The sequence below is a fragment of the Draconibacterium mangrovi genome, assembly GCF_010586825.1.
GTDB lineage: Bacteria > Bacteroidota > Bacteroidia > Bacteroidales > Prolixibacteraceae > Draconibacterium > Draconibacterium mangrovi.
In genome coordinates, this window is record NZ_JAAAGB010000007.1 from 1 (window position 1) to 115343 (window position 115343).

Genomic DNA, 115343 nt, shown 5'->3' on the forward strand with positions numbered 1-115343 from the left:
TAGGCATATTAGCCTAGGCGGCCTATCGGGTTCACCTCTGCTTTCATTAAAATGAACAATACAATTTAGTAATGATAAAAGATATTGCTAATCTAAAGGGCGGCCTTCATTTTTGCCTTAATGCAAAAACGAAGCAAAAAGATCAAGGCTGCTTTTGATCTTCACCCTACATTTTCATAAAACCTAAGTTCTGGCGGGTGATCTCCTCGCTCCCTCGGAGCTTCCCGCTCTCACTAAGGTTTCATTTCCACTCCGGGTAAATACCAAAAGAGGCCGGTCAACTTAAGTATTGTTAGCAGATACGAAAGCAATATCGAAGCTTCGGCCTCGGCCGGTGAACCGGAAAACAAGTGGTGACGGCGTTAAAAAAATACTGATTTTTGAGGAGGTACGACGAGTTTCAGGAATTTTAGCTGGCATCGCGTAGTTTTTCCGAGTGAAGTGGGCGCAGCCTTGAGTTTTTTGTTTACTTATTGTCTTAAGACAAAAAAGTAAAATCCGCCTGATAAGGCTATAGGAACTAAATTCTTGTGTATAATCTTTATCATCTCAACCATGTCACAATTAGAATCGAACAGATTTCAATATTGGAGATTTGGAAAGCCAAATCTTAGACTTCCAAAACAAGTTGATCAAGTTCATTTTGTATGAAAGTAAACTCTTCATCCGAAATGTTTAACTCTGCAGCTTTCAGATTTTCCAAAACCTGTTTTTCATTTCGGGCACCGGCAAGTACACATGTGATTCCGGGTTGGTTCATGGTCCAGTTTAAAACCAGCTGTGCCAGTGTTGCTTGTTTGGCTTCGGCAATCGGTTTTATTTTATCCAGAAATGTGTTGATTCGCGACAAATTTGGCTCCTTAAAAAATGGGGTAGTTGGCCTATGATCACCTTCTGCAAATTTATACCCGGCGGTAATTTTCCCTGTTAAAACACCTCTTTGCAGCGGGCTGTAAGCAATAATGGCTTTATCATTGGCAATACAATACGGAACCAGTTTATCTTCTATACCGCGGTTAACCATACTGTACGGAACCTGGTTCGATGAAATTTTGAAATACTTTTCAGCTTTTACCATTTCGTTCATGGAGTAATTACTTACACCACCGCCACGGATTTTCCCCTGATCTTTTAATATTTCCAGTGCTTCCATGGTTTCTTCAACCGGAGTGGAACTATCGGGCCAGTGTTGTTGGTAAAGATCTATATAGTCGGTGCCAAGCCGACGTAAACTATCTTCACATTCTTTTATCACACTTTCTTTGCTACCCAAACGATAAAGGCTAACCTGATTCCCCTTGTTATCAAAAGTCTTTTCGTAATGTACATGACCTGATTTTCGGTCCCACACCAAACCAAACTTGCTTAACAGTTCAACCTTGCTGCGTTTGCCTTTTATGGCTTTTCCAACAAACTCTTCGCTTTGGCCGAAACCGTAAACCGGCGCAGTGTCGATGGTTGTCATGCCGTTTGTAATAGCTGTTTCAATGGCTTTAACCGACTCATTTTCTTCGGCTCCGCCCCAAAACCATCCGCCAATGGCCCAGGCGCCAAAAGTAATTGATGTAATTTTTACGTCTGATGCGGGTAACTGTACTTTATTCATAATGTTAAACTTTTCGGATGAAAATGTCTCGGGAAGTTAGGGATAAAAATTAACTTATCGAGCTCCAGTCGAAGCTTGTATCCTTTGATGATAACAGGTTTTTAAGAAGCAGTTGGTTTTGTTCCTTTTGCAAAAACGGATCGTCGTCGAGAATATCGTTGGCAATGTTCCGGGCTTTTTGAAGGATCTCGCCGTCTTTTCCGAGGTTGGCAATTTTTAGGTCGAAACCCATACCACTTTGCTGTGTGCCTTCCAAATCACCGGGACCACGCAATTTCATATCCACTTCGGCAATTTCAAAACCATCGTTGGTGCGCACCATTGTGTCCAGTCGTTTGCGGCTTTCGGTGCTAATTTTATACGACGACATCAGGATACAATACGATTGTTCGGCGCCACGCCCCACACGGCCACGCAGCTGGTGCAACTGCGACAAGCCAAAACGTTCGGCACTTTCAATTACCATAACCGCTGCATTTGGCACGTCAACACCCACCTCAATTACGGTTGTGGCAACCATAATCTGCGTTTCGCCACGTTTAAAAGCCTGCATGGCATTTTCTTTAATGTTGGGTTTCATTTTCCCGTGTACCATGCTGATTTTGTAATCGGGAAAAGTCTCAGAAATATGACGATAACCTTCTTCCAGGTTTTTAAGGTCCATTTTTTCCGATTCCGAAATCAATGGGTAAACAATATAAACCTGCGTTCCTTTATCAATTTGTTGTTTCAAAAAACGGTTCAGTTGCGCTCTTCTGTTCTCGAAAAAGTGCATGGTTTGTATCGGTTTTCGTCCCGGTGGCAATTCATCAATCACTGATACTTCCAGGTCGCCATAAACGGTCATGGCCAATGTTCGCGGTATCGGTGTGGCTGTCATTACCAAAATATGCGGAGGAATCAGATCATTCTTTTTCCAGAGTTTTGCCCGTTGTGCCACACCAAAACGATGCTGCTCGTCGACAATAACAAGTCCCAGCCGTTTAAAACTTACCGTATCTTCAATCAATGCGTGGGTACCAATTATAATTTGCATTTCGCCCGATTGCAGTGCGGCATGCAATTCACGGCGCTGTTTGGCTTTTGTCGATCCGGTAAGCAAGCCAACGTTTATACCCATGCCGTCCAGCATTCGTGAAATGGATTGATAGTGTTGTTGGGCCAGAATTTCGGTTGGCGCCATTAAACAACTCTGGAATTCGTTGTCCATAGCCAGTAACATCGTCATTAATGCCACCAGCGTTTTTCCACTTCCCACATCGCCCTGCAGCAAACGGTTCATCTGGGATGTTCCGTTAACATCGCGCCGGATTTCCTTGATCACCTTTTTTTGTGCATTGGTAAGATCAAAAGGCAGGTATTTTTCGTAAAACGTATTGAAATTAAAGCCAACCTTTTCAAAATGAAATCCTTTGAATTTTTGATTCCGATTATGTTTTAATGCCAGTATTTTCAGCTGTATAAAAAACAGCTCCTCAAACTTTAATCGAAAGGTGGCGTTTTTAAGTTCAATTGGTTTTTCCGGTTTGTGAATGGCCGAAAGCGCCTGCTCAAGCGGCATAAGTTTCAATTCGCGGGTTAGGTATTCGGGCAGCGTTTCTTTGATTTTTCCCTTTGCCAGCCCAAGCAAGGTGAGTTGAAATTTGTTAATGGTTTTCGAGGTGAGAAACTGCTTTTTCATTTTCTCGGTGGTGTTGTAATGCCCCTGAAAAAGCCCGATTGGTTTAAGTTGTATTTCCTGCTCGGTTTCCATTTCGGGGTGCACCACACTAATTCGGCCACTAAACAACGCCGGCTTGCCAAAAACTATATAAGTTTTGTTAATCAGGAGTTGCTCTTTTTGCCATTTTATTCCCCTAAACCACACCAGTTCCATGGTGCCGGTGTTATCCGAAAAACGGGCAACAAGCCGCTGTTTGCTACCGGTGCCAACGGTTTCCATCGAGCGCAAAACGCCTTTCACCTGAATGTATGCCATCTCGGTGTTAATGTCGGAAATATTGTAAAATTTGGTGCGGTCGATGTATTTGTACGGATAATAATATATCAAATCGCTAAAGGTTTTTATTTTCAGCTCTTTGAATAAAATTTCCGCACGTTTTGGCCCCACGCCGGGTAAAAATTTTATTTCCTGATCGAGAAATTCTGGCATGCAGCAAATATACATATTCACACAAATTGCGGCAACAGCGAATAATACCGAAATATTCAAAAGAAATTAACTGTTGGGTACAGTTTTTGTAATAAAGCGAAAAGTTTTACCATTTGTATTTCAGAGTGAGCCTTAAGCGAAATGGTGAAATTATCCCGATATTTTGGGAGTTAACGCCGATTGAAAGGAGGAATTATCTGAAATAAAGCTTAATTTAATTTCGCATCGGTATTACTTATGATAATAAATCTTAAAAAATGCTATTTACAGTCTGAGAACAGCTGGAAAATCATATTTTTAACAACGATTCGTTCGTTACATGTAATGCGACAAAAAAAATACTACAAATACATAAAACAAAGCTATGCCGGAAAAAATTATTCATCTCGAGAACATTGTAAAAACATATAAGGTTGGAACGCAGGAAGTTCGTGCCCTTCGTTCTGTTTCTATTGATATTTATAAAGGCGAATATGTTGCCATTATGGGGGCCTCGGGTTCGGGGAAATCAACCTTAATGAACATTATTGGCTGTTTGGACACTCCAACCAGTGGAAAATATGTGTTGAACGGAAATGATGTGAGCAGCCTGTCGGATGATAGTTTGGCAGAAATAAGAAACTCGGAGATCGGTTTTGTTTTCCAGGTATTTAACCTTTTACCACGTAATTCAGCTCTTGAAAACGTAATGTTGCCACTGGTTTATGCCGGAAAGCGCAAGGCAGAACGCAAACAAATGGCCGAAGCCACCCTTGTTGATGTAGGTTTGGAAGACCGTATGGAACACAAGCCCAACGAATTGTCGGGAGGACAACGCCAGCGAGTGGCCATTGCCCGTGCGCTGGTAAATAAGCCTGCTTTACTTTTGGCCGATGAGCCAACCGGTAACCTCGATTCAAAAATTTCGGAAGAAATTATGAAGCTTTTTGCTGAAATTCACCGAAAAGGGAACACCCTGGTTATGGTAACCCATGAAGAAGATATTGCCGAGCACGCACATCGTATTATTCGGTTAAAAGACGGAGAAGTGGAGTCGGATATAATTAATGAGAATCCGATTTATTAACCTAATTTCGATTCTAAAATAGCTCACAGCTTTAGCTATTTTTAGTCAGAAACTTTCACCAATTTTAGAAGTACTATTGGGATAATACAAGAAAATTGGGGGAAGTTTATGGAAAAAAGAGCAAAGCCTATAAGGAAAGTCCTTCTCACGCCATCTTTACAATTAAAATTCTTTGAAATAACCCGTTATTCCTTCATAATTTTAATTCTAAATCTGTCGCAATTAAGACTTTCTGTGAAAATATTTTAGAATCGAAATTAGGTTATTAACTTTGTAAAATCGTTTACGATATTATATCCCGAATGGTAAACATCTCGGGATTTTTTATGTTCTTCAATTACAAAAGAATTAACATGTCAGGAGATTTTAAAATATATACAAAAACCGGCGACGACGGTACAACCGGACTTGTTGGTGGCAGCCGTGTTAAAAAATACGATCTGCGTTTGGAGAGTTACGGAACGGTTGATGAATTAAATGCCTGTATCGGTGTTATCCGATCATTCGATATTGATCCGGCAGTGAAAGATTTACTGCTAAAAATTCAACATAAACTTTTCAACATTGGTTCGCGCCTGGCTTCGGATGAAAAAGGGCAAGAGTACACCGCGCAACTCATTGTTAAAAATGAAGATATTGAGGTGTTGGAGAAAGCAATTGATTCGTACCACGAAACGCTGCCCGAACTGCGGAATTTTATCCTTCCGGGAGGGGAACTGTCAGCAGCTCAGTGCCATATGGCACGAACTATATGCCGAAGGGCAGAGCGCCGAATCGTTGAATTCTCAGAACAAACACCTGTTCAGCCCGAACTGATAAAGTATATTAACCGGCTTTCGGATTATCTGTTTGTATTGGCCCGAAAACTCGCTCATGATAAAGGAATTGACGAAACAACCTGGCAGTATTGATATTTTTTTTTCAGGAAAGTTTTTTCGTATTTATTTTTTGTTATATTCGCGCCAAAGTAAAAAATCGAGTTTAACCACATAAAAACTGTAGACACATGTATTGGACTCTGGAATTAGCATCGAAGTTAGAAGATGCACCTTGGCCGGCAACAAAAGACGAGTTAATTGATTATGCAATACGTTCGGGTGCTCCGCTTGAAGTAATTGAAAACTTGCAGGAGATTGAGGATGAAGGTGAGATGTACGAAAGTATTGAGGATATTTGGCCGGATTATCCAAGTAAGGATGATTTCTTTTTTAACGAAGATGAATACTAGCAATAAAATGATAGTATATAAAGCATCCGTCTGATGGCGGATGCTTTTTTTATTTCTTTTTAGAGGCTTAATGTTTTCCAGCCTTCTTTTAAGTAGTCGGATAACGGAACGCCCATTCCTTTAACATCAACACCCATTTCGGCTAATTTTTCGTCAACTTCGTACATCTTGGCGCAGTATAAACACGCTTCGATTTTTACGCCTGCTTCCTGCATCTTTTTAATGTAATCCTGAATCATTTCATTTTCGGCAGCCAGTTTTGCCGATGGTCCCCAAATAATCAGAACCACATCGTCGAACCAACCTTGCTTTTTGGCATTATAGGTGTACATAAAAGCCATTTTTTCGGCCACGTCCGGATCGCCGCTGGTCCACAGCACCGCCAGTTTGTTTTTATTTTCCTCCATTGGTTTGTTGTTTGTTGCTATTGCAACACTGCAAAGCAGGATTAAAAATACGAGTACTAAATTACGTTTCATAGTCTAAGATTTTAAATGTGTTTTGCCAATTCTTTTATTGGAATTAAATCAAGTTCTGAGTAATCTGATAATTGATTTTTAGCAATAAACTCTTTATTCAACAAATAGAGTTTGCTGTTAAATTTATCTTGCGGAAAGGTGTTATCTTCCGAGAATTCTTCCAGGTCAAATTCAGTAAAGTTTAGTTCGCAAGCCGATAATTCCCATCCACTATTTTCATTCATATATAACAAGGGCAGACCGTGTGTTCTGCAGATAATCGGGCGGTCGTCATAAATTTCGCATTGGTGGTTATTTAGAAAAATACAACTTGATTCATCTTTTTCGGGATTAAATTGGGGTTTATCTTCGCGTTCTTTTAGCGCTTTAACAATGCTGTAAAATTCTACCGGAAAAATGCTGTAATCCATACAACACAGATCGCAGCCCGCTTTACATTTCATATGTTTTTTGTGTTGCGTTTCCAGTTTTTCCGATAATTCGTCAATATTCTTTCGTAACGTTTTGTATACTGTAAAATCCATATTTTTCTATTGTTTTTGAAATAGCAAAGGTAAGCAATCAAATGAAAGTGAAAGAAATGGAAAATTTATCCGGCATTAAAACAGAAGTGTCTTTTTTTGGAAAGCAAATCCCTCAATTAGTCGTATATTTGTAATCTTTTGCAGAATAGAACAGAATAGTAATTCGTGAAATGAAACGAGCATGCAATAAAATTTAAACCACAAGGAATAAAAAAGTGCATGCGTGTTATGTCTGTTGCCAACTAAAAAATAGAACAATTATAAACAGATGAAAAAATCAATTTTAAACCTAATTCTAATTTTTTGTGCTTTTGCAGTATTTGCACAAAATGAAAATCTCGACTTTTTAGATCCGGCGCTTCCGATGGAGGAGCGTGTTGAATTACTGGTGTCGCAAATGACATTGCAGGAAAAAGTTGATCAGTTGGAGTACACTTCAAAAGCGGTTGACCGCTTGCATGTGCCGGAGTACAACTGGTGGAACGAGTGTTTACACGGAGTGGCAAGGGCCGGTTACGCAACGGTTTTTCCGCAGTCGATAAGTATTGCTGCCTCGTGGGACGCCGATTTGTTAAACCGGGTGGCAGTGGCTATTTCAGACGAAGCACGTGCAAAACATCATGAGTTTGTTCGTCGCGACAAAAGAGGCATTTACCAGGGCCTTACTTTTTGGTCACCTAATATCAACATCTTCCGCGATCCTCGTTGGGGACGTGGACACGAAACTTATGGTGAAGATCCGTACCTCACCGGAATTTTAGGAACCCGGTTTGTAAAAGGGCTTCAGGGCGATGATCCGAAATACCTTAAAGTAGTGGCTACCGCAAAACATTATGCAGTACACTCTGGGCCGGAACCTTTGCGTCACGAATTTAATGCGCTGGTAAGTGAACGCGATTTACGGGAAACTTATTTGCCGGCATTTCGCATGCTGGTGAAAGACGGAGGAGCGTATTCGGTAATGGGCGCGTACAACCAGTTCCGTGGAGTTCCGTGTTGTGCCAGCGATGAACTAATTGGTATTCTGCGTAATGACTGGGGATTCGACGGTTACATCGTTTCTGACTGTTGGGCTATTTCCGATTTTTTTACCTTTCAGGATTTCTCAAAAGATGCCGCCGAAGCAGCGGCTGTGGCTGTTAAAGCCGGTACCGATTTAAACTGTGGAAATTCATACCGTCATCTTATCGAGGCAGTTAAGCGCGGTTTGATCACGGAAGATGAAATTGATATTGCCGTAAAGCGCTTGTTTACGGCCCGTTTTAAGTTGGGAATGTTTGATCCGAATGAAGATGTGCCTTACGCACAAATTCCATTTTCGGTAAATACATCAAAGGAAAATAATGAGTTGGCTCTGGAAGCCGCGCGCAAAAGTATTGTTTTGCTGAAAAACCAGGATAAAACATTACCGCTTTCAAAAGACATTAAAACACTTGCTGTTATTGGCCCAAATGCTGATAACTGGGAGTCGTTGGTGGGGAACTACAATGGTATTGCCAAAAATCCGGTAACCGTGTTAAAAGGATTACAAAATAAATTGCCGAACACCAAAATACTTTATGCCGAAGGAAGTCATTTGGCCAAAGGAGTTAGTAACCTGCATGCTATTCCTTCAGTGTTTTTACAAACTGAAGATGGACAGGAAGGAGTTAAAGGAGAGTATTTTAATAATGCGAAATTAGAAGGACAACCTGTCTTTTCCAGAATAGATGAAAATATAGATTTTTACTGGGAAGCTGACGCGCCAACACCTGAAATGAATGATGATGATTTTAGTGTGCGCTGGACTGGTTACATTGTACCACCTGTGAGTGGTGAATACCGAATTGGAAGTTGGGGAATGCCCAAGCTCGATATTTGGCTTGAAGGAGAAAAGTTACTAAGTCATAAATCCGAGCATCATGCTTTTCATCACGAAAAGGCTGTAAAAATGGAGGCAGGCAAAAAGTATAAATTTGTATACGAATATGTCAATGATCATGGCGATGGCGATGCAAAATTGTTGTGGGCCATGCCAAACCAAAACCTGAAAGAGGAAGCCGTAAAAGTAGCTGAAAAAGCCGATGCTGTTGTTTTGGTACTTGGCCTTTCGCAACGTCTTGAAGGCGAAGAAATGGAATTGGAAGTAGATGGTTTTGAAGGTGGCGATCGTACACATTTAAAACTTCCGGCAACACAACGCGAATTGATGAAAGCCATTGAAGCAACCGGTAAACCTGTAATTCTTGTTTTACTAAACGGAAGTGCACTGGCGGTTAACTGGGCCGACGAAAACCTGGAAGCAATCATTACTGCAGGTTATCCGGGGCAGGATGGCGGAAACGCGGTTGCCGATGTGTTGATGGGCGATTATAATCCGGCCGGACGTCTGCCGGTTACCTACTATAAATCGGTTGATCAGTTGCCGCCGTTTGAAGAATACGATATGGAGAACCGCACTTACAAGTACTTCAATGGTGAACCATTATATCCTTTTGGCTACGGATTGAGTTATACTTCTTTTACCTATTCAGATGTAAAACTGGCAAAGCAGGCCAAAATTGGTGATACCATTGAAATTAGTGCCAAAGTAACCAATATCGGAGATGCAGCAGGCGAAGAGGTTGTTCAGCTCTACCTAAAAGACATGGTCGCATCGACACCACGACCGAAATATCAGTTGGAGGGTTTTCAGCGAATTGCGTTAAAACCGGGTGAAACAAAAACGGTGAAGTTTGTACTTGAACCTCGTCAGTTTTCCATTATTGGCGCCGATGATAAGCGGGTAATCGAACCCGGATATTTTACACTTTTTGTTGGGGGAAGTCAGCCCGAAGGAAAAGGTAAAAATGGAATTTCAAAAACAATTGAATTGAAAGGAAAGAACACTTTTATTGAATAGGGTAAAAATTATCCAACATCGAAAAAGGTCTGCTAACATCTGATTAGCAGACCTTTTTTTTGCTCGTCTATTAAAAAACGATTTTTAATAGAGAAATATGATCTGCATTAAAAGTGTTGATATTGCTGGCTATTTGCATGAATAATGAACATATATTTGATTGTTAGAATGAGGTATTATAGGAAATAATGAAATTATGTTATAAATTACAATAAAACCAATCGCTGTTTAATTGTTAAAACCTTTATTAATCATGAAAAAGTATTTAGTTTTAATTGTAATGGCACTGGCCATTGTAATTGTTTCGTGTGAAAAAGCAGATGAGTTTGCTATTACAAACCCCGACCAGGTGGAGTTTATAACTCATTCTGAAGTGGTGATCCCCGGGCAATATATTGTATTGCTCGAAACCTCTAATTTAAAATCTGCTTATAAAAGTAAAGCAGAAGCAGATCGTGCAGTAGCAACAAAAGCGCTAAAAATAAGCAACACTGCTCACATCAATTTGGGTGAGCCCAAAATGGTGTACAGCCAGGCTATTGAAGGAGTAGTCGTAAATATTTCTGAAAAGGAAGCCAATGCCTTGAAATCTGCTGATGGTGTTGCCGGTGTTTACGCCGATAAAATGGTAACATTGGCTAAACCGGGAACCGATCCCGGAGATGCTCCTGCCCAGGTTGTTCCTTATGGAATTACAAGGGTTGGTGGTGGAACAACATACACCGGGTCTAATAAAGCCTGGATAATTGATACCGGTATCGATATGGATCACCCTGACCTGAATGTTGATCAAACGCAGGGTGCTACATTTATCACCAGAACTACAACGCCGGAAGATGATAATGGACACGGATCTCATTGTGCAGGTATAGTTGCAGCAATCGACAACGAAATTGGAGTTGTTGGTGTAGCAGCAGGCGCAACCGTTGTTCCGGTTAAAGTTCTGGATAGAAAAGGTTCCGGAGCCTATTCGGTAATTATTGCCGGAGTTGATTATGTTGCTGCAAATGCCGATCCCGGTGATGCAGCAAATATGAGTTTAGGAGGTGGTGTTTATGAACCCATCGACCTGGCTGTTGCCAATCTTGGCGCACAAGGTATATACGTGGCACTTGCCGCAGGAAATGAATCAGATGATGCCGAAAACCATTCGCCGGCAAGAACTGAAGGAGTTAATATCTATACCGTTTCGGCAATGGATAGCAATGACTACTGGGCTTATTTCTCAAATTATGGCGAACATGTTGATTACTGCGCTCCCGGAGTAAGCATTCTTTCTTGTTACAAAAGTGGTGGTTTTGCAACCATGAGCGGAACATCAATGGCTGCTCCACATGTTTGTGGATTGTTGCTGGCAACCGACGGACATCTGTCAACAGATGGATATGTATCCGGTGATCCTGATGGCGATGCAGATCCAATTGCGCATATGTAGTTAAAATAATCAAATATAAACCCCGATTGGTAAAATAATAGGCGCAGTTATTAGCTGCGCCTTTTTTAATTACCCTTCGCATAGTAAGCTATCTTCCAATGCGGTACGAAAATTTTACCAGGAAGACATTATGAGGTTTCTCATCAAAGAGATCAGATAAGTCGTTACCAAAATCAAAGTTCCCCCTGTTATCATAACAGCCACGGTTTTGCGACCATACCAGGTAAATCATCGAGCCGGGACGATACTCCCAGCGAACTACCAGGTTTGATAAGAACTCTTTTACATTAAAATCGGGATTGTCAAAACTATAATCGGTTTGGCCATTTAAGGTTTCATCAATGTGGTATACACTGTTCTCGGTGTCGTAAGTAATCTGTTCACCCGAGTACAGCGCAAACCGGTCGTTTATTTCATCAGCTTTACTATCTGTTATGTACTTAAACGCATCGTAATCGCCGGTTGCAATAAAAGGCTGTCCCCAAAATTGCACGGTCAAATCAGGCGTTACATTATAGTTTATCCGAATCGACGTACTGAACGTTTTTTGCTGAATGGTTCCCATTATGTAACGTTTGTCGTTCATGTGGTCTTGCTGCGTAATATATTGAAGCTGATTGTCGCTTACGCCGAATTCCGGACTAATTTCAATTTGCATGGCCTTAACGGGGCGGTATCCAAATTCTACCTCAAAGCTTTTTCTCGAGTAGTAACCTTTTTCGTTACTCCAGTTCATTCCTCCATCGGCTCCGTATGTGAATTTCTTCTGTGGATTGGAAAATAAACCGGCATAAAAACTGCGATTTCCGGGAGTTTTCATCGCCGGGCCGCCACGTAGTGCCGAATGCGAAAGCTGCTCGCCGTTAAAATTTATACTTGAAAAGGCCCGCCAAAAGTTATTAAACTGGGCGTGCCCATTAATATTACCGCCGGCTCCCAATAAATTGCCGCCAAAATCATAACCAGTCCACTGGTTAAAGTTAAGGCCCATACTTCTGAAAATAGAGAAGGGCTCGTACCAGCGATATCCTACCCAAAAGGCTTGCATAATCTCGTCAACCTCGGGTGTGTAACCAATATCATTAATTTCCAGTCCCGGCGATTTCCAGCTAAATATTCCGACAAACTTCAACTTCCCACCGGTTTTACCGATATTGAATTTTCCACCGGTGCCCGAAAGTGAAGTTCTTGATGAATCGAGTGTTACATAATCGGCATCAGGGCGTTGATAAGTTCGCGAATAGGAAGTTTGCGTGTTAAGAATCGCTTCTTCGCTACCTTCAACACGGCTAAAATATACTCCACCGTCTACAAACCAATCTTTGTTGTGCCATTTGTGTACAAAATCAACACCGCCGGTGTAGGCGCTTTTATGCAGAAAATCGAGATGCTCATCATTTATATTTCTGTTAACGGCGGTAAGCATTCCGCCTATATAAGTATTGCCCTCGTCAAAATCCTTTTGAACTCTGCCTACAAAATAATTGGTTAAGGGCTCAACCACCTCGGTTTTGTTGCCCGAAATGCCTTTTATTTCAGCTTCTTCTTCAGCAGTTACACTTTCAATTACCCCGATCGACCAACCGCTTTTTGTTTTTCCGGTTATTTTGGCTGCACCCAGTATACGTGTAAAATCAGGTGTGTCGGCATATTCATCATTTGCCAGATCGGGAGAATGATTGGGGCGTCGTCCGATTCGGCGCGAGTAAAACAGGTTATTGGCAGATTGATCGCCATCGCCAAAAGCAAGTTTGTACGACAGGATATTGTTACCCTCGATAAAAAAAGGTCGCTTCTCTCTGAAGAAGGTTTCGTAAGTACTTAGGTTTACCTGCGACGGGTCGGCTTCAACCTGCCCAAAATCGGGGTTGATCGTTAAATCCATCGTCAGGTAGTTGGTGAGGCCAATTTTGGCATCTAAACCGGCATCAAAACCATTGGATTTTCCCGATTTCAGAAATGGATTTTCAGGCTCCTTTTCAAAACGTTCAGTACGGGCAACCATATACGGAGTTACATTCAGCGAGTTTTGTGGTTTTATATTTTCAATTCCCCGTAAAATACCAAACTGCGAGGTAAAACCAGCCGTTTCGCGTTTCATGGGTTGCCATGACGAAAGTTCGTCTTCCCTGAAAATATAGCGAAATACATTCAGTCCCCAAATCTGTTCGTCGTTTTCATCAAACCGCAATTGGGTGAGGGGAATCCTCATTTCTGCATTCCATCCGTTTTTAGTCATCGAAGTTTTTGCATACCAAATCGGGTCCCATGTATCGTCTTCGTTATCGCCATCATTGGTACTTACCATATCCGAACGTACTCCTGCTGCCGATACTACAAATGCAAATGAGGTTCGTTTGTCAAAATACGAGTCGATATAAACGCCGGCAAGATCGCCATCTGTCTCATCTCGTCGGGTCATGCGCATGGAAATACTGTCCGGATCATCGAACGATCGTATAGCCACATAAAGGTTGTTGGCATCGTATAAAATGGCATATTCTGTTTGCCGGGTCGGCTCTTCTCCTTCGTTGGGTTCGTGTTGAATAAAGTCGTTTTCCCAATTGGCATTTTGCCATTCCGGTTCGTCAAAAACGCCGTTGACAGAAATGTCCATCATATGGGCAGTACTGGCTTTATAAGTTCTTTTTTCCTGTGCGGATGCTGCATAAAAAAACAACAATAAGCATAGGATGGCAGCAATTTTCATAGAAACAATTTTTCAATAAGACTGCAGTAATTAAAAAGTGTTACAACTAAAATTGATTTTTTAAGTGGTGTAAGCTATTTTGGGCTTGTTTTCATGTTGATTTTGCTGGCTCCAATATAGAAAAACCAGGCAGCAACAGCCATTAGAACATGGCTTGCCGAAATGTGATTAAACCACTGGTGTATGGAAATGTTGTTCATAAAAAATAAAGCCGCAACAGCCGCAAAAGCAACTCCGATAAGCATGAATTTACTGGCTTTATTACGTGTTTTTACGTATAAAAATCCTTCCAGCGAAAGCACAACAAACATTAATCCGTAACCCGAATGAAATTCAACATAAAAGAAGTTGAGCGTAACAATGGTTAAGGTAAGAAAGGTTAGAAACTCAACGATATTAAGTATACTCAGAATCTTAACGATCTGTTTTGATAATTGAATCCGGGTGTGTTCAATTGCTGCCCGTTCAACAAACATTATTGAAAACATACTGGTTATCCAGCCCGGTAACTTCCAGTAGAAGTTAAAATGATACAAAAAAGCATGACCGATCAGACCACCCAAAGCTGTAGCTATTCCCATAATCAGAAAATAAAGTTTGAAATAGGTAAATACTTTTTCAGACCGGTTGTTATTGTGGATTTTGTAGGCGAATATGAAACACAATACCGAAACAAGCAAGTCGGTGAGGGTTACAACCGGCTCGTCAATCTTTACTCCAAAAAGGTATATCGTGTTTATTTCTTCCATCCGTTTTAGCGAGGTAAATAACTCGTTCATTACGTTTAAACCATAATGGACTGCTATTATTTTTGTTCAAAACCGTACTGAGTTTTTATTTATTGAGTAGCTTTATCAAAAATCCAAATAACCAACGAGAAATCCAAATTATGAAACAGTCTTGTATTTTTATTTTGCTACTCCTTTCAACTTATTGTTTTTCAAGCGCTAATGAAACGGAAAAAGAAAATCGGTTTAATGCTGAAAAAGACTTGCTGGTAATGCAGTTCGACTGCAAAACGGATGTAGACGATATTCACTCGGCTGCTGCTTTTAAAACCTTGCTTTCCAGCCCTGAGTTTAAAAAAGTCAACTACTTTGCAGTTGCCGGAACATATGGGATTCAGGAGGGATTGTATGTGCCTCCAAACGAGCTTTTTCAGCAGGCATTTAAAGATAAGTGGGCCGATGCACATGCGAACCGGACAAAAGCGATTGAGCAAATGAAAGAGGTATCACTTCAATATCTGCAAAAAGGAGGAAATGTTTGGATTGCAGAGGCCGGACAATCTGATTTTTCGGCAGCGCTTATTAAAGCCATTCAAAAACATAGGCCTGAAATTAAGACTACCGAACGAATTCATATTGTACAACACAGTAATTGGAATGAAGAGGTTACATCACCGGAAAGCCTGGCTTATGCAAAAGCGAACAGTAATTACCATAAAATTCCTGATGGAAATGCAGTAGGTAACGGAACTCCGGGTTTTAGAACGCCGGGCTACAGCGATTGGAAAATTAAAGTAAAAGATGCTGAGCTTTTAAAGTTGTGGCAACTGGCCGTTGAAATTGGTTTGAAGTATAACGGTAAAGACGGACGATACAACAATGAAGCAGTTGCTGCTGAAGGGCTTGATTTTTCTGACTTGTCGGAAGTTTGCTGGATTTTGGGATTGCAGGATATAAAAGATACCGATGAGTTTTTCAATACTTTTGGACGGTAGAATTTAAAGTCGAATGACGTTAAACGGGCACATAAAAAGGAGTGTGATTCTGTGTTTTTTGCTTGCTGTTGTATGCTCCACAGTATTGGCACAAAAACATACCGTTTATCTAATCCCCGGTCAGGGAGCAGATGCTCGCCTGTTCAAAAACCTGGATATCGACACGGCATTTCAAGTAAAAAATATCGAATACTTCACGCCTGAAAAAGATTGGGATATGGAGCGGTTTGCAAGGGAACTGGCCAAACAAATTGATACCACCCAAACTTTTTCAATAATAGGAGTGTCGCTGGGAGGTATGCTGGCAACTGAAATGGCCGATTTTCTGAATCCCGAAAAAGTAATCGTTATTTCGAGTGCAAAAAGCAGGAAGGAATTTCCGGGACGCTATCGTTTTCAAAAGATAGTGCCAGTATATTGGGTGGTTCCGGGAATTGCAATAAAAACAGGTGCCCGTATTCTGCAACCTCTTGTTGAACCCGACAGGAACAAAGACAAAACAACTTTTAAAAGTATGTTGCAAAATAAGGATCCCCTGTTTTTGAAACGAACCACAACTATGATCCTTACATGGAAACGCGAAAGCTACAGCAATAAAATAGTGCATATTCACGGCGATATTGATAAAACGCTACCTCCGCGCTTTGTTCAGTACGATTATCTGGTGGAAGATGGTTCGCATATGATGGTGCTTACACGAGGCAAACTCATCAGCGAACTTATATATGGTATTATGAATGAGTAAATTGTGTATGCTACTCGGATTATTCTTTGGTTTTTCTTAACTTACCAATACAAATAGAAATCTTCGATTATGCACATCAATTTTAAACACTTTTTATTTCTTATTGCTATCGTTTTTTTGCACCATTCGGCAAAAGCACAGCTTGAAATTACCTACTTTAATGAACACCCTGACTGGCAACCTCAAAAAGTACCGTTTTTTACCAACCGGCCTATTGCATATAACAAAGATGGTAGTTTCAATTTTAAGAATAGTTTTACCGACAAAACCAACACGCTTTATTTCTGCCACTATAATTTCGATACCGATTCCATTGGTGTAAATTTCAGAGTGATAAATATGTCTGATAAGTATCCGCAGGGAAAAGTTGATCATAATTTCTTCTACCAGCTTTACGAATATCAACGTCTGGAGCGGGGCATCAAAAACTTTTATTTTATTGTTGGAGGATACGGAAAGTCGTTCAATAAGCAGGTTCATAGTTATATGCGTCGGCTAAAGGCTAATTATGGCGATTCATTGTTTCATAAAGCGTCAATTACGGTTTTTGCGTGGGGTACAGAGGATAAAGCTTACCGCTATTACCGCGCTGTGAGAAAATCGAAAAACGGAGCCAGCGATTTTGCCATTTTTCAACACATGCTGGATGAGTTTATTAGTGATGATGAATACTTTAAAACTCATCCGAAAGATTTAACGATCTCGATTCTTTTCTCGTCGATTGGTAACGAACTATTCAGACAATATGTACTGAACAGGAAAAAGCAAAATATTCCGTATGTTAACACTTATACGCGCATTTCGTTTGTGGGAAGTGTGGCGCCACGCGATGCATTTGAGAAAGGAAATGCATTTTTCGAACTCAACCAATTGGCTGATACCGTTGATGTTTATGTCAATTCAAAAGATATTCTGCTAAAATTGTCGAGTGTGGCACATTTAAAAAACAGGATGGGGAATAAGGGGCCGAAATCGCCTGAAAAATTACCCGATTACATAAATGTAATGGATATAAAGGATATCATCACTATCCACGATATGTCGGGACTTGGGCACGATTACCTGCTGACCAATCCGGTGCTGCAGGATGAAATCCTTCAAAACATCAACAAAAATATTGAGGCAAAGGAAGACGATTAAGCAGATTTTCCTGTCAGTCAGACAGCTTTTAATTAAATCTGGTTAACGATTCTTAGCCAGGCCTGCTCATAAAAGGTGTTTCCCGATAATTTATTTAGTTTTGGCCTTCGAAATTATAACACTATGGCTAAAAAGAAATTATTATGGGTAGCCGTGATGGCGATTTTTCTGGCATCGTGCGGAGCACCAAAAGTATTGATCACCCCAAAAACTGAAGCAACAAATTTTGAAGCAACAGGAAATTATTCGCAGGCACTGACTGCCTGGACGAGTTATTTCGAAACAACAGCAATTGAGGAGGTAGCTGGGGCAGATTTCGCTCAGGCGGCAAAAACGGCATTTAAAGCCGGCAACGCTGAGCAGGCTATCAGTTGGTTCGATCAGGCGCGTTATAAAAATTATGCTGATGTAGGAATGTACCAAACACTGGCCGCTATATACAAACAACAGGATAATTTATCGAAAGAATTATCGGCACTGGAGTACATCACCGAAAATTTCGGGAGCGATAATAGCGAAGTTAATACACGTTTACTGGCTATTTATACCGAAATTGATGCAAATGAAAAAGCTTTGGCAGTGTGGGAAACATTGGATGGTGCTTCGAAAAATAAAGAGGAGAACCTTGATAATTACTTTGAGGTGAATAAAGCATTGGAAAACGAAGCTGTTTGCGATAGTTTGGCTGAAGTATTGCTGGATAAAAATCCCGACCATATGGATGCTTTGGAATGGAATGCAAAAAAATATTACTGGGCCGGGCAAAACCGCTACGAGCGCGAAATGGCGAAATACAACGCGAACAAAACCCGCAAAAACTATAACACGCTTTTAAAAGAACTGGATTTGGTAACTGCCGATTTTAAAAAGGCTCTACCTTATTTGAATAAGCTGTGGAAGCTGAATCCCGGAAAAGAATACGCCGGTTACCTGGCAAATATATACGCCCGGTTTGGCGACGAAGACAAGACGGAATACTATAAAAACTATATGAAGTAAAAAAAATGGCTGCTAATCAATTAGCAGCCATTTCTTTTTTATAGCATTCTCTTTTTATTTCTCCATCAAATTAGCCTTCAGGAAATTCACCATTTTGGTGTACAAATGCATACTTGTGTTACCTCCACGTATTCCATGGTTGCGGTTGGTGTACATTGCCATTTCGAATTGTACGCCCGCCTGTACCATTTTTTCAGTCATTTCATAAGTATTTTGGGCATGCACATTATCGTCGGCCGTTCCGTGAACAATCAATAAATTCCCATTTATATCTCCTGCATGAGAAAGTGGTGAGTTATCGTCGTAACCTTCCGGGTTTTCTTCAGGCGTGCGCATAAAACGTTCGGTGTAAACCGTGTCGTAAAAACGCCAGCTGGTTACCGGTGCAACCGCGATACCGGCCTTAAACAGATCGCCACCTTTTTCAAGCGTTAACAGGGTCATAAAACCACCGTAGCTCCACCCGAAAATAGAAATGTTTTCAGCATCAACATAAGGCAGGGTAGTGAGGTATTTTGCGGCTTCCACCTGGTCGTCCGATTCGTATTTCCCCAATTGCATGTAGGTCACTTTCCTGAAATCTTCGCCACGGGCACCAGTTCCGCGTCCATCAACGCAAACCACCAGAAAACCTTCCTGTGCCAGGTATTCATTCCAGCTAATGCCACCCCATGAGTCTCTAACGCTTTGAGAATTCGGGCCGCTGTACTGTGTCATAAAAACCGGGTATCTTTTCGAAGCATCAAAATCGTTGGGTTTTAGCATCCAGCCATTCAGTTCAATTCCCTCAGATGTGGTAAACGTGAAAAACTCCTTTTGCGGAATTTGCAAACTCTTAACAGTATTTTTTAATACAGTATTGTCTTGCAGAAAGCGGATTTGTTCGCCCTTTTTATTGTCGTGCAAAGTAATGTAATTCGGCACTTTTGCACTGCTGTAATAGTTAATGTAGTATTTAAAGTTGGTGCTGAAAACCGCGCTGTTTGTTCCTTCAAGCGTCGATAGTTTTCCTTTCTCCTCTTTATCCTGGCTAACGTAATAAACCTCGCGGCGCAAAGGCGATTCGGCAGCAGCCTGGTAGTAATACAGTTCTTTTTCGGCATCGTAACCATAAAAGTCGGTTACGTCAAATTCGCCTTCGGTAAGCTGGGCAATTTCAAAACCTTGTTTGTCGTATAGGTACAAGTGCGACCAGCCATCGCGTTCGCTTTGTACCACAAAACTTCCATCTGGAAGGTAAGTGAATGCATCAAGGAAATTTTCAGCAATGTAGCGGTCGTTTTTCTCTGACAGAAAATTGCGTGAGTCGCCCGTATACGGATTGGCGTATAAAATATCCATTTGGTTTTGATGGCGATTTAAACGCATTACAACCAGTTCATTATCATCAGGAGTCCATTTTAAACGCGGAACATAAATGTCAGTCTTTTCGCCAATATCAACTTTAATGGCAATTTTTGTTTTCACTTCGTACAAATAAACCTCCACCTTAGAGTTGGCTTCACCGGCTTTTGGGTATTTAAAAGTATATTCTCCCGGATATAATTTATTGTCGCTTATCGTCGGTGCGGCTCCGGCATACATGGGCATTGAAAATTCAGGCACTTCCGTTTCGTCAAAACGAATGTAAGCCAGAAATTTGCTGTCGGGCGACCACCAAAAAGCCTTGTTGAAGCCAAATTCTTCTTCGTAAACCCAGTCGGGAGCACCGTTTATAATCTCGTTAAATTTTCCATCAGTAGTTGCCTGGTGAGTGCTTCCAAACCTTAGGTTTTTGATGAAAATATTATTGTCGCGTACATAGGCCACGTAATTACCATCGGGCGAAAAAGTTGCCAGTTGCTGGGCACCTTTGTCCGAAAGTTGCGTAAGTTCTTCGGTCACTGAATTCCATACATAGAACTCAGCTGTATACGAGTGTCGGTAAATCGATTTGCGCTCGGTTGTCAACAATATTTTTGTTTCGTCATCACTTAGTTCGTAGGCCGAAAAGGAAGAAATAGGAGCATCCTTAACCTTGGTAATATCAAAAAGTACCTCAACCTCTTCACCGGTTTGGTAGCTATACTTTACAATCTGGGTTTGGCCTTCCATCGTAGTGTAATGGATTCCGTCGTTCATCGAACGCAAGCCGTAAACCGAGTGTGCCCGAAAAGTACCTTTTTGTAAAATATCTTCTAACGTAATTTTTTGCGCCTGTTGCGCCTGTACCGTAAAAACGGTTAAAAATGTGACCAATAAAATAAACAGTTTTTTCATTTTTTTGTGTTTTGTATGGTGAACAAAAATAGAAAAATGTTCATCGAATGATGAATGACATTTAAAGAATATCAGAATTTAAACGATAGGAAATTCTATTACGGTGGCGCATCGCAAAAAAAACATGCAGGATGTTACAATAATTGAGACCTGGAGTATAAAAAAAGGATGCGATCCTCGTAGCTGTCAGTTACGGATGCATCCTTCTTCGCTTTAATCCAAATCTATTTCTATTCTAAAAGCTCGTAGTCGTGCATTTCTTTCATAAAAGCAACAAAGTCATCTTTCTTTTCCGAATCCATCCACTGCATGGCGCTGCGTGGGTGTTCGTTCAAGGCTCCGGTAATCAAATACGGGATGTGGTAACCCCAGTCGATTTTTTCCTGCCAAGGTTTTACCTGCGTTTGAATGGCTTCCAGCAACGGAAGTAATCGGTATTTTGGGTTTTTTAGAAATGCGATAAGAATTTCAATGGGGCAGTTTCCGGCACCGCGTCCCATTCCCAGCAAGGTAGCATCAAGCATGGTAACGCCGTTAATCAACGATGTTACGGTGTTCGACATGGCCAGTTGCATGTTGTTATGCGCATGAATTCCCAATTCTTTTCCGGGCAGGGCAGCAGCATATTTTTTCACCAGCTTTTCAATGCTTTCGCAATACAAACTACCAAAACTATCAACCACATAAATAATGGGTACACGTGATTTTGCAAGAGTGGCCAGAGCTTCATCCAAATCCGATTCGTTTACTTTCGATACGGCCATCAGGTTGATGGTAACCTCATAACCTTTGTCCATACAGTGTTCGGCCAGCCAAATGGCTTTATCAACCTGGTGACAGTAGCAGGCAACACGCATCATATCAATCAGGCTTTCGTTTGCCGGTGGAATATCTTCCGGTGCAATACGGCCAATATCGGCCATTGCCGAAAGTTTCAGCTTGGTATCGTTGTCGCCAACAACACGACGCAAATCTTTGTCGTCGCAAAATTTCCATGGACCAACTTCGTCTCTCGAAAAAGCCGATTCGCTGCTTTTGTAGCCAATTTCCATGTAATCAACACCGGCTTCAACACAACCTTTGTACACGCCACGCACAAAATCGTCGCTAAACTGCCATTTGTTCATCAGTCCGCCGTCGCGAACTGTACAATCCATTACTTTTATGTCTGCTTTATACATTACTTGCTGTTTTTAATTTTTAATAAATTCATTTCGTGATTAATGTTGCTCTCCACCAAAAGCGTGTATATCTGCTCAAAAACGTCGGCATTTAATCCTTTCGATTCTGCCCAATCTCTGCGTTGCCGAATTACTGCATCTTTTCTTTCCTGTGCAATAATGGCGTCTTTATCGTTTTTAAAGCGAACAACGGCTTCCACATATTTATGCCGCTCGGCAAAAAGTAAAATGATGTGCTCATCAATTTTGTCAATCTCATTTCTTAGTTCTTCAAGAGAATGACAATCTTCCGGATCTTTAAACCCCATATTAAAAAAAAATTATAATCTATTGGTTTTTATTGCTGTCTGCCACAAAGAAATCAATAAAAAGGCTATAATTTCATTAATGTATAATTAAAAATGTTCATTTAGTATTAATTTAAACAAGATCTTAATAGAAATATTGCAAATTGAAAGTTGCTTTCAGCATTGATTAATATTCGATGACAGGTTACAACTTTTAGTGAATGTGGCATTTAACAGCCTAGTGTTGAAAAAACGTTACAATTGCCTAACATGCAGGTGTCCGATTCTTTCTAGAATCAATGGTTTGATTATCTTTGCCGCGCGAAAGTAATTTAGCTTTGCAGTAGAAGATTTTAAAACCGAAAACTTCTGATTGTATTTGAATTACAACATTTAGAATAACAGATAGATTTCAATAGCAATATTGAAGCAAAAAATAGTAACAGTAAAATGATAAAAATTACACTTCCTGACAACAGTGTACGTGAGTTTGCGGAGCCTGTTAGTGGTTTAGAGGTTGCCAAATCGATCTCGAACCGTCTGGCAAAGGATGTGCTGTCGATTTCGGTTGATGGCGAAGTTTGGGATTTATCGCGGAAAATTGACCACGATGCCAACATTAAACTGTATACGTGGGACGACAGAGAAGGACAAGAAACATTCTGGCACTCATCAGCTCACTTAATGGCTGAGGCTATTGAAGCTTATTATCCGGGTACCAAATTTGGTATCGGCCCAACTGTTGACACAGGATTTTATTATGATATCGATCTTCCTGAAGGAAAAGTACTTTCGGAGAAAGACCTGCAAAAAATCGAGCAAAAAATGCTTGAGCTGGCACGTCAGAAAAACGACATTGTTCGTTCTGATATTTCGAAAGAGGATGCATTGGCCATGTTCACTGAAAAGAACGATGAACTGAAGCAGGAGCTGATCAGCGAACTGGAAGACGGAACGATCACCTTGTACAACCAGGGAAATTTTACTGACTTATGCCGCGGGCCACACTTGCCAAACACCGGCTATATTAAAGCCATTAAATTAACTGCAATTGCAGGTGCTTACTGGCGTGGCGACGAAAAAAATAAAATGCTTACCCGTGTTTACGGTGTTACTTTCCCAAAAGCCAAAATGCTTGAGGAGTACCTGTACATGGTTGAGGAAGCAAAAAAACGTGACCACCGTAAAATCGGTAAGGAAATGCAATTGTTTACCTTTTCTGAATCGGTAGGACAAGGTTTGCCGTTGTGGTTGCCAAAAGGTGCGCAGTTGCGCGAGCAGCTTGAGAACTTCCTGAAAAAAGTACAAAAGAAATACGGTTACGAGCAGGTAATTACACCACATATTGGCGATGTGAAGTTGTATAAAACTTCCGGTCACTATCAAAAATACGGAAAGGACTCATTTCAGCCGATCACCACTCCTGCAGAAGGAGAGGAGTACCTGTTGAAACCGATGAACTGTCCGCACCACTGCGAGATTTACAAAGCCTGGCCGCGTTCGTACAAAGACCTGCCGGTTCGAATGGCAGAATTCGGAACAGTTTACCGCTACGAAATGAGTGGTGAGTTGCACGGGTTGACACGTGTTCGTGGTTTTACTCAGGACGACGCTCACCTTTTCTGTCGTCCCGACCAGGTAAAAGAAGAATTCAAGAAGGTAATTGATATTATCTTTATCATTTTCAAAGCTTTGAGTTTTGAAAATTATACTGCACAGATTTCGTTGCGCGACCCGAATAAACCGGAAAAGTATATCGGATCGCCTGAAAACTGGGACAAAGCAGAGCAGGCCATTATAGAAGCTTGTGAAGAAAAAGGTTTGAATACGGTAACAGAGCTTGGAGAAGCTGCATTCTATGGACCAAAACTTGATTTTATGATTAAGGATGCATTGGGGCGTAGCTGGCAGCTGGGAACTGTTCAGGTGGATTACAACCTTCCCGAACGTTTCGAGTTGGAATATATCGGAGCTGATGATAACCGTCATCGTCCGGTAATGATCCACCGCGCACCATTTGGCTCGATGGAACGATTTGTGGCTGTGTTAATTGAGCACACTGCTGGTAAGTTTCCGTTATGGCTTACGCCAGAGCAAGTGGTAGTATTACCTATTAGCGAAAAGTATAACGATTATGCTAAAAAAGTTTCAAATTTTCTAAATATTTCCGATATTCGCACCGTCGTTGACGATCGTAACGAAAAGATTGGTAGGAAGATACGAGACAACGAATTAAAACGAATTCCTTATCTGTTGATTGTGGGAGAAAAAGAGGCAGAATCTGACTCCGTTGCTGTACGCCGACAAGGCGAAGGCGACAAAGGAACAATGACAACAAAGGAGTTCGCTGAATTTATTGAAAAAGAAGTAAGAGATCAATTATCAGGATTATATAACTAACTTAAGGAGGAACGCATTATAGCTATTAAAAGAAGAGGTCCGAGAAGAAAATTCCAGCCACGTGTAGAGCAGGAACCGCAACACCGGATAAATCACAAGATCAGGGTGCCACAAGTACGTTTAGTGGGTGATAACATCGAAGAGCAAGGTGTTTACCCCTTACGTGATGCACTAAAATTAGCAGACGAGATGGAGTTGGATTTGGTAGAAATTTCACCAAAAGCCGATCCTCCGGTTTGTAAAATTATTGATTACTCGAAGTTTCTTTATCAGCAGAAAAAGAAACAAAAGGAGATGAAAGCAAAAACCACAAAAGTTGTGGTAAAAGAAATACGTTTTGGTCCGCAAACTGATGAGCACGACTTCCAGTTTAAACTAAAACATGCTGAAAAATTCCTTCAGGAAGGGGCAAAAGTAAAAGCGTTTGTATTCTTTAAAGGACGTTCGATTCTATTTAAAGATCAGGGCGAGATTCTATTGCTGAGATTGGCAACAGAATTGGAAGAATGGGGAACCGTTGAGCAATTGCCAAAATTGGAAGGAAAGCGAATGACAATGTTTATTTCACCTAAAAAGAAATAAGTTCGGTTTACGAAACTTGTTTTCTGGTGTTAAACCATATATAATAAAGTTCTTTGATAACATTTTAATTAGTAGGAATTATGCCAAAAATGAAAACGAACTCCGGTGCTAAAAAACGTTTTAGATTAACCGGAAGTGGTAAAATTAAAAGGAAGCACGCCTACAAAAGTCACATTTTGACTAAAAAAAGTACAAAACGTAAGCGTAATTTGACTTATTGGACAACTATCGATAAGACAAACGAAAGCAACGTTAAACTTTTATTGTGCATGAAGTAATCCGTCGGTTGACGGACTTATCTTTATTAAACCTTTTAATTGAGAGAGGTAAAAAAAGTTAAAAACCAGATAATTGTGCTTTTAAGTATTTCCGTTGGTTGACGGAGAGCGCCGATTATCAAAAAAGTAAAAAGTATGCCAAGAAGTGTAAATCATGTAGCATCACGCGCCCGAAGAAAAAAATTACTGAAAAAAACTAGAGGTTATTTCGGTTCGCGTAGTAACGTTTGGACGGTTGCAAAAAATACCTGGGAAAAAGGTCAACAGTTTGCATACCGCGATAGAAAAGCGAAAAAAAGAACATTCCGTGCATTGTGGATTCAGCGTATTAACGCTGCAGCGCGATTGGAAGGAATGTCGTATTCACAATTCATGGGATTGTTGAAAAAGAACGACATTGAAATTAACAGGAAAGTTTTAGCCGATTTGGCTATGAACCAACCTGAGGCGTTCAAAGCAATCGTAGAAAAAGTAAAATAAAGACTTTATTATTTAGGTGAAATACATTAAAGTCCTGACGAAACCGTCAGGACTTTTTTTTGTGCCCTGATTTTTGGTTAAAGAATTTAATGATCCTCTTTATTGGGCCAGTTCAAATAACAGCTTCACATTCGGGTCAACGTAAATATCTTTAATCCCGGAAATTGTTTTTGCTTCAAATTGTTGCCGCTCTTTTGTTGTGTCAATCATTACGGTTAGCAGATCCACAGAACCATCTTCATACACAATATTTATTTCCAGCGGGAAACTGAAAAGTTGCTTTCCCTTTTGTTGAACCCAAATTAGTTGCCTGTCAATTTCTTTTCCGGAGGTTTCAGCTCCCCATGAAACTTTAATAACAGGATGGCCGGCACTACGGAGCCATTGGTTAAAAAAGCGATCCAGATTTTTACTTGAAACAGACTCCATCATCGATTGAAAATCTTTAGTAAGCGCAGTTTTATTTCTGAAATCATTATAATATTTCTGTAATCCTTTATTGAAGGTGTCGTTGCCCAATTTATTTCGCAGCATGTGTAAAAACCAAGCGGCTTTTTCGTACGAATTGGCATTTAGTAAGCGAATATATTCCTGCACTGTTGTATCGATTACCGGAACATATTTTTGTTTTGAGAAAGCAATAACGCGCTCACGATCATATTTCAGTCCATCTTTAAATTGTTCGTCGCCATAAAAGTGCTGCACATAAAGGTGGGTGAGATAGGTGGCAAATCCTTCGCTAAGCCACACGTGGTGCCAGTTTTGTTCGGTAACCGAATTTCCAAACCACTGGTGAGCCACTTCGTGTGCAAACAACTGTTCCGGAATACGGTCGTTTATGGCTGAATTTTCGTGGTAAAAAATACAACTGGCATTTTCCATTCCGCCGTAACGTGTTTTTGATTGTACGTGCGCCAGTTTTTCATACGGGTAGGGGCCAATCAGTTCCGAAAAGTACTCCAGAGCTTTTGTTCCGTACTGGTAATTCTCAAATCCTTTAGTTTTGTTTTCTTCAAATACCCACGAACTGACCGGAATTCCCTGAAATTCCTGCTCGTTTCCAACAGCAAAATCGGCCGCTCCAATTACCATCAGTTTGGTCGCCAACGGCACATCTTCCTTCCAATGGGTGAATTCCACTGAATTTTCCAATTGTTTTTTCTCCACAAGCTTTCCGTTTGAGATCACCTCGTAATGTGCCGGAGCATAAACCAGGAATTCTAAAGTAGCTTTATCAGAAGGATGATCGACACACGGAAGCCAGTTTTGGGCGCGATCAGGCCAGTTATCGCCAAAAAATGTACGATCTCCGTAGCGATTCTCGGATATTATCAAACCATCGGTAGGAACACCGGAATAGTTAATGGTGAAATCGATTACGTCGCCCGCCTGTGCTTGTTTCGGCAAAAGAATTACAAGCTTATTGTGTGCTTGCTTAAAGTCAAGTTCATTGCCCTCCTTTTTTACGGAATGGACAAGCATACCACTCTCTCCGGAGTTATCCACCAAATCGAGTGTGATATCGTTACTGGTTTGCAAAAATTTAATTGAAATGGTAGCTATACCTTCAATTTGGTTTGTGGTATCGTTTAAATGGATTTCAAACTTGTAGTGTTGTACATCAATTTTTTCAAAACGCAACTGATGTTTTTGGGCGGATGATAAAACTACAATGCCTAGAAATAGCAACAGGCAGCAAAACTTTTTACGATTCATTCTACGATGATTGAGCTTCATATTTACTTAATATGACTTTTTAATAATGCATAGGTAGCAAACGATGCCAGCCAGTGGGCTCCGGCATATTCGCCCGAATCCATTTTTTCGTAACTGTAATTAAAATGGGCATCGGCAAAATCAATCAGTTGCTGGTTATTTAAGGCATAGCCCATTTCGTATAAGCACCAGGCTCGACTGAAATTTAGTCCATCGAGGTGGGCGAGTTTACCGTCGCTTCGGTCGGTGACAACAGCAATTTCGAGGTACTTTTTAGGATGTTTTTCAAATTTTGGAAGGAACGTTTTTAGCCAGGTTTTAAACTCTTTTTCTGGTAATATCTTTAACATTATCGATGCTTCCTGCAGACAAGGCGAAAGAAAATCGAAACCGCCCGGTTCCCAGGTCAGCGGGCAATCACAATCGGTACTGTAATACTCTTTTGCTTTTCCTTTTATTTGAATGGCCAGTGCGGTATCGTATTTTTTTGCCCAATCGTAAGCAAACGACATTCCGAAGGCAATGTTGCTGTGTTCGCCAATTCGTATGGGGTAAATCAGTTTATCGAGAAATTCGCCAAATTTATCCGACAGCAGATCAGCCAACGGCGACAGGTTCGCCTGCAATTCCAGTGCTACCGGATCATCCCATTCACGCAAAGCTTCGTCTAGTTTTAACAACCAGGCCCAGCCATAAGTCCGTTCGTAGGTAGCGTTGTGCTCATCGTCGAAATAGGCAACTTCCTGCAATATGTTCTCTTCAATAATGTTTTTCTTTAGCTTTTTAATGATCTCATCGCGGTACTTAAATTCCGGGAATTCAGTTAGAATTTTCACCAAAGTCCAGTGGCCATGCACTGATGAATGCCAGTCGAAACAGCCATAAAATGCCGGGTGCATCACTCGCGGAGGTTGCAGGTAACTGTCGTCGCCCAAAACATGACCGGTTTTATTCGGGTATTCCTGGTCGATACACTCGTACGCAAAATGATAAAGGTATTCGGCTTTCTTTTCATCGAAGCTGAGTTTTGACGATTGCGCCGAAAGCAGATTGGCCATAAATAAAAATATTAGGGAAAACTGTAATTTCATTTAATCAAATTTAGATAGTATGAAATTAAAAACAATTCTCGATAAGCATTAACAATTGCGGTATTTATCGTTTAAACCGATGTTATTATTAATCATCGGAATAATCTTTTGTAATCTCGATTGTCTGGTTTTCTCCTGTTTTGCATGTGCGATATAATCAGCAAATTCGCGTTGTTTGCCCGGCGTAAATTCCTGAAATGAAAGCTTTAAATGATTATCCTGATTAAGTGCATCTTCTAATTCGGGTGGGATAACTAACTTCTTATTTCGGTTGATTTTAACTCTTTTATTTTGCTTTTCGTTGGAAATTGCTTCCTGTACGTAGGCAATTAGCATTTCTGCATCAATGTCATCGGCAGTTACAAAACGCCACTGCCGCAATGCTTTGGTTTTATCGTTTTGTGCATTAATAAGCACTTTTGCTTCGTCTTTTAACAGCGCACCCTGAAAGAACCAGATAGCCATGTGTTCTTTAAAAACTCCGAGACCGACAACATTTTTACCGTTAATCGTATAACACGGAGCTCCCCATTTTATGGTTCCCGACAGTTCTGTAGCTATTAGCAAATCATGCAGAACCATTAAAATATCCTGACGCGATCGTGCATTCAGAATATATTCGTCAACTGTTTTTGCTTGTGGCATTATCCATTATTTTTTCCGGGTGAAAATGGCAACAATTGCCGAGGTAACCAATCCCATCAGCGGGGTAGCAATAATACTTTGTATCATATAACTTTGCAGGTTGAAATAGCCTTCCGCCTCTTCCTGTGTTTGCAAGCCGTTTTCAACCGCATAACGAATCATATTTTCAAAATAATGAGGAGTGATCACTTCAACGGTAAGGTATTGGGTGAGGGGAGTGAGAATTGTAACTCCCAAAGTGATGATCAATCCACTAATGAACCCCTGTATCCAGTTCATTTTGCCATTGAAATCATTCTTGCGTTTATCCAATAATGCAACTACATAGACAGCAATAGCCACAAGCGCGAAGAAGTTGGTGACAATGGCGTGTTTTTCAATGTTCTCATCATGAAGTCCTGCTAGTCTTTCCCCATACATCCATACCAGCAAAACGACCGCAAACAAAATGGCCCATTTAATTTCAATTGCAAATTTTTTCATCGATAAATAAGTTTTGGTTTCAGTTTAACAATGAATAAGATGGACTTATTGTTCATTAACTACTGTGGTTTTGAACGCTTTTTCTCTTTCAATACTGATTTAATCATTTTGCCAAACTCTTTGTCGCGCTGTCGTTTTTCGTAAACCGTGCTACTGAAATGTTCTTGCTCGCGTTTTAGTTTTAAATAGTTTTCGTAGGCATCTTGACTTAACTCACCGCTTTCAACAGCTGCCAACACTGCACAACCTGTTTCGTTAGTGTGGCTGCAATCGCTGAATTTACAATCGGAAGTCAAGTCAGAAATCGCATCAAATGTCATTTCCAGAGCATCGGCCGAGTCAGTTACTCCCAGCTCGCGCATTCCCGGTGTGTCGATCACAATACTTTCGTTCTCCAGCACAAACAACTCGCGATGACTGGTTGTATGCCGGCCTTTGCTGGTGCTTTCGCTTATCGATCGGGTTTCGAGTACTTCTTTGTTGAGCAGATTATTTATGATGGTTGATTTCCCAACACCTGAAGAGCCAAGAAAACAATAGGTTTTAAAAGCTTCCAGTTTATTTTTCAGAAGATCCAAACCCTCTTTTGTTGCGTTGCTCAGGGCAATTATTTTACTATTCTTAATCCGCTTTTTTACCTCTTCAATTAACTGTTCACATTCACTTTCTTCTACCAAATCAGTTTTTGAGAGTACCAAAACCGGTTGGATATTCCCGGCATAACAAACAGCCAGGTATCTTTCCAAACGGTTCGGGTTAAAATCGTGCCCAACGGCTTGTACAATAAATGCTACATCAACATTTGCAGCAATAAGCTGTACATCGCCGTATTTGCCAACCGCCTGGCGTTCGAGTTTCGAAAAACGGGGAAGTACTTCAAGAATGATGGCATTCTCATCGTCCATTGGCATAAAACGCACCCAATCGCCAACAGTGGGGAAGTCGGCAGCAGATTGTGCTGTAAACCGAATATTTCCCGTTATTTCTGCTTTTAAAACCGAATTGCCGCTCTGAATAATGTAACGTTCTTTGTGTACTGTTATAACCCGCGCCAATTCAGCGGTTGAGATATTATTCTCTTTTGAATAATTTTCAATTGAAACAGGAAGTTGTTGTTTCATAATAAAAAGTCTTAAGAGATAAATTTACACTTTTCGTTGTTTCCATTTGCCTTTTCGGAACAAATACAGCGCTGTGATTGCCAGAAACGTTTCGGCGATTACAATCGACATACTAGCTCCAAACAAGCCCATATTCAAAACAATTGCCAGAAAATAAGCCAATGGTATTTCGAAGAGCCAGAAGCTCATAAAATTGATCTTTGAAGGTGTGATTGTATCGCCGCTTCCGTTAAAACCTTGCATCAGCACCATTCCGAGTGCGTAAAACAGGAAACCAAAACTGATCACACGCAGTGCCAATGTACCATTGTCAACAACTGCAGTTTCGCCGATAAACAGTTTTATCCAGAACTCAGGGAAAACAGCCAGTATTATTCCCATAACTCCCATGAAGATCATATTTACATAGCCGGTTATCCACACCGATCGTTCGGCACGCTCAGGTTGGTTTGCACCAAGGTTCTGCCCAACCAGCGTTGATGCAGCGTTGCTGAGCCCCCAGGCAGGTAATAAGGCAAAAATGATTATCCGGATGGCAATGGTATAGCCGGCCAGCGCTTCAGGACCCGAAACTGCAATAATACGCACAAGCAAAATCCAGCTTGAAGTTGCAATAAGATTCTGCAAAATTCCACCACCGGATATTTTCACCAGTTTCAGCATTACATTAAAACGAACTTTTAAACTGTGCCAGTACAGTCGGATACGGTGATGTCCGCCAAACAAAAGGTAAAACTGGTACAAAACAGCTAATCCTCGCCCTGTAGTGGTCGCAATAGCCGCTCCTGCAAGTCCAAGTTCAGGAAAAGGACCAATCCCGAAAATAAGTAATGGGTCGAGAATGATATTGATAATATTGGCCAGCCACATTACCCGCATGGAAATGGCTGCATCGCCGGAACTGCGAAACACTGCGTTAATAATAAACAACAGCATAATTACAACATTCCCGCCAAACATAATAGCGGGGAAAAGGTAACCTTCGGCAGCCATGGAGTCGGTGGCTCCCATTAGTTTTAAAAATTCACTGGCAAATATAACGCCGGGAATAGCAATACAAACGGAGAATATAAAACCCACAATCATGGCCTGAAAAGCCACCACACCTGCTTGTTTGTTGTTTTTCTCGCCAATTCTTCGAGAGACAAGGGCTGTAGTAGCCACACTAAGTCCCATTCCAACAGCGTATACAATGGTCATTACCGATTCGGTGAGTCCTACCGTTGCCACTGCATCGGCGCCAAGTTTCGAAACAAAAAAGATGTCGACTACGGCAAATACCGATTCCATGATCATTTCCAGCACCATAGGAACTGCCAGAATAAAAATGGCTTTGCCCAGACTGCTTTTAGTGAAATCGCGCTCTGTACCGCCAATTGCTTCTTTTACATCGATCCAGAGCTCTTTTAAATCAATGTCTTTTAGTTTTTGTAAAGACAAAACACTTACTCTTTTGCGTAACATGATAAAAATATGGAAATAAATGAATAAACTAATTGAATAATCTCATGTGGCCAACCTTAGAACGGTCGGCAATCGGTGACGGTAATATTTATTGAGATATTCATTTTTAGTTCTCTTTTATTTGAGTCTGACAAAGTTATGGAAATTAATTCTTATAAAACAAATTAATTTTTAATAAACTTTTATTCGCTATTTAATTGAACACTTCCAATTTAGTACTGTTAATATGCTCAAAAGTTACTACAAATGAATCCTAAGCTTTATTCTCTTCTCCTGTTTTTTGTGCTTTTTTCATGCACGTATAAAGATCAGTTTCCAGAAAAAAAATCAGTGCGTATTTCTGTCGATAATACATCTGTAACACAGAAAGATACATGGGATTACGGGCCTTTTGAAGGGCTTTTTACTTTTGTAACACAGTTTGATACGCAAGATTCAGCCTTTGATTTACAGGCGTTTAAAGCAAAATACGATCAGTTTGATGCCAATAAAAACGAAACCATTTATGATAGCCCGGCATTACCCGCCTGGGTTGAAATAAATGGATTGTTGCTTGAACTAACAAGTGAGGCAAAATATGCTAAGGAGCTGGAAAAAATTTCAGTAGATGAAAAAATGACGGATGATATACAACCGTTTGTGTTTACCAGAAGCGTTGATCATATTTACGTTAACCTGTTTAAACCGGCAGAAATAAATTATCAGCACTCGCTAGGTGGTGATGTTACTATACGGCAGGAAACAACATATCCTGAATCAGGAAGTGTACGTTTACATTTCGGGATGACGGATCGGCAATACATTGAGTTGTACATTCGCATTCCGGAGTGGGCCGAAGGAACGAGTGTAATCGTAAAAAATGTAAAATATTTCACGCAGCCGGGCAGTTACTGTGTAATTGCAAAAAAATGGAAACAAGGCGATGTGGTTGAGATTGAACTGCCAATTGAAAACTATCCCAGCCGATAAATCAGCAGTTTGGTAAGGCATCAAAAATGGCAAGCCCTCCTTCCGATGTTTCGCGGTATTTACTTTGCAAATCTATCCCGGTTTTATACATGGTTTCCACCACTTCATCAAAACTGATGCGGTGACGGCCATCTGTTAGTAGTGCGTAATTATTGTGCGATACCGCGCGTTCGGCAGCAAATGCATTTCGTTCAATACATGGAATCTGCACCAATCCGGCTACCGGATCACAAGTTAATCCCAAATGATGCTCGAGGCCCATTTCTGCTGAATATTCGATCTGATAAATGGTGCCGCCCATCATTTGTGTTGCAGCTCCTGAAGCCATTGCACAGGCCGTTCCCACTTCTCCCTGGCAACCTACTTCTGCTCCTGAAATCGATGCATTTGTTTTTACCAGGTTGCCTATGAGCCCTGCAGTAGCTAATGCCCTGATAATCGATTTTTTATCGGTATTATGTATTTTTTGGAAATACTTTAGAATTGCAGGCATAACGCCGCTTGCACCACAGGTTGGAGCTGCCACAATCTTTCCTCCCGAAGCATTTTCTTCCATTACTGCCAGTGCGTAAGAAAACAATTGCGAACGTCGTTTAAATGGTGTAGCAAAATTGCGTCCCTTGGTGTTAAAACTTTGTGCTTTTCGCGGAAGTTTTAATCCTCCGGGCAAAACGCCATCTGTTTTTAATCCACGTTTAATACTGTCGAACATTACGTGCCACACTTCTTCGAGGTAATCCCAAATATCGGGTTCTTCAAACTCGGCCACATATTCCCAAAAGCTTTTTCCGTTGCGGTTGCACCAGTTCAGTATTTCTGCCATGGTGGTGTGTTCGTACACATCAACGGTTTCTGTTTCCGTATAATCATCGATAATTGCACCTCCGCCAATGCTGTAACAAGTCCATTCTTTCGACAGGTTATTTGCTTTGTCGAAAGCTTTGAAACACATCGCATTCGGATGTCTTTTTAGAAAGGTTTTCGGCTCCCAGTTAATTTGTAACCGACGGCTGCCAAAACTTTGTTCGATGGCAAAATCGGTGAGGTGTCCTTTTCCGGTGGCGGCCAAACTACCGAACAAGGTTACCTCAAAATGATCAGCATCTTTGTTTTCTGCCAAGAACCTTTCGGCAGCTTTTTTCGGCCCCATTGTATGACTGCTTGAAGGGCCGTGGCCTATTTTATAGATTTCTTTTATCGATTCCATTAGCTAAATTATCTTGTGCAAATGAAAGCTACAAATTCGATATCCACAATGACTTTTGCGAGTTTTCGTGAATGAATCATACCTGATTTTTTAAACCTGTTTCGGGGCTTTTACTTATAATTTAACTTCCAATAGTTTATAATTGAAATGTATATTTATTATTTTTATAAGCCTAATTTAATAATCTATAAAAGAATGAAAAACCTAAGCCTTTTTATACTGATTCTATTATTTATATCTTGTTCAAGTAAACAGGAAAAAGAAATAGAAATGCCTTTTTCAAAATCCGATTTTGAGAGCGTGATAGACGGGAAAACAACCCAACTTTTTATTTTAAAAAATAAAAGCGGAATGACGGTTGCGCTGACCAACTACGGAGCCAAAATTGTTTCGATTTATGTACAGGACAGAACCGGGATGTTCGCTGATGTGCTTTTAGGATTTAAATCGATTGAAGAGTACCAGGAATATGGTGCAAGTCATGGGGCTGTAGTTGGGCCTTTTGCAAATAGAATTGCCAATGCCAGTTTTACAATCGACGGCGAAACGTATAATTTTCCGGTAAACAATGGAGAAGCTTGTTTACATTCCGGGCCGGATAGTTGGTACCGAAAAGTTTGGGATTACAAGGAAAATGAAAACTCAGTTGTTTTTAGCCTGGAAAGTGCTGATGGAGAATTTGGCTTTCCGGGAAATAAAGAAGTGCAGGTTACCTATACTTTAACCGATGAAAACGAGTTGAAGATTGACTATGAAGTTACAACAGATAAAGCATGTCATTTTAATTTAACAAACCACAGTTATTTTAATTTGCGGGGTGAAGGAAACGGTGATATTCTTGACCATATTCTTGTACTTAATGCTGACAAATCAACTCCGGTAGCTAGTTCGGCAATGATTCCAACTGGTGAAATTGCTGACATCAAAGGAACAGCCCTGGACTTTACTACTCCGCATAAAATTGGTGAAAGAATTGACAATGACCATCCTATGTTGAAGTATGGAAGTGGTTACGATTTTAACTATATTATTAATAAAGCCGAAGGTGAACTTGCTTTTGCTGCAAGTGCTTACGAGCCTGAAAGTGGCCGATATATGGAAGTGAGAACAACTGAACCCGGTGTGCAGTTGTATACAGGCAACCATTTAAAAGGCACTGAAACAGGAAAAGCTGGAAAAGCTTATACAAAAAGAACCGGTTTTTGTTTGGAAACCCAACATTTTCCTGACAGTCCAAATCAACCTAATTTCCCAACCACATTGTTAAAACCAGGTGAGACTTTAAAGTCTGCTACTATCTACAAGTTCTCAGTTAAATAAGGAATAATGTGCATAAAAAAAGAGGAGTTACAGTTTGCATCTCCTCTTTTTTATAGGATTATGTTTTACTTCTTGTCTTTAACCCGCATAAAACGGAACATATTCATAATCCATTTCGGGAGCGGGTGGTAGCCTCGTTTTCTTAGATCGATGTACCAGCCAATTTTTTTGACGATTGGTATTTTATGGGTTTCAACAAACTCGATCAATGTTCCTTCCGGTGCCTGTATATAAGCAAAATTTCCGGCCGCTTCGCCCATATCGAATGATTCCATCGCTTTTGCACTGTCAACGGTAAACGGATAACCAATAGCTTTTGCTTTTTCGCGGAATTGGTCCATACCGTTTATATCAAAACAAAGGTGGATAAAACCCGGATCACCCCAAATTCTTCCTTCGTAAATGTCTTTCGGCTCGTAATCAAACGCCTGCACCAACTCAATAACCGATTGCCCGAAAAAGGGACTAAAAGCGCCTTGTTTTATATCGGAATGACGAAGTAAAACGCGACGGAATTTTTTGTCGCCCCCCGGAATGCCTTTGTAATCTTCAAAAACGCCGGTTTCATCGTATACAATCTCGTCGTATTGCAGAATTTCCTGGTAAACTTTCAGGCTGGTGTCCATGTCTTTCACACCGATAATAGTTCCGAGTACACCGCCACTCAACGATTTTTCTTTTTTACGGAAAACACCTTCCTGGTTTTTTATCTCCCACATGTTTCCGTAAATGTCTTTCATAAAGAAGTGGTCGTTTCCGGCCGGATCTTTTGAAATAGTAGTAAGCAGGTTCAGTTTCGAAGCACTAAATTTATCGTAAACGGCCTGTACATTTTCGGTTTTTATTTTCCCGATGTTAATGCCTAAATCACCCAGTTGAATCTCGAAATTGATGGGTTCAGGTTTTTTTCCGGTATGTTGCCATATCTCAAAACCGCCGCCGCCTTGCATATTAAGCGCCAAAACAGCTCTTCTGTCGCGTGTTTTTCCTGCTGTGTGTGCCAGCATCAACTCTGCTGTGGCTTCATCTTCAAACATTCGAATATCCATCGAGAAATGTTCGCGATACCATTTCCACGCTTCCTGAAGATCTTCAACACCAACTCCTAACTGCTGGATTCCGTTTATTTGTGCTTTCATTCGTTTACAATTGTTGATTTTTACAGTAACTCATGTAACTCGCATATTCATTCTCCTGCCTGTTAATAAAGCTCTCGTTATGCTCGTTTCATTTCTGCTAAATACTTATAGTTTAAAGTGGTTTTACGCGCGAAGCCATGTAATAATACAAACGCGGCAAAAACCGCCTGATGTGTACCATGATAACTTCTGAACCACCTACCAATATTTCTTTTTTCTCTTTTTTCAGTTTTTTGCAAATCACTTTTGCGCATTTTTCTGCCGACATGCCTTTGTCCTGACCGGCATCCATTTGTGCGTGTGTTTTTCCGTCTTTATTGATCGCATTCACCGAAATATTTGTTTTTATACGTCCGGGAATGATAACCGATACAGCAATGTTGTTCTTCACGTTCTCGGCCCGTAAACTTTCGAAAAAACCGTGTAAAGCTTGTTTCGATGCCGAATACGACGACCGATACGGAAATCCAAATTTACCAACAATACTGGATGTAACTGCAATTTGCCCGCCACCATTTTTAATCATTTGCGGTAAAACCTTTTTGGTTAAGGCTATTGTTCCAAAATAATTTACTTCGAAAATTTTGCGGTCGACACTGACCGGGGTTTCGGCTACAAACGAACGTTGGCTGATACCACCAAACTGGTAGAGCGCATCAATTTTGATATTGTTTTCTTTGATGAACTGAGCAGCTTCTTCAATCGATTCTTTGTTACCTAAATCGAAAGGAAGAATAACGGTTTGGCAACCGTTTTTTATGCAGAGTTTTTCGGTGTCTTTTAAAGCCTCTTCTTTTCTGCCAGAAAGAATTAGCGTTACGTTGTTCGACGATAACTCAATTGCCACCGCTTTGCCAATACCCGACGATGCTCCTGTAATCCAAATTGTCTTTCCCCAAAAATCCATTTACTACATACTTTCAGCGTGCCACGAAGATAACAGAATATTCAGCCAGACAAAATGAATAAGGTCTATTTTTACTGCGTCAAAATTAAAAATCGTTAAGATTGTTAAATTCCTTTCGGCTCCGACCATTTTTCTTTTTCAGGGAAAATAAAACTAAACAAAACAGCCATTGAAAATGCCAGCAGATAACTGGCCAGACGTTCTGATATTCCGGTGGCATCAACCAACCAGGTTTTCCATATTACGGCCGATAGTGTTCCGGTAATTAAACTGGCAAAAACGCCGGCTCTCGACAGTTTTTTCCAGAAAATAAGTAATACAATAGCTGGTCCAAACGAAGCTCCAATACCACTCCACGCATAAGAAACCAGTCCGTAAACCGTGTCCTCCATTGCGATGGCCAAAATAAAACCAACCAGTCCCACGGCAAGCGTAAGTATTTTATTCAGAAACAGCATTCGCTTTTCTTCAATCTGCTTTTTGGTAATGTGCAGATAGAAATCCTCGGTCATCGACGATGATACGACCATTAGTTGCGAAGAAGCTGTTGACATCATTGCTGAAACGGCTCCCGACAACAGAATTCCGGCAAGTATTGGATTCAGAAGAGTCATCACCATTATCGGCATAATTTTTTCCGAGTCGGCGGCTACCGAAGCTGCTGCATCTCCTAAAATGCCATTTTGTACCAACTGGTAACCAATAATCCCGATCATAAAAGCGCCAACATAAGCTAAAAGTGTCCAGATAATTGCCAGCACCCGGCTTTGCTGGGTTTCTTTCTGGCTACGCATGGCCATCATTCGAGTTAGCAATTGTGGCTGGCCTGTATAACCAAATGCCCAGCTTAATCCGTTTAAAACAAGCAAACCACCGGTGGCTTGTTTTACCGTATCAATGTTTCGAGGTACAAGATAATTGGCCTGCGAAATGGCTTCGGCCACGTGAATATTATTTGCTGCTGCAATACCGAGTGCGATAATGGGCAGTACAACACAGGTAACCACCATTAGAACTGCCTGAAAAGCATCGGTGGCAACAACGGTTATAAACCCACCCAACATGGTATATAAGGTTACCAGAGCTGATCCAATAACCATTCCCCAGAAAGGATCGATTTTAAAAGTATCGTTGAATATTTTGCCGGCACCACTGAATTGCGCCGCTATGTACAATACAAAAAAGAAGATGATAATTAGTGAAGAGAGAATTCCGAAACTACGTTGCGTACCTTTAAATTTGGCTGAGAACAAACTTGGAACCGTTAAAGCACCTGTTTTATCCGTTAGTTTTTGCAGCGGTTCAGCCAGAAATATCCATAAAAAAAGAATCCCGCTGACACATCCTAAGGCCACCCATAACGATGCCATTCCTTCGGCATAAGCATGCCCCGTTAAACCCAAAAGTAACCAGGCTGATTCGCCCGTTGCACGTTCTGATAAAGCCAGCGAAAAACCGGAGATTTTTTTACCACCAAGAACAAAGTCGTTATTCGTTTTTGAACGACGTGCCGAATACGCTACAATACCAATTAAAATAACCAGGTAGGCAACAAAAACTATTATCATTTTTTGTAGAATTGTTATGAAGCCACCAAAGATAAAAAGAAAATGCACTGTAGCAATTGTACGCAAAACTTAATGCGTCAAAACCTTTTTGATTGTGTTTTTGAAAAAGAAGAGGGAGAGAAGTGTTGAAAATACTCTAATTGTTAACTTTTTGATTTAAGCTCTGAAATCCTTCACCGAGTATTTCCTTGGTATCCATAACCGTAATAAATGCATCCGGATCGATTTTACTGATATATTCCTGAAGGATTGCAACCTCGCGGCGGCTAACAACGGTGTATATGATTCTTTTTTGCTCGCCGGTAAACATGCCTTCGCCATTCAGATACGTTCCTCCACGCTCTAAATCAACCAATAACTTTTCTTTTATTTCTGCATGTTTCATCGAAACAATGAGAAGTGCTTTATTGTAATTCGCACCTTCAAGTGCTGTGTCAATTAGTTTTCCACAAATGTAAATTACAATTAGCGAGTAAAGTGGGATGGCAAAATCGCGGAATGCGAGCAAACCAAAGAATACGATAACCGAGTCAACATAAATCATCAATCGGCCAATCTGTAGGTGGGTGTATTTAGCAATGATCATGGCAATAATATCCGATCCGCCGGAAGTAGCGCGCGACTTAAAAATTAAGCCAAGTCCAAACCCCATTAATACGCCGCCAAAAAGGCACGATAAAAGTATATCATCAACCAGCGGAATATTCGCATCCGGGCGCATCATCGTGAGAAAGTCTGTAAAAACAGCGGTTAACACCGATCCTGTAATCGTTTTTATTCCAAAGCGGGGACCAAGAATTTTAATTCCGGCAATAATCAAAGGAATGTCGATCAACAGCGCAAAGGTACCCACCGGAATTCCGTCGGGCCAGAACGAGAAAACACCCTCGGTTAAATAGTGTACAACAATGGCAATTCCGTAAACGCCACCCGGAACGATTTTATGTGGTGTAACAAAAAATACAAAAGCGGCGGCTAAAATAAATGAGCCCGAAACTAAAAGCAGATTGTCCTGGATCCACTTTTTACTGAAAATTTTGTCTTTTGTAAGAAATGCCATTGTCCTGTAATTTTTCGCAAAAGAACACAATTTTAATGGATTAAAAAACAGATAATTGTCAATAAATATTGATCATAAAAATCGTCAGTAAAACAGGGCTGTTTTACTAAAATATGTAAAATGTAACTGGATTTAAATTGCGAATTCTAATCGAGTCTAAAACGATATGAAATGGTTCCCTGTTGGAATGCAGCTGCATTTTGATCGACATTAAATTTGGCTTTTAAAGCTGCCTGTTTGGCTTCGTCCCAAAATGCTTTATTGGCAATGGTTGTTCCGCGTGCACCGGGCTCGGCAGAAGTAACTCTTCCGTTTTTATCAACAATAACTTTTACCACAACGATTCCGGCATCGTTACCCGGATATTCCGGTTTGGGCAATGAAATTGCCGAACGTCCGCCTAGGTCGAATGAAATACCTGCTCCTGTTCCCTGGTTTCCGGCGCCACTGCCACCGGCACCATAATTTGTGGCATTCGGATCGCCGGTAGGTACGCCCTGGTTCCCACCGGGGAATGTTACTCCCTGGCTTTTTCCGTCGCTGTTACCGGTGCCACCACTTCCGGAACCACTGTTGGCAAAAGCGCCCTGCGTGCGCGAGTTTATCTCAGCAATTTTTCGTTGTTCTTCCAGCTTTCGTTGGCGCTCCGCCTCTTCACGTGCTTTGCGTTCGGCTTCCTCGCGGGTAATTCTTTCTGCCTCTTCACGTTGCTGGCGTTCTATTTCTTCTTGTTTTTTACGCTCAATGTCTTGCAAACGCTTTTGTTCCTCTTCTTCCGCTTTTTTGCGATCTATTTCTTCCTGTTGTTTACGTCGTTTTTCATCCAGCTCTTGCTGACGTTTGCGCTCTTCTTCTTTTTTCTTTTTCTCTGCTGCCTCAATTGCAACAGTTTCTTCGTAATCCTGAGTCATCGCAACTTCCTTGGCCGGTTCCGGCTCCGAAGTTTTTACCGGAGGGGGAGGTGTTTGTTGCACAGGTGGTGGCGTAGTCTTTTTTTGTGCAGTTTGCGGAGGAGTGGTTTGTTGTTGTCGGTGCGCCGGACTTGGTTCGCGGTCGCCCAATCCATTTTCTGAATTTCCGAAATTAACCAGAATTCCTTCTTCTCCGGGTAGAGGAAGTGGCGTAAAAAAGCCAAGTACGAGCAATAATATCAGCACAATTGTATGAAAAACAATCGTTCCGACAAGCCCCTTTTTCTTTTCGCTATATTCCTCTCTTTCTATCATTCTTTCGTCTATTCAGGCGATGTTGCCAGTATCATTTTATACTTATTTCGGCGGGCAATGTTCATTATTTTTACCACTTCGTTAACCGGAACAGATTGATCGGCATGCAACGAGATAAAAATATCATCGTTACCCGAACCAAACTTATTGGTTAGGAACGGCTCAATTTCTCCAAATTTTACGCTTTGAAGCTTGTTGTCGTCGTTGATATAGTATTTCAAATCGGATGTAATCGATATGGTTGTGATCGGCTTGGCAGCTGTTTGATTGTTACTTTGCGGAAGCAACAATTTCAAAGCATTTGGCGCAATCAGGGTAGAGGTAACCATAAAGAAAATAAGCAACAGAAATACGATGTCGGTCATCGACGACATGCTAAATGCAGCATTTACTTTATTTCTCTTTTTTAGTGCCATTTACTACAGGTTATGCCGGTTCGTTTAACAGATCCATAAATTCAGAAGTGGTAGCTTCCATTTTAAATACCACTTTCTCCACATTCGATACAAGAATATTGTAAGCAAAATAGGCGATAATACCTACGATCAATCCGGCAACTGTAGTTACCATTGCTTGGTAAATGCCGGTTGAAAGAAGCGTAACATCAATATTGTTTCCTGCGTTTGACATATCGTAAAATGCCTGAATCATTCCCATTACCGTACCAAGAAATCCGATCATTGGGGCTCCTCCGGCTACGGATGCCAAAACAGGGAGTCCTTTTTCCAGTTTCGAGATCTCGAGGTTCCCCACATTTTCAATAGCGGCATTTACGTCGGTAAGTGGCCGGCCAATTCGGCTGATTCCTTTTTCCAACATGCGCGATGCCGGATTTGGGTTGCTGCGGCACAATGCTACGGCAGAATCGATTTTTCCCGATGTGATATAAACTTTTACTTTTTCAAGCAAGCTTGAATCAAATCTTCCGGCTTTTTTAATTGCAAAATAGCGGTCGAAAAAGATGTAAACGGCTACTACCGACAAAAATAAAATCGGAATCATAATCCATCCACCTTTCATAGCCAGATCTATAAATTTCGTTGAAATGCCTTCCGGCTCGGTTGCCATAGCTTCCAACTCTTGTGGAAGATCAGCCTGAATCATCAATAAGTTAAACATGTTTATCCAATTATTTTTTACAATTCTATAAAAAAAAAACGAGGTATAACCTTAAATATTATACCTCGCTAAAATAAGTAATATTTTAACCGTTTTGTTTGCTCTGTACTTCGTATCTTATATAGTTATGAACAACTGTTTTTTGATAGTTTACAGGCCAAACATAACAAAGTATACCGCAGCACCTGCCAGGTAACCAATCAAAGCCAGCCAGCTAATTTTTTTCAGGTACCAGATAAAATCGATCTTTTCCAATCCCATTGCAGCAACACCTGCAGCCGAACCAATAATTAGCATACTGCCACCGGTACCGGCTGTGTAGGCCAGGAATTCCCAGAAAGCACCATCCTGAACAAAGGCGGCCTGGTAACCAACAGCTCCGGCATCGGCAATCGGATACATTCCCATAGCACCTGCTACCAGAGGAACATTATCAACAACCGAAGAAAGCACTCCAATTGCAAGGTCGATCAGGTAAATGTTCCCCAATTTTTCGTCGAGATAAGTTGAGAGTATATTTAAATGTCCTGCTGATTGTAAGGCTGCAACTGCCGAAAGTATTCCAAGGAAAAACAATACAGTTGGTACATCAATACGCTGAATTACAGCCGTAACTTTTAGTTTGTCTTTAATTTCTTTTGGCTTGTCTTTGTGTACAATTTCGCCAACAACCCACAAAAGACCTAATGAAAGTAACATTCCCATATATGGTGGCAGGTGGGTAATTGTTTTAAATACCGGAACGAACAATAATCCGGATACACCCAAAACAAGGAACAGTATTCGTTCTTTTTCGGTGCTATATTCTACTTCGTCTTCATCAATTGTCGGACGTTGCACTTGCCCTTTCATGGTAACAGAAAGTATGGCTAATGGTACTACCATACAAACCAAACTTGGCAAAATCACATTCATAATAATTGTGCCTGCGGTAACCTGTCCGCCAATCCACAACATAATAGTGGTAACATCTCCGATAGGCGACCATGCACCACCTGCGTTGGCAGCTAAAACTACCATACTGGCAAAAAACCAGCGGGTTTGTTTGTCGTCGATCAGTTTTCGAAGCAATGCAACCATAACGATTGTTGTAGTAAGGTTATCGAGCAATGCCGACATAAAGAATGTAAGCAAACTCAATATCCAAAGTAATTTTACTTTGTTGGTGGTTTTTATCTTATCGGTAATAATTTTAAATCCTTCGTGTTGATCAACAACTTCAACAATCGTCATTGCCCCAAGCAGGAAAAATAAAATTTCACTGATTTCGCCCAAGTGATGTATAATCTCCGATTCTACTATGAATTCATGTGCAGCATGTAAGCCGTGCGAATCGGGGTGAGCAGCCAGGAACGCCTCCCAGGCCGGACTAAGACCGAGGTGTAAAATACCTTCAGCACCAAGTACATATACTACCCAGCATAATGTGCCAATAATTAAAGCCGATGCAGCTTTATCTACTTTTAGGGGATGCTCAAGCGCTATTGCAACATAGCCAAGAACAAATACAACAACCATTAATATAAACATAGTAAATAATTTTAGGTATAAGTTTTTGCTTCAAAGAACTGCAAAATTATCTTAAGTAAAATATCTGCAAAGGAAATCGGTCAGTTTTTTTAATGATTTATAAATATTCATAAAGATTCTTTATAAGCATATAAAAGGGCGAACATTAGTTCTCTTTCTTTTTAAAAAGTTTGCTGAACTTTTGAAGCAGCTCGTCGATCGAATTGTACTCCTCTTTGAACGACAAACCAATTCCTTGCGTATAGGGAGCTGTGTCGTAAATGAGGTTGTTGTTCGACCGGTTGTAAACCTTGAACAGAATTTTTCCGCTGCGCACCAGTTTTACACTCATTTCAAAGTCGCCAACAATTTGGCTACTATTGTTATTGCTTCCGTATTGGTTCGTATTATTTCCGATATTTCCGTTCAGGGTAACCCGATCGTTAAAAATTTGCGTGCTCAGAGCCAGCTCAATTTCATCGTTGGTAACCTGGTTTCCGGGGCGGTAATTAATACCAATATCCCAGTCTTCATCAATTTGCGAAAGCCAGTTACTCAGCTGGTTCGAGAATACTTCGCTGGCCGTGGTACCGATCATATTTGGGTTTTGGGCTTCAAAAGTACCACGCAGATATTCCGGAGTGTAGAATTTTCCAAGAACGATCAACGACAGAATCTGTTTGTTCATTTCCTCCTCGGTTTTAAAGAATTGTTGAAGTTCTTCTCGTAATCGTTCTTCAATGTTCGGGAAATTAATGTCGAAACCAATAGTTGGATTAATCAGTTCGTCCTGAAGATTAATCACACATTCTACTTGAACCCGGTTGGTTTGCGAGGTATTTTGGTAGTTCGGTAACAGATCGTACAACGAGGCTTTTAACTTGTAAATAGCTTGCAGATCGACAACAGCGTTATACGGATCGCCCGACCAAAGTATTGAACCGCCCGGTTCAATCGAAAAACGTTTGTTCATTACATTTTGCAGGGTAAACAAGTAATCGCCATCGGTTGGATTATAGTTTCCTGAAAGGCTCATATTGCCTTCATCGTCCATTTCAAAAAGCAAAATGCCTTCGCCTTTGGCGTGAATTACGTCGCCAATCTGCGAATTGTAAATTAGCTCAACTTCTGCATCGGGGGTGGTTTCAACGGTTATGCTTAAATTTAAACCTCCGTCATCGCGGTTTGTACTATTGGTGAAAAATGCCGATTCTTCCTTTTTTTCATCAGGTTTAACAAATTCCAAAAAGTCGTATTGTTTGACTTCACTCTGGCTTTCCATCGATATTTTGATGTCGGTACCGGGCAAAGTAGTTCCAAAGCAGGTTAGATTTACGCGTGTTGCCTGGCCTTCGATTTCAATACCCCCATTGGCCATTACCACACCGTAAAACTGTTCATTGTCTTTTTGAGTGGTATTTAATGCTTTTATTTTATTCGACTGAAAATTCAGGTTGTAGGTCATGTTCTGAAAGTTCTGCTGCGTAATTTCTCCGTCAAAAATGGCAGAGTTATTCTGGTCGTCGAAAACAGTGATATTATCAAAAATAATACTCCGATCTTTAAAATAAACTGAATCGGAAAAATGATAAGGAACCTGTGTCGCATCAATGGTTAAACCGGAGTTGGAGCCAAAAAGTGCGCCATTCAAAAGGATACCTTTTACATTTCCTCCAAGATTTACTTTCCCTGATGCTACGCCCTGAAATTTAGAAAAGTTCTCGCGCATAAAAGCCGACAAAATCAACAGCGAAGCGCTGTCGACTTCTATATCAAAATCTAAATCTCCTTGCGATGGAATGTAAGACCCGGCTGCGTGGAGGTTTGTTTTGTTATTCCTAATCACTTTTAACTCGGAGTCGATGGCCGAGCTGGCCTGGTTCCACTGGCTCGACAGCGAGATATTTCCCATGTATTCGTTTTTATACGAAAGACTGTCGATTCTTAAATCCGATAAAATAACAGGTTCGTCAAACAAACGCGAAAAACCAAAGTATCCGTTTACTTTTCCATCCAGATCAATCGTTTTTCCGAAATATTTATCAAGGTAAGTCAGGTCAATATTTTCCATTTCAAGCCGAACAAGGTCTGCTTTTCTGCTGGTTATACTGCCATCGATAGCGAATAGCTGATCGGCATGTTGAATTTTAAATCCTTCTACTTTTACTGACGAGGAATCGATGCTGGCATAAAACGGATTTACCGACCACAGTGTGTCGGCCACATAAATTTGCGATGGTTGACCGTAAATATCGATATGGCGCATTTGCGTGGAGTCGGAATAGGAAAATTTTGTTTGTGTTCGAATGGCACCACTGTAGGTCAGTTCATCGAAATTACTCCAGGATATTATATTTTCGAGTACATTATTCGTAATTTTACTGTCAACCGTAAAATTGTACAACAAAAGTCCATTTCGCTGGTACAATTCTCCAATTCTGAATTTGGAGTTTAAATGGCCATTCAATATGTTGTTTCCTATATATACATCGCGCGCCCAATTGTGATTGTATTTTATTCCCGGAATACTTCCGTTTAAACTAAGAACATTCCTTGGAGCGTTTATTTTTCCGTACAATAAAAACGGCCCTTCAAATTCCAGTCCAGGTAAAAATATTTTTACCAGCGGGTTAATTTCCTTCGCGTTAATGTTGTAGTCGAAGTTATTTGCGTTGGCTGTTGATGAATCGACCGAAATTTTTGCCGCCGGAACATAGTGATTTACCAACTGAAAGAAATTGTTTTTTAAGTTTTTAAAGTGGTAAGTGCCCAATATTTCAGCATCGAGAAAATCAGACTCGATACGAAGTTTGTTTTTCCCATCTTCCTGATTGGCACGAAACTCGATTCCTTCCAGGTTTAGCTCTCCATTTCGGTTACTGTAATACCCTTCTTTAACAGAGATTATCCCGTTAATATTGTCAATTCTATCGCCGGTAAAATTGGCTTCCATTTGAAAAGCCATATTTGTTGCCGGAAAGTTTTGCGTAAAATTCAGGTTGCCCGTGTAGGCATGTCGCAGATTCATATTAAAATCGAAACGCGGAATTTTGTTATTTAAATCAAGCTCTCCAATAAACGTAAAATCGAGGTTCGGGTCCTGGATTTCAAGCAACCCATCGAACATTTTTTCGCGTAAAACGCCATCAATCGACAGGTGTTGATAGTTGTAGTTGTTGTATTGAATACTGTCGATAGTACCTTTAAAAATGCCCGAAACAGCCTCGGTAGTTTTATTGAATTGTCCGTCGGCTGATCCTTGTAAAGTAATTGCTCCCAGTTGTTCCTGTTTAAAAAGTTCTCCCAATTGGAAGTTAACCGTTGAAAGATTTCCCCGATAATAAATTTGTCCTTCTTTTTCGGGCATAACTAAAATATCGGTGGTTAATGTGCCCATTTCACTTTCCAGCGTACCAAAGGTTACAAAATCGGACAGGAAGCCACTAAAATTACCTTTAAACCTTAGTTGGCCTGCCTCATAGAAACTCTCAGGAAAACGAATGTAACTATTTGGAACACTATTGGGGAGGCGAATACTGCTGATATCCTCAAAAGTTGTATTTGAATTTTTTAAATCGAGAAACAGATACATATTGGCCGGATCAAGCAGGTCGTTCACATAAAAGTCGAGTAGCGCATTGGTTTCGTTGGCTGTTTGCAGGTACAGATTTTTTCCTTTCAGGTCGTTCAGGCTACCGTATATAATTCCTGAAAGTTTAATTTTATCACGCATTCCTTTAAGCGAAGGAATCATAGCTCCAATTTCCTGCATCCCAATTTCAGAATCGGCAATTTGAATATCCATATCAAAACTGCGGTTCATCGAGTCGCTAACACTGTAAAATTGAAAACGCATGTTGGTGTTGGTAAGCGAAGAATGGTTACTTACCATGTTGAAATTTTCAACGGTGAGTACTTTTCCTACGTTTGTAATGTTGGCAGCAGCCTGCTTTAAATGTAAATTTGGGCCGGCGTCAACACTTAAATCTTCAATCCGGAATGCAATAGAATCGCGAAACGAATAAAAATTCGAGACCTTCAGATTTAAATTTCGGGTATCTAAAATTGGGTGGCTTTCGTTTTCATTTATTACATACCTTATTTGCATATCCTTAAAATTAAAGGCACGGCATGCAAAGGTCCATGCATTTAGGGTGTCCTTTTCAGGGTTGGCCCCAAATTCTTCTATCAGAAAACCAAAATTGAAAACGTCGGCAGTGTCTTTCGATACGTAAATCCGGTTATTTACAAAATCAAGATCTTTTAAAACAACTTGTTTGTGTTTAAACTTTAAGGTATCAACTCGTGCTTTAATTTGCTCGCTGTAAATCAGCGTATCACCATGCTGGTCTTCAATTAAAACATCTTTTAGTGTTAAGCGTTTAAAAAAGCCGATATCAACTTTGCCAATCGTAATGTTGGTATGTAAATCTTTCGAAAGATTTTTGGCTATTTTTCGAGTGATCTGCGTTTGTACCCAACTGTTTTGAATAAGCACAATACTGCCACCAAGCAGCAATATAAATGCTGCCAGGAATACAATGATTATTTTCCAGCCTTTTTTAATAGTTTTGCAAATTTAGAACGAACATAATCCATTTCAATCAATAACAATGAAAAGGATAGCGCGTTTTGTTAACTATTCATTTTTAATAAGTGCAAAGATATAAACCCAACAGCGTTTATCTTGTTTTAATAACGTAAAAAAGGGAAGTTTTTTATGGCTGAGAAAGGAATTATAATAATGGGTATTGAATCTTCGTGCGATGATACCTCGGCTGCTATCATCCGCGATGGAGAAATACTGTCGAATGTGGTGGCTTCACAGAAAGTGCATGAAGAGTATGGCGGGGTTGTACCCGAGCTGGCTTCGCGTGCACATCAGCAAAATATCATCCCGGTGGTTGACCTGGCAATGAAACGTGCAGGAATTGGTCGTGAAGAAATTTCGGCCGTGGCTTTTACGCGTGGACCGGGCTTGTTGGGATCGTTGCTGGTAGGTACTTCGTTTGCAAAAGGTTTTTCGCTGGCATCGAAAATTCCGCTGATAGAGGTGAACCATTTGCAGGGGCACGTGCTGGCTCTGTTTATCAAAGAAAATGGAGTAGAATTTAATCCGCCAAAATTTCCGTTTTTGTGTTTGTTGGTTTCCGGTGGTAATTCGCAAATTATTCTTGTTCGCGATTATCTGGATATGGAAGTGATTGGGCAAACCATTGATGATGCGGCCGGCGAAGCTTTTGATAAATGTGCAAAAGTTATGGGCTTGCCTTATCCCGGAGGTCCGCATGTCGATCGTTTGGCGAAAGAAGGTGATCCGCACCGCTTTGAATTTTCGCGTCCGCGCATTCCGGGGCTGGATTACAGTTTTAGTGGTTTAAAAACCAACTTTCTGTACTTTTTGCGCGACAACCTGAAACAGAATGAAAACTTTGTGGAAGAAAACCTGGCCGATCTTTGTGCGTCGTTGCAGCATACCATTATTGAGATTCTGCTTAGCAAATTGAAACGTGCTGCCCGTGAAACAGGAGTTAACGAAATTACTGTTGCCGGTGGTGTATCAGCTAATTCAGGGCTTCGCAATGCATTGCAGGACAATGCCAAAAAGCACCGCTGGAACCTGATTATTCCAAAGTTTGAATACACCATGGATAATGCTGCCATGATTGCCATTACCGGCTATTACAAATACCTGAACAAAGAATTTGCCGGGCAAGATGCTGTTCCGTTTGCTCGAACCCAATTGTAACGCTATCACAAAAGAAAATATCCGATTTTGAAATTTGAAAAAGAACTTGTTCATGGCCGGCTGATAAAACGTTATAAACGATTTTTGGCTGATATTGAATTGGATACCGGTGAAATTGTTGTGGCGCATTGCACCAATTCCGGGTCGATGAAAAGTTGCCTCGAAAATGGGGCAGAGGTTTACTTAACTCCGGTTGACGATCCGAAACGAAAAACAAAGTTTACCTGGGAAATGATTAAAATAAATGGCGACTGGGTAGGTATTAATACCGGCAACCCGAATAAGTTGGCATACGAAGCCCTTTTAAACGGAGAAATCCCGGGATTTGATGAATTTACAATTGTTAAACGAGAAGTAAAATTTGGCGATTCGCGTTTTGATGTTTATGCGGAGAATGATCAAGAGAAATGTTTTGTGGAGGTGAAAAACGTTTCGATGAAACTGAATGAATACGCTCTGTTTCCGGATGCCGTTACCACACGAGGGCAAAAGCATTTGAAAACATTAATCGATGTTAAGAATCAGGGAATGCGCGCTGTTATGCTTTATATTATTCAGCGCAGCGATGTGCAGCTATTTGCCCCTGCCAAAGAAATCGATCCGACGTATGCCCGCTTGTTAAAACAGGCTCACACGGCCGGTGTTGAGATTTTTCCGATGCAGGCAAAAGTATCGCCTTCGGAAATTACATTGAGCAAGAAACTACCTTTTGAGCTATAAAAAAGCCGGAATATTTAATTATCCCGGCTGTGAATAGTCATAATTCAATACTATTTTTTCTCTTTTTCTTCAATCGGAACCAAGTCGCCGTTATAGGAAATAAACTGACGATTGGTGCTGTTTACTTTTAAACTTGCCGATCCGGTTGCGCCAACCGAAAAAATAAATTCCACGTTGTCGTTTTTATTTTTTGCGTTAAACTTAACGGTATATCCACCCTTCTTTGCATCCTCAACACTATAGTCGGCAACAGGTGCTTCAAAAATCATTGGGGAGTCTGTCGATCCGTAATCAACAGAATAAGCGCGACCAAAGTAAGGAAGATATGAATCTACCTTGTCGTCTTTTAATACAACATTGTATGGAGTCGTTAATGTACGCGTTCTGCCGCCTGACGGAAGCATTTGTGTCGCATTAAATTGCCAGGCATTAGCTTCAATAAGTTTTTTTGTTTGTTCGGTAAGCATCGCCTCGCGCTGCGCTTTTTTCTCTTTTCTTGTGAGTTTTTTATCTTGCGCATTTAGTGCTACGATTGAAAAAATCAGAAAACTTAACAAAATTATCCTTTTCATACTATCATATTTTCCTTACAAAATACAAAAAGTATACCACAAAGTCAACCGATTATACGAAAGAAAAAAGGGATACAATTCATATCCCTTTTCGTGCAGTTTAACTAAATAAAATCATTTTATATGATTTCTGAAAAATTTCGCTTTAATGCTTATTCGATGCGAATTGAACACTGTATTTTTAGAAACAGTTGGCATCGAAAACAAAAGTTCTTTTCTTTGCAACGATTCTTTTTAACAGGTACAATTATTTCGGTTTATTCATTTTATACAAAAGTATGGCTTTTGTAAAAAATTAAAAAGAGTAAAACCGAATAATAAAAAATATAATTACTGATAAAAGTCATGCAAAACATAACTATTAGCGAGGAACTGGCCGAAAAAGTACCTGATGTGGTTTTGTCGTGCATTGAATGCGATGTGCAATTTCAGAATCTAAACAGCGAACTTTGGGACGAGATTCAATCGAAAATCGAAGAGCTAGACAAAAGTCTGCGTGTGGAAGAAATAAGCAAAATGCCAGCTGTTGCTGCATCGCGAAGAGCTTACAAAAAATGCGGGAAGGATCCTGCTCGCTACCGTTTGTCGGCTGAAGCGCTGCTTCGACGGGTTTTAAAGCGTGGCGAAATTTACCAGGTAAATAATGTGGTCGATCAGCTGAATTTGGTTTCCATTTCGAGCGGATTTTCAATTGGTGGTTATGATGCCGACAGGATTAGCGGAGCTGTTACCTTTGGTATAGGCAAAAAAGACGAACCGTATGAAGGAATTGGGCGGGGGGAACTGAATATTCAATTTATGCCGGTGTTCAGAGATGCAAAAGGTGCTTTTGGAACGCCCACAAGCGATTCGGTGAGGACTTGTGTTACAGAACAAACTAGGCGGTTCTTAATGATAATTATAGCCTACGAACCCACAGAAGATATTGAAATTGCCACAAACCAGGCTCAGGAACTATTAAAAAATTATGCCGGAGCCACTAACTTTGAATTAAAAACCATTCAAGTAATATAATGAAAGGATTTTGTAGATTTTTGCTCAAACTGATGGGCTGGACCGTTGTTGGAGAGCCGGCACCGGTAAATAAATGTATTATTATCGGAGTGCCACATACCAGCGCATGGGATTTTGTTATTTCGTGGTTGTTTTATACTTCGAAAGGTGCAGTTGCCAACATTCTTATAAAAAAGGAATTTTTCTTTTGGCCCATCGGATATTTTATTCGAAAAATGGGAGGTTTGCCCATCGATCGCTCAAAAGGAGCTAACGTAATTCGTCAAACCATTCAGCTAATCAATAAAAGAGAACGTATTCATTTGGCATTAACGCCTGAAGGTACGCGAAGTTTGAATAAACGCTGGAAAGCCGGCTTTTATATTATTTCTAAAGAAACCGGAATTCCCGTGTATTTGGGCTATTTTGATTGGGGACGAAAAGAAATTTCGGTTGGCGAGCCTTTTGAACTTTCAGACAGTGCTCAGGACGACATCAAACGCATGAAGGATTTTTACCGCGAAAAAGGAATTAAAGGAAAATTCCCGGAACTTTTTACAACAGACTATTAGCCAAATAAAGAAATAGTAGCTTTTCTATTCAATAAAAAGCTACTATTTTTTTCTGTTAATCAAAAGCAGAAATGCTGAGTTTTACCTGAACACTTTCAAAATCACTTTCTCTAAAACCTGCAAATACGCCTACATTGCCTGCAAAAAACAGGTTGTTCAAACTGTAACCAACTTCCCAGTAATTATTGTATTCGGGCGTGGTAAGGTAATTTAAATGAAGGCTTTCGCTCCAGGTTCTTTTATTGAAAATTGAAAGGTATCTTAGAAGCAGGTATTCCGACCTGTACTCCGTCATTACGTTTAAGTAACTTTTGTTAGTGCTTAAAGCATAGTCGTTTATCAGTTGAAAACGGTGCGTAAAAGGCCGCATCATTACCGGGATTTCAGCGGTGCTAAAATGTTTGTATTGCGAAAAATGCATTTGCTCATTCGAAAAATAGTGGCCGGCATTTATCTGCCAGTCAATACCTGAACTTGGCGAAATATTGGCCTGTTGATGAACAGTAAAATCAACCCGGCGAAATTCAGAATCGGAATCAATAAGATCAGGCACCCCCTGTTTGTAGGTCAGGTTGAATTCATAAAAATCATTTACAAACAGAAAGGGTGATTCTTCGAGCCACGGTTTGCGTTGCGATTTGCGGAAATTTAAACCAAGGCCGTAACTAAAACTTTTTTGTTCGGCAAGAGCGGGATTATCAGCCGTTAAGTTTCCGGGGATGTTTGGCTCAAAATCTTTATAATCCGAAAGCGGAAACGAAATGTTGTTTTCCAGCGGGTAAAAATGATCCATGTTGACAATGGCATAATACCTGAAATTCTTTTTAAAACGCTGAGAAAAACTCAGGTGCACAAATTCGCTCTCGTAAAACCGCGTATAGTTTTCGCCAAAAAACCAAGAACTTAAAGAGTTTACCACCGGGCTAATTCCCAGGACACCACTTTTAAAATCGCTGCTTTGTTTTCCTGCGTACAGGCTTATCTGGTTTCCTTTTGCCAGAAAATTTACAAACTGCGCGTTCAGACTGCCAAATAAGGCTTCGCGGTTAAACGCATACCCCAGTTGAGGTGTAAGATAAATTCGTTTTGTGGAATCCACCAAAAAGCGAATTCGAAATTCCTGGCGGTATTTATACCCGTCAACGGCGTTAAAATCAAAATTCACGGGCGAAAGCAGTCCATCGTAACTCACATGAATAGTCGAATCTTTCGATATATCATATGCTCCGGCCAATAGCCGGCTAAAAAAACGTTTGGTACTTTCATTATCCGAGACTGAATCGGTTGAAGCCGCTTTTTCCATCAGTTTTAACGAGTCGGCCATTTGGTAGCTTTCAATTTCGGCCTGCGTTAGGGGGATGCTCCTAACGGTATCCCAGGCGATAGCTGTTTGCAGCGAGTCTTTATTTTCCGAAATTTGGTAACTGCCGTAATCCGGCGCAACAATAGTTGAATCTTTGTATTGTTCTTTTAAAATTTTACGGTTCAGGCGGGCTACTTTTTTTACATCTGCATTGCTTAGTTCTTCTTTGGCATTCAGACTATTTAGTTCGCTAACCAGTTGTTCTTCTTTTTCCCCGGGTTCCCGCACATCTTGATCTGCAGTTGTTTGTGCAGCTATTTCAGTGCTTTCGTATTGAATGTTAGAATAGTTGTTTACGATGGAGTCGTACTTCACCGATGCACCATAATAAAAATTGCCCCGCAGTCCCAGCATGCCAAAATCGCCTGTAATATTGTGCGAAACCGGCAGCCAGTTTTCGTTGTCCAGATTTTCGAATTGTTGTTTTATGCGGTAGTTAAAAAACTCAAAGCTGGAACTAAAATCGAGGTTGTAAATGCACCAAAGCCGGTCTACAATATAAATAAAACCTTCAACCAGTTCATCGCTTTTTCGTTTGGGGGTAACGCGTATTTTAAACACATCATAATCGCCAGACGTGATAAATCCTTCGTAAACAAAATTATAATGTTTTAGCGCCAGTACCGAAAGCGGAGAAACCACTTCGTTGGGACGCTCATCGTAAAAACTGGCTGTCATCAGGCCCATTACCGGCGGCTCGTCAAAACCTGTAATCGAACTTTTTTTACTTATCACCTGCTGGTTATACTGGTTGGGATAATCGTAGGTAATCCGGTTTTGCGACTCCATAACATAGGTTACATTCTCCTTAAAGTAATCCTTGAATTTCCGGCCGTCTTCCACTTCCTGCTTTTTAATCAGGTTCGGAATATTGCTAAAGGCAAAATTTGCTTTGATGTAAAGATCTGCACCATAATGTTTTATATTCTGGCGGTAATAAGGTGCTTTGGCAATGGCTTTCCGCATAATAAAATAGGCAGGGTCTTCATCTCCGGGAAACACTTTTATCTCGGCGAGCTCAAAATTCTGAGTTTGCAAGGTAATTGGGAGAAACAAACTATCTGTTTGCAGACTAATTGTTTTCTCCAGCTTTTCGTAGCCCATTGATCGCACAGTAAGGTGAAAAGTGCCGGTTGGTAAATTAAAACTAAAATCTCCGTTGGTGTTTGATGTGGTGCCTTGCCGCGATTCGGAAATATAAATAGTTGCATAGGGCACAGGTTGTTTTTGTTCATCCAGAATTCGTCCGGAGAGCACCTGACTGTTGGCAAAAAAGTGGGTGAAAATTACTAATAAGGTTAAACAAAGCGACAGTTTTCTGCCGGTTAATAGATTGAATTTTTGGGTATACATGGTTTAATTCTGTTTTCATGTGCAAGAAAATGAAAAAAACGATAGCGTAGAAATATTTATTGTTAAAAAGTATTATTGCTATAATCCCAAATCATCACTGATCGAGCGCATTGCATTAACTGCCAGATCGGCAAACTCAGGTAACGGAATACCAATTTTCTCACACTCCAGAATGTTCTCGCGTTTTACCGATGCTGCAAAGGCTTTTTGTTTCATTCGTTTGGTTACCGATTTTGTTTTTACGCTGTTTAGTTTTTTATCCGGATAAACCAAAGTTGTAGCTGTAATTAAACCGGTAATTGTTTCGCCGGCTGCCAGTGCATGCTGAAATTCGGTGCAGCGGTCTTTCCCGGTTGCCACCTCGTTGTGCATAACAATGGCGTCGAGCATTTCATCGGTAACTTTTCCTTTTAACAGCTTTTCTGCGTAGGGGCCATGTGTATGCGGATCGGCGTTTGTAATTTCCACGTCAATATCATGCAACAAGCCTGCGATGCCCCATTCATCTTCATTTCTTTCCAGGTGCTTCGCTATTGCACGCATTACTACTTCCGATGCCAGGCTGTGTTTTAGCATGTTTTCTGCCTGCACATACGATTTTAGCATTTCAAGCGCTTCGTCTCTCGTAATCATATTCAGAATAATAATGTTCGCCGCATTAAAAATAGTGATAAATTCGCCGTTGCAATATATTTAAGCCGGCTTATGCATTCGTAGGTTGTATTGAGAGCAAAAATGCCATAAAACAAGTACTTGTAAATTAAGTGCTTTGTTTTGAAGCCGTTTTTGTTTGTAATAAAATTTCGTGGTGTATATTCGGGGTTAAAACAACTAAACTTAATATCATGATTGAAATTGAGCGGAAATTTCTTGTTGATACTAATTTATGGTGCCCAAAGGATTCGGGAAATCCAATTGTTCAGGGCTACCTGTCAACCGATAAGGAACGGGTGGTGCGGGTACGCATAAAAGGAGATAAAGCTTGGTTGACGATTAAAGGCAAAACACAAGGAATTTCACGTATTGAAATGGAATATGAAGTTCCGGTAAAAGAAGCGGAAATTTTAATGCAATTGTGCCATGATTATCCTGTTCGGAAGAAGCGCTTCGTGGAGGAGATACATGGAATGACATGGGAAATTGATGTATTTGAAGATATGAATGCGGGTCTTGTTTTGGCAGAGGTTGAACTGAGTAATGAGAATGAAGAAATTGAGCTGCCAAACTGGGTAACTCATGAGGTGAGTACCGATCATCGGTATTTTAATGCCTGGTTGTCGGAGCATCCTTATTCAACATGGTAAAATACTAAGGTTTTGATGTTGAGTAAATTAAAAGAAAGGTGTTAATTGTTTAGGTATTTATAATAAAGGACAACATAACAATGGTATTATTTTTGCGTTTAATCCGAAAGCTAAAAACAGTGTATATGTTCTCAGGGAAAGGGAAAGTTTTTTTATTTATTCTATTATTTACCGGCTTCTCAAAACTTTTATTCGCGCAAAACTCTGTAACTGAAGAGGAACTTTTGCACAAAAATATTGAGGTTTTAAGAAGCTATTTTATTGAAAATAATAACTGGCACGTTGTTAAGAAAGAAGTGGGTAGCGATGTTGATGCTCTTCTGCATTTTATCGAAGATGAATCCCTTGACGAGGTTATTAAAAACCTGAACGACACGCTGCGCGTTAACGGGAATTACGTTATGCGTTTGCCCGAAAATGTTGAGGACAGTCTTAATGTTCCTGGGTTTGTACCGTATGCCAATCAGCAAAAGGAGGTTCAGAATATTGAATCGAAATACAGGGAAAGTGTAAAGCCTGAAGATATAACCGTGCCACCAGCAATAATTCGCGAAGCTGAAAACGAAGTACGGCAGGTGCCAAAAGGTGAGGGGATGAGACTTTTTGCCGATTCGGTATATACCTTTCCTGACGATCTTTATATCCCGGAAGTGATTCCTGACTCGATTTTAAATTCGCCCGACATGTTTAATGAGCTTATCCGTCGCGACAGTCTTCGGAGGGATTACATCGAAGAAAAACGAGTATTTTATAACGACTCGGTTAAAGCCGACTACATAAGCAGAATAGTTAGTGTTTACCGTGCCGAGAAATACAATGAAAACCTGCAGTACCGCATAAAACGCTATAAAGACGAGGTAAAACTGAATAACTACTACGTTTTAAAATCTTACAACGACGAAGTAGTGGCCCAGGTAAACGATTCAATAAAAGCGGTTTTGAACGTGTTGATGAATTATGCCGACCGTATTGATACCACACGCTTGTCGTTAATTAACTTATATGGCGAAAAAGAGGATATTTTATTGCAGAACGGTGCCGAACGTTATTCGCGCATCTGGTTAAAAAACGAGCAGAATGATTCGCTGGCCGTTATGGTAAAAAATACCGACAAACGTACAGTGCAAATGTTGATCGACGATGGCGTTACTTTTTCGCGCTTTAAAGAAAAGCAAACCAAAGATTTTGATTTCGAAAGCCTGAAACCCAATAACAATAAATTTAAAAGTGTAGGGAAAAGTTACGAGCTTGAAACCCCCTGGAATATTGGTGGCGATGGAAGTATAGGACTTACCCAAACTTATCTTGACAATTGGAAAAAAGGGGGTAAAAGCTCACTGGCTACGTTAATGGTGTTAAAGGGTTTTGCGAATTATTCGCGCAAAGACGGCAAAGTAAAATGGGAAAACTCGGCAGAATTCAGGAACGGTTGGATCAGGCCAGGTGGCGATGAATCGGAGTTGCAAAAGAATGATGATAAGTTTGAACTCACATCGCGTTACGGATTAAGTGCCTTTAAAAAATGGTACTATAGTGCCGAGCTTAACTTTAACACTCAAATGTTTAGAGGGTACAAATATCCGAAAGCAGATAATCCGGAAGTGCTTTCCGCATTTCTATCGCCATCGACCACCTATTTGAAAATTGGTTTAGACTACAAACCCAATAAAAAATTGTCGCTGTTTTTGTCGCCGTTAACCATGAAAAATGTTTATGTACGCGACACGGCATTGGTTGATCAAACAAACTTTAGTATCGACGAGGGACGAAAAGCTTTTTGGGAGCCCGGTTTAAATGCCGATCTGAGCTACAAAACAAAAATAACCGACGACATTTCGTATGAAACAAAATACAAGATGTTCATCAACTATAAAGATCCCTTTCAGAAATTCGACTTGAACTGGGAAAACAACTTTAAAATGCAGTTAAACTCGTACATCGATATGCGTTTAATGTTCCACTTTATTTACGACGACGACGTTAAGTTCCCTATTTACGATGCAGACGGCAACAAAACTGGTGAGGAAGCGAAACTGCAGATAAAAGAGTTTTTTACCATCGGGTTCACATATAAAATCAACAAGAAAGTGATGCGCACGCACCGAATTCGCTAAGGATTGCTTATTGAGATTTTTTGTTCATACAATAAATCATTTAAGAAAAGAAAAAGTTACTTTTGATAAAAAGACAAGCTCATGAAAGATTTAAAACGCTACTATACATTAAACGCCGACCCGAAAGACGTTTACAATGCCTTAACCAACGAAAATATGCTCGAAATATGGACAGGTGAAACCGCAGTTATGCCACTGGAGCCAAACACCGAATTTTCGTTGTGGGGTGGAAGTATTTCGGGTGTTAATGTGGAATTTGAGCAAGATAAAAAGATTGTTCAAAAGTGGTTTTTTGGTGAAGAGGAAGAAGATTCGCTGGTGACAATAAAATTACATCCGCACAAAAAAGGAACAAGCATTGAGTTACGTCACACCAATATTCCCGACGATGCTTTTGACAACATCTCAGAAGGCTGGGATGAAGATTATTTTGGAGCACTTAACGAACTGTTTATATAGTCAGAAAGCAGCTACCTATTCACCTGGTGCGTTCGTTTTACTTCAGTTCCTCCTGCAAAAGGTCTCTTACTTCAAGGAAGTTACGTTCAAGTTTTAGCATATTTTCAATAAAGAAATTGTAGATATCGGGCCATTGGTTCTGACGGTGAAAATCAACACCTTCCATTCGAGTGAAGATCCGGCACACTTCGGCGCCGCTGTCTTCGCGCTCATGGAAAAATTCCCACTGCAAACCATTTTCAAAACCGTCTTCAATCACCGGCTTGTATCTTTCCAGAAATTCGTAGGCTTTCAATCTTTTGTTTTCACTTTTGTTGCCCAGTTCGAGAATTACCATCGCATCTTCGCGGCTAACATCAAAACGTAGCGCCACACCTTTGATTTTTGTTTTATGAAGCACCCATTTCCGTTTCCTGTATTTTAAATCAGGATGTACACTACAGCGTTTGTCAAACTGTTGCCAGAAATCAATTTTCAATTGTCGCAATTCCTCTTTTGAATACATGCGCCAAAGGTAAACTAAATTTAATTTTTACATTTAACATTCGTAAAACACGCTATATATGATTCACAAAATTCTTCTATTATTAAAGTTGTTATTGATTGCCGGTTTTTCAATGGCTCAGTATGTTGAAGTACAGGCAAATTACAATTCGGTTGGCGATTGTATTTTTACGGCGTCCAACAATGCAAAAGTGCCTATGTTTCTGCATATTAACTTTGCCGACCTGGAGAACACTACGTTTAACGAACCGTTGCCCTATATAAAGAAAGTTGAGCCGGGTTTTAACAGCCTTTTTACACTACAACGCGATTTGGATGCCGATATCCCCCGGTTTAATTATGATATTGAAACTTTCCGATCGAATCCTACAGTTGATGTAGATCTTGATTTTCCTTATTTAATTCCGTTAAAACAAGGTAAAAGCGTATTGGTTTTCGATGTAAAAAGTATTGATGGTTTTTGGGGAAATGAAACACCTGATTCGTGGTTTGCCACAGGTATTAAAGCCGCACCGGGGGACGCTGTTTTTGCAAGCAGAAACGGTATTGTTGCCGAAGTTGTTGGAGATTCAAGAACCGGAGATTCGCACTTTTGGTATCATACCTGGACAAAAAGTATCACGTTGTTACAGCCCGACGGAACTTTAATATGTTATCATGGCGTTCAGTACAATCCCGAACAACTTGTAGTAGGACAAAAAATATATGCCGGGCAAAAAATAGGGGAGTTAGCGAATAAAAACGGAGAGTTGGTTGTGCTCATTTTTCACGATTCATTATTTACCAAAACGTTATCGTTTGTTATTCCTCAGTTTGTGATAACCAATAATGGCGATGCGGAAATCCTGAATGCTCTAAAACCTTATATCGTATTTCATCCTGATGCGATTAGAGGATTGGAGATGACAAACCGGGAAAAAAGAAAGAATCTGAATTAACTGCAAGTTTTTTATTCGTACCAAATAAATCTGAAAAAAATAGAGACGATTTGAACCTACGCTTAACATTAGCTGTTAAAATGCTTTATGGTTTATATAAATGTTAAAAAATGTTAATTAATATTTATTTGAAAAGCGTTTACAACTTAAATATATGACAAAAGTCACTTTGAGATATTTCTCATTCTGTATATTTGTCAAGAGTATAAAATGATAACACTTCGAATTAGAACTAGTTAAGTTAAGTCATTAGCCTTAAACAGCATATTAAAAGCAAATTTTACATGAATTATTGTGGGGTGTAAATATTTGTTAATTGATGTTTTTTTTATCTAATTTGTCGGTGAGTATTAAAAGTGAGTGAGTTATTTACTAATATTTAAATTTTTATTCTATGAAAAAAATTGCGCTAATGCTATTAGGCATTGCCTTGTTTGGCGTGCTTGTTGCTGAAGCACAGGTTAAAAGTATCACCGGTACTGTAACAAGTTCCGAAGATGATATGGGTATACCAGGTGTTTCAGTAAGTGTTAAAGGTACCACAATTGGTACAGTTACTAATCTTGATGGAGAGTATCAGCTGGAAGTTCCGTCTGATGCGGCAATACTGGTCTTCTCGTTTGTAGGTATGAAAACGCAGGAGATTGAGATCCGCGGATCAGAGGTAAATGCTGTAATGGAAGCAGATTTAGTTGGTATTGATGAAGTTGTGGTAACAGCAATGGGGGTTTCAAGGCAGAAAAAATCCATTGGTTACGCTTCTACTTCGGTAGGAGGAGATGAAATTAGTGAAGCTAAAGTAGTAAACCCAATGAATGCTTTACAAGGTAAAGTTGCAGGGGTAGACATTTCTTCAGCTCCCGGACCAGGTGCTACTCAGAATGTTATTATCAGGGGGGCTTCTTCATTTGGTAGTAACCAGCCTTTATATGTTATCGATGGAGTACCGATTACAAACTCTCAGGTAACCACGGGTAGTGCTCTTAATAATAACGTTGACTTTGGTTCAGGTTTAAATGCTGTTAACCCTGATGATATTCAGAATATGACAGTTTTGAAAGGAGCTGCTGCAACTGCGTTATATGGTTCACGTGCTGCTAATGGAGTTATTTTAATAACTACTAAATCAGGGACCAATACTGATGGACAGATGAAAATTAGCTATGACGGTTCTGTTTCGATGTTAAGAGTAGGACGTATTCCTGAAAGACAAGATGAGTTTGGTCAAGGATGGAGTGGACATCATGCTTTAGATGAAAACGGTAACTGGGGACCTAGATACGATGGAAGTGACCGTGTATGGGGTTATGTTATCGACAATAGTCAACAGATTAAACCATATTCTTTTGTTGAATCAAGAATTCGTGATTTTTATGATTTTGGATTGAGCCATAAAAATTCTGTTTCAGCCTCAGGAGGTAATGAGAATACCACCTATTTTATGTCATTCTCGCACAACGATGTGGATGGTGTTATGCCTGAGGATGTTGATACCTACAAACGATCAACTCTTTCAACTAAAGGAAGTCATAAATGGGGAAAGATTAACCTTACATCTTCAGTGAATTACAGTAATGAAAAAACGAAGGCCGTTCCATCAGGTCAGGGAAGTTCTGTATTCAGAAGTCTTTGGGAAATACCGGAGGATTACTCCATTGTTGACTTAAAAGATTACAAAAGTAAGTTTAATAACTTAAACAATTATTTTACGCCTTATGGTGTTAATCCATATTTCTCATTGTTTGAAAATGGATCAGAGCAAGTACGCCACAAAGTGTATGGTAAAGTTCAGGCAGACATTAATATTACCAATGAGCTGTTATTGACTTACCGTTTTGGAGCCGACCTTGAAAGTACGAATACCGAAGCCTGGCAGGCTAAAATTGATATTCCTACGGACGCACCAAGTTACAACGATCAAAAAAATCAGCCGGGTAATTATAGTGTAAATAAGCGTACCCGTTACGAAACAAACCATGATGCTTTCCTGAATTACACCAAAGATTTATCTGAAAAATTAAACTTGAATGCACTGGTTGGTATTAACTTTAACCAACGTGGATACACCCGTGTTGGTGGCGAAGTTCTGGCATTGGATGTTCCTGGGTACTATAATCTAACTAACGGATTGGCAGACCCAATTGCATCTCAATACAAAATGGAGAGAAGATTGTTTGGTGCCTTTGGAAATGTTGAATTAGGTTACAACGATTATTTGTATGTAACGCTTACTGCACGTAACGACTGGTCATCAACATTACCAGCAGGCGAAAATAGTTACTTCTACCCTGGTGCAACAGCAAGTTTGGTGCTTTCTGAGATGGCCAAGAAAATGGATATGGAATTAGGAGTTATCGACTTTGCCAAAGCAAGGGTAGCCTATGGTTGGACAGGTAACGACGCTGCCCCATATGTAATTTATCCTGTATTTGAAAAAGGTTATGTTGGCAACCCCGGATACCCTAATGTTGATGACCTGGAATTACCATTAAACAGCATTAACTCCTGGATGATCAGTAATCAGTTGGGAAGTCCGAATCTAGCACCTGAGATTACAAAAGAGTTTGAGGTTGGTTTGGAAATGAATTTCTTTAAGAACAGAATTGGTTTTGATTTCTCTTACTATAACAGACTTACTGATGGTTTGATTAGTAATCAGCCACTTGATCCAACTTCAGGATATACTTCTATTGTAAGCAACATCGGAGATGTTCGTAACAAAGGTATCGAAGCTCTGTTCTTTGTTTCTCCTGTTCGTACCGAAGATTTTGAATGGAAGATGAGTTTTAACTATTCGAAAAACAAAAACAAAGTTGAAACGCTTGCCGAAGGAGAAATCTTCCTTGGTGGATTTGGCGGTGCAGGTATTGTTGCAATTGAAGGAAAAGAAATGGGACTGTTCAAAACTCAGGTTACACAAACAGTTACTATTGATGGCGTAGAGCACATTGTTGTGGATGGTAACGGAATGCCGGTTGCAACTGCCGACGAAGTAGTACTGGAAGATAAAAGTGTGAATGAGAAATTCAGAGCAGGTTTTACCAATGACTTTAGTTATAAAAACTGGTCGTTGGCAGCTACATTTGATCTTCGTTACGGTGGATACATTTATTCTTACCAGAAAGATTATATGGGTTGGACAGGTAGTGGTCCTGAAACTGTTTATAACAACCGTCAACCATTTGTTATTCCAAACTCGGTTAGGTTGGTAAACGGCGAATATGTTGAAAATGATATACCTGTCGCTTCAACCGATTTACATACATTTTATAGTGCAGGAGGTTTCGAGCAAACCGATAATTTCTTTATCGATCGTTCGTATCTGAAATTAAGAGATATTGTTCTTGCTTATGAGTTGCCGGCAGGTTTCGCCAAGCGCTTAGGAGTGGCTAAAATAAGAGCATCTGTTGTTGCCAGCAATATTTTGTTGTGGACACCGAAAGAGAATCAATATATCGATCCGGAAACCACAACATTTGGTAACGATATTTCTGCGAAATTTGGTGAATTTGGAGCCAACCCAACCAACCAAAGTTATACCTTCGGTTTATCTATAATGTTTTAATATCGAAAACGAAATTATTATGAAATTCAAAAAAATTATATATATGTTATTCATTGCAATCTCTGCCAGTTTAGTAGGGTGTGATGAATGGTTGGATGTAAATAAAGATCCAAACAACTTAAGTGAACTAACAAGTCCGGAAGCAGTTATGCCGGTTGCTCAGTTAGCTATCGGAAATGCTTTAATGGGCTGGGACATGGGATTTGCAGGAGCTCTTTGGTCGCAATACTGGACTCAAGACCATACTTCTTCTCAGTTTAAGTTTTTAGATGAGTACGACGAAACAAGTTTCTCGACTGCTTATACCAATTTAGTGCCTTTTGCACTGAATGACTTGAAAGCAATAAAAGCTAACTCAGAAGTTGGTTCAGGCCATTATCTGGTTGCCGAAGCCCTTTCAATTTATACATGGCAGGTAATTACCGACACATGGGGTGATATTCCATATTTCGACGCTTTGAAAGGGGATGAAGGTTTATTTTCTCCAAAATTCGATTCGCAAGAGCAAATTTATGCCGACTTACTGGCACGAGTAGATGCTTTGCTCGAAATGAATTTTTCGAGTGCAGATATCAGCGATGATTACGACTTTATTTATAATGGTAATGTTAGCGCCTGGGTGGCTTTTACCAAATCTTTGAAGCTGAAATTAATGCTGCGTTTATCCGAAACTTCCGGATATAATAATGCCGAAGTACTTGTATTTGCAAAAGAGGGTGGCTTTATAACTGAAACAGCTAAAATAAGTGGTGAAATTTGGGAACCAAAGGATGGTAAACGTCATCCTATGGTTGAATTTGACGATGCGGGTTATTTCGATAACGTTATTGCAAGTAAAACTATCATCGAATTTTTGAACACAAATAGTGATCCGCGAATTGGAAGTTTATTCACAGCTACTTCTGCAGGTACTTATGTTGGTTCAATCCAAGGCGATTTTGCTTACGATGGAGATACCGATGGAAATGGAACGGCTGATCAGGACGAGGAATACAGTTTAGTAGAATTTGATAATAAGTCAGATCTGATTCTGATGTCTACGTGGGAAGTAAATTTCTATTTGGCTGAAGTTTATGCACGTGCAGGTGATTCAGCTGCAAAAAGCTATTACGATGCTGCTGTTCAGGCTTCGTTAGACTACTGGGGTGTAAGTGGTTCTGTTACCGGAGCTGGAGAATATGCAGAATGGCCTGCAGGAACTGTTGAAGAAAACATTAAAGCCATTGCAATGCAGAAATGGGTAGCTTATTGTAAGGTTCAGCACATTGAATCTTTTATTGAGCGAAATCGTACTAAATACCCTTCAGTAAATGCTGTGGAGATTAAAACTCCTACAGATCGTACCGATGTATACCTTAATTTCCCTGTTGGCGATTTTACTATTTCTGTAGCAGGACTTGGTAAATTGAGTAGTAACTTACCTTCTTCTCCAATTTACCCGAATGCTGTTATTACCAGAAATACGAATAAGCCTCAGCAAAAAACAAGCTTGGGACAGAAAGTTTGGTGGGATCAGAAGTCAGGAAAATAGTGAACTTTTAAATTGAATAGAAATGAAGAATATATATAAAATATTTAGTTTATTCCTACTCATTGGAACGCTGATGAGTTGCGAAAAAGATTCTGAAGATATCTCCAGAATAACCTATTATGTAGATATTGTTTTGGAAGGAGAATCTTCTGTTGCCATAGCTTTAGGAGAGCAGTATGCAGAACCGGGATATACCGCAATGGAAGGTGAAAACGATGTGAGTGAGAGTGTTGAAATTATATCAAACGTTGATAACAACCAAATTGGAGTGTACCAGGTTAGTTATTCTGCAACAAATCAGGATGGCTTTTCTTCATCAACTGAAAGAACAGTTGTCGTATATGACCCCGCAGCTCCTGATGTGGATTTATCAGGTACATACAATACAAGTGTTGTAAGAACGGAATCAGATGGCTCGAATCCTCGCCCAAGAAGCTCAAGTATTGAAATTACTAAAGTAGGTAACGGAGTATTCTATGTAAACTGTTTGTTGGGATATTACTATGCCGCAGGTTATGGCCCGGCATACGCAATGACAGGTTATATTAGCTTGAATGCCGATAACACATTTTCTTTGATTACCAGTCATGTTCAAGGTTGGGGTGATGGATTGGAAGCATTTAATAACGGAACATATAACGCAACAACCGGAGAATTATACTGGGAGTCGATATATGCCGGATCCGATATTTTTGCAGCAACCTGCACAAAGTAATTTAATTTTTAATAGATAAAACTGAAATAGAAATGAAAAGCTTAATAAATAAAATTTTAGGTTTATCCCTGCTTCTGGTTCTTTTTGCATGTCAGGAGGACCCGGATATTTGGGATAGCTCAACAGTTGCGCTTGATGGTAACTGGTATGTTACTTATGATCATGAGGTGTATGGAGTTGACGCTTTTGGTGTAGGTTATACACCTGTTTATACCTATAACACCGCTGCTGATAACGGACAAGAAATATGGTTGTCGGACGATGATAACTTTTGGAGCTATAAAGTTCGTATTCCTGCCAACCCTGAAGCCGGAACATTTGGTAGTTCAGAGGTAGTAACAAGCGTTGTTGATGGTTATGAAATTCAGGTAAAGATTGAAAACGGACAAATCTTTCCTGCAGCAGTTGAATTGCCTTCAGGTGTAATGGCCGATAGTATCTATTTTGAGGTTTGGTTTGAAGACCTTGAAGATGCTACTGGAATTGCTAATGACAAATTAATGGTTAGTGGTTATCGTCAGACTGGTTTTACAGAAGATGAGCATTAATAAAAAGTCAAGATTATAGAAAAGGCCGCTTCATTAATTTGAAGCGGCTTTTTATTTTCTCAAAGTCTTATGAAAATTAATAGCAAAATTTTCTTCAAGTTTTATTGACTCACCCTGATTGTGCCTTCGACACAATCGTCCCGCTCTGCGTGCAGAGAGGGAGTGAGAGAGAGTTTGCAAAAAATCGTTTAAATTTCATTCCAATTAGTGATTCCCTTGAAGCATGACTGTTTCATTCAGCAGGTTATTACAAGTCACCTGCTGAATTTTTTTAGGAGGTAAGGGATAATAATTGGCTTAACTTGCTAATAACAAAAGCTTCCCATTGATCATTTTGTTACCGTCGTAGCCGTACGAAAGCTTCACCGACTCCTATATAGTGCTTTCGCAGGCGTACGCTGCCATCAAATAGTTCTATTTACTGCTTTCGTAAGGCTACGAAAGCCTCACCGTGTTCTCAAAAGTCCTTTCGTACTGCTACGAAAGCTTCCCAGAGTTCTATTTACTGCTTTCGAAGGCGTACGCTGCCATCAAATAGTTCTATTTACTGCTTTCGTAAGGCTACGAAAGCCTCACCTTGTTCTCAAAAATCCTTTCGTACTGCTACGAAAGCTTCCCCGAGTCCTATTTACTGCTTTCGAAGGCGTACGCTGCCATCAAATAGTTCTATTTACTGCTTTCGTAGTGCTGCGAAAGCTCCACCGTGTTCTCAAAAGTCCTTTCGTACTGCTACGAAAGCTTCCCCGAGTCCTATTTACCGCTTTCGTAGACGTAATAAAAAAATAACGAAACCTTTAACGAAAAGCACAAAAAAAGACCGTCTCAAAACGAAACGGCCTTACTTTTTACTTTTTGTTTTTATTAGTCGTAGCGATGTTCATCTGCGCTAGGCCTATCACTATCGCACGCACATATTTTATCCAATCCTTTTTCGTATTGCTCCAGTGCACGCAGGCTCATTCCCATGTTCGAGAATCCACCGTCGTGGAAAAGGTTTTGCATGGTTACTTTTTTCGTCAAATCAGAGAAAAGAGTTATACAGTAATCGGCACATTCATCACCGGTTGCATTACCAAGTGGCGACATTCTTTCCGAGAAGTCCAACAAACGGTCGAAACCTTTTACTCCGTTTCCGGCAGTGGTAATGGTTGGCGACTGCGAAATGGTATTTACCCTAACGTTACGCTCACGGCCATAAATATAACCGAAACTACGGGCAATCGATTCCAGCAATGCTTTTGCATCGGCCATGTCGTTGTAACCAAAGAACGAACGCTGTGCCGCAACATACGACAAGGCAACTACCGATCCCCATTCATTAATGGCATCCAGTTTACGTGCCACCTGAAGTACTTTGTGAAAAGACACTGCAGACACATCGAGGGTTTTGTCCAGGTAGTTATAATCCAAATCACTGTAATGGCGTCCCTTTCTTACGTTTGGCGACATACCAATAGAGTGTAAAATGAAGTCGATTTTGCCACCTAAAACCTCCATCGATTTTTTGATCAGGTTTTCCAGATCCTCAACATTGGTTGCATCGGCACCAATAACTTCAGCATTAATTTGCTCTCCCAATTGATTTGTTTCGCCCATACGAATGGCAACCGGGGTATTTGATAATGTCACTGTGGCTCCTTCTTCATGTGCTCTTACTGCCACTTTCCAGGCAATTGAATCGGGATTTAGTGCCCCGAATATAATTCCCCTTTTTCCTTTTAGTAAATTGTTACTCATAATTTGTTTTTATGAAACGTGTATGCCATTAGCATACACGACAATGATTATAAACAAGCGAAATTCATCTGTTACTATAAAATATATGCAGATAAAAATTCGCCTGCAAAGTTAATTCAGTTTAAATAAATTATTCACGAATGATCATTTTTCAGCTGTTAAGTCTGCTTTTTTAACTTTTCTCATCGAATTTTGTTCAATAACATTCGAAAATATGAATGATAATCGCGAAAAGCTGTGTTATAATCTTTCAAATAGCAGTTGCTTTTTTTAGCTTTGAAAGCAAATAAAAACTGTTACCTATGAAACGAATATTCATGCTGTTTATAGCAACAACTCTATTCTTTAGTTGTTCTACAAACACCAAAAAAGAAGCAAAACAAAACACAAAAATGGAAGTGAATCCGGAAATAAAAAAGAAGGCCGACGAATTTGTATCGTTTAAATTAACTACCGATTTAAGCGTACTTAGCGAGAATGAAAAGCAAATGTTGCCGATTCTGCTCGAAGCCGCCAAATTAATGAACGACATTTACTGGCAGGAAGCGTACGGCGATAAAGACGAATTGCTGAGCCAAAGTTGGGATGAATACACCCTGAAATTTATAAAGCTGAATTATGGTCCGTGGGAGCGTTTAAATGCCAATAAACCGTTTTTACCCGGATACGAAGAGAAACCGGCAGGGGCAAATTTCTATCCGACCGATATGACAAAGGAAGAATTTGAAGCCTGGGACGACGAAACAAAAACAAGCCTGTATACCCTGATACGCCGCGACGAAGACGGTGCTTTAAAGTCTGTACCATACCACATCGCATTCGGAAAGGAAATTAGAAAGGCTGCCGATCTTTTGCTTCAGGCAGCAGAACTGGCCGAAGATGCCGGGCTGAAAAAATATCTCGAAGAAAGATCACAAGCATTGCTCACTGATGAATATTACGCCAGTGATGTTGCGTGGATGGAAATGAAAAACAACACCATCGAGTTTATTATTGGCCCCATCGAAAATTACGAGGACCAACTTTACGGTTATAAAGCAGCACACGAATCGTTTATCCTGATAAAAGATAAAGAATGGAGTAAGCGACTGGAGAAATATGCTGCATTGTTGCCGGGATTGCAAAAAGCCTTGCCTTGCGAGCAGCCATACAAAAACGAAACGCCGGGCGTTGATTCGGATATGAATGTTTACGATGCCATTTATTACGCCGGCGATTGTAATGCTGGGAGTAAAACCATTGCCATCAATCTTCCAAACGACGAAGAGGTTCGCGAAACAAAAGGTAGCCGTAAACTGCAGTTGAAAAATTCGATGCAGGCTAAGTTCGATAAAATACTCGTACCAATTGCCGATCTGTTAATTGCTGAAGATCAGCGCCAGCATGTAAAATTCGATGCTTTCTTCGAAAATACCATGTTTCATGAAGTGGCGCACGGTTTGGGATTAGGAAGTACAATTGATCAGAGTACTACAGTTCGTGAAGCCTTAAAAGATGCCTACACTTCAATTGAAGAGAGTAAAGCCGACATTCTTGGGTTGTGGTGCGTTTACCAGTTAAACGAAATGGGCGAGTTGGGCGAAAAAGAAATGATGGACAACTTCGTAACATTTATGGCCGGCATCTTCCGCTCGGTACGTTTTGGCGCTGCCAGTGCGCACGGTAAGGCAAATATGATGCGTTTTTACTATTTCCAGGAAATGGGAGCTTTTACACGTGACGAGGCCACCGGAACGTATCGTGTTGATTACGAAAAAATGAAAGACGCCATGATGAACCTGTCGGAAATTGTTCTTAAAATTCAGGGCGATGGCGACTACCAGCAGGCCAAACAAATCCTTGAAGAGAAAGGCTTTATTCGCGAAGCACTTCAAAAAGACCTGGACAGGATAGGAGAGGCCGGTATTCCGCGCGATATTGTTTTTGAACAGGGAGCAGAGGTTTTAGGACTTTAAAATACAATCCGGGAAGAATTAAACTTCCCGGTTCTTTTTTCTCCAAAATTATTCTTCGTCGTATTTAACTCCCCGTTAACAACAAATTCGGTGCATTCAAGGTTATATTTGTAAGGTGAATCAGATAAAGAACATAGCGGTTTTATTTCTGGGAATGATATTTCTGTTGTCAACTTCCGGATTCGTTTTGTACAAAAGCTATTGTGCATGTTCAGGCGAGGATTACACCAGCATTATCGTAAAACCTGCAACCTGCGAAACCGATTTTCATCAACATCACAAACACGATCTGTCGAACAACGAAATAAGCTGTTCTGAAGGCGAATGTCATGAATGCCAACCAACAGGTGATCATTCAGATACCTGCGGATGTGAAGCGCCTGAATCGATTTTTATGAAATTGATGGATAAGGCGGTTAATGATGAAGTAAAGTTCGTCGCCGTTCAGCCGGTTGAATTAAAAGTGTTCAGCGCCGAAATTCTTTGGGAACAGAAAACGAATAAGGAGGACAACCTCAATAAACGTAATTATGCTGATCCTCCGCCCAGGATAAAATCCTCTCTCGACTATCTTATCCATATTCAACAACTTAAAATCCCTTCGTTAGCTTAAGATTGGTTCTGTGTAATCAGAATACTGCAGTTTTTGCAGCAATAAAATTGTGCATTTCTGCATTCAATGTAGATCACACGCTTTGAATTATAATCTTAAGAATAATGAAGAAATACATATTACTTTTATTGATCCTGTTTCCGTTTCTCACGAAAGCACAGTCTGTTTCAGGTGTGGTTTTTAGCGACGAGGCGAATGGGAAACAGCCGCTTCCGGGGGTGAATGTGGTTTGGGAAGGCACCAGCGAAGGTACTGCCTCAATGCCCGATGGAAGTTTTACTTTAAAAAACAAACCGGGACGAAATAAGCTGGTCTTTAGTTTTGTTGGTTACGAATCGCAAACTGTTCGTGTGAGCGATAACGATCCTTTGGAAGTGGTACTTCAACCCAATCTTGAATTGGAAGAAGTGACAGTGATTCAAAAGGATCGGGGAACTTATTTGTCGGTGATTAATCCCATACAAACCGAAAATATTAGCGGAGCCGAGTTGCACAAGGCGGCCTGCTGTAACCTGGCTGAAAGTTTTGAAACCAATCCTTCGGTGGATGTTAGTTACAGCGATGCCGTTACCGGAGCCAAGCAAATAAAGCTGTTGGGACTCGACGGAACCTATTCGCAACTTCAGGTGGAAAATATGCCTGCATTGCGTGGTTTGGCAACAACCTTCGGATTAACCTATATTCCCGGACCGTGGCTGGAATCGATTCAGGTTTCGAAAGGAGCGGCTTCTGTGTTGAACGGTTACGAATCGATTGCCGGGCAAATCAATGCAGAATTGAAAAAGCCGGACAGCGAGGAAAAACTTTTTCTGAATGTTTTTGGCAACGACGAAGGCCGTTATGAATTTAACGGAAACACAAATATTAAAGTAAAAGGCGATACACTTACCACCGGTATTTTTGTACATGCCAGCGATGTGTCGAAAGAAAATGACCATAATCATGATGGCTTTCTTGATTCACCGCTTTCGAGTACTTTTGAGGTGGCCAACCGCTGGAAATACAATAACCATAAAGGCGGTATGGCTCAGGCCGGATTTACTTTGCTGTGGAACGACAGAATGGGAGGTCAGGTTGGTGCCAATAATGATATGATTCCTTCCGTCGACAACCCGTATGGTGTTAATATTGAAACCAACCGGGTAGATGCATTTTTTAAGTCGGGTATTGTATCGCAAGATAATCACCGTGCCTTGGCAATTTTGACCAATTTTGCCCGTCATGAAACCAAATCGTATTACGGCTTATCGCGTTACGATGCCGATGAAACACGTTTTTATGGCAACCTGGTTTACACACAGGATCTGGATATAGCGGCAATTCATGTGCTAAATAGCGGTGCAAGTTTTATTTACGACGATTTTAACGAAATGCTTTACAATCAGGATGTACAGCGCACCGAAAAAGTTCCGGGGATATTTACGGAATACACTTTTAAACCCGGCGATAGGCTAACCCTGATGGCCGGAATTCGTGCCGATTTCCATAACATTTTTGGGAATTTTGTTACGCCACGTATGCATTTCCGTTACCAGTTTGCCGACCATTACACCATTCGTACAAGTGCCGGAAAAGGCTACCGCACTGCAAATGTAATTTCAGAAAACACATATTTGCTGGCCAACTCTCGTCCAATCAGCTGGACCGAAGATGCGGTTCAGGAAGAAGCCTGGAATTTTGGTTTTGCATTTATTCAGAATTACAAATTACTGGATCGCGACCTGAGTATCAATGCTGAATTCTTCCGTACCGAGTTTCAGCAAAAATTGGTGGTCGACAGGGAAACGTCTTCTGAATTTATATACCTGTTGCCTTCAAACGAAAAGGCGTATGCTAATAGTCTTCAGTTTGATGTGCGCTGGCAACCTGTAAAGCGCCTGGATATGTTGCTGGCTTACCGTGTTAATGATATTAAAGAAACCATCGGCGGCGAATTAAAGGATGCGCCTTTAACCAGCGATTACAAGGGGTTGATCAATTTTAACTACACCACCAATCTGAAGAAATGGATGTTCGATTACACCATTCAGTTTAATGGTGGCGGGCGCATCCCGCGTGTTTATGAAGAGTGGATGAATCGGGCAGATATCGCGGGAGATATTTTTGAGTTTTCGCCCTACACAATTATGAATGCACAGGTAACGAAATATTTCCGCTACTGGAATATTTACCTGGGGGTGGAGAACCTTACTGATTTTACGCAAAGTAATCCGATTGAAGGCGCCGACGATCCATTTGGCGAAAATTTTAGTGCTACCAACATTTGGGGGCCAACAATGGGTAGAAAAATCTACCTCGGATTACGGTTTAATTTGAATTATGAATAACCAGCTAAAAGCGAAATGCTTGATGCATAAAAAATGAACAAGATGAAAAAACTGATTTTATTATTTACAATGGCAATGTTTATCGGTTTTGCCGGTAACGAAACATTTGCACAGAAAAATGAGAATAAAGTAGTTTGCTTTAAAAGCAACATGGACTGCGCCGACTGTGAGAAAACAGTTTCAGAATACCTGAAATTTGAAAAAGGGGTGAAAGACCTGAAAATTGATCACGTCTCAAATACCATTTTAGTGGAATATAAAGACGGCAAGAATACGGATGATAAACTGGCCGAAGCCATTGAAAAGAAAGGTTACAAAGCTGATAAGATTACCAAACAAGAGTACGAGAAAATTGTAGCTGAAACGAAAGAAAGTAAGTAACAGTTCCATTAGGAAAGAAAATAATCGCCTGATTAAGATGAATAAAAGGCTGTCCGGTTTTGGGCAGCCTTTTTTTATGAGGTGGAAATTATACTAACAAAAGTCATAATGCGCTAATTATGAAATCATTTTACTGGTTGTCTATGTCATAATTTTCGTACTTTTCACTTCAAATTCGTAAAATTATGTCTGAACAAAAATTCATTTCCGCTAAGTCGACAGCGTTTTTATTGTGCGTTTGTGCTGCTCTTTTCCAATCGTGTAATAGCGAACCTAAAATTGAAAAAGAGCTTTATATTCCTCAGAACATCTATAAAGTTCCCGAAAACAACGACTTCACAAATCCGGAAAGTGAATTTAGCAACAAACACATGGTGGAGAGTGATAATTTTGCGCTATTCTGGCATAAAGAATACGGCGATGATCCGATGGCTAATCCCGACTCAACAAAACGTTTTGATCCGAAATACGCCATAGAAGAATGCGAGCGTTTTTACAACTACTATGTTGATGAACTGAAGATCGTAGAGAAAGGAAATTCGCTTACGGACAAGTATAAAATGTTGATCATTGTTTTTGGCGGCGATGAAGCAACTGCCTTTGGTGGCGGGGAAGAAGATAAGATTGGAATGCTTTGGACACCCGCTGTTCGCATCAATAAAAAGCCTTATGGAGCACTGGCTCACGAGCTGGCGCATTCTTTTCAATATGTTTCAAGTGCTGACGCCGGAACAGGACCACGCGGACCAATAATGGAGATGTCGGCGCAATACATGTTGTGGCAGGTTTACCCGGAATGGATGACATTCGAAAATTACCACCTGGTAGATTTTATGAAGCAAACGAATTATGCGTATTTACATCCGATCAATATGTATCATTCGCCGTATGTGTTGGAATACTGGTCGCAGATTCATGGCAAAGAGTTTTTGGGCCAATTGTATCGTGCAACACAGGAAAAGGACGATCCGGTGATGACTTATAAACGTTTGACTGAAATTGACCAGGAAACATTTAACGATGAAATGTTTGATGCTTCACGCCGGTTTATTACCTGGGATCTCGACCGTGTTCAGGACGTCGCACATCAATATGCCAATCAGCACCAGTGCAAATTAACAACTGTAGCTGATGGTTGGTACAAAATAACAGCTGAAAATTGTCCTCAAAACTACGGGTATAACGGAATTCAGCTTAACGTTCCTGGAGCCGGAACTGAGGTAGTTTTGGATTTTAAAGGAATTGCCGGTGCAGATGGTTATAATGCTGTAAAAGTGGATAAAGCAGGCTGGCGCTATGGTTTTGTGGCTTCGTTAAAAGATGGCAGTCGTGTTTATAGCGATATGCTAAAGGCAAATGAAAGCAGTACGAAATTTACCGTTCCTGAAAATACCGAGTATTTGTGGCTGGTAGTAATGGGAGCGCCAACAGAGCATTGGCCAATTGTTATGCGCTGGGGAAATGATGCAGAAGAGACACCTGAAGAAAATTGGCCATACCAAATTAAACTCGAAGGAACAACACTCGCTACTTCGGTTATTGGTTAGATAGGGTTCATTTTTATTTCACATCTTTGTAAATAAAAACCATGCAATCCATAATCGACCACATTGAAATTACGGTTAAGGACCTTGAAAAGACTGTGTCGTTTTATGATCTGTTTTTTCCATTGCTAGGATTTTCACTCGAAAAGAAAACTTCGGTTTATATTGCTTCGCACGACAAGCACGTGGTTGAATATTCCCATCCGAATCTTTGTATTGCACTCACTTCTCCACGAGAATCGTTAAAGGAGGATACTGTTCACCGGCGCCGGCCGGGAGCACTCCATCACCTGGCATTTAAAGCTGAATCGCGCAAAGAAGTTGATGGCGTATATTCCAAATTAGTAGAAATGAATGCGGATATTGTAAGTGCACCACGTATGTATCCGGAGTATCACGAGAGTTATTATGCGGTTTTCTTTAAAGCTCCTGACGGGATCAAGTTTGAGGTGGTTTGTCAGCGAGTAGAATAAGCTCCACATAGGAAGGAATAATAGGCAATTGCCAAAATAACAGTAGGCATTTTATTATTCTAATTTTATCACAGAGTTTCACGGAGAAGTTACAGAGTTACACGGAGACGAAAGACCAATGTTGCAAATACAATTTAACCATTTATCAGTTTCACAATTATTTCCCATGATGCCATCAAACTCCTAACATTAAAGCATTTATGCATGCCTCCAAACTAACACCCAACTTCAGACCCTCAACCTCCAATAACAAATCATTACCATTGTAATCAAAGCCTGTCAATCATCCATCAGGTTGTTAAACAATAAGTAGCTTCGCAATAATGGAGCTCAAACAGAAATACAACAACTTCCCGTTCAAGCCATCAAAAGTACCGTTCTTTTATGGATGGGTGATTTTATTTGCCGCCACCATTGGTGTATTGTGCAGCGCGCCCGGACAAACAACAGGGGTTTCAACGTTTACCGATTATCTGATCGATAGCATTGGCATTAGTCGCGACCAGATCAGTACCGCCTATATGTTTGGAACCATTGCCAGTTCGTTTATTCTTACCTATGCCGGGAAATTGTACGATAAATACGGCGCACGCTGGGTGGGAATGGCTGCAGCGCTTACACTGGGTTTTGTTTTGGTTTTGTTCAGCCAGTCCGACCGCATTATCAAAGCCATCGTTCCGCAGCGTTCAAACATTTATGTAGGTGTGGCAGTAGCTACTTGTATCGTGTTCTTTTTTATGCTGCGTTTTTCGGGGCAGGGTGTAATTACCATGGTTTCGCGAAATATGCTGATGAAGTGGTTTATCGCCCGCAGGGGATTGGTAAACGGTATTTCCTCAGTATTTGTTTCGCTCGGATTTTCCATTGCTCCGCTAAGCTTCGATTTGTTAATTGTTGGAACTTCGTGGCGCTGGGCCTGGTTGATTATGGCAATGGGAATCGGTGTTGGATTCTTCCTGTTTGTGTTTATTTTCTTCCGCGATAATCCTGAAGATTGTGACCAGATTCCCGACGGGGAAAAACACGGGAACAAAGAACACGATGTAATCATAAAACCCTTTAAGCAATTTACGCTGAAAGAGGCGCGTAGCGGACTGACTTTCTGGTTGTTCGTATTGCCATCAGCCATTTATGCCATGTTTATTACGGGTTATGTATTTCACCTGGTTTCGGTTTTTGGCGAGGCCGGCATCGACAAAGAGCAAGCACTATCGGTGTTTATTCCCATGTCGATGATTTCGGTGGTACTTGCTTTTGTTGGCGGATGGATTAGCGACCGCATAAAACTTCAGTACCTGCTTTACTTTATGCTGGCCGGAATGGTAGTGGCTTTAATCGCACTGGCAAATATTAACACCGGCTTTTATTACTACGCTTTTATAATTGGCAGTGCTATCCCAAGCGGCATGTATAACGTGCTGTTAAGTGTTACCTGGCCACGTTTTTATGGCCGCGATCACCTGGGAAAAATCACCGGCTTTGTAATGGCCATTATCGTTTTCTTTAGCGCTTTGGGGCCAATCTTTTTCAGCTTATCGCATTCGCACCTGGGAAGCTATTCGTATGCCATTTATACCTTACTCGGAATTATATTGATTATTTCGGCTATTAGTTTTAAAGCGCATAATCCGCAGGATGCATTTGAGCGTTAGGCGACTCAATCTATTTTCAAAATCTTTATTTATCTTAGGATTTCTAAATCAAGAATCATGAAGAAGATTGATAATGTTGATGCTTATATTTCCGGATTTCCGACTGATATTCAGGATAAACTTATTCAAATACGCGAAATAATTCGAGAAAATGCTCCTGATGCTATTGAGGGGATTTCGTATGGTATGCCTGCCTACAAGTTGAATAAAAAGCCCCTGGTTTATTTTGGCGGCTACGAAAAACACATCGGTTTTTATGCCACTCCCACGGGGCACGAAAGATTTAAAAATAAGCTGGCCGTGTATAAACAGGGGAAGGGATCAGTACAGTTTCCAAACAAACAGGCTTTGCCGCTTGATTTAATCGCAGAGATTGTAAAGTTTAGAGTTGAGGAAAGTAAGCAAATGAAATAAGCGGGAATCCGATTTTTTCAATACTCCCGCAAACCCGACTCAATATATTCCAGTTGCCATATTCTGAACAGCAACGGATCATCAGGTATTTCCGACGGTTCGGCAGCAAGCAGCCTGTCTATCTTGTCTTTCATTGCTGAATCAATCGCTACCGTATTCATCACTGCCTGGCGCGAAAAATAGTAGGTTTTGTTTTTTAGCTGAAACTCTTGAAACGCCATTCGATCGGGCTTCACATCAAAAATACGTATCGAATCGTAGCCAATTCCTGTGCCGTCATAGCGCCGGATATAACCGTTTGGTGTAAGCACATCTTCATCGTTGGCCAGTGCGGTAGCTACCTTATTGCGAAATCCTGCTTTCTGAAAACGGTTTTTAAAATGAAAGGAACAGTAGTTTATGCCAATATCGATGGAATGGTCGTGGGCATAAGCAATGAGTTCCAATGCTGTCAGTTCCGACTCTAAAACCACCGGCTGCTCGGCATGAATGTAAGTGTAGTTGTGTTTCGACAATTGTTTTACGTTGTGTGGAGTAAGGCGCAATTGGTGCAAATTGAGGTTCGAAACACCTGCTTTTACCATTTCGGGCAATAGCTTTTTTAAACGCTCCAGTTCTTCGGGTACCGCCGGAATTTCGATGGTGATTACGGGAATGATACCTATAGCCGCTGCAATTTTATCGAGCCGGAACGCTGTGGCACCAATATCAAAACGAACTTCGTTAATTCCGGCTGCCGCAAGTTTTCTGAACTTTTGCGTTTCGGCCAGAATTCCGTTGGTATACATCCAGATATAGGTGTCCGGATTACATTTTCGTCGCACCTGTTTCAGGTAACTCAATGTGCGGTCGAACTGTAGCAAAGGTTCACCACCGCTAAAACTCACGCCTTTAAACCGGAAATGATCTACGTATTCGGCAAATTCCGCCGGATCGGCAAAACTCAGATTTTGGGTGGTGGGCAAATGGTCTTCCTGTTGCGATGCCGGGCAGTAAAAACACGAGGCGTTACATTTTCCGGTAATAAACAAACAGCTCCATTGCCCAAGGCCGCAAAGCTTGCACCCGTTTGATAGTTGTTTGTAATACGGTTTGGTGCCTTTAAATAAAATATTCTCCGCCTTTTCCAGTAAAACAACTTTTTTCTCCTGCGCTTCGTGGGCAGAATAGCTGTTTAACCATTTAAGGTTTGTCCACTCCGAAAAAGCAGACTTATTGTTGTTAACCAACTGATTCAGCCAGTTATAATACGTTTTCATTTCAAAAAAGAACGATCAAATGAATAGTTATTGAATTAAAATATGGGGGCGGTATGAAATGAAAATTTTATAGTTCGGAAAATATGTACAAAAACAGGAGCATCTTTTTCCGGTCGTCATTTGCCGTTTTGTTCGATTGTATTTTGATGTCTGTTTTCATTTATTACAAATAGATGCAGTAAAAATAGACAAATTCAAAATAGAAAAGTAAACTACAAAAAATATAATTGAGCAGGTTTCTGATTCTCCCGAAAAACCTGCTTCCTAAAAATTCTGAATAATCTCATTCGCTTTCCTGCAATTCTGCGTAAATTTGCTTTTATTGCATTGTTATTTAAAAATTTTAGAAAGATATGAGACGAATTCTTTTCGGATTATTGATTGCCGCCATGATGTTTACTTTTGGCTGCAAAGAGAAAAAAAAGGAGAACAAACTTCCGCGTGTTGCCATTGCCGGTTTGGCCATTGAATCGAGCACCTTTTCGCCTGCACAGTCGGGTATTGAGGCCTTTCATGCACGCCGCGGAGACGAGATATTCAGTTATTATCCGTTTATGGACGATACGGCAGCTACGCGTCAGCGGGCCGAGTGGTTCCCTACTTTGCGTGGTCATGCGCTGCCCGGAGGAATTGTAACCCGCGAGGCATACGAAACGCTGGTTGGTGAAACGCTTGACCGTTTAAAGGAAAATATGCCTTATGATGGATTGTTTTTTGATATTCACGGCGCAATGAGTGTGGTTGGGTTGGATGATCCGGAAGGCGATTTTATCGAACGTATTCGTAAAATAATCGGCGATGATGTGCTTATTTCTACATCGATGGATTTGCACGGAAATGTAACGGAGCGACTGGCACATTATAGCGATATGATCACCTGTTACCGCATGGCACCGCACGAAGATGCTATTGACTCGAAAAAACGTGCTTTAACCAATTTGCTCGACCGTTTGGAGAGCGGTTTGGGCAAACCAAAATACAAAGCCTGGATTCCGGTACCGATATTATTACCAGGAGAAAAGACAAGTACCCGAATCGAACCGGGCAAAAGCCTTTATGCTAAAGTTGCCCCGGCAGCAGCGCGCGAAGGTGTAATTGACGCAGCTATCTGGGTGGGCTACGCATGGGCCGACGAGCCCCGCAATCGTGCGGTGGTTATGGCGTATGGCGACGATGAAGAGGCTGTAACAAAATCGGCCGAAGAACTGGCGCAGGCCTTTTGGGATGTGCGCGAACAGTTTGAATTTGTGGCTCCGGTAGCTACACTGGATGAATGTCTCGACAGGGCAATTGCCTTTAAAGAAAAACCATTTATCATCAGCGATATGGGCGATAATCCTACTGCCGGTGGTGCCGGAGACGTTACCTGGACATTAAACGAAATCCTGAATCGGAAAGAATTCAAAAAGGAAAACGGACCATCGTTAATTTATGCATCAATTCCCGGACCGGACCTTGTGACCAAAGCTGTTGAAGCCGGTGTTGGCGAAACTGTTACCGGCATGGTTGGTGCCGAAGTTGATGATCGTTATTGCGGACCACTTGAACTAACGGGCCGTGTAGAAGCCATTAAAGAGGGCGATCGTTATGCCGAAACCGAAGTGGTTATTAATGTTGGCAGTGTTGATATTATTGTGACTAAAAAACGGAAGCCCTATCACCACGAAACTGATTTTACTGATTTGAGCCTGTATCCGCGAGAAGCGGATATTGTTGTTGTTAAAATTGGTTACCTGGTTCCGGAGCTTTACAATATGCGCGCCGGTTGGTTAATGGCACTTACTCCCGGTGGCGTTGATCAGGATTTGGAACGACTGGGGTACAAACGTATTCATCGCCCAATGTTCCCGCTTGATAAGGACATGGCCGATCCTGATCTTTCAGCACGACTGATTCCACTGGCTGACGAGTAAAAATAAAGGCGTTTGTGCAAATGGTGCAAGCGCCTTTATTTTTAAAACAAATTGTCAATCGTTATTCTGCTAACGATTTTTTCTTTAGTTTTAAAATCCAATAATAATCTAAACCAATAAACATGAGAAAGTTATTTTTCCCTCTAATTATTTTATTCGTTTTTACCGCTTGCCTGAATAAAGTTCCGGTGGGAGAGTGGCAAACCATTTTTGATGGCGAAACACTGGATGGCTGGAAAAAAGCCGGCGAAAATCCTGAAAGTATTAGCGTTGAAGATGGAATGATAAAATGTGCCGGAGAACGGTCGCACCTGTTTTATGAAGGCGATTTTAAAAACTTTGAATTTGAAGCCGAAATAAATGCGCAGGAACATTCAAATTCGGGCGTATTTATTCATACCGAATATCAGGAAGAAGGATGGCCGTCAAAAGGCTACGAAATTCAGGTGAATAATTCGTATCGTGGCTCTGTTAAATTTCCCGAGCGACGAAAAACCGGAAGTATATACAATGTGCGTAACGTTTATTATCCGTTGGCCGGAGATAACGAGTGGTTTACCATACGCATTAAAGTGGTAGAAAATGTTGTAGAAGTTTTTGTGAATGATGTTAAGGTGAATGAATACATCGAGCCTGAAAACCCTTGGAGATGGAATGGTGGCGAAAATACCAAACTGAGCCATGGAACATTTGCTTTGCAGGCTCATGATCCGGGCAGCACAACTTATTACCGAAATATCCGGGTAAAAGCACTTCCTGAAGCAGAGCCGGCAATACCTGAAGTGGAAAAAGAGTGGGATGCAAAAGTTACCAAACTGATGTTTGCCGGTTTTCCGTTGGTAGATTACCACGTACACTTAAAAGGCGGTTTAACGCTCGACGATTTGGTGGAGAATTCGCAACGTTTGGGAATTAACTATGGTGTGGCACCAAATTGTGGCCTTCATTTCCCGGTAACCGACGATGAATCGTTGTATGCGTACATGGATGAAGTAAAAGGGAGCCCAACATATAAAGGTATGCAGGCTGAAGGACGCGAATGGATCACGCTATTCTCGGAGGAAGCGGTGGCTAAATTCGATTATATTTTTACCGATGCCATGACTTTTACCGATAGAAAGGGACGACGCAACCGTATTTGGATACCCGAAGAAGTGTGGGTGGACGATAAGCAGCAGTTTATGGATGACCTGGTTGAAAAAATTGAAGCCATCTTCTCGCAGGAGCCGGTTGATATTTATGTGAATCCAACAGTTTTGCCCAATGAATTGATGCCGGAATACGAACAGCTTTGGACAAAAGAGCGCATGCAACGTGTGGTAAAAGTATTGGCTGATAACGGAATTGCCTTGGAAATAAATGCCCGTTATAAAACACCAAATGCAGAAATGATAAAAATGGCCAAAGAAGCCGGTATAAAATTCTCCTTCGGGACAAATAACGTAACCAAAAACCTTGGCGAGTTGGAGTATTGTCTTCAAATGCTGGAAGAGTGCGAATTAACGCCAAACGATATGTTTGAGCCCAAACCCGATGCTGAAAAACCGGTAAACGTAAAAGGATTACCCGATAAAATTACGGGATAAATTAATAAATTATGATTCCCATGAATCACTAACAGTGATGAAAAAAGTGCAAACTTTCAGCGAACTCTCCCTCATTCCCTCTCTTCAAGAAGAGAGGGACGATTGTGTCGAAGGCACAATCAGGGTGAGTCAATAAATTTTGAAGCAGATTTTGTTACTAATTTTTATTGGACTTTTAGAAAAAAACGGGTAAGAACAAATAGATCTTACCCGTTTTTTATGGGAAATAACTATCGGTCAATGAAACTCTATCCTTGGGCTGAATTCATTCAAAATACCTTTTTTCTCTACCGCAAATTCAATCAGGTCAACTGCCTGTTCATTCGTAAATGATCCGCGGTTAATTGTAAAATCAAAAAATTCCTCATGAAGGCTGCTTTCTTTTAAGGCTTTGCGAAATGCTGCCCGTTCTTTTTCAACGTTTTCGATAAAAGCAATCGCCTCGTTCCGGTTGAGTTTATTATTCGTCATAATGGTATTTATCCGGTACCCAAGCGGTGCCGTTAACCTGATGTGTAAGGCATTTTTAATATCGCTGGCAATAATATGGCTGGCGCGTCCCACAATTATACAATGTCCTTCAATTGCAAGCGTTCGAACCACTTCTTTAACCGTTTTTATAATCCGCTCTTCACTTTTGTAGCGCTTATCACGAAAGGCTTTTAAAATCTCTTCAAAAACATAGCGGTCGGTCTTTTTAAAGGTTTGCCGTACCATCTCCGGATCCAGATCCAACTCCTTGGCGCTTTCGTAAAATATTTCCTTACTCAGTACATTCCACGAGCCTTTTGCGAGTTTTTTATTGAGTCGTTCAGCTATTAGCCGTGCCAAAACCAGACCATTACAACCCACTTCGCGTGATATGGTTATCACAGGTCCTGCTTCACTCATGTTGCCATATTCACGAGCTTTTGCCTCTTTCAGGCGACTGTTCAGATAGTTCATCAATGAATTTCCCATAATTTCCAAGCTTTGTTACACTCTTGATTACGCTAATTCTGGTAATCATGTTATGTTTTTGTCTATGATTTTGGTGTGAGATTATACTGCACTTTCAATTTTTATGAATATTAACCGCATTTGTGCCAATTATAACTATCAGAATGTCTGGGTTTTGATTGGTTGTTGTTTTTGGTGGTGACAACAGTCAGTTCAATTCTGAACACGAAGCGCTATCTTTAACTTCTATTAAATCTTATTACATTCTAAATAATTACAGAAACAGTATCTTCGTGAAATTTTTATAAAACTGCACAATATGTTTGACAAAAATACTTACATCGATCGTAGAAATAAATTTAAATCCAAAGGCTTAAAAGGTATCGGATTATTCCTCGGAAATGGCGAGTCGCCAATGAACTGTTTGGATAATACTTATCATTTTCGTCAGGATAGTTCTTTCCTGTATTTCTTCGGCCTTGATTTTTCCGGGCTGGCCGGAGTAATTGACTTTGAAAGTGGCGACGAATACATTTTTGGAGACGATGTTGAGATTGACGACATTATTTGGATGGGGCCACAGGTTCCTTTAAAAGATAATGCCGCCAAAGTGGGAATTACACAAACTGCGCCATTTGCAAAACTTTTTGATGTTGTTAAAAAGGCGATGGATTCAAACCGTAAAGTACATTTGCTACCAGCTTACCGTGGCGAAAACAAGATTCTGCTGGAGAAACTAACGGGTATTTCTTCATTGTCGGTTCAAAATTATGCATCGCTGGAGTTTATTAAAGCCATTATTTCAATTCGGGAAATTAAGGAAGCGCAGGAAGTGGAAGAAATTAAAAACGCCTGTGCAACTGGTTATCAGATGCATGTAGCGGCAATGCGCATGGCACAACCCGGAACCTGGGAGCAAAAAATTGCAGGAACTATGGAAGGAATTTCATTTGCCGGTGGCGGAATGGCTTCATTTCCAATTATTCTTTCGCAAAACGGCGAAACATTACACAACCACGATCATTCGCAAATTCTTGAAAAAGGCCGATTGATGTTATGCGATGCCGGTGCTGAATCATTGCTTCATTATGCATCCGATTTTACGCGTACTACTCCGGTTGGCGGAAAATTTTCTAATAAACAGCGTGAGATTTATGAGGTGGTTTTGGCGGCCAACAATAAGGCTACCGAACTTACCAAACCGGGTGTAACTTATTTATCGGTTCATTTAGCTACAGCCGAGGTAATTGCCGGCGGATTAAAAGAGCTGGGGCTGATAAAAGGCGATGTAAAAGAAGCAGTGGCCGCCGGAGCTCACGCTCTGTTTTTCCCACACGGTTTGGGACACATGATGGGATTGGATGTTCACGATATGGAAGATCTGGGACAAATTTATGTGGGCTATGATGATGAAATCAGACCGGTCGATCAGTTTGGAACAGCAGCTTTGCGTTTGGGGAAACGTCTGAAACCGGGCTTTGTAATCACCAACGAACCGGGCTGTTATTTTATTCCGGCGCTAATTGATAAATGGCAGGCCGAAGGCATAAACAAAGATTTTATAAACTTTGATAAAGTGAATGAATATCGCAATTTTGGCGGAATACGACTGGAAGATGATATTTTGGTTACCGAAACAGGTAGCGAAATAATAGGAGAGCGGGTTCCGATTGAACCTGATGAAGTTGAAAAGATTGTTCAACAAGGATAAATCACAGAGAGGCATTCATAGTTGTGGATGCCTTTTTTTTAATATCCGGTGGTAAAAATAGTCCATCTCGGATAAGAGCTCGTCACGCACGGCACAACATCTTTCACGAATTTCTTCCTGCGATTTTGCCCCTTTATACGGGCTTTTAAACCCCAAGTGTAATTTTCTTTTATAGTTTACTTTCGGAATTTTTAACTCTTCAATTGTTCCTTCGCCCACCGTTATCAGGTAATCAAAATCCATATTGGCATATTCCGAATAACTGTGCGGCACATTTTGTTCTAAATTTATTCCTGCTTCGCCCATCACTTCCATCGCAATCGAGCTAACATGATCCACAGGATCTAATCCGGCAGAATAAATGTGAAGATTGTCATCTTTGAAGTTTCGAAGTATGGCTTCTGCCATTTGGCTTCTGCATGAGTTTCGGTTGCTTAAGAATAAGATACTTATCCCATTGTTTTAGATTTAAGTTGGTGTCTGTTTTTATTTCAAAAAGGTAATTTACTATAATTCGATCACAATAAAAATGCCTTATATTTTGATAATTAAACTTTTAACCATGTTTAGAAACATGATTTCAGAACATAAAAAAAAAAAACAAAGCCGGTGAATTGAAAATATGATATGACTCTTTTCGTTAAATGTAAAATTAAAGTATCAAAATCCAGCTAAAAAAGCTCGTACAGAAGATATTAGCCCAATAAATGCACAAAATATTATTTGCTAACCAATTGAAAACCAATTGCTATAAAATTCGCGAATTATTATTTTCTCTGATTAATTGAGTATTAATAGGGATTTCCCTATTTTCGTAGGTGAATGATATCATGAAAATCGTTGCAATACGATGCAAAAAAATACTGTAAATGGAACCTAAAGATCTAAAAAACTCGGAAGAGTTAAAGCGTACGGAGAATACTGACCTTGAGAATTCTGAAGTTAAACCAACTTCGGAAGAAGCTGCAAAATCGGATGAGCCGAATACTGTTGAGAATGAAAAAAGTGTTGAACCCACCGAGGAAAAAACACCTGAACAGCCGCCGGTGGAACCTGTTGAAGAAATTGTGAAAGAAGAGCCAAAAGCTGAAGTAGCAGAAGAACCACAAAGTGAGTCGGAACCCGAATCAATTTCGAAAGAAGAAAGTACAGTTGAATCAACTGAAGATTTCGAAGAAACTGCTGAAGAAAAAGTAGCAGAAGAAACACAACCGGAACCGGAAGTTGCAGCAGCAGCAGAAACAGTGCAGGAACAACCAAGCGAAAGTGAAGAAGAAAAAGTTGAGCATTTAAAAGAAAAAAAGCCGGAAAAAAAAGAACCGGTTGATTATTCTAAACATTCTCAGGTTGAGCTTGTAAATGCACTCCGCGACGTACTTGAAAGGGACAATGATATCAATATAAAAGAAGAAATCGACACCATTAAAGCGGCGTTTTATAAGAATCTGAACGAGAATATAGAGGCCGATAAGAAGAAATTTATTGCTGATGGCGGTGCTGAAGAGGAATTTAAAGCCGAAGAAGATCCTTATGAAAAAGACATTAAAGATCTGCTAAAACAATACCGTCATATTCGTATTGAGCACAACAAACAACAGGAGAGTGAAAAAGAAGAAAATCTGCAGAAAAAATATGATGTAATCGAAAAGATTAAAGGATTGATCAATAACGAAGAATCGATCAATAAAACCTTTAATGATTTTCGTGATCTTCAGCGAGAATGGCGCGAAATTGGCCTGGTTCCGCAATCAAAAATGAAGAATCTGTGGGATACTTATCATTTCCATGTGGAGAATTTCTACGATTATATCAAAATCAACCGCGAACTGCGCGATCTGGATCTGAAGAAGAACCTGGAAGCGAAAATCAAACTTTGCGAAAGGGCAGAGGAGTTGCTGGTTGAAGAGCCATCAATTCTGAAAGCATTTAATACCCTTCAGAAATATCACGAACAGTGGCGCGAAATTGGTCCGGTGCCACGCGAGCAAAAAGACGATATTTGGGAACGTTTTAAAGCGGCAACAAATAAGATCAATAAAAAGCATCAGGAATTTTTCGAGAATAGAAAAGTTGATCAAAAGAAAAATCTGGAAGCCAAAACAGCGTTGTGCGAAAAAGCTGAAGAGATCATTCAGGAGGAAATTTTGAATCACAAGGAGTGGGATGAAAAATCGAAGCAACTAATTGAATTACAAAAGGTTTGGCGAACAATTGGATTTGCACCACGAAAGGATAACAACAAGATATACGAGCGTTTCCGTATTGCCTGCGATGCATTTTTTAATGCCAAGCGCTCATTTTACTCTAAAAACAAAGAAGAGCAACAAAATAATCTGCAGTTAAAAACCGATTTGTGCGTTCAGGCAGAGTCGTTGAAAGACAGTGAAGATTGGAAAAAAACAACTCAGGACTTTATAAATATTCAGAAAAAATGGAAGGAAATTGGTCCGGTGCCACGCAAACATTCCGATATCTTGTGGAAACGTTTCCGTGCTGCGTGCGACTTTTTCTTCGATAAAAAATCAGTGCATTTTACTGATGTGGATACCGAACAGGATGATAATCTGAAATTGAAAGAAGACCTGATTAAAGAGGTTGAAAACTTTAAACCGGTTGACAACGTTGAAAAAAATCTGGAATCGCTTAAAACTTTCCAACGCAGATGGACCGAAATTGGCCATGTTCCGTTTAAAAAGAAAGATGAAATTAAAGTTTTGTTCCGGGATGCCATTAACAAACTGTTCGACGATCTTAACCTTGATGATGAAAAGCGCAACCTGTTGAAATTCAGAAATAAAATGTCATCGTTCTCGGAATCATCGCGTGGGCAAAACAAGATGCGCATGGAACGCGATAAGTACATGAACAAAATGAAGCAGCTGGAAAACGACCTGGTGCTGCTTGATAATAACATTGGATTTTTTGCCAAATCGAAAAATGCAGAATCGTTGATTGAGGATGTGAAAAAGAAAATTGAAGTAACGAAGCAAAAAATTGAATTGCTGAAAGACAAAATCCGTGTTATTGATGAAATGGATAATGACTAAAGAATACATTATATTGTAATATTTAAAAGCCGGTTTTTACCGGCTTTTTTATTTCCAGAGGTTATTTTTAAGGTGCCGAGAATAACGTAGTAAAAATTTTATGTGCTAAAATAATTGTGTAGAAAGATCATTATTCAGCTTATAACTTCCAATACTCTAAGTATTTTCTTCTATCAGAATCTTTTATAACTTTGGTAAAGAAGTACAGCCTGAATCTGTGAAAACAGGTGAATGGCATTTTAGACTAACTAATACTAATATTCTGAGTAATGAAAAGTAACAGTCATTCATCCCGACGATCGTTTATCAAAAATACGGTCCTCGGAACAGCCCTCGTTTCCACCGCCCCAACCATTTTAGCGAATTCCTACAGTCAGCGAATTATGTTGAAAACACGTGAATTTGAATCGGCTCAGTTTTCTGCCAACGACCAGGTTCAGTTGGCATTGATAGGAGCCGGAATCCAGGGAATTTATGATACTACTTCAGCGCTACAGGTTCCCGGCGTGAAACTGGTTGCTGCCTGCGATTTATATACCGGCCGTTTGCAGCGTGCAAAAGAATTGTGGGGCGATGATATTTTTGTAACCCGTGATTACCGCGAAATTTTGAACCGCGAGGATATTGATGCAGTCATAATTGCCACACCGGATCACTGGCACATAAAAATCAGTACTGAGGCATTAAAGGCCGGGAAAGCTGTTTATTGCGAAAAGCCCATGGTGCAAAACTTCGATGAAGGTCACCCGCTGATTCAGGCCTGGAAAGATTCAGGTAAAGCAATGCAGATTGGTAGTCAGGGCATGTCGTCGTTGGGTAACGAAAAGGCGAAGCAGTTATACGAAGATGGTGCTATTGGCGAAATTGTAATGCTTGATATGTTCAACGACCGTTATTCGGCTGAAGGTGCCTGGCAATATCCGATACCGCCGGATGCTAATCCCGATTCGGTGGATTTTGATACTTTTTTAGGACGTGCTCCCAAAGTGCCTTTTGAACTGAAACGTTTTTTCCGCTGGAGAAATTACAAGGATTACGGAACCGGGGTAGCCGGCGATTTGTTTGTACACGCATTTTCCACCTTGCATTATGTAATCAGTTCAAATGGTCCGGACAGAGCTCAGGCAACCGGTGGATTACGTTACTGGGACGACGGCCGAGACGTTCCCGATGTTTCAATTACTCTTTACGATTTCCCGCAAACGAATACACATGCCGCATTTAATGCTGCTTTCCGTGTGAATTTCATTGCCGGAAATGGTGGCGGAGGTGGTTTCAGACTAGTGGGAACTGAAGGCGAGATGGAAATCGGTTCGAACAGTGTAAAACTCATCCGTTCAAAACTGAACATGAAACCTCAAAGCTATTCGTTGATCGCTTATACCGAAGAAATGCAAAAAAAAATTAAGGAAGAGTACCATCTGAAATACCTCAACGAAAGACAAGCAGATTTGAATCTTGGCGAAACCACTTATGAAGCTCCACGAGATTATAAAGGTGCTCATTACGATCACTTCTATAATTTCTTCCAGGGTGTTCGCGGACAGAAACAAATCGTTGAAGATCCTGTTTTTGGTTTACGTGCTGCCGGTGCGGCTCTTCTTGCAAACGAAAGCTACTATCAGGCAAAACCGGTACACTGGAATCCGGATACCATGAAGTTAAGGTAATTAATTTGATTAATTCAAATTATACAAAAAAGTGCATTTCATTGACGAAATGCACTTTTTTTATGAGAGAATTTTGAATGATCTGTGTTAATTACTTTCCGATACAGAAATTCTTAAAAATATGCCCCAAGACTTCTTCTGTTCCGACCTCTCCGGTGATTTCTGCGAGATAATGTAAACATTCGCGAATATCCTGAGCAAGGAAGTCGCCGGTAATTTGCATATCAAGGCCATTCAAAACACGTAAAATTGATTCATGCGCATTCTTTAATATTTCGTAATGACGAGCGTTGGTAACAATTACATCCTGTTGTTCCGCTTCTTCCATATTTATAGAATGAGTCATGTAAGCGATGAGTTCCTCAAGGTTTTCCTTTTGTTTGGCTGCAATAAACACCGCTTTTTCGTTATCGGTTAGTTCCATTAACTCTATTTGCTGAATGGTGTCGCGTAGGCCTGAATCAATCTTATTAGCCACAATAATCAGCGTCTGATGTGGAGCAATTCGTTCACGGATATTCTGAATGCGGCTTTCCACAAGCGGGTAGGGGTTATTGGTGTCAACTACCAGTAAAACAACCGTTGCCTGCTCTAATTTGCTGTAACTTCGCTCGATTCCCAGGTTTTCAATCTGGTCTTCAGTTTCACGAATTCCGGCAGTATCGAAAAAGCGAAAGGCAGTTCCGTGAATATTAACGACGTCTTCAATAACATCGCGTGTAGTTCCATGAATATCAGAAACAATAGCCCGGTCTTCGTTCAGCAAAGCATTTAACAGTGTAGATTTTCCAACATTGGTTTCGCCAACAATAGCAACTGGAATTCCGTTTTTAATGGCATTTCCCAGCTGAAACGAATCTTTAAGTTTCCGTAACAGCTTTTCAATTTGCTCAGTTAATTTATGCAAGGCAGTCCTATCGGCAAACTCAACGTCTTCTTCACTAAAATCCAGCTCAAGTTCTACCATGGCAGTAAAATGCAACAACTGATCGCGTAATGCACTTATTTCTCTCGAAAATCCACCTCGCATCTGGTTCATAGCCAGTTTGTGGGCGGCAGCATTCGACGATGCAATTACATCTGCCACGGCCTCGGCTTGCGAAAGATCCATTTTACCATTTAGAAATGCACGTTGGGTAAATTCGCCGGGCAAGGCCAAACGCGCACCGTTTTCAACCAAAACATTCAAAATACGCTGCTGAATATACGTTGATCCATGACAGGATATTTCAATAATATCTTCGCCGGTAAACGAATGTGGTGCACGAAACAACGCAATAACCACTTCATCGATGGTTTCGTGGGCTGAAACTATTTTACCAAAATGAAGAGTGTTTGCAGCCTGGTCGGCAAGTGTTTTTCCAACTTTTGGACTTTCGTAAACCCTGTCACATATTGTAATGGCATCGCTGCCTGAAAGACGGATTACTGCAATCGCTCCAATTCCCGGAGATGTTGATATCGCGCAGATTGTTGATTGATCGAGCATATTAATTATTTCTTCAATTTCTTGAAATAAATTAAAGGTAGTTCTTTATATTTTAGTTTTTTGTGTTCAACCCAAACCGTTATTAGTCGTTCAGAAAGAAAACCATAAATTCGTTCCTGGTAACCTTTGTATTTTTCATTCGGAACCCTGTCTTCAAATTTAAATAATATACCAAACAGCCATTCCATCAACTCTTCAAAATCGTCTCTTTTCAGTACAAACATATTATTGGCAAATAACCGGTTCTGATCTAAAACCTTATTAAAAGCAGGTATAAATTCAGGAGAGTTTTCCTTTAAAATATTTTCAAGCAAAATTAAATCATCTGCACTATGATATTTAGAATAATGCTGCTTTATACTTTGACGTAATCTGCGTCTTACCGGAAATATGGCATCATATTGTTCTAAAACCTTTAGTGTATCATTTTCGTTTAATAAGTGCTTACCCCAGTAGTTGGTATTTGCGGTGTAGATTAATCCATAACGTTTCTTCCATAAATTTGCCGGAAAATAAAGTAAACGTTTTATTCGATAGGCTAATGGCTCTTTGGCAATTGTAAAGTACCTGCGATAATGGCAACTTCCAACAATTTCGGTTTGTGTATTTTTCCAAACCCAGTAAAGGCCCGTCAGCTCACTATAGTTATTATTTTTAGCAGAAATGTGATCGCCGCTGTCATCGCCGCAAAAACCGTCAACTTCGTTTCTGTTATTTTTTCCTGCCCAAACTGGAATATATAGGTCGTTCAGAAAGTTGACTTTGATGGGTTTATAAAAAAAGGAATATATACGAATTTTCTTTTGTGGATCCATGCTTTCATTCAGAAAAACACAAAACTAATCTTTGAATTGTAATAAACCAAACGTGCCCTTTTTTTCTTATTTTCATGTCTGACATCATTTAATAAATTCAATACGGGATACATGAGCATATTATTAAAAGAATCAGCAAAGCTGATAAGAGAATCAAATTTTACATTTGCATTTACCGGTGCCGGAATTTCGGTTGAGAGTGGAATTCCGCCGTTTCGCGGAGAGCACGGACTTTGGAACAAATACGATCCACAGGTATTAGATTTGGGCTACTTTCTGAATAACTCAGAACACTGCTGGACTTATATACGTGAGATATTTTATGATTTTTTTGCTAATGCAAAGCCCAACGATGCGCACCGTATACTTGCAAAAATGGAAAGTAACAAGCTGTTAAAAGCGGTTGTTACCCAGAATATCGACAACCTGCATTACGAAGCCGGAAGTGAAACAGTTTATGAATTTCATGGCAATTCAAAAAAGCTAAAGTGCTTAAAGTGCGGAAAAGTTTATGATGCCGGAGATATTGATTTTGAAAATATTCCACCAAAATGTGTACATGATGGAGAAGTGCTAAAGCCCAATTTTATATTTTTTGGCGAAGGAATTCCGCCCGATGCATACGCCGATTCGTTCGCAGCGGCCGAGAAGGCCGAGGTCTGCATTATAGTTGGATCAACCGGCGAAGTAACACCGGCCTCGTATGTGCCACGTACTGCGAAACAGGCAGGTGCTACAATTATCGAGATCAATCCGGAGGAAACCATTTTCACCTCGTCAATAACCGATATTTACTTAAAAGGAAAAGCCACCGAAGTTTTAAGGCAGTTGGGTGAATTGCTATTTTGAACTTTTCAACCAAATGTTTGAAGTTTATTGTTAACAGAAAGATACTTGTCCCGGAAAACGATTAATCTACAGTTCATTTTCCGTATAACTTGAAGAAAATTTATATTTGCGCTACGAAAACAAATAGGGTAACTTTGGTTTTAGCCGAGGGTTTCTTGATCAGGCTAAATTGTTACCATTTTAATTAAAATTATAAACGAATGAAATTACTTGAAGGAAAAACAGCGATTATTACCGGCGCTTCTCGCGGTATTGGTAAAGCAATTGCTGTAAAGTATGCACAGGAAGGGTGCGATGTTGCCTTTACCGATCTTTTTGAAGATGACAATATGAAAGCCACGGAAGAGGAATTAAAAACTTATGGCGTAAAAGCCAAAGGATTTGCTTCTGATGCAAGTAATTTTGAAGATACCGACCGGGTTGTAAACGAAATTGTTAAAGAATTTGGCCGTATCGATGTATTGGTAAATAACGCAGGTATAACAAAAGATACTTTGTTAATGCGAATGACTGAAGACCAGTGGGATGCAGTAATTAACGTTAACCTGAAATCAGTGTTTAACTTTACAAAAGCAGCTCAGCGCACGATGCTAAAACAACGTTCCGGTTCAATTATCAACCTAAGTTCGGTTGTTGGTGTTAGCGGAAATGCAGGTCAGTCGAACTACTCGGCATCCAAAGCGGGTATTATTGGTTTCACCAAGTCGATAGCGCGCGAACTGGGTTCTCGTGGTGTTCGCTCAAATGCTATCGCTCCTGGTTTTATTATTACTGAAATGACCGGTAAAATCCCGGAAGATGCACGTAAAGCATGGGAAGCCTCAATTCCGCTAAAAAGAGGTGGAACACCGGAAGAGGTTGCAGGTGTTGCTACATTCCTTGCATCCGATCTCTCATCGTATGTAAGCGGACAGGTTATTACTGTTTGTGGTGCAATGAACACTTAAAAAACGTTATAAAATAATGAAAAGCTGTCTGAAAGGGCAGCTTTTTTTTGTTTATTTGTGTTGATGAAACACAGAGCCTTATTCGTAGGACTTACTACAATTGATATTCAGTATTTTATAGATGATATTCCGATTGCCAATACTAAAATTAAAACCGGTAATCCGGATATTTTAGTTGGTGGCCCGGCTACCAATGCAGCCGTTGCGTTCGCATATCTGAATAAAACAGCAACGCTTGCCAGTCCTGCCGGTCTCAATGCCTTTTCCTCATTTATCGATCAGGATCTAAACAGTGTTGGAGTAGATCATTTTGATTTGGCTTACGGCCAGGATTTTGAAACTATATTGGCCACCGTGTTAACATCGAAAAATGGCGACCGAACTATTGTAACACATAATCCAAAAGAAGTTAAGAGTACGATTTCGCCCCAAAAACTGATCGATCTGGTAGAACCACAGATTCTTCTTATCGATGGTTTTTACCCTGAATTCAGTCTTGAATGTGTTGAAATTTGTAAAGAGCGGGGAATACCTGTCGTTTCTGATTGTGGAAGCTGGAAACCACAGTTTGACGAGCTGTTAAATTATATTGATGTTGCCATATGCTCAGCCGATTTTATGCCACCGAAATGTGAAAACCGGAAAGACCTCTTTGAATTTATGACAGCTAAAAACGTAAATTCGGTGGCTATTTCAAATGGTGGATCCGAAATTGAATTTTTATCAAAAGAAAAAAAGGGGACTGTTGCTGTACCAAAAGTAGAGGTAAAAGATACGCTTGGTGCAGGAGATTTTCTTCATGGTGCTTTTTGCTACTATTTTCTTGAAAGCACTGATTTCGAAAAAGCTATGATAAAAGCAGCCTTATTAGCTTCGTTTACCTGCGGTTTTAAGGGAACTCGGAAATGGTTAAATTTTAATCATAATGCCTGACATCTGAAAAATAATCCGTAAATTGTTTTAATCGGGAACAATAAAAGAATAATGTTAAATAAATCAATTGCATATCGGTTGAGTGTTTATATTTCCCTGGCTGTAATAGGGGTATTTATTGCTTTTATTGGTATATTTTTTATCTTCAATCAAACACTTATAAAAGAAAGTGTAAAGAATAAGGCGATGTCGCAAAGTACACATGTAACCAGTCAGGTGCAGCGATACATTGTTACTACTTCGGAGGTTGCCGGAAATATTGCTGATCAGGTTATTTTTTACGGTCAGCAAGATCATGCCGATTTGTTTATTCAAAGCCTGGTCATCAAATATCCGTTTATTAATGCCATTTATGTGAAGATTGATTCAACGGTTACCAACTTGCCGTATTGGAGTTATTTTACATACAGAGATGGTGATTCCACAATAATACAACGGGGAAGTAGTAATATTTCGTCGTGTGCAAATGAGCAGGTACAGTTTCAGAAACTGATTAAACAAAAAGATGAAGGTTGGTCGGAGCCCTATTTGTGCGAACGAAATAATATTGTTGTTGCAGCTTACTGTTCACCTATTAGGATCGAAACTCCCTCGGGACAAAAAAAACGAGTTGGAGAAGTAATTTGCGAGTTGTCGTTAAATGAGTTGAACAAGCAAGTGAACAGTTTAAAAATAGGAAAAGGAGGTTTTGCCTTTCTGATGTCGAACGACGGCGTTTATATCACACATCCTGTTAACGAGTGGATACTTAACCGCAGCATTTACGATATTAATGAAAAAGTTCTGCGCACAGATGTAAGGGCCACAAACGATCAGGTGCTTGCAGAAACTAAGCCGGGTACTTTAATTGCTTATCCCGAGTTATTTAATTATGAAAAAGCCCTGGTTTATTATGTGCCGATCCCGCAAAATGGCTGGATTTTGGTCTCGGTATTACCATATAAAGAATTATTCGAACCCTTGTACTTACCGGTGCTTCAGATGCTATTTTTCTCTGTTTTAGGGATTCTCATCATTTACTTAACTGTTACATACATTATTAACCGGCAGATAAAACCACTAAGTTTGGTTACCAATCAGTTAAAACGTTTTAGCAATTTAACTGGTCCGTATAAAGATATTCCCGAAAATGAAATTATTCAGGTTGCCGAGAGTTTGAATTACATGAAATCGTGGTATGAAAAATACCTGCAAACACAATCTGATGAACAAAAGAAAAAACAACGGCGACAGGAAGATATGAATCAGGCTTCCGAAATTCAACAAAGTTTTATTAAAACAATCTATCCGGCTTTCCCTGGCCGCAGTGATATTGATCTGTATTCCACTTACCAACCAGCCAAAGGAGTTAGTGGCGACCTTTTCGATTATTTCTTTATTGATGACGAACACCTGGTTTTATCCATGGGAGATGTTTCAGGGAAAGGGGTGCCTGCAGCTTTTTTTATGAGTGTTGCACAAACAACAATCAAAACAAATGCATTGGTACCTAAAGCAAACAAAATTGTAGAACAGGTAAATAAAGAGTTGTGCACAAGCAACCAACATCAGTTTTTTTTAACATTGTTTTTGGGTGTTCTGAATGTAAAAACCGGTATTTTAGAATACTGTAACGCAGCTCATACTCCGGGCTATGTTTTGACTTATAACGGGAAAGTTAAAGAATTAGCTCAATCGCATGGACTGCCATTAGGACTTTATCCTGACAAATCTTATGGTTCGGCTAAAATTCAACTGAACAAGCAAGATACGCTTGTTTTATACACCGATGGGGTTACCGAAATGCTAAACGAAAACAATGTTCAGTACAGTAATCATCAACTTGTTGAGAATCTGAAATCACTTACCGGACAAAGCCCAAAAGAAATGATTGAACGTTTTGAAAAGAGTTTCAAGATTTATATGGGACATGCGCAACAAGCCGATGATATTACCATGCTAATCTTTAATTACAAGGCATAAAAAAAGGAGGTTTTCACCTCCTTTTCAAATATAATATTCTATTTCTTATTCTTTTAGCGCTTTTTTATTTGATAAAATACGCATTTGAAGTTTTTCATTTTTTTTATCATACCCTACAGAAATTGTATCTCCTTCGCTAATCGATGCTTTTATAATAATTTCGGCCATCTCGTCTTCCAGATATTTCTGGATGGCTCGTTTTAATGGTCGGGCACCAAACTGAGGATCATATCCTTTCTCAGCAATAAAATCTTTTGCTGCCGGAGAAATCTTAAGCTTGTAATTTAATGATTCAACACGTTTGTACAAACCTTCAATTTCAATGTCGATAATGCTGTGAATATGCTTTTTCTCCAATTGGTTGAACATCACAACATCGTCGATACGATTCAGAAATTCCGGAGCAAATGCTTTTTTCAGTGCTTTCTGAATAATGTATTTTGTATGTTCATTTTCTTCTTCAGGTGTTTTAGCCGTTGCGAATCCAACACCACGTCCGAAATCTTTTAACTGACGTGACCCAATATTCGATGTCATAATAACAATCGTATTTTTGAAATCAATATTACGACCCAAACTATCGGTTAAACGTCCTTCGTCCATCAGTTGAAGCAAAATATTAAACACATCAGGATGTGCTTTCTCAATTTCGTCGAGTAAAACAACAGAGTAGGGCTTCCTTCTGACTTTTTCAGTAAGCTGTCCGCCTTCTTCGTAACCCACATATCCAGGAGGCGCTCCAACTAATCGCGACACCGCAAATTTTTCCATGTATTCACTCATGTCAATACGTATCAGCGAATCCAGGTTGTCGAACAAATAAGTGGTTAAAACTTTTGCCAACTGGGTTTTTCCAACACCTGTAGGCCCAAGGAAAATAAATGTTCCGATCGGGCGGTTTGGATCTTTCAATCCTGCACGGTTACGCTGAATAGCCTTAACGATTTTGGCAATCGCCTCGTCTTGTCCAACAACCTTTCCTTTCAGATCATTGCCCATGTTCATCAGGCGTTTCCCTTCGGCTTGAGCAATGCGCTGTACCGGAATTCCCGACATCATAGCAACTACTTCAGCTACCTTGTGCTCATCAACGATTTCCCGGTGATTCAGCAAATCTTTTTCCCACTGCTCTTTTGCATCTTCCAAAAGGGTGAGCAGGTTTTTTTCTTTATCACGATAATTGGCTGCCAGCTCAAAATTCTGACTTTTTACTGCAGCAATCTTATCCTCTTTGGTTTTCTCTATCTTCTCTTCCAGCTTAACAATGCTATCGGGAACATTGATATTTGAGATATGAACTCGCGAACCCGCTTCGTCAAGAGCATCGATGGCTTTGTCCGGTAAATAACGATCGGTAATGTAGCGTGCAGTTAATTTTACACAGCTTTCAATCGCTTCAGGAGTATAGGTTACGTTGTGGTGATCTTCGTAACGTTCTTTAATGTTATTCAGAATTTCAATGGTTTCGTCAACCGAAGTAGGATCGACCATTACTTTCTGGAAACGACGTTCCAAAGCACCGTCTTTTTCAATTTGCTGACGGTATTCATCCAGCGTTGTGGCACCAATACATTGAATATCGCCACGTGCCAATGCAGGTTTCAACATGTTGGCCGCATCGAGCGATCCGGTTGCGCCACCGGCACCTACAATCGTATGAATTTCGTCGATAAACAAAATAACGTTGTTTACTTTCGATAGCTCATTTAAAATCGCTTTCATACGCTCTTCAAACTGCCCGCGGTATTTTGTACCCGCCACAATCGAAGCAATATCAAGGCTTACAACACGTTTGTCGAATAATATTCTCGATACTTTTTTACCTATGATACGAAGTGCCAGTCCTTCGGCAATCGCTGATTTACCAACGCCGGGTTCTCCAATTAAAATTGGATTGTTCTTTTTGCGTCGGCTCAGGATTTGTGCCAGTCGCTCAATCTCTTTCTCGCGACCTACAATTGGATCAAGGCTGTTTTCTTCTGCCAGTTTGGTAATATCAATACCAAAATTATCGAGTACCGGCGTATCCGATTTTGCTCCGGCAGCTTTCTTAGAACTTTGTCCGCCCGACGGGCCTTTCCCAAAACCTTCGCCCGGCTCATCGTCGTCGTTTTCAGGGAAATCTGATTTCGCTTCAGGTTGTTGCTGGTAGTCTTGCAGTTGCGACTTAACCATGTAATAGTTAATACCCAATTCAACGAGCAATTGGGTTATCAAACTGTCGTTGTCTTTTAATATAGCCAGCAAGAGATGGCCGCTGTTGGCAGTTGCACTTTTAAACGATCGTGCTTCAAGGTAAATCAATTTCAAAGTCTTTTCCGTTGATTTAAGCATAATCAAATCAGCTTTCTGATTAATATCTTTATCTGTGCGTACCTTGCTTTCGATTAGTTGTTTTACTTCAACCAGGTCAACACCCAGGTTTTCGAGAATATCAGTAGCAGTACCTTCGCCTTCTCTCAAAATTCCCAAAAAAAGATGCTCCTGGCCTATATAATCATTCCCCAAACGAATTGCCTCCTCCCGGCTGTATCCGATAATGTCTTTAATTCTTGGTGAAAATTGTGAATCCATATATAGTTTCCTTTTTATCTCGGTTTAACAAATACTATTCCTAAAAGGTTGAAAGACTAAATTAATTAAAATTTGAAGCTGGGGAGTATCGAAATGGCAGAAGTTATCAAAGGTAACCTAAACATCATGCATAATTGTCAGTTGATATGTTAATATCTTCTTGTCAAAAGTAGGTAAAACACTACTAGATATACGTGTTACACGAATGATTTTACTATTTTTGTGGGTCTTTAAAACAGTGATAATTTATTTTGAAAGGAGATATAATGACAGAAGGTGAAAAGATTATCAGAATAAACATTGAGGAGCAGATGAAATCTGCTTATATTGATTATTCAATGTCGGTAATTGTTTCGCGCGCATTACCCGATGTACGCGATGGTTTTAAACCGGTACACCGCCGGGTTTTATTTGGTATGCACGAGCTTGGAATACTTTCCAATCGTCCGTATAAAAAGTCGGCCAGGATCGTTGGGGAGGTACTTGGTAAGTTCCACCCGCATGGCGACTCTTCAGTTTATTTTACGATGGTACGTATGGCGCAACCTTGGTCGTTGCGTTACCCGATGGTCGATGGTCAGGGAAACTTTGGTTCCGTTGATGGTGACAGCCCGGCAGCAATGCGTTATACCGAGGCTCGTATGTCGAAGATTTCGGAAGAAACTTTGGCCGACCTGGACAAAAATACTGTTGATTTCCAGCCCAACTTCGATGAATCGTTAAGCGAACCAACTGTTCTACCAACAAAAATACCGCAGCTACTTGTAAATGGAGCATCGGGTATTGCTGTGGGTATGGCCACGAATATGGCTCCGCACAACCTTAGTGATGTTATTGATGCTACCATTGCATACGTTAATAACAATGATATTGAAATGGAAGAGCTTATCGATATCGTTAAAGCTCCCGATTTCCCAACAGGTGGTATCATTTATGGTTATCAGGGAGTGAAGGATGCTTATGAAACCGGCAGGGGACGTATTGTTATCCGGGGTAAAGCCCATATCGAAAATGAAGGTGGACGCGAGAAAATTGTTGTAACCGAGATTCCATACATGGTTAACCGTGCAGAAATGATTCAGAAAACTGCAGATTTGGTTAACGAAAAGAAAATTGAAGGAATTTCGAACGTAAACGACGAGTCGGACCGTGAAGGTATGCGTGTTGTATACGATTTAAAACGCGATGCAATGAGCAACGTCGTTTTAAATAAACTATACAAATATACTCAGTTGCAAACTTCGTTTAGTGTTAACAGCATTGCGCTGGTGCATGGTCGTCCGAAAATTCTAAACCTGAAAGACCTGATCAAACACTTTGTTGATCACCGTCACGAAGTGGTAACACGTCGTACGCAGTACGAACTGGAGCAAGCCGAAAAACGTGCACATATTCTGGAAGGACTTATTATTGCCAGCGATAATATCGACGAAGTAATTGCCATTATACGCGGATCTTCAACTCCTGAAGAAGCACGAAACAAACTGATTGAACGATTTGAATTAAGCGATGTTCAGTCGCGTGCAATTGTTGAAATGCGTTTACGTCAGTTAACCGGTCTTGAGCAAGACAAACTTCGTAAAGAATACGACGAAATTATGTCGCAGATCGAACATTACAAAGCCATTCTTGCCGATGTTAACTTGCGCATGCAAATCATAAGAGACGAATTACAGGAGGTTAAAGACAAATACGGTGATGAACGTCGTACCGAAATTGTTCCAAACGCCGAAGAATTTAACCCTGAAGATTTTTATGCCGATGAAGAAATGGTTATTACTATTTCGCATTTAGGTTATATAAAACGTACGCCACTTACCGAGTTCAGAACTCAGGGCAGGGGAGGTATAGGTTCGAAAGGAAGTACAACCCGTGATGAAGACTTCCTGGAGCACATTATTATTGCCTCGATGCATAACACCCTTTTACTGTTTACCGAAAAAGGAAAATGTTACTGGCTGAAAGTGTATGAAATTCCGGAAGGAACCAGGGCTTCAAAAGGTCGTGCAATTCAAAACATGTTGAATATTGAGCCGGACGATCAGGTGTTGGCATTTATTAAAGTGAGAACACTGGCCGATCAGGAATTCATCAATAATAACTACATTATTCTTGCTACCAAAAAAGGTATTATCAAGAAAACAACTTTAGAAGCTTATTCTCGTCCACGTCAAAATGGAGTTAATGCAATTACCATTAAAGAAGGTGACCAGTTACTTGAAGCTCGTTTAACAAACGGCAAAAGCGAGGTAATGATTGCAGTGCGTTCCGGAAAGGCAATTCGTTTCAACGAAAGTATCGTTCGAGCAATTGGTAGAACAGCATCCGGAGTGCGCGGTATCACACTTGGTCATGAAAATGATGAAGTAATTGGTATGGTTTGTGTAATGGATGAGAATGAAGATATCCTGGTAGTTGCCGAAAATGGATATGGAAAACGTTCTAAAATAGATGATTACCGTGTTACTAACCGTGGCGGGAAAGGTGTAAAAACACTGAATATAACCGAAAAAACCGGTGAATTAGTAGCGATAAAAAGTGTTTCAGATGATAACGATCTGATGATTATCACACAAAAAGGAATTACTATTCGTTTAGCAGTTAATACCATATCTGTACTCGGAAGAGCAACACAGGGAGTACGCGTAATCAATTTAAGAGAAGACGACACCATTGCATCGGTTGCCCGAATTGCAGTTGAAGAAGGCAGTTCAGAAAATACAACTGACGAAAATGCTGAAGGTGTTGATAATGAAGAAAATAACTTAGAACAAGAATAAATTATTGAATATTCTTGCTGTTATTTTGATAAAATTTGAAAAGATATATTTTTGTGGCCTGTAAAGGGCTATTAAACGAAATTTTAAAATTTTAAATAAGTATAACAATGAAAAAAACTATCATTCTTCTGGCCTTGATTTTTTCAGTTTCAGCAGTATTTGCACAGAAAGGAAAAGTAACAAGTGCTCAGAACCTTAAAGATTCAGGCAAATTAGATCAAGCATTGGAAGCTATCAAAGAAGCTACTGATGCTACAAATGATAAAGCTGAGAAGTCTCTTCCCTGGCCAAAAACATGGGAAGTGAAAGGCGAAATTTATCAGGCTATTTTTGCAAGTCAGGACGCAAATGTAAAAGCTTTAAGTGATGATCCGTTAACACTTGCGTTAGAGTCGTACAAAAAAGCACTCGAACTGGATGAAGGCGATAAGTTCTCGAAAAGTGTAAAAATTAAGTTGACATTGTTAACCAACGACCTAACAAACCAGGCAGTTGAAGCTTTCAACAACAATGACTACGAATTGGCATTAAAGTCTTTCGAGCAAATTCTTGAAATACAGGATATTCCAGTAGTAAAAGAGGATAATCCTGATGCAGTTGATACTGTAATTTTATTCAACTCGGGTTTGGCTGCTTACAATGCTCAGCTTTATAATAAAGCTGTTCAATACTATGGTGAGGCTGCTAAACACGGTTATAATGGTGCAAGAACCTACGCTTTAATTTCTGATTCGTACATTCAAATGCAAGACACTGTTAATGCGTTAAAAGCTGTACAGGAAGGATTTGAGAAATATCCGGAAGACAACAACGTGTTGACAAGTATGATTGACCTTTACATGAAAATTGGTAAAAACGAAGAAGCATTGAAATACCTGGATATGGCCATTGAGCAAGATCCAAATAATGTAACTTATTATTTTGCCAAAGGTGCGTTATATGAAAAATTTGGTGAAGAAGAAAGTGCAGTAGCAGCATATGAAAGAGCATCTGAAGTTGATCCAACATTCTTTAACGCATATTACAATTTAGGTGCACTTTATTACAACAAAGGTGTAAAACAAATTGAAGTAGCTAATGCAGTTCCGGCTAACGAAAATGAAAAATACGAAGCTGAATTGAAAAAAGCTGATGTGTGGTTTGAAAAGGCACTTCCATATATGGAAAAATGTCATGAGTTGAATCCTGAGGATGAAATGACATTAGAGTCACTAAAAAACCTGTACTACCGTATGAAAAATATGGACAAGTACAACGAAGTTCTTGAGTTGTTAGGACAATAGAATATAAAAAAGGGAGGGAAATTCTCTCCTTTTTTTATATTTATATAAATAACATAATATCAATTATAAGACAAATCCACTCGGGTAAATAAAACGCACCAGGCCAATGCTTTTCAAATCGTGCTATTCTGAATAACTGTGCTAAAAATAATTTTACGTAATTCTCAGCGAGTTTAATATTCGTGCTTCCCGGGATGGTTTTTCCTATAATTCGACACTATATTAAATAGCCGCACGGCTGTCTCATATTTCCAACACACACCAGCCGCACATCTATAAATACAAAATCCCTCCCTAAAAAAGTTTTTCTGTTGAGTATTTCAGTTTGATGTTTGGTATTCAATTGCCGCAACAGTACAACAATTTTTAAAATATATTCTAGTTAATATAAATGTTTTATAGACAAAATTTGTTGCACATTTGCTTAGTCTGGTTTTCCAATGATTTTAGAATTGTTTGTCCTCGTGCCGAACTGGCATTTACTTTTCTTCTTGATAAGAAAAGTAAACAAAAGAATCAAGAGAATTTAATTCTTCCACCCACATTCCCACGTCATCCCGCGCCAAATTTTCTGTCCTACACACCTTTAACTTTCAAATAATCTTATTGTATAAAATATGATACTGGGTTCTCATTACTCATATTATCATAAATAATAATTATAAGTACAATGGCGACGCGAAACAATTAGTTATTTCTAATTTTGATTTCTGTAGAAACATATATGAAGCTGGTAATATATAATTCCGGAAATAAAAAGCAGGCCAACTTATTGTAGCATAACTAAAAACACCATTATTGCTGAATTTGAGATCTGTTGCCCTAAGTTGGTAAAACGCGTGTATTCTATTTGCATTCTCAGATTTTTGAATAATTGTTCGTACAGAAATAATGTTAACAATACATTATATTAACAGGTGGAACGCAATAAAGTACACGCTATTACAATTGATAGATCTATTTTTGCCGCGCATGATTAAAAGTCGTATTAAAACATACAAACTAAATAATCAGCGGGCATTTGTGGCCATCAAAATGGCTTATAAGATGCGGTCCGACAGGTTTGTGCCGCCTGTAACTCTATTCTGATTTCTCTCTTACCCCCTTCCCTGCATTACCGATTCTTTCATTAAACTATTTTATATGTTACGAAAATTTAGTTCATTATTTTTGATTATTCTATTTTTTACAACTAATTTGTTTGCACAGGAAAAACCTGAGGTTCAAATTGGTGGAGCACTTCGTTTTAATTACAACCTTTCATCGTGGAAAGAAGGTCAGAAAACCCGTGGTGGCGATTTTGGCTACGATGTTTTCAGAGTTAATGCGAAAGCGAAGTACAAAGGCGTAAAACTAAATGCTGAGTACCGGCTTTATTCCGAAGGTTTTGGCGGAGGAATGCTAAAACAAGGTTGGGTTGGTTACGATTTCAGCCCTGAAAACAACCTTCAGATCGGTTTAACACAGGTGCCTTTTGGAATTACCCAGTACAATTCGCACAACTGGTTTTTTGGTATTAACTATTACGTTGGTTTGGAAGACGACCACGACATGGGTATAAAATACACCCACAACGACGAGAACTGGTTGTATGCCATCGCATTCTTTAAAAATGCCGAGGAACTTCGTTTTGGAAGTAATTCCGATGTTTCAGACAGTCGCTACTCGTACGATGTTGGTTCGTCAGCCGATGGTTTATACCGAAATAAGGAAGTAAACCAGTTAAACCTGAAGGTGGTCAGAAAACTCTCATCGGGTAATAGTCAGCACATGTTGGGTGTATCGGCACAGTATGGCGGGCTTTACAACCTCGACACGGAGAAAACAGGTGACAGCTACGCACTTGCAGCGCATTACGAGTTAAATTCCGGAAACTTCAATTTGAAAGTTCAGGCTACGAAATACAAGATGAATCCTGAAAACCCTGCCGATCAGGATAGCGAAGGGCTTGCGATGACTGCTTACGGTGCGCCTTACCTTGTGGCTTCTGAAGCTACAACGTACACAATTGGGCCAGCGTACTCTGTTCCGGTTGAATGGGGACCAATTTCAAACCTTCAGTTTTATAACGATTTTGGCTACATGGATAAGGCCAATGATGCGTTTGAAGACAGTTTTATGAATACTACCGGAGTTTTGGTAACAGCCGGAAACGTTTACACTTACGTTGATTTGGCCCAGGGAAAAGATCACCCGTGGATTGGGCCGGCGTGGACAAATGGTCTGGCAGCCGGAACTCCTGATGCTGAGTGGGAAACCCGTTTCAATATTAACATTGGATACTATTTTTAATTGATTTAATCATGTCGGATAATAGAAAAACAAAAATTAAGGTCGAAGACCTGACACTGATCTTCGGCAAACGTAAACAAGAAGCACTGAAGTTATTGGAACAAGGTGTTTCAAAGGAAGAGATCCTGAAAAAGACGAAGTGCACCGTTGGTGTAAATCGTGCAAGTTTCGAAATAAAAGAAGGGGAAGTTTTTGTGATCATGGGACTTTCAGGAAGTGGAAAATCGACTTTAATTCGCTGCTTAAACCGCTTGAACGAGCCAACGGCAGGGAAAGTATTTTTCGATGATCACGACATAACCCGCGATACCAATAAAGAATTACTGGAAACACGAAGAACTGAAATGAGTATGGTTTTCCAAAAATTTGGACTACTTCCCCACCGTACCATTCTGGAAAATGCAGGCTTTGGTTTAGAGCTTCGTGGCGAAGAAAAAGCTACACGTGACGAAAGAGCGAAAACAGCTCTTGAAACCGTTGGTTTAAGAGGTTATGAAGCCCAATATCCGGCCGAATTGTCGGGAGGTATGCAACAGCGTGTAGGTTTGGCCCGTGCGCTTGCCAACGATCTGGAAGTTCTGCTAATGGATGAAGCATTCTCGGCGCTCGACCCGCTTATTAAATCGGATATGCAGGACGAGTTGCTTGAAATTCAGGACAAATTGCACAAAACGATTGTGTTTATTACGCACGACCTTGACGAGGCCATTAAAATTGGCGACCGCATTGCCATTATGAAAGACGGTGTGGTGGAACAAATTGGTACAGCCGAGGATATTCTTACGAACCCCGCCAGCGAATATGTGGAGGCTTTTGTGGAAAAAGTAGACCGTAAAACGATTATTACTGCTGAAACTTTAATGTTTAAAAAGCATACAGCTCTGGAAGTTCACAAAGACGGGCCGAAAGGTGCTGTTCGTAAAATGCGTTCAATCGCTGTAGATCAATTGCCGGTTATTGATGAACACAAGAAATTTCTTGGCCATGTTTGGTTACAGGATGTTCTTGAGCTGGAGAAAGAGCAGGAAAAATCGATAGAAAAAGTAATAAACACAAATGTCCCCAGTGTTTACAGACACTATACTGTTGAAGAAATGCTGCCACTGATTACCGGTATAAGGCACCCGCTTGCGGTAATTGAAGAAGAAACAGGGAAATTCCTCGGCCTGGTTACACAAACCTCGCTGATTATTGAGGCTACACGCTTCGAGAAAAAAGAAGTGATAAAATTAAAAGAACAAGCTAACGAATTATAGTATGGATAAATTAATAGACCTCGGAAAATATATTGAACAGGGAATTAATGTACTGGAAGAAAGCCTTTCCGGTTTGTGGGGAGCTATCGATGATGTAATCTCATGGACGGTAGAATTCTTAAACGACACGTTTCTGGCCATTCCTTTCGTTGTAATTATTGCCCTTGTTACTTTTGGTGCCTACTATGCCAACGCAGGAAAACAGGCCTTTAAAAAAGAAGGTTTCAAAAAAGGTGCTGGCTTAGCTTTGTTTGTTGTTCTTGGATTGTTGCTGATTTGGGCAATGGGCTATTGGAAAGAAGCCATTCAAACAACAACACTTGTTATTGTGGCTACCATAATTGCGCTTCTGTTCGGAATCCCATTGGGAATTTGGGCGGCACGCAGCAACACCGCTAATGCTATTATCCGGCCAATTCTCGACTTAATGCAAACCATGCCGGCATTCGTTTATCTAATTCCTGCTATTTTCTTCTTTAGTGTTGGAAATACGCCGGGTGTTATTGCTACGGTAATTTTCTCGTTGCCGCCGGCAGTGCGTTTAACAAGTCTGGGAATACGGAATGTGCCTGAAGACGTTATTGAAGCCGGACATGCTTTTGGTGCTACCGATAAACAAATTCTGTTTAAAATACAGTTGCCACTGGCAAAAACAACTATTCTGGCCGGTATAAACCAGGTAATTCTGCTGGCTCTGTCGATGGTTGTTATTGCATCTATGGTTGGTGCCAAAGGATTGGGTGCCATCGTTTACCAGGGAATTCAGCAAAACGACATTGCCAAAGGTTTCGAATCTGGACTTGGAATTGTTGTGCTGGCCATTATACTCGATCGTATAACTCAGGCTGTTGCTAAAAAATAAATTATAAATCTTAAAAAAAATTATATTATGCTGAACGTTAAAAAAATAGGAACTCTGCTTGTAGCTGCAACTTTGTTATTTGCAATTACATCATGTTCAAACAGCGGATCGAAAAATAAATCTGCTGAAGTTGAGAAAAAAGAAGTAAACATTTTGTATCCAAACTGGGCTGAAGGTATTGCCTTTACTCACCTGGCAAAGGTGGCATTTGAAGCCAACGGTTTTGAGGTAGAATTAACCAACCTGGAACCGGGATTGATCTACGGCGAATTGTCGAAAGATGATTCAAAAGGAGATGTATTTATGGATGCATGGTTGCCAAATACCCACAAAGATTATTGGGCTGACTATGGCGATAAACTGGTGAAATTAGGCGAGTCGTTTAGTAACGGTACTACCGGTTTGGTAGTTCCTTCGTATGTAAGCATTAACTCTATTGAAGAGCTGAACGCCAACAAAGACAAGTTTGATGGCGAAATTATCGGAATTGGTAGTGGTGCAGGTATTCATGCGAACACTGAAAAAGCTATTGAAGAGTATGGTCTGGATTTCGAGCAGATTACATCGAGTGGACCAGCCATGGTTGCCAGCCTTGAAAAAGCGATTAAAAACAACGAATGGATTGCTATTACGGGATGGAAACCACACTTTAAATGGGCTAAAAACGATTTGAAATATTTGGAAGATCCAAAGGGAATTTACCCAAAAGATGTTTGTGCAATTATTTCGCGCAGAGGATTTGCTGAAGATATGCCTAAAGCAGGTACATTTTTTAAAAACTTCAACCTTGACGAAGCTCTGCTTTACGATTTGATGGGTAAAATTTCAGACTCGGGAGAAGAAGCCGGCGCACAGCAATTTTACGATGCTAATAAAGCAATGATCGACGCCTGGTTTAACTAAATCCGGTACCATTGCAAAATTTTATCATATAAAAAATGGCAGGTAAGGTTTTCCTTTCCTGCCATTTTTATTTCCTCTGGAAGCAGTTTAAACGCCTCTCTTGTGGTATTTTAAGTCCCGCTCAATAGCTTCAATCATTTTTCCGGCTATATCTTTATTCGAAGCTCCTTCTACCCCTTCAAGACCCGGCGATGAATTTACTTCCAATAACAGCGGACCATTTTTTCCACGAATGATATCAACACCGGCAACTTTAAGGTTTAAAGTTTTTGCTGCAAGAATTGCAATACGCCGTTCTTCAGCAGTTATCTTGGTAATGGATGCTGTTCCTCCCATGTGAATATTTGCACGGAACTCGCCCGGAGCGGCTGTACGCATAATGCTGGCCACCACTTTCCCATTCACCACAAAACAACGAATATCCTTACCATCTGCCTCTTTTACAAACTCTTGTACCAAAATATTGGCGCGAAGGCTTTTAAAGGCATTAATCAAACTCTCAGCAGCCTTTTTTGTTTCAGCCAACACAACTCCTTTTCCTTGTGTTCCTTCCAACAGTTTTACAATAAGCGGAGCACCGCCAACCATCTGAATCAGTTCGTTGGTATCAAGTGGTGAGTTGGCAAAACCGGTTGTAGGAATTGGTAGGCCATTATTGATTAGCAATTGCAAAGCATACAACTTATCGCGCGATTGGGTAATTGCCGAGGCGGTATTCAACGTATAAACGCCCATTGCTTCGAAATGCCGCGTAAGCGCACAACCATAAAAGGTGGCACTTGGCCTGATTCGCGGGATAATGGCATCAAACTCATTCAAAACACGGCCACCACGATAATGCATTTCAGGATTTTTACCATCCAGTTTTATGTAGCAGTCTTTCAGGTTCAGAAACTCCATTTCGTGGCCATGCTCCTGCCCTGCTTCCATAATTCGTATGTTGCTGTATAATTCTGGATTACTGGCCAGCAGTCCGATTTTTAAACCTGTAGGGCGAGTAATATTTGTATAGTAATACGATGCAATACGTTCTTTGGAAAGCTCGCCCAAATGGAACGATTCTTCCGGATCGACCAGTATTTTCCCCGACATAGCTTGCCGTCCCAGCAACATTCGGTAACCCATCGAGTCGCGGTTGGTAAGCGTAACCTCAATTTCCCATGCTTCTCCTGCGATCGACAGCACTGTTTTTATTACAAAGCGTACTTCGCTATTGCCACTCGAGCTTTTTACTTTTCGTTTATCTAATAATGGTGCCTCGCAATTAATCGTTGTTTTTCCATCTTTTTGCAACGGATGTACATCAAAACTAATCCACGGCTGGCCATTCTTTTTAAACTGACTAATATTTACTGCATGGAGCGCTGAAGTTTTTGCCCCGGAATCAATCCTGGCTTTTATTCCCGGAATATTTAAATGCGGCAAACCACACCACTCTTCACTACCAATAATAATTTTTTCTGCATTCATTTTTCTAAAATACTAATTATAAGGCTTTTTTGTAGCCTCCTGCTGAAAATTTATTGGTTTAGTTAAGTGCTGCAATATAAATATCTTTTTCATACGGCAATCACTTCATATCGTAGATGTAAAAAATATGTTGAATAGCGCGTTGATTGTATTTGGGCGAGTAATGAGGCATAAAAAAGCCTGAAAAATTTCAGGCTTGTAAATTAGTCGAAAGCGACTCTATCTGTGATTTGTTTTGTGTTCTTAATTATGTTTTAAAAATAGCTTATTCCCTGCGGGCAATAGCAAATAATCTTCTTAATTTCAGCTATTAAAAGGTTTGAAATTGCCGGTAAAAATGCTTAACCAATATCAGCTTTTCTGAACCAGGCATGAGAAAGCTGCTAAAAAGAGAAAGCCACCCATCAATATAAATGATAAGCAGCTCTCGGTATATGTGGTTTTTTATTTTTCTGATTATCCGGCCATTACAGCGTCAACCTCTTTCAAAATAGTACGTTTGGTTTTTACTCCAACAATACGACCGGCTTCTTTTCCGTCTTTTAAAATCAACATGGTTGGAATGTTGCGCACTTTAAATTTTTGTGCCAGTTGCTGGTTATGGTCTACATTAACTTTTGCCACCATAAAATCAGTTTGGCTGTCGGCAATTTCGTTTAACGTAGGTGCAATAATTTTGCATGGTCCGCACCAGGGAGCCCAAAAATCGAGCAATACAACTCCGCGTTTTGTTGCTGCCTTAAAGTTTTTAGTATTCAGCACTTTAATCCGTTTGCTGTTTGCCACCGGTTTGGCATTTTTCATTCGAAAATAATTTACTGCAATTAATGCTACCAACGCGGCAAGAACAACAGCAATTACAATTAGTGTAGTCGACATAACTTTATTCTATAATTTTAATTTCAGAAGTAATTTCGATTGCTTTTCTGTAAAGCGCACTTACTCCACAATATCTTTCTTCCGACAAACTAACTGCTTTTTTTAGTTTCTCCAAAGGAAGATCTTTACCTTTAAACGTATAGATAACATTCATTTTATAATACTGTTTCGGATGCTCGTCGGTTAAATCACCTTCAACGGTTACATTAAAGTCTTCCACTTCAACGCGCATTTTTTTTAGAATCGATACCACATCCATTCCCGTGCAGCCGGCAAGTGCCGTAAGCATAAGCGGTTTCGGACGCGGACCACGGTTCTCGCCCCCAACAGCCTCCGCTGCATCAAGCATTATTTTGTGTCCATCTACCTCGGCCTCAAAGGCCATTTTATCTTTCCAGCTAACTTTTACTTCTTGTTTTGCCATATTAAAATAGGTTCTTTAATTACCAAACTGCTCGTCAAGAATAGCTGTAACCTGCTCGTGAGTTTGGATACTAGTAGTTGCTTTGGCCACTTTTCCGTTTTTGTAATACATGGTGAACGGAAGTCCCATAAAACCGCTGCATTCAGGCGCATTACGAATTGGCGCGGCCTCGGGATTATCAAAAGCCATAACCATAAATTTTACGTTGCTACGCTCCTTCTCCAAACGTTCCATAACATTGTATACCGGGAAACACATAGGGCCCATGCGGCCACAACATACCATTACATTTTCGTTTTCGGCCAGTACTTTTTCCAATTCTGCGGCCGATTCTATTTCAGGTAATCCTGTTCTTAAAAGTTTCATTTGTGTTCGTTTTAATTTGTTATTTCTGTTATAATTTTTTTATCCGATTCCAGTTTTCCACAACGATAGGCCTCAATAATTTGCCCGGCCGAAACCATTGGCACACCTACAAACAAATTAATTTTCTCTGAAGTAAAAATGCCAATCAATTCTTTCTTAATGCGGTGAAGAATAATGTCTGTTATGCCATTATTTTTAATCCACAAGCGAACTTCATCTGCATTGGAGAAGTCGATAACTTCTTTTTTAGAAATGGTTGTATTTTTTGTGTCCATATCATAAAAGGCAAAGTGCGAACACCCGCACAGGTATTCACTAATTTTTTTGTTCGCTATAGGTATGGCTACTTTTTTCATTTTTTTTCTTGTGAAAAACAGAGTGCCTAAATAATAGTGCAACTCTGTTTTATCTCCCCTCTATTCAAACCTTATTAAAATCAATATCATTATGAAAAATCAATACGACAAAGATAAACAGCAGTGAAATACCGCCCACGAAAAGGGCCCTGAAGTCTGTCGGTTCGTAAACTGAAATTTGACAGTTTCATTCCTGTCGTATGATAGTTTAGTACCGATTAGAAATTAAAATGAGCCTTTTGTTCGAAAACTCCAAAAACCTCTTTAATTTTCTATCGGCACTAACCATTGTAATCTCAAAGTTTCGCCAAGCCTCACTTTGAAATACAATTGGTATAGCTTGGTTAATCGTAATTCTTATGTAAATTTGGAGAAATATCAGATTCAGAATTGGATTTAACGGACAACATAAAAAACTTAGACGACCTGAATGCATACAAAACCCGCGTTCAGTACCTAAAAGGCGAAACGATTTTTAAACAGGGGGCGTTTGCACCTTATGTAATGTACGTTGTTGAGGGGCTGGTAAAAGTTTACCTGCAAACCGGGATTGACAAAAATATGAGTATCAGTGTGGCTTCCGAAGGCGAATTTCTGGCGTTTTCGTCGGTGTTTGGCGAGCCGGTTCACACTTACTCGGCGCAGGCCATCTGCAATACGCAAATTTGTATGATCGAAAAGGAAAGCCTGAAACAGATTTTGCTCGATAACCCGGAGTTTGCCTTAAAAATTACCTCACAGAACTACCAAAACGAAAGGCATTTGTTTGAAGTAATAAAAAACATTTCGTACAAACAAATGCGCGGAAAACTGGCTTCTGCCCTGCTCTACCTTAGTCAGGAAGAGTTTCTGAAGAAGAATATTTTTGAGTTTCTTACCCGTCAGGATATTGCTGATTTTGCGTCTATATCGGCAGAAAGTGCCATTAAGTTTCTGAAAGAATTTGAGAAAGAAAACATTATAACACTTAATGGCAAAAACATTATTATTGACGATGCGGCTCAATTGCTGAATATCAGCAAAAACGGCTAACATTAAATGATTAGTAATATATATTATCTCTTCACTTCATTGTTTTTCACCCGCTTATTTTGTACTTTAAAAATCAAATACTATCGTCACATAAGGCGTATATTATTAAATTCAATCGTATTCGAAATAATTCAACATTTTTACATCTAAATGGTAAATCATCAGGAATCATCACCGATCAATATAAATCCACCATCAAGGAGTAAAAATGTATTTTCCGACATTAAAAATTTCTTAATCAAAAAACCCAAAAAGCCCACATTAATAAAGTTTGAATCAGAAGAAACCCGCAAAGAATACAACCGGCGGGTGCTGCAGCGTGTAGGTATCGATGTGAATAAAAACTTTGTTCTAAATGTTCATAAAATTGGTGTAAATGCTCCGGTTGGCTATATCTTCAATGAATTACTCAACTGGAACGGCGATTCAACCTGCTGGCCTAACCATGTGGCCAAAGTTGAACGTATTAATAATAACATTGAAAATATCGAGATTCTTCCGTTTGGTCTTAAAAAGTATCCTTTTGGTTTTAAAAAGAACTTTTTAGGTATGAACTTAATTCCCTTGTTTAAACTGCATTCAATACGAATAAAAAGCACTCCCGATGCTTTTGATTTCGACAATGCCCGCTATTTATTGTACGACTGCACCGGTGGATATCCAATTGGTATTTTTGTTATGTACGTACGTTCACCGATTGAAGAGATGGGCGAAATAGCTCAATCCCAGCTCATATTTGCCGTGAGTTTTAATTTTTACGGAAAAGAAAAAGAGGCCAACAAGCTGGTAAATAAAATTTGGGAGAGTGTGCATAACCGGGTTACTTCAAATGTTTTAAACCGGGTTAAACAGTTAAGCGAATGGCGCTTGCAAAAGATGGCTAACGATATGGAGTATTTATAGTTGGTCTATTTTGTATCTGATCCATTAACCTTTCCAATCTAACTACTT

93 protein-coding genes are annotated in these 115343 nt (G+C 40.2%); 52 read left to right on the forward strand and 41 right to left on the reverse strand.

What is annotated here, in order from left to right; translation table 11 throughout:
* Positions 1-610 precede the first annotated feature (610 nt).
* Both G4420_RS16530 and recG read right to left on the reverse strand, forming a co-directional pair.
* Positions 611-1606 (reverse strand): aldo/keto reductase, encoded by a 996-nt coding sequence (locus tag G4420_RS16530; protein ID WP_163325056.1) that lies wholly within the window; start codon positions 1604-1606, stop codon positions 611-613.
* 49 nt (positions 1607-1655) lie between these two features.
* Positions 1656-3758 carry an ATP-dependent DNA helicase RecG gene (gene recG / locus G4420_RS16535; RefSeq protein ID WP_163325057.1) on the reverse strand — a complete coding sequence of 701 codons (2103 nt, stop codon included), beginning with the start codon at positions 3756-3758 and terminating at the stop codon, positions 1656-1658.
* 364 nt (positions 3759-4122) lie between these two features.
* On the opposite strand from recG, the gene G4420_RS16540 reads away from it, so the two are divergent.
* The 3 genes from G4420_RS16540 to G4420_RS16550 all read left to right on the forward strand — a co-directional run bounded on the left by G4420_RS16540 (position 4123) and on the right by G4420_RS16550 (position 6052).
* Positions 4123-4824 (forward strand): ABC transporter ATP-binding protein, encoded by a 702-nt coding sequence (locus G4420_RS16540; protein WP_303922797.1) that lies wholly within the window; start codon positions 4123-4125, stop codon positions 4822-4824.
* A 353-nt stretch (positions 4825-5177) separates the two neighbouring features.
* A complete protein-coding gene (locus tag G4420_RS16545; RefSeq protein WP_163325058.1) occupies positions 5178-5735 on the forward strand; it encodes a cob(I)yrinic acid a,c-diamide adenosyltransferase in 558 nt (185 codons plus the stop codon).
* 95 nt (positions 5736-5830) lie between these two features.
* Positions 5831-6052: a DUF2795 domain-containing protein gene (locus tag G4420_RS16550; RefSeq protein ID WP_038562297.1), complete on the forward strand. Its 222-nt coding sequence runs from the start codon at positions 5831-5833 to the stop codon at positions 6050-6052.
* Between the two features lie 59 nt (positions 6053-6111).
* Here the strand turns inward: G4420_RS16550 and G4420_RS16555 are convergent, their stop codons facing one another.
* Positions 6112-6531: a DsrE family protein gene (locus tag G4420_RS16555; protein ID WP_246241664.1), complete on the reverse strand. Its 420-nt coding sequence runs from the start codon at positions 6529-6531 to the stop codon at positions 6112-6114.
* An 11-nt stretch (positions 6532-6542) separates the two neighbouring features.
* Positions 6543-7055, reverse strand: coding sequence for a YkgJ family cysteine cluster protein (locus G4420_RS16560; RefSeq protein WP_163325059.1), 513 nt, complete (start codon positions 7053-7055; stop codon positions 6543-6545).
* Between the two features lie 268 nt (positions 7056-7323).
* Between G4420_RS16560 and G4420_RS16565 the strand changes: the two genes are divergently transcribed.
* Both G4420_RS16565 and G4420_RS16570 read left to right on the forward strand, forming a co-directional pair.
* On the forward strand, positions 7324-9936 hold the full coding sequence (locus G4420_RS16565) for a glycoside hydrolase family 3 protein (RefSeq protein WP_163325060.1): 2613 nt from the start codon (positions 7324-7326) through the stop codon (positions 9934-9936).
* Positions 9937-10189: 253 nt separating this feature from the next.
* A complete protein-coding gene (locus G4420_RS16570; protein ID WP_163325061.1) occupies positions 10190-11371 on the forward strand; it encodes a S8 family serine peptidase in 1182 nt (393 codons plus the stop codon).
* Between the two features lie 88 nt (positions 11372-11459).
* Here G4420_RS16570 and G4420_RS16575 read toward each other — a convergent pair whose 3' ends face one another.
* On the reverse strand, positions 11460-14081 hold the full coding sequence (locus G4420_RS16575) for a DUF5916 domain-containing protein (protein WP_163325062.1): 2622 nt from the start codon (positions 14079-14081) through the stop codon (positions 11460-11462).
* A 74-nt stretch (positions 14082-14155) separates the two neighbouring features.
* Complete coding sequence (locus G4420_RS16580; RefSeq protein WP_163325063.1) at positions 14156-14860, reverse strand: DUF6962 family protein; 705 nt, start codon at positions 14858-14860, stop codon at positions 14156-14158.
* A 110-nt stretch (positions 14861-14970) separates the two neighbouring features.
* On the opposite strand from G4420_RS16580, the gene G4420_RS16585 reads away from it, so the two are divergent.
* From G4420_RS16585 to G4420_RS16600, 4 genes are all read left to right on the forward strand, one after another.
* Complete coding sequence (locus G4420_RS16585; protein ID WP_163325064.1) at positions 14971-15804, forward strand: hypothetical protein; 834 nt, start codon at positions 14971-14973, stop codon at positions 15802-15804.
* A gap of 13 nt (positions 15805-15817) precedes the next feature.
* Positions 15818-16549, forward strand: coding sequence for an alpha/beta fold hydrolase (locus tag G4420_RS16590; protein WP_204273721.1), 732 nt, complete (start codon positions 15818-15820; stop codon positions 16547-16549).
* 69 nt (positions 16550-16618) lie between these two features.
* Positions 16619-17689: an alpha/beta hydrolase gene (locus tag G4420_RS16595; protein ID WP_163325065.1), complete on the forward strand. Its 1071-nt coding sequence runs from the start codon at positions 16619-16621 to the stop codon at positions 17687-17689.
* Positions 17690-17812: 123 nt separating this feature from the next.
* Entirely contained in the window at positions 17813-18688 is an 876-nt protein-coding gene (locus G4420_RS16600; protein ID WP_163325066.1) for a tetratricopeptide repeat protein, read from the forward strand.
* A 54-nt stretch (positions 18689-18742) separates the two neighbouring features.
* Here the strand turns inward: G4420_RS16600 and G4420_RS16605 are convergent, their stop codons facing one another.
* The 3 genes from G4420_RS16605 to G4420_RS16615 form a co-directional block, all read right to left on the reverse strand.
* Positions 18743-20947 carry a S9 family peptidase gene (locus G4420_RS16605; protein ID WP_163325067.1) on the reverse strand — a complete coding sequence of 735 codons (2205 nt, stop codon included), beginning with the start codon at positions 20945-20947 and terminating at the stop codon, positions 18743-18745.
* A gap of 230 nt (positions 20948-21177) precedes the next feature.
* Positions 21178-22128 (reverse strand): aldolase catalytic domain-containing protein, encoded by a 951-nt coding sequence (locus G4420_RS16610; protein WP_045033032.1) that lies wholly within the window; start codon positions 22126-22128, stop codon positions 21178-21180.
* Positions 22128-22436: a chorismate mutase gene (locus G4420_RS16615; RefSeq protein WP_163325068.1), complete on the reverse strand. Its 309-nt coding sequence runs from the start codon at positions 22434-22436 to the stop codon at positions 22128-22130. The genes G4420_RS16610 and G4420_RS16615 overlap by 1 nt, the downstream gene beginning before the upstream one ends.
* Before the next feature lie 429 nt (positions 22437-22865).
* Here G4420_RS16615 and thrS point away from each other — a divergent pair, with 429 nt between their 5' ends.
* From thrS to rplT, 4 genes are all read left to right on the forward strand, one after another.
* Complete coding sequence (gene thrS, locus G4420_RS16620; protein WP_163325069.1) at positions 22866-24815, forward strand: threonine--tRNA ligase; 1950 nt, start codon at positions 22866-22868, stop codon at positions 24813-24815.
* 24 nt (positions 24816-24839) lie between these two features.
* A complete protein-coding gene (infC, locus tag G4420_RS16625; RefSeq protein ID WP_163325270.1) occupies positions 24840-25397 on the forward strand; it encodes a translation initiation factor IF-3 in 558 nt (185 codons plus the stop codon).
* Positions 25398-25486: 89 nt separating this feature from the next.
* Entirely contained in the window at positions 25487-25675 is a 189-nt protein-coding gene (gene rpmI, locus G4420_RS16630; RefSeq protein WP_425531652.1) for a 50S ribosomal protein L35, read from the forward strand.
* Between the two features lie 135 nt (positions 25676-25810).
* Complete coding sequence (gene rplT, locus G4420_RS16635; RefSeq protein WP_045033027.1) at positions 25811-26155, forward strand: 50S ribosomal protein L20; 345 nt, start codon at positions 25811-25813, stop codon at positions 26153-26155.
* Between the two features lie 99 nt (positions 26156-26254).
* Here the strand turns inward: rplT and G4420_RS16640 are convergent, their stop codons facing one another.
* The 6 genes from G4420_RS16640 to G4420_RS16665 all read right to left on the reverse strand — a co-directional run bounded on the left by G4420_RS16640 (position 26255) and on the right by G4420_RS16665 (position 32675).
* Positions 26255-27871: a M1 family metallopeptidase gene (locus G4420_RS16640; RefSeq protein ID WP_163325070.1), complete on the reverse strand. Its 1617-nt coding sequence runs from the start codon at positions 27869-27871 to the stop codon at positions 26255-26257.
* Between the two features lie 23 nt (positions 27872-27894).
* Positions 27895-28929: a DUF2891 domain-containing protein gene (locus tag G4420_RS16645; RefSeq protein WP_246241668.1), complete on the reverse strand. Its 1035-nt coding sequence runs from the start codon at positions 28927-28929 to the stop codon at positions 27895-27897.
* Positions 28930-29010: 81 nt separating this feature from the next.
* A complete protein-coding gene (locus G4420_RS16650) occupies positions 29011-29607 on the reverse strand; it encodes a YdeI/OmpD-associated family protein (RefSeq protein ID WP_163325072.1) in 597 nt (198 codons plus the stop codon).
* Between the two features lie 6 nt (positions 29608-29613).
* Positions 29614-30090 (reverse strand): DUF4199 domain-containing protein, encoded by a 477-nt coding sequence (locus G4420_RS16655; protein WP_045033022.1) that lies wholly within the window; start codon positions 30088-30090, stop codon positions 29614-29616.
* 59 nt (positions 30091-30149) lie between these two features.
* Positions 30150-31211, reverse strand: coding sequence for a ribosome small subunit-dependent GTPase A (rsgA, locus tag G4420_RS16660; RefSeq protein WP_163325073.1), 1062 nt, complete (start codon positions 31209-31211; stop codon positions 30150-30152).
* A 24-nt stretch (positions 31212-31235) separates the two neighbouring features.
* Positions 31236-32675, reverse strand: a complete 1440-nt coding sequence (locus G4420_RS16665; protein WP_163325074.1) for an MATE family efflux transporter — start codon at positions 32673-32675, stop codon at positions 31236-31238.
* 246 nt (positions 32676-32921) lie between these two features.
* Between G4420_RS16665 and G4420_RS16670 the strand changes: the two genes are divergently transcribed.
* Entirely contained in the window at positions 32922-33644 is a 723-nt protein-coding gene (locus G4420_RS16670) for a beta-L-arabinofuranosidase domain-containing protein (RefSeq protein ID WP_163325075.1), read from the forward strand.
* A gap of 1 nt (position 33645) precedes the next feature.
* On the opposite strand, the gene G4420_RS16675 is transcribed toward G4420_RS16670, so the two are convergent.
* Positions 33646-34851, reverse strand: coding sequence for an L-serine ammonia-lyase (locus G4420_RS16675; RefSeq protein WP_163325076.1), 1206 nt, complete (start codon positions 34849-34851; stop codon positions 33646-33648).
* Positions 34852-35046: 195 nt separating this feature from the next.
* On the opposite strand from G4420_RS16675, the gene G4420_RS16680 reads away from it, so the two are divergent.
* Positions 35047-36171, forward strand: a complete 1125-nt coding sequence (locus tag G4420_RS16680; protein WP_214647214.1) for an aldose epimerase family protein — start codon at positions 35047-35049, stop codon at positions 36169-36171.
* A gap of 65 nt (positions 36172-36236) precedes the next feature.
* Here G4420_RS16680 and G4420_RS16685 read toward each other — a convergent pair whose 3' ends face one another.
* From G4420_RS16685 to G4420_RS16725, 9 genes are all read right to left on the reverse strand, one after another.
* Positions 36237-37310 carry a VOC family protein gene (locus G4420_RS16685; RefSeq protein ID WP_163325077.1) on the reverse strand — a complete coding sequence of 358 codons (1074 nt, stop codon included), beginning with the start codon at positions 37308-37310 and terminating at the stop codon, positions 36237-36239.
* A 112-nt stretch (positions 37311-37422) separates the two neighbouring features.
* The gene (locus G4420_RS16690; protein ID WP_163325078.1) at positions 37423-38217 is read right to left on the reverse strand and encodes an SDR family NAD(P)-dependent oxidoreductase; all 795 of its coding nucleotides are present in this window, start codon (positions 38215-38217) and stop codon (positions 37423-37425) included.
* Between the two features lie 104 nt (positions 38218-38321).
* Positions 38322-39785, reverse strand: a complete 1464-nt coding sequence (locus G4420_RS16695) for a sodium/proline symporter (protein WP_163325079.1) — start codon at positions 39783-39785, stop codon at positions 38322-38324.
* Positions 39786-39921: 136 nt separating this feature from the next.
* Positions 39922-40845 carry a YitT family protein gene (locus G4420_RS16700; RefSeq protein ID WP_163325080.1) on the reverse strand — a complete coding sequence of 308 codons (924 nt, stop codon included), beginning with the start codon at positions 40843-40845 and terminating at the stop codon, positions 39922-39924.
* Between the two features lie 146 nt (positions 40846-40991).
* Positions 40992-42071 (reverse strand): cell envelope integrity protein TolA, encoded by a 1080-nt coding sequence (tolA, locus tag G4420_RS16705; RefSeq protein ID WP_163325081.1) that lies wholly within the window; start codon positions 42069-42071, stop codon positions 40992-40994.
* A gap of 8 nt (positions 42072-42079) precedes the next feature.
* Positions 42080-42487, reverse strand: a complete 408-nt coding sequence (locus tag G4420_RS16710; protein WP_038562226.1) for an ExbD/TolR family protein — start codon at positions 42485-42487, stop codon at positions 42080-42082.
* A 10-nt stretch (positions 42488-42497) separates the two neighbouring features.
* A complete protein-coding gene (locus G4420_RS16715; protein WP_163325082.1) occupies positions 42498-43190 on the reverse strand; it encodes a MotA/TolQ/ExbB proton channel family protein in 693 nt (230 codons plus the stop codon).
* 150 nt (positions 43191-43340) lie between these two features.
* Positions 43341-44720: a sodium:proton antiporter NhaD gene (gene nhaD / locus G4420_RS16720; protein WP_163325083.1), complete on the reverse strand. Its 1380-nt coding sequence runs from the start codon at positions 44718-44720 to the stop codon at positions 43341-43343.
* 145 nt (positions 44721-44865) lie between these two features.
* Complete coding sequence (locus G4420_RS16725) at positions 44866-49197, reverse strand: translocation/assembly module TamB domain-containing protein (RefSeq protein ID WP_163325084.1); 4332 nt, start codon at positions 49195-49197, stop codon at positions 44866-44868.
* Between the two features lie 222 nt (positions 49198-49419).
* Between G4420_RS16725 and tsaD the strand changes: the two genes are divergently transcribed.
* Together tsaD and sfsA are read left to right on the forward strand one after the other, a co-directional pair.
* Positions 49420-50448 carry a tRNA (adenosine(37)-N6)-threonylcarbamoyltransferase complex transferase subunit TsaD gene (tsaD, locus tag G4420_RS16730; protein ID WP_163325085.1) on the forward strand — a complete coding sequence of 343 codons (1029 nt, stop codon included), beginning with the start codon at positions 49420-49422 and terminating at the stop codon, positions 50446-50448.
* Between the two features lie 27 nt (positions 50449-50475).
* Positions 50476-51168, forward strand: coding sequence for a DNA/RNA nuclease SfsA (gene sfsA, locus G4420_RS16735; RefSeq protein WP_163325086.1), 693 nt, complete (start codon positions 50476-50478; stop codon positions 51166-51168).
* A gap of 50 nt (positions 51169-51218) precedes the next feature.
* Here the strand turns inward: sfsA and G4420_RS16740 are convergent, their stop codons facing one another.
* Positions 51219-51740, reverse strand: coding sequence for a DUF4251 domain-containing protein (locus G4420_RS16740; protein ID WP_163325087.1), 522 nt, complete (start codon positions 51738-51740; stop codon positions 51219-51221).
* A gap of 345 nt (positions 51741-52085) precedes the next feature.
* Between G4420_RS16740 and G4420_RS16745 the strand changes: the two genes are divergently transcribed.
* Both G4420_RS16745 and G4420_RS16750 read left to right on the forward strand, forming a co-directional pair.
* Positions 52086-52754, forward strand: coding sequence for a B3/B4 domain-containing protein (locus G4420_RS16745; protein WP_163325088.1), 669 nt, complete (start codon positions 52086-52088; stop codon positions 52752-52754).
* Positions 52754-53305, forward strand: coding sequence for a 1-acyl-sn-glycerol-3-phosphate acyltransferase (locus tag G4420_RS16750; RefSeq protein ID WP_163325089.1), 552 nt, complete (start codon positions 52754-52756; stop codon positions 53303-53305). The genes G4420_RS16745 and G4420_RS16750 overlap by 1 nt, the downstream gene beginning before the upstream one ends.
* A 55-nt stretch (positions 53306-53360) precedes the next feature.
* On the opposite strand, the gene G4420_RS16755 is transcribed toward G4420_RS16750, so the two are convergent.
* Together G4420_RS16755 and G4420_RS16760 are read right to left on the reverse strand one after the other, a co-directional pair.
* Positions 53361-56021 (reverse strand): DUF5686 and carboxypeptidase regulatory-like domain-containing protein, encoded by a 2661-nt coding sequence (locus G4420_RS16755; RefSeq protein ID WP_163325090.1) that lies wholly within the window; start codon positions 56019-56021, stop codon positions 53361-53363.
* 78 nt (positions 56022-56099) lie between these two features.
* Positions 56100-56714, reverse strand: coding sequence for an HDOD domain-containing protein (locus G4420_RS16760; protein ID WP_394351211.1), 615 nt, complete (start codon positions 56712-56714; stop codon positions 56100-56102).
* Between the two features lie 152 nt (positions 56715-56866).
* Between G4420_RS16760 and G4420_RS16765 the strand changes: the two genes are divergently transcribed.
* The 3 genes from G4420_RS16765 (at position 56867) to G4420_RS16775 (ending at position 59898) form a co-directional block, all read left to right on the forward strand.
* On the forward strand, positions 56867-57325 hold the full coding sequence (locus G4420_RS16765; protein WP_204273722.1) for a CYTH domain-containing protein: 459 nt from the start codon (positions 56867-56869) through the stop codon (positions 57323-57325).
* 125 nt (positions 57326-57450) lie between these two features.
* Positions 57451-59439, forward strand: a complete 1989-nt coding sequence (locus tag G4420_RS16770) for a DUF3078 domain-containing protein (RefSeq protein WP_163325092.1) — start codon at positions 57451-57453, stop codon at positions 59437-59439.
* Positions 59440-59520: 81 nt separating this feature from the next.
* Complete coding sequence (locus G4420_RS16775) at positions 59521-59898, forward strand: SRPBCC domain-containing protein (protein WP_163325093.1); 378 nt, start codon at positions 59521-59523, stop codon at positions 59896-59898.
* A gap of 37 nt (positions 59899-59935) precedes the next feature.
* Here G4420_RS16775 and G4420_RS16780 read toward each other — a convergent pair whose 3' ends face one another.
* Positions 59936-60403 carry a DUF4268 domain-containing protein gene (locus G4420_RS16780; protein ID WP_163325094.1) on the reverse strand — a complete coding sequence of 156 codons (468 nt, stop codon included), beginning with the start codon at positions 60401-60403 and terminating at the stop codon, positions 59936-59938.
* Positions 60404-60461: 58 nt separating this feature from the next.
* Between G4420_RS16780 and G4420_RS16785 the strand changes: the two genes are divergently transcribed.
* From G4420_RS16785 to G4420_RS16805, 5 genes are all read left to right on the forward strand, one after another.
* A complete protein-coding gene (locus G4420_RS16785) occupies positions 60462-61340 on the forward strand; it encodes a M23 family metallopeptidase (RefSeq protein ID WP_163325095.1) in 879 nt (292 codons plus the stop codon).
* Positions 61341-61734: 394 nt separating this feature from the next.
* On the forward strand, positions 61735-64905 hold the full coding sequence (locus tag G4420_RS16790; protein ID WP_163325096.1) for a SusC/RagA family TonB-linked outer membrane protein: 3171 nt from the start codon (positions 61735-61737) through the stop codon (positions 64903-64905).
* A gap of 43 nt (positions 64906-64948) precedes the next feature.
* The gene (locus tag G4420_RS16795; protein WP_204273723.1) at positions 64949-66436 is read left to right on the forward strand and encodes a SusD/RagB family nutrient-binding outer membrane lipoprotein; all 1488 of its coding nucleotides are present in this window, start codon (positions 64949-64951) and stop codon (positions 66434-66436) included.
* Between the two features lie 22 nt (positions 66437-66458).
* The gene (locus G4420_RS16800; protein WP_163325098.1) at positions 66459-67151 is read left to right on the forward strand and encodes a BT_2262 family domain-containing protein; all 693 of its coding nucleotides are present in this window, start codon (positions 66459-66461) and stop codon (positions 67149-67151) included.
* Positions 67152-67183: 32 nt separating this feature from the next.
* Positions 67184-67699: a lipid-binding protein gene (locus G4420_RS16805; protein ID WP_163325099.1), complete on the forward strand. Its 516-nt coding sequence runs from the start codon at positions 67184-67186 to the stop codon at positions 67697-67699.
* A gap of 861 nt (positions 67700-68560) precedes the next feature.
* Here G4420_RS16805 and G4420_RS16810 read toward each other — a convergent pair.
* Positions 68561-69436 carry an enoyl-ACP reductase FabI gene (locus G4420_RS16810; protein ID WP_045032984.1) on the reverse strand — a complete coding sequence of 292 codons (876 nt, stop codon included), beginning with the start codon at positions 69434-69436 and terminating at the stop codon, positions 68561-68563.
* 302 nt (positions 69437-69738) lie between these two features.
* Here G4420_RS16810 and G4420_RS16815 point away from each other — a divergent pair, with 302 nt between their 5' ends.
* The 8 genes from G4420_RS16815 (at position 69739) to G4420_RS16850 (ending at position 78795) form a co-directional block, all read left to right on the forward strand.
* Entirely contained in the window at positions 69739-71391 is a 1653-nt protein-coding gene (locus tag G4420_RS16815; RefSeq protein ID WP_163325100.1) for a dipeptidyl-peptidase 3 family protein, read from the forward strand.
* 115 nt (positions 71392-71506) lie between these two features.
* Positions 71507-72004, forward strand: coding sequence for a hypothetical protein (locus G4420_RS16820; protein ID WP_163325101.1), 498 nt, complete (start codon positions 71507-71509; stop codon positions 72002-72004).
* 104 nt (positions 72005-72108) lie between these two features.
* Positions 72109-74331, forward strand: coding sequence for a TonB-dependent receptor (locus tag G4420_RS16825; RefSeq protein WP_163325102.1), 2223 nt, complete (start codon positions 72109-72111; stop codon positions 74329-74331).
* 42 nt (positions 74332-74373) lie between these two features.
* The gene (locus tag G4420_RS16830; protein ID WP_163325103.1) at positions 74374-74712 is read left to right on the forward strand and encodes a heavy-metal-associated domain-containing protein; all 339 of its coding nucleotides are present in this window, start codon (positions 74374-74376) and stop codon (positions 74710-74712) included.
* A 185-nt stretch (positions 74713-74897) separates the two neighbouring features.
* A complete protein-coding gene (locus G4420_RS16835) occupies positions 74898-76259 on the forward strand; it encodes a DUF6055 domain-containing protein (protein ID WP_163325104.1) in 1362 nt (453 codons plus the stop codon).
* 41 nt (positions 76260-76300) lie between these two features.
* Positions 76301-76729 carry a VOC family protein gene (locus G4420_RS16840; RefSeq protein ID WP_163325105.1) on the forward strand — a complete coding sequence of 143 codons (429 nt, stop codon included), beginning with the start codon at positions 76301-76303 and terminating at the stop codon, positions 76727-76729.
* 323 nt (positions 76730-77052) lie between these two features.
* Positions 77053-78381: an MFS transporter gene (locus G4420_RS16845; RefSeq protein WP_163325106.1), complete on the forward strand. Its 1329-nt coding sequence runs from the start codon at positions 77053-77055 to the stop codon at positions 78379-78381.
* A gap of 57 nt (positions 78382-78438) precedes the next feature.
* Positions 78439-78795, forward strand: a complete 357-nt coding sequence (locus G4420_RS16850) for an iron chaperone (RefSeq protein WP_163325107.1) — start codon at positions 78439-78441, stop codon at positions 78793-78795.
* Between the two features lie 17 nt (positions 78796-78812).
* Here the strand turns inward: G4420_RS16850 and G4420_RS16855 are convergent, their stop codons facing one another.
* The gene (locus tag G4420_RS16855; protein WP_163325108.1) at positions 78813-80054 is read right to left on the reverse strand and encodes a radical SAM protein; all 1242 of its coding nucleotides are present in this window, start codon (positions 80052-80054) and stop codon (positions 78813-78815) included.
* A gap of 353 nt (positions 80055-80407) precedes the next feature.
* Between G4420_RS16855 and G4420_RS16860 the strand changes: the two genes are divergently transcribed.
* Both G4420_RS16860 and G4420_RS16865 read left to right on the forward strand, forming a co-directional pair.
* Positions 80408-81967, forward strand: a complete 1560-nt coding sequence (locus G4420_RS16860) for a M81 family metallopeptidase (RefSeq protein ID WP_163325109.1) — start codon at positions 80408-80410, stop codon at positions 81965-81967.
* Positions 81968-82089: 122 nt separating this feature from the next.
* Positions 82090-83553 (forward strand): DUF1080 domain-containing protein, encoded by a 1464-nt coding sequence (locus G4420_RS16865; protein WP_163325110.1) that lies wholly within the window; start codon positions 82090-82092, stop codon positions 83551-83553.
* A 237-nt stretch (positions 83554-83790) separates the two neighbouring features.
* Here the strand turns inward: G4420_RS16865 and G4420_RS16870 are convergent, their stop codons facing one another.
* The gene (locus G4420_RS16870) at positions 83791-84513 is read right to left on the reverse strand and encodes a cytidylate kinase-like family protein (protein WP_163325111.1); all 723 of its coding nucleotides are present in this window, start codon (positions 84511-84513) and stop codon (positions 83791-83793) included.
* Between the two features lie 298 nt (positions 84514-84811).
* On the opposite strand from G4420_RS16870, the gene G4420_RS16875 reads away from it, so the two are divergent.
* Positions 84812-86203: an aminopeptidase P family protein gene (locus G4420_RS16875; RefSeq protein ID WP_163325112.1), complete on the forward strand. Its 1392-nt coding sequence runs from the start codon at positions 84812-84814 to the stop codon at positions 86201-86203.
* 15 nt (positions 86204-86218) lie between these two features.
* On the opposite strand, the gene G4420_RS16880 is transcribed toward G4420_RS16875, so the two are convergent.
* Positions 86219-86656: an arsenate reductase/protein-tyrosine-phosphatase family protein gene (locus tag G4420_RS16880; RefSeq protein ID WP_317165263.1), complete on the reverse strand. Its 438-nt coding sequence runs from the start codon at positions 86654-86656 to the stop codon at positions 86219-86221.
* Between the two features lie 416 nt (positions 86657-87072).
* Between G4420_RS16880 and G4420_RS16885 the strand changes: the two genes are divergently transcribed.
* A complete protein-coding gene (locus tag G4420_RS16885; protein WP_163325114.1) occupies positions 87073-89250 on the forward strand; it encodes a DUF349 domain-containing protein in 2178 nt (725 codons plus the stop codon).
* A gap of 269 nt (positions 89251-89519) precedes the next feature.
* Positions 89520-90920, forward strand: coding sequence for a Gfo/Idh/MocA family protein (locus G4420_RS16890; RefSeq protein WP_163325115.1), 1401 nt, complete (start codon positions 89520-89522; stop codon positions 90918-90920).
* A gap of 91 nt (positions 90921-91011) precedes the next feature.
* On the opposite strand, the gene mnmE is transcribed toward G4420_RS16890, so the two are convergent.
* A complete protein-coding gene (mnmE, locus tag G4420_RS16895) occupies positions 91012-92409 on the reverse strand; it encodes a tRNA uridine-5-carboxymethylaminomethyl(34) synthesis GTPase MnmE (RefSeq protein WP_163325116.1) in 1398 nt (465 codons plus the stop codon).
* Between the two features lie 5 nt (positions 92410-92414).
* A complete protein-coding gene (locus G4420_RS16900; protein ID WP_163325117.1) occupies positions 92415-93224 on the reverse strand; it encodes a DUF4422 domain-containing protein in 810 nt (269 codons plus the stop codon).
* 111 nt (positions 93225-93335) lie between these two features.
* On the opposite strand from G4420_RS16900, the gene G4420_RS16905 reads away from it, so the two are divergent.
* The 4 genes from G4420_RS16905 to G4420_RS16920 all read left to right on the forward strand — a co-directional run bounded on the left by G4420_RS16905 (position 93336) and on the right by G4420_RS16920 (position 97915).
* A complete protein-coding gene (locus tag G4420_RS16905) occupies positions 93336-94073 on the forward strand; it encodes an SIR2 family NAD-dependent protein deacylase (protein ID WP_163325118.1) in 738 nt (245 codons plus the stop codon).
* 200 nt (positions 94074-94273) lie between these two features.
* Entirely contained in the window at positions 94274-95020 is a 747-nt protein-coding gene (fabG, locus tag G4420_RS16910) for a 3-oxoacyl-[acyl-carrier-protein] reductase (RefSeq protein WP_163325119.1), read from the forward strand.
* 63 nt (positions 95021-95083) lie between these two features.
* Entirely contained in the window at positions 95084-95953 is an 870-nt protein-coding gene (locus tag G4420_RS16915; RefSeq protein WP_163325120.1) for a PfkB family carbohydrate kinase, read from the forward strand.
* Between the two features lie 51 nt (positions 95954-96004).
* Positions 96005-97915, forward strand: a complete 1911-nt coding sequence (locus G4420_RS16920; RefSeq protein WP_163325121.1) for a SpoIIE family protein phosphatase — start codon at positions 96005-96007, stop codon at positions 97913-97915.
* Positions 97916-97960: 45 nt separating this feature from the next.
* On the opposite strand, the gene G4420_RS16925 is transcribed toward G4420_RS16920, so the two are convergent.
* The gene (locus G4420_RS16925) at positions 97961-100489 is read right to left on the reverse strand and encodes an ATP-dependent Clp protease ATP-binding subunit (protein ID WP_163325122.1); all 2529 of its coding nucleotides are present in this window, start codon (positions 100487-100489) and stop codon (positions 97961-97963) included.
* Positions 100490-100755: 266 nt separating this feature from the next.
* Between G4420_RS16925 and gyrA the strand changes: the two genes are divergently transcribed.
* From gyrA to G4420_RS16955, 6 genes are all read left to right on the forward strand, one after another.
* Entirely contained in the window at positions 100756-103269 is a 2514-nt protein-coding gene (gene gyrA / locus G4420_RS16930; RefSeq protein WP_163325123.1) for a DNA gyrase subunit A, read from the forward strand.
* 107 nt (positions 103270-103376) lie between these two features.
* Positions 103377-104552 (forward strand): tetratricopeptide repeat protein, encoded by a 1176-nt coding sequence (locus G4420_RS16935; protein WP_163325124.1) that lies wholly within the window; start codon positions 103377-103379, stop codon positions 104550-104552.
* 1143 nt (positions 104553-105695) lie between these two features.
* Complete coding sequence (locus G4420_RS16940) at positions 105696-106844, forward strand: porin (RefSeq protein WP_163325125.1); 1149 nt, start codon at positions 105696-105698, stop codon at positions 106842-106844.
* Positions 106845-106855: 11 nt separating this feature from the next.
* Positions 106856-108100, forward strand: coding sequence for a quaternary amine ABC transporter ATP-binding protein (locus tag G4420_RS16945; protein WP_163325126.1), 1245 nt, complete (start codon positions 106856-106858; stop codon positions 108098-108100).
* A gap of 1 nt (position 108101) precedes the next feature.
* A complete protein-coding gene (locus tag G4420_RS16950; RefSeq protein ID WP_163325127.1) occupies positions 108102-108962 on the forward strand; it encodes an ABC transporter permease in 861 nt (286 codons plus the stop codon).
* 27 nt (positions 108963-108989) lie between these two features.
* A complete protein-coding gene (locus tag G4420_RS16955; protein WP_163325128.1) occupies positions 108990-109865 on the forward strand; it encodes a glycine betaine ABC transporter substrate-binding protein in 876 nt (291 codons plus the stop codon).
* 87 nt (positions 109866-109952) lie between these two features.
* Here the strand turns inward: G4420_RS16955 and rimK are convergent, their stop codons facing one another.
* From rimK to G4420_RS16980, 5 genes are all read right to left on the reverse strand, one after another.
* A complete protein-coding gene (rimK, locus tag G4420_RS16960; RefSeq protein WP_163325129.1) occupies positions 109953-111335 on the reverse strand; it encodes a 30S ribosomal protein S6--L-glutamate ligase in 1383 nt (460 codons plus the stop codon).
* A gap of 456 nt (positions 111336-111791) precedes the next feature.
* Positions 111792-112214, reverse strand: a complete 423-nt coding sequence (gene trxA, locus G4420_RS16965) for a thioredoxin (RefSeq protein WP_204273724.1) — start codon at positions 112212-112214, stop codon at positions 111792-111794.
* A 4-nt stretch (positions 112215-112218) separates the two neighbouring features.
* Positions 112219-112638 carry an OsmC family protein gene (locus tag G4420_RS16970; protein WP_163325130.1) on the reverse strand — a complete coding sequence of 140 codons (420 nt, stop codon included), beginning with the start codon at positions 112636-112638 and terminating at the stop codon, positions 112219-112221.
* A gap of 15 nt (positions 112639-112653) precedes the next feature.
* Positions 112654-113004 carry a thioredoxin family protein gene (locus G4420_RS16975; protein ID WP_045032908.1) on the reverse strand — a complete coding sequence of 117 codons (351 nt, stop codon included), beginning with the start codon at positions 113002-113004 and terminating at the stop codon, positions 112654-112656.
* 11 nt (positions 113005-113015) lie between these two features.
* A complete protein-coding gene (locus G4420_RS16980; RefSeq protein ID WP_163325131.1) occupies positions 113016-113360 on the reverse strand; it encodes a NifB/NifX family molybdenum-iron cluster-binding protein in 345 nt (114 codons plus the stop codon).
* Positions 113361-113750: 390 nt separating this feature from the next.
* Here G4420_RS16980 and G4420_RS16985 point away from each other — a divergent pair, with 390 nt between their 5' ends.
* Both G4420_RS16985 and G4420_RS16990 read left to right on the forward strand, forming a co-directional pair.
* The gene (locus G4420_RS16985) at positions 113751-114392 is read left to right on the forward strand and encodes a Crp/Fnr family transcriptional regulator (protein ID WP_246241671.1); all 642 of its coding nucleotides are present in this window, start codon (positions 113751-113753) and stop codon (positions 114390-114392) included.
* Positions 114393-114542: 150 nt separating this feature from the next.
* Complete coding sequence (locus tag G4420_RS16990; protein ID WP_163325132.1) at positions 114543-115295, forward strand: hypothetical protein; 753 nt, start codon at positions 114543-114545, stop codon at positions 115293-115295.
* Positions 115296-115343 lie beyond the last annotated feature (48 nt).

Excerpts from the sequence above, each read along its gene's own strand:
- G4420_RS16530 (WP_163325056.1), bottom strand. The coding sequence starts at position 1,606 with ATGAATAAAGTACAGTTACCCGCATCAGACGTAAAAATTACATCAATT.
- recG (WP_163325057.1), bottom strand. The coding sequence starts at position 3,758 with ATGCCAGAATTTCTCGATCAGGAAATAAAATTTTTACCCGGCGTGGGG.
- G4420_RS16540 (WP_303922797.1), top strand. The coding sequence starts at position 4,123 with ATGCCGGAAAAAATTATTCATCTCGAGAACATTGTAAAAACATATAAG.
- G4420_RS16545 (WP_163325058.1), top strand. The coding sequence starts at position 5,178 with ATGTCAGGAGATTTTAAAATATATACAAAAACCGGCGACGACGGTACA.
- G4420_RS16550 (WP_038562297.1), top strand. The coding sequence starts at position 5,831 with ATGTATTGGACTCTGGAATTAGCATCGAAGTTAGAAGATGCACCTTGG.
- G4420_RS16555 (WP_246241664.1), bottom strand. The coding sequence starts at position 6,531 with ATGAAACGTAATTTAGTACTCGTATTTTTAATCCTGCTTTGCAGTGTT.
- G4420_RS16560 (WP_163325059.1), bottom strand. The coding sequence starts at position 7,055 with ATGGATTTTACAGTATACAAAACGTTACGAAAGAATATTGACGAATTA.
- G4420_RS16565 (WP_163325060.1), top strand. The coding sequence starts at position 7,324 with ATGAAAAAATCAATTTTAAACCTAATTCTAATTTTTTGTGCTTTTGCA.
- G4420_RS16570 (WP_163325061.1), top strand. The coding sequence starts at position 10,190 with ATGAAAAAGTATTTAGTTTTAATTGTAATGGCACTGGCCATTGTAATT.
- G4420_RS16575 (WP_163325062.1), bottom strand. The coding sequence starts at position 14,081 with ATGAAAATTGCTGCCATCCTATGCTTATTGTTGTTTTTTTATGCAGCA.
- G4420_RS16580 (WP_163325063.1), bottom strand. The coding sequence starts at position 14,860 with ATGAACGAGTTATTTACCTCGCTAAAACGGATGGAAGAAATAAACACG.
- G4420_RS16585 (WP_163325064.1), top strand. The coding sequence starts at position 14,971 with ATGAAACAGTCTTGTATTTTTATTTTGCTACTCCTTTCAACTTATTGT.
- G4420_RS16590 (WP_204273721.1), top strand. The coding sequence starts at position 15,818 with ATGACGTTAAACGGGCACATAAAAAGGAGTGTGATTCTGTGTTTTTTG.
- G4420_RS16595 (WP_163325065.1), top strand. The coding sequence starts at position 16,619 with ATGCACATCAATTTTAAACACTTTTTATTTCTTATTGCTATCGTTTTT.
- G4420_RS16600 (WP_163325066.1), top strand. The coding sequence starts at position 17,813 with ATGGCTAAAAAGAAATTATTATGGGTAGCCGTGATGGCGATTTTTCTG.
- G4420_RS16605 (WP_163325067.1), bottom strand. The coding sequence starts at position 20,947 with ATGAAAAAACTGTTTATTTTATTGGTCACATTTTTAACCGTTTTTACG.
- G4420_RS16610 (WP_045033032.1), bottom strand. The coding sequence starts at position 22,128 with ATGTATAAAGCAGACATAAAAGTAATGGATTGTACAGTTCGCGACGGC.
- G4420_RS16615 (WP_163325068.1), bottom strand. The coding sequence starts at position 22,436 with ATGGGGTTTAAAGATCCGGAAGATTGTCATTCTCTTGAAGAACTAAGA.
- thrS (WP_163325069.1), top strand. The coding sequence starts at position 22,866 with ATGATAAAAATTACACTTCCTGACAACAGTGTACGTGAGTTTGCGGAG.
- rpmI (WP_425531652.1), top strand. The coding sequence starts at position 25,487 with ATGAAAACGAACTCCGGTGCTAAAAAACGTTTTAGATTAACCGGAAGT.
- rplT (WP_045033027.1), top strand. The coding sequence starts at position 25,811 with ATGCCAAGAAGTGTAAATCATGTAGCATCACGCGCCCGAAGAAAAAAA.
- G4420_RS16640 (WP_163325070.1), bottom strand. The coding sequence starts at position 27,871 with ATGAATCGTAAAAAGTTTTGCTGCCTGTTGCTATTTCTAGGCATTGTA.
- G4420_RS16645 (WP_246241668.1), bottom strand. The coding sequence starts at position 28,929 with ATGGCCAATCTGCTTTCGGCGCAATCGTCAAAACTCAGCTTCGATGAA.
- G4420_RS16650 (WP_163325072.1), bottom strand. The coding sequence starts at position 29,607 with ATGCCACAAGCAAAAACAGTTGACGAATATATTCTGAATGCACGATCG.
- G4420_RS16655 (WP_045033022.1), bottom strand. The coding sequence starts at position 30,090 with ATGAAAAAATTTGCAATTGAAATTAAATGGGCCATTTTGTTTGCGGTC.
- rsgA (WP_163325073.1), bottom strand. The coding sequence starts at position 31,211 with ATGAAACAACAACTTCCTGTTTCAATTGAAAATTATTCAAAAGAGAAT.
- G4420_RS16665 (WP_163325074.1), bottom strand. The coding sequence starts at position 32,675 with ATGTTACGCAAAAGAGTAAGTGTTTTGTCTTTACAAAAACTAAAAGAC.
- G4420_RS16670 (WP_163325075.1), top strand. The coding sequence starts at position 32,922 with ATGAATCCTAAGCTTTATTCTCTTCTCCTGTTTTTTGTGCTTTTTTCA.
- G4420_RS16675 (WP_163325076.1), bottom strand. The coding sequence starts at position 34,851 with ATGGAATCGATAAAAGAAATCTATAAAATAGGCCACGGCCCTTCAAGC.
- G4420_RS16680 (WP_214647214.1), top strand. The coding sequence starts at position 35,047 with ATGAAAAACCTAAGCCTTTTTATACTGATTCTATTATTTATATCTTGT.
- G4420_RS16685 (WP_163325077.1), bottom strand. The coding sequence starts at position 37,310 with ATGAAAGCACAAATAAACGGAATCCAGCAGTTAGGAGTTGGTGTTGAA.
- G4420_RS16690 (WP_163325078.1), bottom strand. The coding sequence starts at position 38,217 with ATGGATTTTTGGGGAAAGACAATTTGGATTACAGGAGCATCGTCGGGT.
- G4420_RS16695 (WP_163325079.1), bottom strand. The coding sequence starts at position 39,785 with ATGATAATAGTTTTTGTTGCCTACCTGGTTATTTTAATTGGTATTGTA.
- G4420_RS16700 (WP_163325080.1), bottom strand. The coding sequence starts at position 40,845 with ATGGCATTTCTTACAAAAGACAAAATTTTCAGTAAAAAGTGGATCCAG.
- tolA (WP_163325081.1), bottom strand. The coding sequence starts at position 42,071 with ATGATAGAAAGAGAGGAATATAGCGAAAAGAAAAAGGGGCTTGTCGGA.
- G4420_RS16710 (WP_038562226.1), bottom strand. The coding sequence starts at position 42,487 with ATGGCACTAAAAAAGAGAAATAAAGTAAATGCTGCATTTAGCATGTCG.
- G4420_RS16715 (WP_163325082.1), bottom strand. The coding sequence starts at position 43,190 with ATGTTTAACTTATTGATGATTCAGGCTGATCTTCCACAAGAGTTGGAA.
- nhaD (WP_163325083.1), bottom strand. The coding sequence starts at position 44,720 with ATGTTTATATTAATGGTTGTTGTATTTGTTCTTGGCTATGTTGCAATA.
- tsaD (WP_163325085.1), top strand. The coding sequence starts at position 49,420 with ATGGCTGAGAAAGGAATTATAATAATGGGTATTGAATCTTCGTGCGAT.
- G4420_RS16740 (WP_163325087.1), bottom strand. The coding sequence starts at position 51,740 with ATGAAAAGGATAATTTTGTTAAGTTTTCTGATTTTTTCAATCGTAGCA.
- G4420_RS16745 (WP_163325088.1), top strand. The coding sequence starts at position 52,086 with ATGCAAAACATAACTATTAGCGAGGAACTGGCCGAAAAAGTACCTGAT.
- G4420_RS16750 (WP_163325089.1), top strand. The coding sequence starts at position 52,754 with ATGAAAGGATTTTGTAGATTTTTGCTCAAACTGATGGGCTGGACCGTT.
- G4420_RS16755 (WP_163325090.1), bottom strand. The coding sequence starts at position 56,021 with ATGTATACCCAAAAATTCAATCTATTAACCGGCAGAAAACTGTCGCTT.
- G4420_RS16765 (WP_204273722.1), top strand. The coding sequence starts at position 56,867 with ATGATTGAAATTGAGCGGAAATTTCTTGTTGATACTAATTTATGGTGC.
- G4420_RS16770 (WP_163325092.1), top strand. The coding sequence starts at position 57,451 with ATGTTCTCAGGGAAAGGGAAAGTTTTTTTATTTATTCTATTATTTACC.
- G4420_RS16775 (WP_163325093.1), top strand. The coding sequence starts at position 59,521 with ATGAAAGATTTAAAACGCTACTATACATTAAACGCCGACCCGAAAGAC.
- G4420_RS16780 (WP_163325094.1), bottom strand. The coding sequence starts at position 60,403 with ATGTATTCAAAAGAGGAATTGCGACAATTGAAAATTGATTTCTGGCAA.
- G4420_RS16785 (WP_163325095.1), top strand. The coding sequence starts at position 60,462 with ATGATTCACAAAATTCTTCTATTATTAAAGTTGTTATTGATTGCCGGT.
- G4420_RS16790 (WP_163325096.1), top strand. The coding sequence starts at position 61,735 with ATGAAAAAAATTGCGCTAATGCTATTAGGCATTGCCTTGTTTGGCGTG.
- G4420_RS16795 (WP_204273723.1), top strand. The coding sequence starts at position 64,949 with ATGTTATTCATTGCAATCTCTGCCAGTTTAGTAGGGTGTGATGAATGG.
- G4420_RS16800 (WP_163325098.1), top strand. The coding sequence starts at position 66,459 with ATGAAGAATATATATAAAATATTTAGTTTATTCCTACTCATTGGAACG.
- G4420_RS16805 (WP_163325099.1), top strand. The coding sequence starts at position 67,184 with ATGAAAAGCTTAATAAATAAAATTTTAGGTTTATCCCTGCTTCTGGTT.
- G4420_RS16810 (WP_045032984.1), bottom strand. The coding sequence starts at position 69,436 with ATGAGTAACAATTTACTAAAAGGAAAAAGGGGAATTATATTCGGGGCA.
- G4420_RS16815 (WP_163325100.1), top strand. The coding sequence starts at position 69,739 with ATGAAACGAATATTCATGCTGTTTATAGCAACAACTCTATTCTTTAGT.
- G4420_RS16825 (WP_163325102.1), top strand. The coding sequence starts at position 72,109 with ATGAAGAAATACATATTACTTTTATTGATCCTGTTTCCGTTTCTCACG.
- G4420_RS16830 (WP_163325103.1), top strand. The coding sequence starts at position 74,374 with ATGAAAAAACTGATTTTATTATTTACAATGGCAATGTTTATCGGTTTT.
- G4420_RS16835 (WP_163325104.1), top strand. The coding sequence starts at position 74,898 with ATGTCTGAACAAAAATTCATTTCCGCTAAGTCGACAGCGTTTTTATTG.
- G4420_RS16840 (WP_163325105.1), top strand. The coding sequence starts at position 76,301 with ATGCAATCCATAATCGACCACATTGAAATTACGGTTAAGGACCTTGAA.
- G4420_RS16845 (WP_163325106.1), top strand. The coding sequence starts at position 77,053 with ATGGAGCTCAAACAGAAATACAACAACTTCCCGTTCAAGCCATCAAAA.
- G4420_RS16850 (WP_163325107.1), top strand. The coding sequence starts at position 78,439 with ATGAAGAAGATTGATAATGTTGATGCTTATATTTCCGGATTTCCGACT.
- G4420_RS16855 (WP_163325108.1), bottom strand. The coding sequence starts at position 80,054 with ATGAAAACGTATTATAACTGGCTGAATCAGTTGGTTAACAACAATAAG.
- G4420_RS16860 (WP_163325109.1), top strand. The coding sequence starts at position 80,408 with ATGAGACGAATTCTTTTCGGATTATTGATTGCCGCCATGATGTTTACT.
- G4420_RS16865 (WP_163325110.1), top strand. The coding sequence starts at position 82,090 with ATGAGAAAGTTATTTTTCCCTCTAATTATTTTATTCGTTTTTACCGCT.
- G4420_RS16870 (WP_163325111.1), bottom strand. The coding sequence starts at position 84,513 with ATGGGAAATTCATTGATGAACTATCTGAACAGTCGCCTGAAAGAGGCA.
- G4420_RS16875 (WP_163325112.1), top strand. The coding sequence starts at position 84,812 with ATGTTTGACAAAAATACTTACATCGATCGTAGAAATAAATTTAAATCC.
- G4420_RS16885 (WP_163325114.1), top strand. The coding sequence starts at position 87,073 with ATGGAACCTAAAGATCTAAAAAACTCGGAAGAGTTAAAGCGTACGGAG.
- G4420_RS16890 (WP_163325115.1), top strand. The coding sequence starts at position 89,520 with ATGAAAAGTAACAGTCATTCATCCCGACGATCGTTTATCAAAAATACG.
- mnmE (WP_163325116.1), bottom strand. The coding sequence starts at position 92,409 with ATGCTCGATCAATCAACAATCTGCGCGATATCAACATCTCCGGGAATT.
- G4420_RS16900 (WP_163325117.1), bottom strand. The coding sequence starts at position 93,224 with ATGGATCCACAAAAGAAAATTCGTATATATTCCTTTTTTTATAAACCC.
- G4420_RS16905 (WP_163325118.1), top strand. The coding sequence starts at position 93,336 with ATGAGCATATTATTAAAAGAATCAGCAAAGCTGATAAGAGAATCAAAT.
- fabG (WP_163325119.1), top strand. The coding sequence starts at position 94,274 with ATGAAATTACTTGAAGGAAAAACAGCGATTATTACCGGCGCTTCTCGC.
- G4420_RS16915 (WP_163325120.1), top strand. The coding sequence starts at position 95,084 with ATGAAACACAGAGCCTTATTCGTAGGACTTACTACAATTGATATTCAG.
- G4420_RS16920 (WP_163325121.1), top strand. The coding sequence starts at position 96,005 with ATGTTAAATAAATCAATTGCATATCGGTTGAGTGTTTATATTTCCCTG.
- G4420_RS16925 (WP_163325122.1), bottom strand. The coding sequence starts at position 100,489 with ATGGATTCACAATTTTCACCAAGAATTAAAGACATTATCGGATACAGC.
- gyrA (WP_163325123.1), top strand. The coding sequence starts at position 100,756 with ATGACAGAAGGTGAAAAGATTATCAGAATAAACATTGAGGAGCAGATG.
- G4420_RS16935 (WP_163325124.1), top strand. The coding sequence starts at position 103,377 with ATGAAAAAAACTATCATTCTTCTGGCCTTGATTTTTTCAGTTTCAGCA.
- G4420_RS16940 (WP_163325125.1), top strand. The coding sequence starts at position 105,696 with ATGTTACGAAAATTTAGTTCATTATTTTTGATTATTCTATTTTTTACA.
- G4420_RS16945 (WP_163325126.1), top strand. The coding sequence starts at position 106,856 with ATGTCGGATAATAGAAAAACAAAAATTAAGGTCGAAGACCTGACACTG.
- G4420_RS16950 (WP_163325127.1), top strand. The coding sequence starts at position 108,102 with ATGGATAAATTAATAGACCTCGGAAAATATATTGAACAGGGAATTAAT.
- G4420_RS16955 (WP_163325128.1), top strand. The coding sequence starts at position 108,990 with ATGCTGAACGTTAAAAAAATAGGAACTCTGCTTGTAGCTGCAACTTTG.
- rimK (WP_163325129.1), bottom strand. The coding sequence starts at position 111,335 with ATGAATGCAGAAAAAATTATTATTGGTAGTGAAGAGTGGTGTGGTTTG.
- trxA (WP_204273724.1), bottom strand. The coding sequence starts at position 112,214 with ATGTCGACTACACTAATTGTAATTGCTGTTGTTCTTGCCGCGTTGGTA.
- G4420_RS16970 (WP_163325130.1), bottom strand. The coding sequence starts at position 112,638 with ATGGCAAAACAAGAAGTAAAAGTTAGCTGGAAAGATAAAATGGCCTTT.
- G4420_RS16975 (WP_045032908.1), bottom strand. The coding sequence starts at position 113,004 with ATGAAACTTTTAAGAACAGGATTACCTGAAATAGAATCGGCCGCAGAA.
- G4420_RS16980 (WP_163325131.1), bottom strand. The coding sequence starts at position 113,360 with ATGAAAAAAGTAGCCATACCTATAGCGAACAAAAAAATTAGTGAATAC.
- G4420_RS16990 (WP_163325132.1), top strand. The coding sequence starts at position 114,543 with ATGGTAAATCATCAGGAATCATCACCGATCAATATAAATCCACCATCA.